The 86,713-nt window shown below is 36.8% G+C and carries 80 protein-coding genes, 3 tRNA genes and 1 riboswitch; of the genes, 52 read left to right on the forward strand and 31 right to left on the reverse strand.

The annotated features are described in order from the left end of the window. The 3 genes from Q0039_RS02405 to Q0039_RS02415 form a co-directional block, all read right to left on the reverse strand. Positions 1–325 (reverse strand): ATP-binding cassette domain-containing protein (locus Q0039_RS02405; protein ID WP_297508500.1); only part of this gene is annotated, 325 nt, incomplete at its 3' end. Between the two features lie 91 nt (positions 326–416). Then, positions 417–1,736 (reverse strand): lipopolysaccharide core heptose(II) kinase RfaY, encoded by a 1,320-nt coding sequence (locus Q0039_RS02410; RefSeq protein ID WP_297508503.1) that lies wholly within the window; start codon positions 1,734–1,736, stop codon positions 417–419. 4 nt (positions 1,737–1,740) lie between these two features. Next, entirely contained in the window at positions 1,741–2,415 is a 675-nt protein-coding gene (locus Q0039_RS02415) for a TetR family transcriptional regulator C-terminal domain-containing protein (protein ID WP_297508506.1), read from the reverse strand. 286 nt (positions 2,416–2,701) lie between these two features. On the opposite strand from Q0039_RS02415, the gene htpG reads away from it, so the two are divergent. Continuing rightward, complete coding sequence (gene htpG, locus Q0039_RS02420; RefSeq protein ID WP_297508509.1) at positions 2,702–4,585, forward strand: molecular chaperone HtpG; 1,884 nt, start codon at positions 2,702–2,704, stop codon at positions 4,583–4,585. Positions 4,586–4,708: 123 nt separating this feature from the next. Here htpG and Q0039_RS02425 read toward each other — a convergent pair whose 3' ends face one another. The 6 genes from Q0039_RS02425 to Q0039_RS02450 form a co-directional block, all read right to left on the reverse strand. Then, positions 4,709–5,668 carry a sodium-dependent bicarbonate transport family permease gene (locus Q0039_RS02425; protein ID WP_297508512.1) on the reverse strand — a complete coding sequence of 320 codons (960 nt, stop codon included), beginning with the start codon at positions 5,666–5,668 and terminating at the stop codon, positions 4,709–4,711. Between the two features lie 2 nt (positions 5,669–5,670). After that, a complete protein-coding gene (locus Q0039_RS02430) occupies positions 5,671–6,633 on the reverse strand; it encodes an L-threonylcarbamoyladenylate synthase (RefSeq protein WP_297508514.1) in 963 nt (320 codons plus the stop codon). 3 nt (positions 6,634–6,636) lie between these two features. Next, positions 6,637–7,479, reverse strand: a complete 843-nt coding sequence (locus Q0039_RS02435) for a DUF6671 family protein (protein WP_297508517.1) — start codon at positions 7,477–7,479, stop codon at positions 6,637–6,639. Positions 7,480–7,704: 225 nt separating this feature from the next. Next, the gene (locus Q0039_RS02440) at positions 7,705–7,950 is read right to left on the reverse strand and encodes a hypothetical protein (protein WP_297508520.1); all 246 of its coding nucleotides are present in this window, start codon (positions 7,948–7,950) and stop codon (positions 7,705–7,707) included. A gap of 10 nt (positions 7,951–7,960) precedes the next feature. Beyond that, entirely contained in the window at positions 7,961–9,397 is a 1,437-nt protein-coding gene (locus Q0039_RS02445) for an NADP-dependent isocitrate dehydrogenase (protein ID WP_297508523.1), read from the reverse strand. A gap of 89 nt (positions 9,398–9,486) precedes the next feature. Next, positions 9,487–10,101, reverse strand: coding sequence for a murein L,D-transpeptidase catalytic domain-containing protein (locus tag Q0039_RS02450; RefSeq protein ID WP_297508527.1), 615 nt, complete (start codon positions 10,099–10,101; stop codon positions 9,487–9,489). A 93-nt stretch (positions 10,102–10,194) separates the two neighbouring features. Here Q0039_RS02450 and Q0039_RS02455 point away from each other — a divergent pair, with 93 nt between their 5' ends. The 10 genes from Q0039_RS02455 (at position 10,195) to Q0039_RS02500 (ending at position 19,599) form a co-directional block, all read left to right on the forward strand. Next, a complete protein-coding gene (locus Q0039_RS02455) occupies positions 10,195–11,592 on the forward strand; it encodes a DUF1800 domain-containing protein (RefSeq protein WP_297508529.1) in 1,398 nt (465 codons plus the stop codon). A 1-nt stretch (position 11,593) separates the two neighbouring features. Further along, on the forward strand, positions 11,594–12,757 hold the full coding sequence (locus Q0039_RS02460; protein WP_297508532.1) for a DUF1501 domain-containing protein: 1,164 nt from the start codon (positions 11,594–11,596) through the stop codon (positions 12,755–12,757). A 71-nt stretch (positions 12,758–12,828) separates the two neighbouring features. After that, complete coding sequence (locus Q0039_RS02465; RefSeq protein WP_297508535.1) at positions 12,829–13,722, forward strand: DMT family transporter; 894 nt, start codon at positions 12,829–12,831, stop codon at positions 13,720–13,722. A gap of 34 nt (positions 13,723–13,756) precedes the next feature. Further along, positions 13,757–14,359: an alpha-ketoglutarate-dependent dioxygenase AlkB gene (locus Q0039_RS02470; RefSeq protein ID WP_297508537.1), complete on the forward strand. Its 603-nt coding sequence runs from the start codon at positions 13,757–13,759 to the stop codon at positions 14,357–14,359. 28 nt (positions 14,360–14,387) lie between these two features. Beyond that, the gene (locus Q0039_RS02475) at positions 14,388–15,215 is read left to right on the forward strand and encodes a sterol desaturase family protein (protein WP_297508541.1); all 828 of its coding nucleotides are present in this window, start codon (positions 14,388–14,390) and stop codon (positions 15,213–15,215) included. Positions 15,216–15,319: 104 nt separating this feature from the next. Then, complete coding sequence (locus Q0039_RS02480; protein ID WP_297508544.1) at positions 15,320–15,592, forward strand: DUF2805 domain-containing protein; 273 nt, start codon at positions 15,320–15,322, stop codon at positions 15,590–15,592. A 47-nt stretch (positions 15,593–15,639) separates the two neighbouring features. Continuing rightward, positions 15,640–15,921 carry a TIGR03643 family protein gene (locus Q0039_RS02485; RefSeq protein WP_297508547.1) on the forward strand — a complete coding sequence of 94 codons (282 nt, stop codon included), beginning with the start codon at positions 15,640–15,642 and terminating at the stop codon, positions 15,919–15,921. Positions 15,922–15,966: 45 nt separating this feature from the next. Continuing rightward, complete coding sequence (locus Q0039_RS02490; RefSeq protein ID WP_297508550.1) at positions 15,967–16,896, forward strand: alpha/beta hydrolase; 930 nt, start codon at positions 15,967–15,969, stop codon at positions 16,894–16,896. Positions 16,897–16,940: 44 nt separating this feature from the next. Continuing rightward, positions 16,941–18,791, forward strand: a complete 1,851-nt coding sequence (locus Q0039_RS02495; RefSeq protein ID WP_297508553.1) for a peptidase M61 — start codon at positions 16,941–16,943, stop codon at positions 18,789–18,791. Positions 18,792–18,876: 85 nt separating this feature from the next. Beyond that, positions 18,877–19,599 (forward strand): DUF4369 domain-containing protein, encoded by a 723-nt coding sequence (locus tag Q0039_RS02500; protein ID WP_297508555.1) that lies wholly within the window; start codon positions 18,877–18,879, stop codon positions 19,597–19,599. A 36-nt stretch (positions 19,600–19,635) separates the two neighbouring features. On the opposite strand, the gene Q0039_RS02505 is transcribed toward Q0039_RS02500, so the two are convergent. Then, complete coding sequence (locus Q0039_RS02505; protein WP_297508558.1) at positions 19,636–20,619, reverse strand: FKBP-type peptidylprolyl isomerase; 984 nt, start codon at positions 20,617–20,619, stop codon at positions 19,636–19,638. A gap of 77 nt (positions 20,620–20,696) precedes the next feature. Here Q0039_RS02505 and Q0039_RS02510 point away from each other — a divergent pair, with 77 nt between their 5' ends. Genes Q0039_RS02510 through Q0039_RS02520 form a run of 3 tightly spaced genes read left to right on the forward strand, consistent with a single transcriptional unit; the run spans position 20,697 to position 22,166 of the window. Then, entirely contained in the window at positions 20,697–21,086 is a 390-nt protein-coding gene (locus tag Q0039_RS02510) for a S4 domain-containing protein (RefSeq protein ID WP_297508561.1), read from the forward strand. Continuing rightward, complete coding sequence (locus Q0039_RS02515; protein WP_297508564.1) at positions 21,067–21,654, forward strand: SAM-dependent methyltransferase; 588 nt, start codon at positions 21,067–21,069, stop codon at positions 21,652–21,654. The genes Q0039_RS02510 and Q0039_RS02515 overlap by 20 nt, the downstream gene beginning before the upstream one ends. 14 nt (positions 21,655–21,668) lie before the next feature. After that, the gene (locus Q0039_RS02520; RefSeq protein ID WP_297508567.1) at positions 21,669–22,166 is read left to right on the forward strand and encodes a phosphoribosyltransferase family protein; all 498 of its coding nucleotides are present in this window, start codon (positions 21,669–21,671) and stop codon (positions 22,164–22,166) included. Here the strand turns inward: Q0039_RS02520 and Q0039_RS02525 are convergent. Beyond that, positions 22,158–22,670: a shikimate kinase gene (locus tag Q0039_RS02525; RefSeq protein ID WP_297508570.1), complete on the reverse strand. Its 513-nt coding sequence runs from the start codon at positions 22,668–22,670 to the stop codon at positions 22,158–22,160. The two genes, Q0039_RS02520 and Q0039_RS02525, sit on opposite strands and share 9 nt — an antisense overlap. A 126-nt stretch (positions 22,671–22,796) precedes the next feature. Here Q0039_RS02525 and Q0039_RS02530 point away from each other — a divergent pair. From Q0039_RS02530 to Q0039_RS02570, 9 genes are all read left to right on the forward strand, one after another. Continuing rightward, positions 22,797–22,869: transfer RNA gene (locus Q0039_RS02530), tRNA-Lys, on the forward strand. A 35-nt stretch (positions 22,870–22,904) separates the two neighbouring features. After that, a tRNA-Lys gene (locus tag Q0039_RS02535) sits at positions 22,905–22,977 on the forward strand. A 40-nt stretch (positions 22,978–23,017) separates the two neighbouring features. Further along, positions 23,018–23,099: transfer RNA gene (locus tag Q0039_RS02540), tRNA-Leu, on the forward strand. Positions 23,100–23,540: 441 nt separating this feature from the next. Beyond that, complete coding sequence (locus Q0039_RS02545) at positions 23,541–24,341, forward strand: cyclase family protein (protein WP_297508572.1); 801 nt, start codon at positions 23,541–23,543, stop codon at positions 24,339–24,341. A gap of 66 nt (positions 24,342–24,407) precedes the next feature. After that, a complete protein-coding gene (gene eutB, locus Q0039_RS02550; RefSeq protein ID WP_297508575.1) occupies positions 24,408–26,765 on the forward strand; it encodes an ethanolamine ammonia-lyase subunit EutB in 2,358 nt (785 codons plus the stop codon). Between the two features lie 156 nt (positions 26,766–26,921). After that, positions 26,922–27,818, forward strand: coding sequence for a MerR family transcriptional regulator (locus Q0039_RS02555; protein ID WP_297508578.1), 897 nt, complete (start codon positions 26,922–26,924; stop codon positions 27,816–27,818). Between the two features lie 54 nt (positions 27,819–27,872). Then, positions 27,873–29,333, forward strand: coding sequence for a phytoene desaturase family protein (gene crtI / locus Q0039_RS02560; RefSeq protein WP_297508581.1), 1,461 nt, complete (start codon positions 27,873–27,875; stop codon positions 29,331–29,333). Positions 29,334–29,344: 11 nt separating this feature from the next. After that, positions 29,345–30,184, forward strand: coding sequence for a phytoene/squalene synthase family protein (locus tag Q0039_RS02565; protein WP_297508584.1), 840 nt, complete (start codon positions 29,345–29,347; stop codon positions 30,182–30,184). Between the two features lie 2 nt (positions 30,185–30,186). Further along, positions 30,187–30,630, forward strand: coding sequence for a sterol desaturase family protein (locus Q0039_RS02570; protein WP_297508587.1), 444 nt, complete (start codon positions 30,187–30,189; stop codon positions 30,628–30,630). Between the two features lie 56 nt (positions 30,631–30,686). Here Q0039_RS02570 and Q0039_RS02575 read toward each other — a convergent pair whose 3' ends face one another. The 5 genes from Q0039_RS02575 to Q0039_RS02595 all read right to left on the reverse strand — a co-directional run bounded on the left by Q0039_RS02575 (position 30,687) and on the right by Q0039_RS02595 (position 34,859). Beyond that, the gene (locus tag Q0039_RS02575) at positions 30,687–31,238 is read right to left on the reverse strand and encodes a DUF4252 domain-containing protein (RefSeq protein ID WP_297508590.1); all 552 of its coding nucleotides are present in this window, start codon (positions 31,236–31,238) and stop codon (positions 30,687–30,689) included. 5 nt (positions 31,239–31,243) lie between these two features. Further along, positions 31,244–31,792, reverse strand: coding sequence for a DUF4252 domain-containing protein (locus Q0039_RS02580; RefSeq protein WP_297508592.1), 549 nt, complete (start codon positions 31,790–31,792; stop codon positions 31,244–31,246). 22 nt (positions 31,793–31,814) lie between these two features. After that, positions 31,815–32,279: a hypothetical protein gene (locus Q0039_RS02585; protein ID WP_297508595.1), complete on the reverse strand. Its 465-nt coding sequence runs from the start codon at positions 32,277–32,279 to the stop codon at positions 31,815–31,817. Next, the gene (locus tag Q0039_RS02590; RefSeq protein ID WP_297508598.1) at positions 32,266–32,775 is read right to left on the reverse strand and encodes a sigma-70 family RNA polymerase sigma factor; all 510 of its coding nucleotides are present in this window, start codon (positions 32,773–32,775) and stop codon (positions 32,266–32,268) included. Before Q0039_RS02590 ends, Q0039_RS02585 begins: the two co-directional genes overlap by 14 nt. A gap of 134 nt (positions 32,776–32,909) precedes the next feature. Beyond that, complete coding sequence (locus tag Q0039_RS02595; RefSeq protein WP_297508602.1) at positions 32,910–34,859, reverse strand: TonB-dependent receptor plug domain-containing protein; 1,950 nt, start codon at positions 34,857–34,859, stop codon at positions 32,910–32,912. 77 nt (positions 34,860–34,936) lie between these two features. Beyond that, a riboswitch (cobalamin riboswitch) is annotated at positions 34,937–35,181 on the reverse strand. 141 nt (positions 35,182–35,322) lie between these two features. On the opposite strand from Q0039_RS02595, the gene Q0039_RS02600 reads away from it, so the two are divergent. From Q0039_RS02600 to Q0039_RS02610, 3 genes are read left to right on the forward strand one after another with little or no spacing between them, the layout of a single operon-like run. Next, a complete protein-coding gene (locus tag Q0039_RS02600) occupies positions 35,323–36,459 on the forward strand; it encodes an ABC transporter substrate-binding protein (protein WP_297508605.1) in 1,137 nt (378 codons plus the stop codon). Positions 36,460–36,491: 32 nt separating this feature from the next. Beyond that, complete coding sequence (locus tag Q0039_RS02605; protein WP_297508736.1) at positions 36,492–37,487, forward strand: iron ABC transporter permease; 996 nt, start codon at positions 36,492–36,494, stop codon at positions 37,485–37,487. Continuing rightward, positions 37,487–38,266: an ABC transporter ATP-binding protein gene (locus tag Q0039_RS02610; RefSeq protein ID WP_297508608.1), complete on the forward strand. Its 780-nt coding sequence runs from the start codon at positions 37,487–37,489 to the stop codon at positions 38,264–38,266. The genes Q0039_RS02605 and Q0039_RS02610 overlap by 1 nt, the downstream gene beginning before the upstream one ends. 44 nt (positions 38,267–38,310) lie before the next feature. Here Q0039_RS02610 and Q0039_RS02615 read toward each other — a convergent pair whose 3' ends face one another. Then, positions 38,311–39,306 carry a DUF4476 domain-containing protein gene (locus Q0039_RS02615; RefSeq protein ID WP_297508611.1) on the reverse strand — a complete coding sequence of 332 codons (996 nt, stop codon included), beginning with the start codon at positions 39,304–39,306 and terminating at the stop codon, positions 38,311–38,313. 88 nt (positions 39,307–39,394) lie between these two features. After that, positions 39,395–39,958, reverse strand: coding sequence for a pseudouridine synthase (locus Q0039_RS02620; protein WP_297508614.1), 564 nt, complete (start codon positions 39,956–39,958; stop codon positions 39,395–39,397). Positions 39,959–40,054: 96 nt separating this feature from the next. On the opposite strand from Q0039_RS02620, the gene rmuC reads away from it, so the two are divergent. The 4 genes from rmuC (at position 40,055) to Q0039_RS02640 (ending at position 45,216) form a co-directional block, all read left to right on the forward strand. Beyond that, positions 40,055–41,389 carry a DNA recombination protein RmuC gene (gene rmuC, locus Q0039_RS02625; RefSeq protein ID WP_297508617.1) on the forward strand — a complete coding sequence of 445 codons (1,335 nt, stop codon included), beginning with the start codon at positions 40,055–40,057 and terminating at the stop codon, positions 41,387–41,389. Position 41,390: 1 nt separating this feature from the next. Further along, complete coding sequence (locus Q0039_RS02630; protein ID WP_297508620.1) at positions 41,391–41,939, forward strand: acyl-CoA thioesterase; 549 nt, start codon at positions 41,391–41,393, stop codon at positions 41,937–41,939. 105 nt (positions 41,940–42,044) lie between these two features. Continuing rightward, on the forward strand, positions 42,045–43,157 hold the full coding sequence (locus Q0039_RS02635; RefSeq protein WP_297508623.1) for a hypothetical protein: 1,113 nt from the start codon (positions 42,045–42,047) through the stop codon (positions 43,155–43,157). A 25-nt stretch (positions 43,158–43,182) separates the two neighbouring features. Continuing rightward, positions 43,183–45,216: an FG-GAP-like repeat-containing protein gene (locus Q0039_RS02640; protein ID WP_297508626.1), complete on the forward strand. Its 2,034-nt coding sequence runs from the start codon at positions 43,183–43,185 to the stop codon at positions 45,214–45,216. A 130-nt stretch (positions 45,217–45,346) separates the two neighbouring features. On the opposite strand, the gene carB is transcribed toward Q0039_RS02640, so the two are convergent. Together carB and rpmH are read right to left on the reverse strand one after the other, a co-directional pair. Then, positions 45,347–48,199, reverse strand: a complete 2,853-nt coding sequence (carB, locus tag Q0039_RS02645; protein ID WP_297508629.1) for a carbamoyl-phosphate synthase large subunit — start codon at positions 48,197–48,199, stop codon at positions 45,347–45,349. Positions 48,200–48,361: 162 nt separating this feature from the next. After that, positions 48,362–48,523, reverse strand: a complete 162-nt coding sequence (gene rpmH / locus Q0039_RS02650; protein WP_056072822.1) for a 50S ribosomal protein L34 — start codon at positions 48,521–48,523, stop codon at positions 48,362–48,364. A 151-nt stretch (positions 48,524–48,674) separates the two neighbouring features. Here rpmH and Q0039_RS02655 point away from each other — a divergent pair, with 151 nt between their 5' ends. From Q0039_RS02655 to Q0039_RS02665, 3 genes are all read left to right on the forward strand, one after another. Further along, a complete protein-coding gene (locus Q0039_RS02655; protein ID WP_297508637.1) occupies positions 48,675–49,190 on the forward strand; it encodes a DUF2892 domain-containing protein in 516 nt (171 codons plus the stop codon). 371 nt (positions 49,191–49,561) lie between these two features. Continuing rightward, on the forward strand, positions 49,562–50,464 hold the full coding sequence (locus Q0039_RS02660) for a hypothetical protein (RefSeq protein ID WP_297508641.1): 903 nt from the start codon (positions 49,562–49,564) through the stop codon (positions 50,462–50,464). After that, positions 50,464–53,580 carry a caspase family protein gene (locus Q0039_RS02665; protein WP_297508643.1) on the forward strand — a complete coding sequence of 1,039 codons (3,117 nt, stop codon included), beginning with the start codon at positions 50,464–50,466 and terminating at the stop codon, positions 53,578–53,580. Before Q0039_RS02660 ends, Q0039_RS02665 begins: the two co-directional genes overlap by 1 nt. A gap of 4 nt (positions 53,581–53,584) precedes the next feature. On the opposite strand, the gene Q0039_RS02670 is transcribed toward Q0039_RS02665, so the two are convergent. The 5 genes from Q0039_RS02670 to Q0039_RS02690 form a co-directional block, all read right to left on the reverse strand. Next, positions 53,585–56,593 (reverse strand): tetratricopeptide repeat protein, encoded by a 3,009-nt coding sequence (locus Q0039_RS02670; RefSeq protein WP_297508646.1) that lies wholly within the window; start codon positions 56,591–56,593, stop codon positions 53,585–53,587. Positions 56,594–56,658: 65 nt separating this feature from the next. Further along, positions 56,659–58,617, reverse strand: a complete 1,959-nt coding sequence (locus tag Q0039_RS02675) for a caspase family protein (protein WP_297508650.1) — start codon at positions 58,615–58,617, stop codon at positions 56,659–56,661. Between the two features lie 8 nt (positions 58,618–58,625). Further along, positions 58,626–60,053 (reverse strand): hypothetical protein, encoded by a 1,428-nt coding sequence (locus Q0039_RS02680; protein WP_297508653.1) that lies wholly within the window; start codon positions 60,051–60,053, stop codon positions 58,626–58,628. A gap of 92 nt (positions 60,054–60,145) precedes the next feature. Further along, positions 60,146–60,619: a hypothetical protein gene (locus Q0039_RS02685; protein WP_297508656.1), complete on the reverse strand. Its 474-nt coding sequence runs from the start codon at positions 60,617–60,619 to the stop codon at positions 60,146–60,148. A 53-nt stretch (positions 60,620–60,672) separates the two neighbouring features. Beyond that, positions 60,673–61,113: a hypothetical protein gene (locus Q0039_RS02690; protein WP_297508659.1), complete on the reverse strand. Its 441-nt coding sequence runs from the start codon at positions 61,111–61,113 to the stop codon at positions 60,673–60,675. Positions 61,114–61,445: 332 nt separating this feature from the next. Between Q0039_RS02690 and Q0039_RS02695 the strand changes: the two genes are divergently transcribed. Genes Q0039_RS02695 through Q0039_RS02735 form a run of 9 tightly spaced genes read left to right on the forward strand, consistent with a single transcriptional unit; the run spans position 61,446 to position 69,967 of the window. Beyond that, complete coding sequence (locus tag Q0039_RS02695; protein WP_297508662.1) at positions 61,446–62,492, forward strand: pesticidal protein Cry7Aa; 1,047 nt, start codon at positions 61,446–61,448, stop codon at positions 62,490–62,492. Continuing rightward, on the forward strand, positions 62,482–64,791 hold the full coding sequence (locus Q0039_RS02700) for a glycosyltransferase (RefSeq protein ID WP_297508665.1): 2,310 nt from the start codon (positions 62,482–62,484) through the stop codon (positions 64,789–64,791). Before Q0039_RS02695 ends, Q0039_RS02700 begins: the two co-directional genes overlap by 11 nt. A gap of 12 nt (positions 64,792–64,803) precedes the next feature. Then, a complete protein-coding gene (locus Q0039_RS02705; protein WP_297508669.1) occupies positions 64,804–65,499 on the forward strand; it encodes a BON domain-containing protein in 696 nt (231 codons plus the stop codon). Next, on the forward strand, positions 65,486–66,139 hold the full coding sequence (locus Q0039_RS02710; protein WP_297508672.1) for a BON domain-containing protein: 654 nt from the start codon (positions 65,486–65,488) through the stop codon (positions 66,137–66,139). Before Q0039_RS02705 ends, Q0039_RS02710 begins: the two co-directional genes overlap by 14 nt. A 28-nt stretch (positions 66,140–66,167) precedes the next feature. Beyond that, complete coding sequence (locus tag Q0039_RS02715) at positions 66,168–67,016, forward strand: universal stress protein (protein ID WP_297508674.1); 849 nt, start codon at positions 66,168–66,170, stop codon at positions 67,014–67,016. Next, positions 67,013–67,774 carry an ABC transporter permease gene (locus tag Q0039_RS02720; protein WP_297508677.1) on the forward strand — a complete coding sequence of 254 codons (762 nt, stop codon included), beginning with the start codon at positions 67,013–67,015 and terminating at the stop codon, positions 67,772–67,774. Before Q0039_RS02715 ends, Q0039_RS02720 begins: the two co-directional genes overlap by 4 nt. Continuing rightward, complete coding sequence (locus Q0039_RS02725; RefSeq protein WP_297508681.1) at positions 67,771–68,529, forward strand: ATP-binding cassette domain-containing protein; 759 nt, start codon at positions 67,771–67,773, stop codon at positions 68,527–68,529. Before Q0039_RS02720 ends, Q0039_RS02725 begins: the two co-directional genes overlap by 4 nt. Next, the gene (locus Q0039_RS02730) at positions 68,526–69,560 is read left to right on the forward strand and encodes an MlaD family protein (protein WP_297508684.1); all 1,035 of its coding nucleotides are present in this window, start codon (positions 68,526–68,528) and stop codon (positions 69,558–69,560) included. The genes Q0039_RS02725 and Q0039_RS02730 overlap by 4 nt, the downstream gene beginning before the upstream one ends. Positions 69,561–69,577: 17 nt before the next feature. Beyond that, the gene (locus Q0039_RS02735; protein ID WP_297508687.1) at positions 69,578–69,967 is read left to right on the forward strand and encodes a hypothetical protein; all 390 of its coding nucleotides are present in this window, start codon (positions 69,578–69,580) and stop codon (positions 69,965–69,967) included. Positions 69,968–70,045: 78 nt separating this feature from the next. Here Q0039_RS02735 and Q0039_RS02740 read toward each other — a convergent pair whose 3' ends face one another. Then, positions 70,046–70,711, reverse strand: coding sequence for a hypothetical protein (locus Q0039_RS02740; RefSeq protein WP_297508690.1), 666 nt, complete (start codon positions 70,709–70,711; stop codon positions 70,046–70,048). A gap of 238 nt (positions 70,712–70,949) precedes the next feature. Here Q0039_RS02740 and Q0039_RS02745 point away from each other — a divergent pair, with 238 nt between their 5' ends. The 4 genes from Q0039_RS02745 (at position 70,950) to Q0039_RS02760 (ending at position 75,515) form a co-directional block, all read left to right on the forward strand. Continuing rightward, positions 70,950–71,999, forward strand: coding sequence for a cyclic nucleotide-binding domain-containing protein (locus Q0039_RS02745; RefSeq protein ID WP_297508694.1), 1,050 nt, complete (start codon positions 70,950–70,952; stop codon positions 71,997–71,999). A 91-nt stretch (positions 72,000–72,090) separates the two neighbouring features. Beyond that, positions 72,091–72,540 carry an Hsp20/alpha crystallin family protein gene (locus tag Q0039_RS02750; RefSeq protein WP_297508697.1) on the forward strand — a complete coding sequence of 150 codons (450 nt, stop codon included), beginning with the start codon at positions 72,091–72,093 and terminating at the stop codon, positions 72,538–72,540. 63 nt (positions 72,541–72,603) lie between these two features. Further along, entirely contained in the window at positions 72,604–73,023 is a 420-nt protein-coding gene (locus Q0039_RS02755; RefSeq protein ID WP_297508700.1) for a hypothetical protein, read from the forward strand. A gap of 26 nt (positions 73,024–73,049) precedes the next feature. Continuing rightward, a complete protein-coding gene (locus tag Q0039_RS02760; protein ID WP_297508703.1) occupies positions 73,050–75,515 on the forward strand; it encodes a cation-translocating P-type ATPase in 2,466 nt (821 codons plus the stop codon). A gap of 68 nt (positions 75,516–75,583) precedes the next feature. Here Q0039_RS02760 and Q0039_RS02765 read toward each other — a convergent pair whose 3' ends face one another. Beyond that, positions 75,584–76,480, reverse strand: coding sequence for a lytic transglycosylase domain-containing protein (locus tag Q0039_RS02765; protein ID WP_297508705.1), 897 nt, complete (start codon positions 76,478–76,480; stop codon positions 75,584–75,586). A 97-nt stretch (positions 76,481–76,577) separates the two neighbouring features. Next, the gene (locus Q0039_RS02770; protein ID WP_297508708.1) at positions 76,578–77,234 is read right to left on the reverse strand and encodes an alpha/beta hydrolase; all 657 of its coding nucleotides are present in this window, start codon (positions 77,232–77,234) and stop codon (positions 76,578–76,580) included. 113 nt (positions 77,235–77,347) lie between these two features. Between Q0039_RS02770 and Q0039_RS02775 the strand changes: the two genes are divergently transcribed. Together Q0039_RS02775 and Q0039_RS02780 are read left to right on the forward strand one after the other, a co-directional pair. After that, positions 77,348–77,623, forward strand: a complete 276-nt coding sequence (locus Q0039_RS02775) for an N-acetyltransferase (RefSeq protein ID WP_297508739.1) — start codon at positions 77,348–77,350, stop codon at positions 77,621–77,623. Between the two features lie 57 nt (positions 77,624–77,680). Further along, positions 77,681–78,022 carry a hypothetical protein gene (locus tag Q0039_RS02780; RefSeq protein WP_297508711.1) on the forward strand — a complete coding sequence of 114 codons (342 nt, stop codon included), beginning with the start codon at positions 77,681–77,683 and terminating at the stop codon, positions 78,020–78,022. Between the two features lie 14 nt (positions 78,023–78,036). Here the strand turns inward: Q0039_RS02780 and mtaB are convergent, their stop codons facing one another. From mtaB to Q0039_RS02795, 3 genes are all read right to left on the reverse strand, one after another. Beyond that, the gene (gene mtaB / locus Q0039_RS02785; protein ID WP_297508714.1) at positions 78,037–79,359 is read right to left on the reverse strand and encodes a tRNA (N(6)-L-threonylcarbamoyladenosine(37)-C(2))-methylthiotransferase MtaB; all 1,323 of its coding nucleotides are present in this window, start codon (positions 79,357–79,359) and stop codon (positions 78,037–78,039) included. A 187-nt stretch (positions 79,360–79,546) separates the two neighbouring features. After that, a complete protein-coding gene (locus tag Q0039_RS02790) occupies positions 79,547–80,722 on the reverse strand; it encodes a GlmU family protein (protein ID WP_297508717.1) in 1,176 nt (391 codons plus the stop codon). A 103-nt stretch (positions 80,723–80,825) separates the two neighbouring features. After that, entirely contained in the window at positions 80,826–81,077 is a 252-nt protein-coding gene (locus Q0039_RS02795; RefSeq protein WP_297508720.1) for a type B 50S ribosomal protein L31, read from the reverse strand. 226 nt (positions 81,078–81,303) lie between these two features. On the opposite strand from Q0039_RS02795, the gene Q0039_RS02800 reads away from it, so the two are divergent. The 4 genes from Q0039_RS02800 to Q0039_RS02815 are packed head-to-tail and all read left to right on the forward strand — an operon-like array spanning position 81,304 to position 86,428. Further along, entirely contained in the window at positions 81,304–81,843 is a 540-nt protein-coding gene (locus Q0039_RS02800) for a DUF4199 domain-containing protein (protein ID WP_297508723.1), read from the forward strand. A 3-nt stretch (positions 81,844–81,846) separates the two neighbouring features. Next, on the forward strand, positions 81,847–82,797 hold the full coding sequence (locus Q0039_RS02805) for a glycosyltransferase family 2 protein (protein WP_297508726.1): 951 nt from the start codon (positions 81,847–81,849) through the stop codon (positions 82,795–82,797). Positions 82,798–82,847: 50 nt separating this feature from the next. Next, positions 82,848–84,575, forward strand: a complete 1,728-nt coding sequence (locus Q0039_RS02810) for a phospho-sugar mutase (RefSeq protein ID WP_297508730.1) — start codon at positions 82,848–82,850, stop codon at positions 84,573–84,575. Then, complete coding sequence (locus tag Q0039_RS02815) at positions 84,575–86,428, forward strand: ABC transporter ATP-binding protein (RefSeq protein ID WP_297508732.1); 1,854 nt, start codon at positions 84,575–84,577, stop codon at positions 86,426–86,428. Before Q0039_RS02810 ends, Q0039_RS02815 begins: the two co-directional genes overlap by 1 nt. The last annotated feature ends 285 nt before the right edge of the window (positions 86,429–86,713 follow it).

Below are 86,713 nucleotides of genomic sequence, written 5' to 3' on the forward strand. Positions count from 1 at the left end.
GCTCGGGATCAATGTTTGATAAATATTTACCTACATTTTCAGCAACAGTAATAAAGGGCATCAAATCAAAATCTTGCGCTAAATACTTCATGTATTCCATGCCTGGAATCAAATGGTATTTTGGTCCCAAAACTTCTTGATCGTTCCAAAATATTTGCCCCTCATCCAAATCATACAACCCGTAAATAAGTTGGAGCAACGTACTTTTCCCACAACCACTTTCTCCAATAACCGCTAAAGTTTTACCCTGTTCAAGCGAAAAAGATAGCGAATGAATTGTGGGTTGATCACGGTATGAAAATTGAATTTTACGAACATGTAACATAGTGCAAAAGTACGGACTAAATTCGATGAAAAACAACAAAGGTGATTGCTATGAATCACCTTTGTCAACCTAACCAATAAATAAACAAACATTACTTGCTTGTTTGCAAGTACTTTTCAAAATGACGTGTATGCACACGTGCTTTTAAATCGTGTAATAGATTATATAATCCAAAAAATGTGCGGTTGATATACAAAAAATGTTTGGAACCTCGATTTCCATTCATTTTTCGCAGTTGGGTATCTTTAGCGAACTCCTCCCCCATTGTGGCTATTTTTCCAAAAAAATCTTCATCTGAAAAATCAAAATAATCCGTGTGAAAAGGTTGGGTAAATAATCCCAACAACTCATGAAAGATTTTTGTAAAATAAACTACTTCTTCCGGACGATCATCGAAGCGTAAAATTTCTAATTCAAATAATTTTTCTTTAAAAACTAACGGATCGTTAATTTTATCTTTATCGGCCAGTTCAAAATAGGGCCTATAAAAATCGAGTGGTACTTGTTTAATACACCCAAAGTCAATTGCTACTAAATTCCCTTCTTTATCCACCAAAAAATTACCCGGATGGGGATCAGCATGAACCTGTTTTAACTGATGCATTTGAAACATATAAAAGTCCCAAAGCACCTGACCAATACGATCACCTAATTCCGCATCTTTATTTTGTAGTGAAAATTCGGATAAATGCAATCCATCAATCCACTCCATCGTTAAAATCTTGGAAGAAGAATATTCAGGAAAATAATTAGGGAAACGAAGGTTTTCAATAGCACTGCACAATTGTTTCATTTGCAAACTTTGCTGTAATTCCAAATCATAATCGGTTTCTTCCAGCAACTTGTCTTCGACTTCTTTAAAATACCTTTCTGAATCTTTGCCCTTTAGATTAAACATCCGAGTAGCAAAGGGTTTTACCAAGGCCAAATCCGAACTTATACTCTCCGCAACACCGGGGTATTGAATTTTCACAGCAAGATTTTTCCCATCCTTAGTTGCCTTGTGCACCTGACCAATACTAGCGGCGTTACTGGCATCGGGTGTAAACGTGTCGTATAAGTTTTCCGGATACTGACCTAAATATTTTTTAAACGTTTTTCGCACTAGAGGTGCCGATAGCGGTGGCACACTAAACTGCGATAACGAGAACTTATCTACATATTGTTGTGGCATAATACTTTTGTCCATACTCAACATTTGAGCAACTTTTAAAGCACTGCCTTTTAAATTTTTTAAACCGTCATAAATGTCCTCCGCATTATTTTCGTTGAGCTTGTCGCGACTTACGTTTGGATTGACAATCTTTTCACCATAATACGCTACATAATTGGTACCCACTTTGAGTCCAGTTTTCACCAACTGACTCGCCCGTTCAATTTTTCCGGTAGGTATTTTATCAAGCGTCTTCATTTAATTAATTTCTGTTTTCTTTCCACAAAAACTTACCTAAATCTAACAACCGCTCTAAAGGTTGCGAATGGGTTAAATCCATTGCGGTATTAATTGATTTTTCAATCAGAACATCGGTTTTCTCGAAACCTTTTGAGGTATCTTCAATCCAAAATTTCAATACCATTAAAAAATTAACCCAATATCCTTCAGCTAAAACAGGCTTTGAAACTTTTGTCCAACTATTTTCACAGGTTGTATCAGTAGTAGAATCCAACATTGTTTCGATAAATTCTTTAAAACGAGAACGCATTCCTTTGAGAGTACTTCCGTTTTTTAAAGCATTTTGGTGGCCTTCAAATTGAAACAAAATATAACTTCGATTCAATGTGAACAACTCAAATAAAGTAAAATATAAAGTCAATAATTTATCGCGATTACTATATGTAGCATAGGCCTGATCCATTTGCATAGTAGCTACTGCATGGTCAAAGAATTGAATCCAAATCGCTTCTTTTAAGGCTCGAATTGACCCAAAGTGAATGTAAAAATCAGACTCTTGAATCGCATTTTCTTTACAAAAAAGATATACATTTTTGGGTTCCATATTGTTTGATACCACCGAATCCATATATAAAGCAATCAATCGTTGGTCATCGACGGGATCTTTTTTTCTTCGTTTCTGAGTTGTGGACTCCATGATCTGCGTATTTGATGTAAAGATAATAATTGTTTAACCTTTTAATCAAAAAACTAAACAAAAATATTTGTTAATTTTTAATTTCAAAAAAAGTGACGCTACAAAAAGATCTATTTTCAACCTAACCGTTTCTATTTGAGATCATACATGGCTTAATCAATTTAAGGGTAGCCAATTTTAAAACGTATGTATACATTCGTGTAGCGACAATTTGTCAGTTTTATTTGAAATGGTACTTTCTTTGTTATGTCCCTATGAAAAATTGTATAACTTAATTATAAATACTATGGCAACCGGAAAAATTAATGTCTCAGTAGAGAACATCTTCCCGTTAATCAAAAAATTTCTTTATAGTGACCACGAGATTTTCCTTCGTGAATTGGTATCCAATGCCACTGATGCAACATTAAAACTCAAACACCTTACCGGTATAGGCGAGGCCAATGTAGAATATGGTTTTCCTATTATAGAGGTAAAAATTGACAAAGAAGCTAAAAAACTGCATATCATTGACCAAGGCTTAGGGATGACGGCAGATGAAGTAGAAAAATATATCAACCAGGTTGCTTTCTCGGGAGCTGAAGAATTTTTGGAGAAGTATAAGGATGGAGCAAAAGACGCAGGTATTATAGGGCATTTCGGTCTCGGATTCTATTCGGCATTCATGGTAGCTGAAAAAGTAGAAATCATTACGAAATCTTTCAAAGATGAACCGGCGGCTCATTGGACATGTGATGGTAGTCCGGAATTCACTTTGGTACCCCACGATAAAACCGAACGTGGAACTGAAATCATTTTACATATTGCTGAAGATGCTGTCGAGTTTTTGGAAGAACACCGCATTGGGGAATTGTTGCGTAAATACAACAAATTCATGCCTATTCCAATCAAATTTGGTACACGTAAAGAAGCATTACCCAAACCTGAAGATGCTGGCGACGACTACCAAACAGAATACATGGAGGTAGATCATATTATCAATAATCCAGAACCGGCTTGGACCAAGCAACCTACCGACTTAGAAGATGAGGATTACCAAAAATTCTACAGGGAATTGTACCCAATGCAATTTGAAGATCCATTATTTCATATTCATTTGAATGTTGATTATCCTTTCAATTTGACCGGAATTTTATATTTCCCAAAAATGTCTCAAGAGGTACAAATGCAAAAGGATAAAATCCAATTGTACCAAAACCAAGTTTTTGTTACCGATAATGTAGAGGGAATTGTTCCCGAATTTTTGGGCATGCTTCGCGGTGTTATTGACTCACCCGATATTCCACTAAACGTATCGCGCTCTTACCTTCAAGCCGATGGAAATGTAAAAAAAATATCCAATTACATTACGCGTAAAGTAGCCGATAAACTGAAAGCATTGTTCAATGAAAATCGGGAAGATTTTGAACAAAAATGGAACGATATTAAAATCGTTTTGGAATACGGTATGTTAACTGAACCCAAGTTTTATGAAAAAGCGGGCGATTTTGTATTGTATCCAACCGTTGACGGCACCTATTTTACGCTTGCAGAATTGAAAGAAGCCATTCAAGATGTGCAAACCGACAAAAACGGCAAACTGGTAGTCTTATATGCATCCAATAAAGAACAACAACACAGTTATATTGATATCGCTAAAGAAAAAGGATACCAAGTTGTTTTGTTGGATTCACCTATTGTTTCGCATTTGATTCAGAAATTAGAAGCCGACAATGAAAAACTTACATTTGTTCGAGTAGATGCTGATCACATCGATAAATTAATCGAAAAAGAAGACACTACACCTTCTAAACTTTCCGATGAAGAGCGCGAACAATTAAAAGGGATTGTTGAAAATCATGTGCCAAAAACCAATTATACAGTTCAGGTTGAAGCGATGGAAAGCACTACGGTTCCGTTTATGATTACCCAGCCGGAATTTATGCGTCGAATGAAAGAAATGAGCCAAACAGGCGGAGGTGGAATGATGGGCTTTGGCAACTTCCCAGAAATGTATAATTTGGTTATTAATTCCAATGCTGAATTGGCTTCAAAACTAATTCAAGCCGATGCCGAAACGCAAGAAGCATTGGTTAAACAAGCGCTTGATTTGGCCAAAATAGCACAAGGATTATTAAAAGGAGAAGAATTGACCGCTTTTGTAAAACGCAGTTTTGAATTAATTCAATAAATGTATTAAGCATTTAGAATAAAAAAATCATATCACTTTAAAATAAAGAAATCCCGAATAAATCGGGATTTCTCATTTGACAGCATAGCTGTCCATTCTAACCAAACATAGTATTGAAAAAAATCAATTACTCAAAACAATAGATAAAAACAACGGCATCCCTAAAGTGATGTTAAAAGGGAATGTAATGGCCAACGCCATGGGTAAAAACAAACCCGGATTAGCTTTAGGAACCGCAATTTTCATTGCCGCTGGAACGGCGATATAAGAGGCACTTGCCGCTAAAATTGCCAACATAAATCGGTTACCAATTTCTTCTACAAAAAGGCCTGAAAAAAAGGCTAAACAACAGCCATTAATAAGTGGAATAAAAAGCGAAAATAAAAGGGCGAATTTTCCATTTTTAAAAAAATCATTCAACTTTTCGCCACTACTAATTCCCATATCCAAAAGAAAAACAGCTAAAAACCCTTTAAACAAATCATTCGTAAAAGGTTTGATTCCTTGTGCTTGTTCTTCATTGGCTAAAAATCCGATACACAAGCTACCTAATATCAAAAGAACACTTCCATTTGTAAGGGAATGTCTGATGATATTAAGTACTTTTGGTCCTTCTTTATCGGGGGCAAAAAGGCGAATCATACTAACACCAACTATAATGGCTGGCACCTCCATAATGGCCATAACAGCAACCATATAACCATTAAAATGATACCCTAACATTTCTAAAAAACTTCCAGCAGTTACAAAAGTTACCGCACTTACTGAACCATACGAAGCCGCTATTGCTCCTGAATCGTATACCGAAAAATTTCGTTTTAGGATAAAAAAAGTATAAATTGGAATAAGAAAAGCGGAGAGTGACCCAAGTAAAACCGCTCCCATGATTTCATGATTAAACGTACTGTGGGATAGTTCTTGGCCACCTTTAAATCCGATAGAAAACAATAAATAAATTGAAATGAATTTTGAGGAATTCTGCGGAATTCTCAAGTCACTTTTAAGTTGAACCGCAATAATCCCAAGCAAGAAAAATAATAATGCTGGATTGGTTAGATTATCAAAAAGTAAATGCAAATCCATATTTATTGTATTGAAGCACGGTTAAGACGATCATTAATTGTTTTGCCTAAACCTTCTTCTGGAAATTTTTGTATAAGCATCACATCAAATTGCATACGGTCAATTGAAAATAAGGTTGCATAGAGCTGTTGCGCAACTGCTTCCCAATTTTCATTGATTTCCCATAAAAATAATTGACAATTTTCAGGAAGATTTTGTATGGGAAAATACGATAATACTGCTATTCTTTGAGTTGTATCTTCGCCATATAAAGTGAGTGTACTTTCAAGGTCTTCAGTTAAAACCACTGGGGTATTGGGTGCATAATGTTTAGGGAATCTACCCGGTGTAAAAAATACTTTATCGGGTTTTCCTTCATATAATACATCACCGACAACAGCTGTAATAGCCTCTAAGGATAAAGCGCCCAATCGGTAAACTTTAACCTGATTATTCTCAAATCCAACGATAGTCGATTCCAATCCCGAAGAACAAGGACCTCCATTTAAAACAAAAACAGCATCTTCTTTAAAATAATGATCAACCATTTGAGCGGTAGTTGGACTAATTTTTGAAAAGGGATTTGCACTGGGAGCGGCCAATGGAAAACCACATTCTCTAATTAAATCTAAGGTCAACGCATGATTCGGCATACGTATACCTACAAACGGACTTTCTCCAGTGACCCACTCCGGAACGCTATCATTTTTGGGTAGTAAAACCGTTAATGGCCCCGGCCAAAAATGAGCCATTAATGTGTAGATTGGATCAGGTATTGCATTCACTAACGCTTCACATTGAGCTATAGAATCAACATGAACAATCAAAGGACTACTCTTTGGGCGTTTTTTCAAATGATAAATTTTCTGTACCGCTTTCTCACTGTAAATATTAGCTGCCAATCCATAAACCGTTTCCGTTGGAATGGCTACAACATCTTCATTTACAAGATATAATTTAGCTATTTGTATTTCGGAGGTATGCATGAGTTAGGGGTTACAATAGTCACAAAATTGAGGATCTTCTACTTTTTTATCCAATGGATAGAAATCTTTTTGTTCAAAGGTACAAACACTACAGCTTCTGAGTGCATACAAAGGGGAACGTGTGGGTTGTTTACACCATAAACACGGCAAACCCGATTCCATTTTAACAATTGAAAAACCCGGTGCTGCACATTGAGGACAGAGCGACCGTATATTTTCAATCAAATTTTCAGTTGCATGGGCTATCGCTTGCATTCGTTTTGGATTGTATAAAGCACGCATATCCGTTTCTGCATACACTGAATCAAAGTGCTTTTTTAAATAATAAAAGTGTTCCCATAGAGAATCAACAGAAGTAATCCCTTTAAAAATAGGATGATAACTTTGTGCGTCTTTCCTTAAAATCAATCCGTGTGAAGGAAATCCGATTTGCTCCATAAATTGTTCCATAGCTTCTTCATCCTTTATTTCGGAAGCTGAAAAATTGGTATTCGGTGTCCAATATGAGCCCGAATATTCAGTATTGTTTTGCACATCCTTTAGCAGTACCATTTCATAATTTGCAGGCAAAAACGGACTGGAAGGATGCGCACCGAAAGACCCTTCGCTAGCAAGTACCAAATCAACAGGATTCTCTTTCATAGCGAGAATGCACTTGGCGCGAAGGGTAGAAAGCACATCGCCGGTTCGAGCAATTTCACCAGAAAATGTACCTAAACTATCGGTGTTTATTTTTGTAGGGACAAAGCATTCGACTTTTAAACCCTGTTCAAGAATAGGAGCAATAACACGTTCTTTCTGATGTGCCGTAGCAATGAGTAATTTTCTACCTAAAAAAGCATTCATAATTAACGTACATTTGAAAACCGATGTAAATCATATCCATTTATCAGAACAATTTACGAATTTTAAAAAAGCGGTATATTATGCAAAGTTACCTATTATGCTTTTATTCGTTTTAATTACTGCTGTACAAAATCAGTTTGCTCTTCATCTTTCCTATTCACTATCAATTCTTTTTTTAAAAACCTTTGTTTTAAAACCTTTAGTTAACTACAAGTTTAAAATCTATTATATAGAAACGTGTAGCGATGCTTTTACATGAGAAGGTGATTCCTTTTGCTGTAACTGCTGTGTAAACTGCTGCAGTTGTGCTTGTAAATCTTTGATGCACTTTTCACGAAATTTGATATCCTCTTCAGACAAAACAGTAGCAATTTTACGCTCATGAAATTTGATTTGAAGGGCTACCAGCTCGCGAACCATTGCTACGCATTCCTTAGCATCAAACCGACCTTGAAATAAATCGAGTTCCATAGGTTTACTTTTATTGTCCTTGACCTAATGAGAAAGCGGGTTCGCCATCAAAATGATACAAGTTTTCGGTTTTTATCACATCCAATTCCAATGCATTTGCCTTTTGTAGTAATTGAATGATTTTTACTTTACTCATTTCTGCACTCGTAGAAGATTTAAAACGACATCTCCAGTGATCGGTACAAAAAGTTTCAGAAAATCCCTCAGGCCATACTTTTATACCGCGATTGGTTATCATGGTCAAGTTCATATCGGGATCCGAAAGTAAGTTCACTTTTTTTGCGAGCTCATCGGGCTGATCTCCCGACCAATGCACGAATAAATCAACTCCATGCAACGTTTTTGACTTGGCAACTGGACGTTTGTATTTTGGTAATTGCATCGGTTTGGACTCACCATAAGTAACGGATTTTAACACTTGGGGCTGTTGACCTAATCGTTCGATTATAGCGGCAGCAAAAGCTTGTGTGCCCACTTTTTGCGAACTAATCCCTTCCTTGTGTATGTCATACGTATGAATACCATCTTCTATGGTTTTTAACCATGCATTTTGTATTTTTTCGGCAACATCATTTTGACCGATATGTTGCAACATCATGATTGCACCCTGCAACAAACCCGATGGATTGGCCATATCTTGCCCAGCACGTCGCGGAGCTGAACCATGAATCGCTTCAAACATCGCACATTGTTCTCCAATATTAGCAGAACCTGCCATACCTACCGATCCAGCAATTTGAGCCGCTACATCGGATAAGACATCACCATATAAATTTAGGGTAACAATTACATCAAATGCTTCGGGAGTATCGGCCAATTTGGCTGCTCCGATATCAATTATCCAATGCTCATTTTCGATTTCTGGATACTCCACCGCAATTTCATCAAATACTTTATGAAATAATCCATCGGATTGCTTCATTATGTTATCCTTCGTGAAGCATGTTACTTTTTTACGTCCAAAGGCACGAGCATATTCAAATGCATAACGGATTATTTTTTCACAACCTGGACGACTTATTAACTTTAAACATTGAACGACTTCATCGGTTTGCTGGTGTTCAATACCCGCATACAAATCTTCTTCATTTTCGCGTATAATCACTAAATCCATTTGCGGGTGCTTTGTGGTTACATACGGACTCAAAGCCAAACAGGGTCTAACATTGGAATACAAACCCAAAAACTTCCGAGTGGTTACATTCAAACTCTTATATCCGCCACCTTGAGGTGTTGTTATTGGGGCTTTTAAAAATATTTTATTTTGACGAATCGTATCCCATGATGTAGCGGCAATACCGGCTGTGTTTCCCGATAAATAGACTTTTTCACCAACTTCTATCTCGTCATATTCCAATGCTGCACCGGCAGCTTTTAAAATGGATAATGTAGCGTCCATGATTTCTGGACCAATTCCATCTCCTTTTGCAATAGTAATTCTTGTCATTGTTTTTGATTTAGCTTTACAAATTTGCACAAATTAATTCATATATTATTATTTATGTTTTAAATAATATCAATAAAATATTATTTATATCATTCAATTATCCATAACAAAACTGGTTTCTTTGTTGCTTGTAATTGTTGATCTAATTTACGCATGAATGCATCGGAAACAGCGGGACATCCCCAGCTCAATGGACTCACGCGAGGATAAATCTCATGATTAGAGACCGCACTCCAAGAATGTAATACTACCATTCGATCTACAGCCGATTGGTTCTGAACTTCCAATCCATGTAACCAATATTTAACATTAATACCCCAAGAACTGTAATCCCGTTTCCCAATCTTAAATTTACCTTTCATACTGCAATGACTGTCTTTGCGGGTATCAAATTTGGGTTTTTCCCATTGATCAGGATTGGCTTCAAAAACATCACAACTGCCATGGGTCACAATATTTTTGTGTGTAATAACCTTCTTTTTAAAATCATATATAAAAAAGCGAAACCTACCTGGATGGATACTTAAGTCTATTAAATAATAAAAATCGGTAGCGTATCCATTCATTTCACAAAAGGAACGAGCCTCTTGGTGATTTTTAGCATACGACTTTGCGGGTGATGGAAGTTGGATATTTTTCGTGGAATGACCAATATTACAACAAATTAAGAGTAAGACAATAGTAAAAAAAAGTGAATTTCTCATCATATCAAGTTTAGTACTATGTATTAACTTCATTTTTAAAAATTTATTTAAACCTTTCTTGTTAAAATTTGTCCAATTGAAAAACAAACCCCTATGGAACTCCAAAATCTATGGTCACTTCGTCTCGGATTTTCGAATCGACAAGCTAGTAAAATCAAAGCTTTGGGGATTGAAAAATATTTGACAAATGCCTTTGCTGCACCTTTTTCAAAAACAGAACCTAGTTGCCTTAAAGAGGATCCAAAATCACTACAAGAACTTCGGGAAAAAAGACAACAATTCAAAAACGGTCAAAGTGAAGAAGCAAAAAAATTAATCAAAAAGCAAATCCAAAAAGAGGGTGAACTCAAACAATGGTGGTTAAATGAAATTATACAGGCTGATTATCCACTACGCGAAAAAATGGTTCTTTTTTGGCACAATCATTTTGTTGCCTCAAGTCAAAAAGTTAAAGTGAATTGGTGGATTTATCAACATAATCAACTCCTTCGTGAAATGGCTTTTGGGAATTTTAAAACCCTCACAAAGGCCGTTATCCAAACCAATGCTATGGTTCGTTATTTAGATAATGTTGACAACAAACGGGGAGAAATAAATGAAAATTTGAGTCGGGAACTGCTCGAACTTTTCACTTTGGGTATTGGAAATTATACTGAAGACGACATTAAAAATGGCGCCAAAGCTCTCGCAGGCTTAACCATAGGGGAGCAACAAGCAATGTATCGACCGCGAATTGAAGATAATGACAGCATTACTTATTTGGGGAAAACAGGGCATTTTAAAGCCGATGATTTGGTGGACAACATTTTTGAACAACCTAAAATACCTTATTTAATCACGCGTAAAATCTTACAATGGTTTATTTATGATGAACCAACAACTGCTTTAGTCACATATTATGGGGATTATTTTCGAAAAGTGAACTTTGAAATTCAACCTTTATTGATAAAAATTTTCACCGAAGAATACGCCAAACCAAATGCCGGAAGTAAAATTAAAAATCCGTTAGAATTTATTATCCAACTTCATGATGAACTCGAAATAAAGGAACCGTCCTTACCTGTTTTAGTTTTCTTTCTAAAGCAGCAAGGTATGGATTTATTGAATCCACCCAATGTAAAAGGTTGGGTAGGCGGTACCAATTGGCTTACATCTCAAATTTATTTACAACGCCAAAATAGCTGTGACTTATTGTGTAGTGGGCTAATGATTAATCGAAGAATGTTTAAAGATGTAACTGAAAATAGTGAAGTCCCAAAAATGAATATGGAAAAACTACCGATTAAAATTGATTTCACACCTTCGGATTCTAATATAAAAATTATCCATAAACTAAGTAATAGACTGCTTTTTCATATTGGTCCTGATCTCCAAAAAGATATGGAAACGGTTTTAAAATATGATTTTGATGGCCAAAGTGCTAGTGCTCAAAATGCCGTACTTCGGTTATTCAACTATATGGTAAAAACCCCCGAATTTCAATTGATATAAGATGAATCGTAGAAACTTTTTAAGCTTAACGGGAACGTTTACAAGCGGACTTTTAATCGTTCCTGATATTTTACATAAATTAGGCACACATACTTCGGGAGTAGTGGCTGACTCATGTGTAGTTTTCATTCAATTAAATGGCGGAAATGATGGTCTCAATACATTTATACCGTATGATGATCCTTTGTATTATGAGTACCGTCGCAATGTGGGAATTCCAAAAAGTGAAATTATAGGTAAAAATGCGGGAATGGGCTGGCATCCTGCTTTGAAAAACTGGGCAGCCATCCAACAAAATGGTGATTTGTGCGTGGTGCAAAACGTGGGTTATCCCGACCCGAATCGTTCGCATTTTCGAAGTCAAGAAATTTGGCAAACGGCATCGGATTCGCAACAATATTTGAATGAAGGTTGGTTGGGACGTTACTTGGACATCCATTACAAAGAGCATCATCCAACGGGAGGGGTCAATTTGGATAGTATTGATAATTTAGCATTAAAAGGGAAAGAGCCAAATGCCATAACCATAAAAGACCCTGATCGCTTTCGGAGTAAAAATGAAACGGAAGCCACCAAACTATCCGATAATCCACAATTGGACTTTGTTCGTAAAATTGCGCATTCGATCACAGAAGGCGCTGAAGAAATCCGGAAAGCTTTGGATCAATCGACTACTGAAATCAGTTATCCCAAAAGTGCATTAGGTAAAAATTTAGAATGGATAGCACGTTTGATTAAAGGGAATTTACATTCCAATGTCTATTACACTAGTCATAATGGATTTGATACCCATGACAATCAATTGACAGTTCATAAAAACAAATTAGGAGAATTGAATGAAGCCGTTTTTGCATTTTATCAAGAAATCAAAAAAGCGGGATTATTATCACAAGTTACTATTGTTGTCTTTTCAGAGTTTGGTCGTCGGGTCAAGGATAATGGAAATGGAACCGATCATGGCACGGCGGCACCTCTTTTTATCATTGGTGGAAAGACTACTGGAAAAGTAATCGGGAAGAATCCGAATTTGGAGCAATTAATCCAAGGTGATTTACAACACGAAATTGATTTCCGAAGTGTTTATGCTCGATTATTAGAACAAAAACTCGCCTTTAATCCAAACCAAATTGGCATTACACAATCGCCATTAACAGGAATTTTTTAGCATTCAAGTTGGAATCTTGGTGATTTGAAAAGTTAAGGTGTATCTTTGCCGGCTTTTCAAAATTAAAAACAATGTCAAACACCAATCTTTTTAAAGGAATTGTTTATGTCGGACTAGGTGCTTCAAGTTATGGCATGTTAGCTACGTTTGTAAAAGTGGCCTATATGGAAAAGTATACCACAGCAGAAGTAACCGTATCTCAATTTATTTATGGAATAATTGGGATGCTCTTAATCAATATCTTCACAAAATACAAGGCAAATAATTCAGTAGAAAAAGCTACTCCAAAAAACATACTACAGCTACTTTTGGCAGGTACTTCTATGGGATTAACAAGTGTATTCTACTATGTATCGGTTCGATATATTTCGGTTTCCATCGCGATAATATTGTTAATGCAATCGGTTTGGATGGGTGTTTTGGCAGAATGGATACTAACAAAAAAGACTCCATCCATTCAAAAACTTATTTCCGTCCTTATTGTATTGACGGGAACTATTTTAGCAACCAATAGTCTTAATCAAAATACAACAATCGATTGGAACGGAATAGGCTGGGGCTTAATGGCGGCGGCTTCTTTTACAACTACCCTGTTTACAGCTAATCGAGTGGCAGTTGGAATTTCTTCTGTGCAACGCAGTTTGTACATGTTAATTGGTGGAGCGGTTATTGTTTTTGGCTTTGCGCTTTTAACTCAAAACACACCCTTTAATTTTTCTATTTTTTTAAAATGGGGTATTTTTTTGGCACTTTTTGGCACCATAATTCCTCCTATCTTGATGAATGCCGGATTTCCAATTACAGGAATTGGATTAGGAAGCATTATATCAGCTTTAGAACTTCCCGTTTCCGTAATGATGGCTTATATAATTTTAAATGAAAGAATTGCTGTTATTCAGTGGATTGGTATTGCGTTGATTCTTTTTGCCATTTTTTTAATGAATATTCATTCAAAAAAAGTTTAATTGGATACAAAAGATAGACTCCCTAATTTTGCGTATGTCGCTTTTCCAATCACATGAACCGATACGATTTGATGTTCCCGATGCAGAAATAATTTTGTATCCACACTTTATTGCATTTGAACAAGCACTTGTTTTTTTTGAAAAATTAAAACAAGACGTGCCTTGGCAACAGGATTCCATTACCGTTTATGGAAAAACCTATCCCCAACCGCGGCTAACGGCTTTGTTTGGAAATGAAGGAAAACCCTATGCCTATTCAACTATTGTGATGCAACCCCACCCGTGGAACCCCTTATTGACTTTTATAAAAGAGTCCGTTGAATCGGTTTGTCACGAACGATTTACAACCGTACTACTCAATTTATATCGAAATGGTCAAGACAGTAATGGTTGGCATGCAGACAATGAACGTGAATTGGGTCGAAACCCTGTGATTGCCTCTTTGAGTTTGGGGGCGGAACGAATGTTCCATTTGCAACATAATACCTATAAAGATTCCAAACTTAAAATCAATCTAACACCCGGAAGTTTACTTCTAATGCGCGGAACTACGCAGCATTTTTGGAAACACCAAGTTCCAAAAACTTCTCAATTAGTAGGACCTCGAATAAATCTAACCTTTCGACTATTGAAATAATTTGTACTTTTGAGTAAATCCCTTAGTTATGAATGAAATTATCGCTTATTTTGAGAACATACCTTCGCAACATCGAGCCGCAATACTAGCGGGAGGAATTGCATTTTTTTGGCTATTCGAAAGTGCATTCCCCTTTTTTAAGTTTCAATACAACAAATGGCAACATGCAGGCATTAATCTTTTTTTTACGTTCACAACGATTGTAATTAATTTTTTATTGGCTTTTATCCTTTTATATGCCGCTAATTGGGCAGACGAACATGATTTTGGCTTGTTAAATTGGCTTCCCGAAATGCCAATTGTAATGTATAGTTTAGTTGGGCTACTGGTCTTGGATTTAGTCGGAGCCTATGCCGTTCATTATGTAGAACACCGCTGGTATCCCCTTTGGCGCTTCCATTTAATCCACCACACCGATACATTTGTAGATACTACCTCAGCCAACCGCCATCATCCCGGCGAAAGCGTCATTCGTTTTATATTTACCACAATTGGAGTACTCCTTGTTGGTAGTCCGATGTGGTTGGTTTTTGCCTATCAAACCCTCTCTGTAATCTTCACCCAATTCAATCATGCCAATATCGTATTGCCGCGCAAATTGGATCTAGTGCTCAGCTATTTTATAGTTTCGCCAGATATGCATAAAATTCATCACCATTACCAACTCCCCTATACCGATAGCAACTATGGTAATATTTTTTCGATTTGGGATCGTCTTTTTGGAACCTATCGCTATAAAAATCGGAATGAACTTATTTACGGTATTGACACCCATAGCGATCCAAAGGAAAATAACGCCTTGGGAAATTTATTGAAAATTCCATTTCAACCTATTCGTAAACCCGATTCGGTATAATTTTTTTGTTTCCATTTTTTTGATTTTATTTTTTTTAGTAATATTGAAATACCATTTTTTATAAAATAAAGAAACGATAAACGTTAAATTGTACTTTTCGACTAATGAAAAAAAGTAAAAGAGTAGAACTTAGCCCTGAGCAAATCGAACGTGTAGTCACTATGGCTCAGGAGGAACGCAAACCTTTTGAAGTTTTAAAAGCAGAATTTGGCTTAGCTGAAGGTGACGTTACAGAACTCATGCGTAAACAACTATCTAAAGACAACTTTGAATTGTGGAAAAAGAAAGCTTCATCGAGTAAACCGAAGCCACGCCCCATGAATGATCCATTTGATGACGATTTAGATAGTAAATACTACATTCGAAACAAAATTTAACGCTTATTTAGCAAGCGTTTTTTTATTTCTGTGCGATTTTTGTAGTAATGAAAACAAACAATCTCTCCTTCGAACAAATTGACCGCATTATTGAAATGGCTTGGGAAGACCGAACGCCTTTTGAAGCCATTAAATTTCAATTTGGATTATCAGAGCAAGATACCATCAACTTAATGCGAAAGGAAATGAAAGCTTCTAGTTTTCGTATGTGGCGCAAACGTGTTCAAGGTAGAGCCACCAAACATGCCCAAAAACGCGTGACCGGAATCGATCGTTTTAAGTGTACCTTACAACGACAAATCACGGGAAATAAAATTTCCAAAAGGTAGTTTCCATTGGGAAATTTCATACTTTCGATGCGTAATTTTCTTCCTATGAAAGCATTTTTGCTAGTTATCTATTGTTGTTTTGCAATCCCAGTATTTAGTCAAACCAATTATTCAACCCAAGAAATCGAAGTCAATTCTTTAATAAAAGGAAACTTACTTACCCCTACTACAGGTTCTAAAACGTTGCTTATACTGATAGCCGGTTCGGGTCCGACTAACCGCAATGGCAACCAACCTGGAGTTGTAACCAATTGTTATAAATTTTTAGGTCAACAATTAGCCCAAAATGGTATCGCTTTTTTTAGCTATGACAAACGCATTATAGCGCAAATGATTAACAAAACTGTAGACGAAAGTAGCCTTCGCTTTGAGGATATGGTTACTGATGCTGTCGCTGTTTTAAATTATTTTAAAAAAGAAAACACGTATACACGAATTGTCATTGCGGGACATAGTGAGGGTTCGTTGATTGGTCTATTGGCTGCGCAACAAGGCGTGCAGGGATTTGTCTCGTTATCTGGACCCGGACGACCCGCAGATGAAGTTTTAGCCGAACAATTAGCGCGTGAAAAACCCGAAATGTATTCATCCATTAAACAATGTATCGACGCGATGAAACTATCGGGAAAATGGCAATGCGATACACCCCTGAAAAATGCGGCATTACTATTTAGACCTAGTGTAATTCCTTATTTAAACTCATGGTTTCAGTACAATCCCGCAGTCGAAATTCAAAAATTAAAAATACCTGTTCTAATAATTAATGGCGATAAAGATTTACAAGTTGCGGTAACTGATGCCGAACTTTTAAAAAAAGCCGCACCAACAGCACAAATTAGTATTATTCCCAACATGAATCATGTATTAAAAATCACACCAACCGAGGAAGAGAACAGAAAATCATATACCGATGGAAACCTACCCATTGCACCTACATTATCTTCAATTATCACACAATTTGTCAATCAATTGTAACGAAAAAGAAACTCCAACTACTTATGCATTATAATTTAATTGGTATGAAAAAAATAGTTCTCTCCATTGCCACAGCTGGTCTTCTAATTGCTTGTGGTTCGGCACCAAAAACCGTTGAATTACGTCAACAAGTTGCCGTGAATTTGGATTTAATCGATGTAAAAGAAGACAAAGTTAAAGTTACCATTACTGCACCTACCCTCTCTGAATCTGAAATTGTTTATCATATTCCGAAAATTATACCAGGCACCTATTCTTCTGATGACTATGGAAAAATGGTAGAAAACGTAAAAGCATTTGATGCAAAAGGCAACGAACTACAAGTAATCGTTGTTGACAAAAATTCGTGGCAAATCAAGGATGCAAACCGTTTAAAAACACTTACCTATTGGGTCAATGACACTTATGACAACGAAAAAAGTATGCGTTTTGGTGAGGGCATTTTCTCGCCAGCGGGAACCAATATTGCAGCAGAAAGAAATTTTATGATTAACCAACATGGCTTTATTGGTTATTTTGAAAAAAAGGAAGCGCTCAATTATATCCTTTCTATAAAACATCCTGAAACACTATACGGAGCAACGGCTCTTGTCGATACCGACGAAAGTAAAACTAACGATATTTTTATTGCTAGCCGGTATAATGAGTTGGTTGACAATCCAATAATGTATTCCAAACCTGATTATACAACATTTAACGTTGAAGGGATGGATATTTTATTTAGTGTTTATTCGCCTACAGGCAAGCATACGGCTTCGGCTTTATCGCCTGATATTGAGAAAATGATTCGTGCACAGAAGAAATTTTTAGGTCCGATAAACAACAATAAAAAATACGCCATATTGTTGTACTTGTCAGATATGGAAGCAGCAGATGCCAAAGGTTTTGGCGCCTTAGAGCACAATTCTTCTACAACCGTTGTTTTCCCTGAATTAATGGGTAAAGAAATGTTGGGAAAACAATTAATTGATGTGGTATCGCATGAGTTTTTCCATATTGTAACACCGCTTGGAGTACATTCGAAAGAGATCCATGATTTTGATTTCAATACGCCTAAAATGTCGCAACATTTATGGATGTATGAAGGAATAACGGAGTATTTTGCCAACCTATTTCAAGTTAACCAAGGATTGATTTCTGAAGAAGCGTTTTTAAACCGTATGCGTGAAAAAATTCGAAATGCAAAACGCTATAACGACACGATGCCGTTTACAGAAATGAGTCAAAATGTACTGACCCCTCCATACAAAGACCAATATACCAATGTTTATGAAAAAGGGGCTTTAATTGGAATGTGTCTTGATATTTTAATCCGAGAAAAAAGCAATGGTGAGCGGGGTGTTTTGGATTTAATGCAAAAGCTGACCCAAGAATTTGGTCCGTCACGTCCTTTTAACGATGTAGAACTGTTTGATCGTGTAACAGCGCTTACCTATCCCGAAATTGGTGAATTTTTACGAACGCATGTTTCTGGAAATACTCCAATTGATTATTCGATTTATTTTGCTAAAATGGGAATTGGCAAGGGAAAAATAAAAAAAGTAGCTAACCCGCTTTTTAATAACAATTCACCCTGTATTACATCAAATAGTGACAAACAACTTTTAGTACGAAAAGGTATTGAATTGTCCCCTTTCATGAAATCATTAGGGTTGAAAGAAGAAGATATTATTCTAAGTATAAACAACACCCCGTATTCAATTGAAACCATTAGTGCGGTTATGGATACCGTACAAAATTGGAAAGACAATGAATCGGTGACATTTACCGTAAAAAGAAATGGTAACGAATTGGTTTTGAATGGAAAAGCAATTCAATCCTATACCGAAATAGAGGGTTTTACAACTATCGACGCTACAAAGTCGCAATTAAAAGAATCTTGGTTGAAACGATAACTTGCGGGTAATATTTATATTGAAAGTCCTCAATTTGTCAATTAAATTGGGGATTTTTTTTTTTTTTTTCCAAAATTTAAAAATCATGCGTAAATTTATTTTTGGACTACTAACGGGCGGTTTACTAATCGGTTGTGGCAAAGAAGAAGCCAAACCAACTTCGGGATTAACTATTTCGGGAACTATAAAAGGATTCAAAAAAGGTACCTTATACATCCAACGGATTAAAAATGACTCCGTATTGGTTCCAATTGACACGCTAAAATTCAATGGCCAATCCGATTTTAAAACCCATATTGATTTAAAACATCCCGAAATGCTGTACTTGTTTATCGATCGTGGAGTATCCAATTCATTGGACAATAATTTACCATTTTTTGCAGAGCCCGGGGTGATGACTATCGAAAGTTCGTTAGAGTATTTTACAGCTGATGCCAAAATTACAGGTTCAAAAAACCAAGCCCTATATGATGAGTATAAACTAATGATGTCGCGCTTAATCGATAAAAATCTTGACCTGATTCAATTACGCATACTTGCTATGAATGAAAAAAATCAAGCGCGCGTTGACAGTATTCAAGCGGAGCAAGATGATAATTTAAAACGACGCTATTTAATGACCACTAATTTTGCAGTAAATCATGGCGACTATGAAATCGCTCCCTATGTAACTTTAGCTGAGATACCCGATGTGTCCTTAAAATATTTGGATACCATTCAAAAATCGATGAAACCAAAAATTGCGCAATCATTGTATGGTAAGAAATTAACCACTTACACTAAAGAACGTAAAAAACTAGGTCAATAACAAAAAAATCCCGAAATAACTTTCGGGATTTTTTGTTTATTCGTGACAATTTTTATTCAAATGGCGCGGTGTTCGCGTCGGTGTTGTATAATCACCATTGCAGTCGGGAATTCCTTTACTTTCATCCCAAGGTGTTGCAGGATCATCGGTAGCAGCACCAAATAATGGATAATAATAATTAACGTTTGCGCCGCTAACTGGACTGACAAATGTTCCCGCCAAACGTTCATTTTTGGTGTAGTAATAATCATTATCATCATCGATATCACGATAATTAGGTATTCCATCCGAATCCGTGTCATAATCGGTTGGATTATTACTCCAGTTAGTTATCGGAAAAGCCCGCTCATCTTTTGACAAAATACCGTCACGGTCATGATCACGGTATTGCATTTCGACCAATTTAAAACTAAAAATGAGGGGTTGATAGGACCCTATAGTTCCGGTAATTCCATTATAATACCCCAAACCCGAAGGCAAAAACAATATACCTGCACCATAATTTTGAAAATTCAAAGGTTGTCCAGGTGTACTAGTATAGGTACCCGATTTAAAGTTGGGTAACATATGAGACCAACCCGATATTACCGATTCTAAAAGAAACCAAACCGGACTTTCCGCTTGGTCAAACGTGCTTAAATCTAGGGTCAATCCTTTATATGCTACGTGAACCGAATCGACTTGAGTAGGGCGTTTTTGGGTTCCTTCTCTAAATTTTATAAAATCGACTTTATAGGTAATTCCATCTTCGTTAATTAGGGTATCTTTTAAAGGATATTCCGTTTGGTCTTTTATCGATACTTGTGTTCCTCCGTCGGGAATTTTATAAAAATCTACATCATAGGACGTAGGATCGACCACCATGTAATGGGTGTCTAAAAATTCATCGATTGCTAAACGATCAGCTGCATATTGTTCTGCATAATCACGTATTTGAACTGTATTTGAACTTTCTCTAGTACAAGATACGGTCAAAACAGCTAAAACAAGGGCAAATAATCCGGATAATTTCAATTGCATTTTTTCAAAACTTTTAGGGTGCAAGATACAATATTGATTTATTTTTGTAAACTATTTAACGTAGTTTTTACCATTTTATGAGAGTCGACAAATACCTTTGGTGTGTTCGCTATTACAAATCACGAAATATGGCTACAGAAGCTTGTAAAAAAAATCAAGTTTCCGTAAATAGCCAGGTTTGTAAAGCCTCTCGGGAGGTGTATCCAGGCGATTCGATTAGCTTTCGCAAGGATCAAATTACCTATCAAATTTCGGTTTTAGACCTACCACTTAATCGAGTTGGTGCAAAACTAGTTACGGTATATTGCAAAGACAACACTCCTCCTGAAGCGTTTGCCCATTTAGAAATGCTACGCTTATCAAAAGAACACTACCGTCGGGCAGGCACAGGTAGACCGACCAAAAAAGACCGACGCGATCTAGATGAATTAGAAGAAAACAACTGGGATGACGACACCATTGAATAGAAATTATTGGGAAAACCGATATCAAAACAACGAAACCGGTTGGGATGTTGGTACGATAACTACTCCATTAAAGGATTATATCGATCAATTGACCGACAAATCGGTACGTATTTTACTACCCGGTGGTGGAAATGGGTACGAATTTGAATACTTAATCCAGGAAGGTTTTACACATTCTTTTATACTGGATTACGCATCACAACCCCTTAAAAATATCCAACAACGACTCCCTTTAATTGGTGACAAACATCTAATTCATGGTGACTTTTTTGAGCATTCAGGTAAGTATGACCTCATTATTGAACAAACTTTTTTTTGTGCCCTAGATCCTCAGTTGCGAAATCGTTATGTTGATAAAATGTTGGATTTATTGCAACAGGGTGGAAAATTAATCGGTTTATTGTTTCAATTTCCCCTAGACCAATCAGGGCCTCCATTTGGTGGGTCACAAACAGAATACATTTCGCGGTTTTCATCGGCATTTGAAATAAAAACATTGGAGACTGCCTATAATTCGATTGGACCCCGTAAAGGCAACGAACTCTTTTTTATCTTTATCAAAAAATAACTTACTTCACCATTATGAGTCAGAACATCATTCTCAGTCACCAGGAAATCGAACATAAAATCAAGCGAATAGCGTACCAGATTTATGAAACTTTTGTGGAAGAAGAAACGGTTGTTATTGCAGGTATTGCTTCGAATGGATTTGTTTTCGCACAAAAAATAGCAGCAACACTAGCAACGATTGCGCCATTGAAAATTATTTTATGTGAAGTTACACTCGACAAACAAAACCCGTTAGCAGCCGTTGCAACCTCTTTGCAACCCTCAGAATATACAAACAAAGGCATTGTTTTAGTTGATGATGTGCTTAATTCGGGAAGCACGCTAATGTATGGAGTTAAACACTTCTTGGATGTCCCCTTAAAAAAATTCAAAACGGCCGTTTTAGTTGATCGTAATCATAAACAATTCCCGATTAAAGTCGATTTTAAAGGAATTTCATTATCAACTTCTTCAAAAGAACATGTAGCTGTGGTATTTGAAGCGGACACATCCTATGCTGTTTTAAGCTAACAGCTTTGTAATTTCGGCAACCAATTCGGCAATCGATTTACCATCAGTGGCAATACTATATTTGGATTGCATGTAATAAAAATTGCGATCAAACAAGTGTTTGGCAATAAATTCCTCGAGTTCAGAATCGGCCAAATTTGCTAACAGTGGTCGTTCATGGCGTTCAGGTAATAAACGTTCAACTAGTGTGGGGACAGTTGCTTTTAAAAAAAAGGATTCAACTTGGGATAACAACTTGTAGTTTTCATAATAGCATGGGGTACCACCGCCCAGACTTAGCACAAATTCATGTTCAGTTTGTAATAAATCGGTAAGGATTTGATGCTCAATTTTCCGAAAATATAATTCACCGCGCGTAGCCATAAGATTTGCAATAGAAAGTGCCGTCGTTTTTTCAATCGCTGCGTCCAAATCAATCCAAGGCACACCTAATTGAAGAGCTAAATGTGCGCCAATTACCGACTTTCCAGAGCCCATATAACCCGTTAAAACCACTTTCCGCATAGAGTAAATCCTTAATAATTAAGGCATTGAGGTTGATTTTTTAAAAAAGGTAAATTTATAATAAAATTGCCTTGAAAAATAAATTTTAACGTCTTATATTTGCACCCGCATTCAAGAAATGTTATTGACTCGATAGCTCAGTTGGTAGAGCACAACACTTTTAATGTTGGGGTCCTGGGTTCGAGCCCCAGTCGGGTCACAATGACCTTTAGTCAAAACAAAATCAAATGCACTGACTCGATAGCTCAGTTGGTAGAGCACAACACTTTTAATGTTGGGGTCCTGGGTTCGAGCCCCAGTCGGGTCACACTTAAAGTTGTTCGCTTGCGAATGACTTTTTTTATTTAGGCCACGTGGAGAAATTGGTAGACTCGCCATCTTGAGGGGGTGGTGCTGCAAAGCGTATGGGTTCGAATCCCATCGTGGTCACGAATAAATTCTAATAGAAAAAAAATACGCCAAGCTCGCTTGAGCGTATTTTTTTATTATTAGGATTTTCAAAGCGGAGCATTATGGGAACTGCAAAGCAGCATCCCTTTGGAAAGCATAGCTTTGTGGGAACTGCAAAGCAGAATCCCTTCAAAAAAGCGGAGCTTTGTGGGAACTGCGAAGCAGCATCCCTTCAAAAAAGCGGAGCTTTGTGGGAACTGCGAAGCAGAATCCCATCGTGAAAGAAACACTTTACCAAAGCTGCAAAGCAGCATCCCTTCGGTGAAACAAATTTAAAATAAGGTTGTTATTAGGGTATTGATTTTTTGTCTTGTGTGGCTCACAAATAAAATCAAGTATATTTGGTAAATTTAAATTGTAAACTTTAAAATTAGAGTAATCCATTTAAATTTGTAAATGCAAACCAAATAAATAAACCAAATGAAATACTTTCTATTACTTTCGAGCCTTTTTCTAATTTCCTGTCACAAAGAATCAGATAAAGAATTTAATTTAAATGAACTTGAGTGGATTGATTTAACCTACAGTTTTGATAGTACGACATTGTACTGGCCTAACAATCTCACAAAATTCATTCATCATACAGATGCCGATGGACTTACTCCGCTTGGCTATTACTATTCTTCCTACTCTATTTGCGCACCAGAACATGGTGGAACACATTTGGATGCCCCCATTCATTTTGCAAAAGATAAATACACCGTAGACCAATTGCCTTTAAAAAATTTGACAGGTAACGCTGTAGTTATAGATGTATCAAAAAATGCACTAGCCAACCGAGATTATCAAATAACTATTGATGACATTACTGCATGGGAAAAGATAAATGGGGAGATTGAAAAAAATACTATTATTTTATTTAGAACTGGATATGGTTCCTATTATCCCGATAGAAAAAATTATTTTGGAACTTCAAAAACGGGCATTGAAGCCATACCCGAATTGCATTTTCCAGGAATTGATCCAAAAACTACGACTTGGTTAATTAAAGAACGATCAATCAAAGCTTTTGGTTTGGATACTCCGAGTCTAGATTATGGGCAATCCAAAGACTTTAAAACCCATCAGATATTACTTGGAAGTAATAAACCTGGTTTTGAAAATCTTGCTAATCTCGATAAGCTACCCTCGAAAAACATTTACCTAGTAGCGCTACCCATGAAAATTGGTAAAGGAAGTGGAGCACCATTGCGAATAATAGCTGGGGTTACTAAAAAGTAGTTGCATTTTTAAAGCAACCATTTTAATCAGGATTTATAAAAACCGTAACCGTAGTTCTATACGATAATGAAAAAAAATAGTAATTACATAAAACCGTCGGTCCAAATCGATAAAACCCCGAGCAATACGATTCATCGTCGTGAATTTTTTACACAATTAGCTTTATTAAGTTCTTCATTACTCCTTTTAAAATCAAATGTTCGTGCTTCAAAAATTCAATCTACTCCTACAGTATTAAATCTAAAGGACTCATTAAAAAACGAAGACATATTTGAATATATTGATCGAATTAAAGGCAGCTTTGACTCAAATTTTTACAAGCAATTAATAGGTTCAGCTAACGAATTCAAAGAAGGTGATGCTATTCTTGGAATTGCCGCTTCAAATCAAACAGACAGAACCATAGCTCGAGAACTTATAGCTAATACAAAACTTGCGGCTTTTAACAAAAAACCGGTTTTTAATGACGAACTTTTCGAGTTAATTCAGAGCACCACCCAATTTGATGTGTCGGTTACGAATATGACGTTTGGGGAACTCAAAGCATTTTTATTAAAGTCGGATGAACAATCAATCAAAGCCATAATGCCTTCACTTACAAGTGATACCATTGCTATGGTTGTAAAACTGATGTCCAACCAGGAACTAACGCAAATAAGTAATAAGGTATTTAATCAATTACCAAATAGTAAAATTGGGGGTAAAGGGTATTTAAGTGCACGGATACAACCGAATTCACCAACCGATAACATCGAAGATATTATTTGGCAGATATTTAATGCATGGTCGTATGGTGTTGGCGATCTTGTACTTGGCACTAACCCGGTATCTGGTGATTTAGAAATGGTGGCAAAAATTGAAGCAGCACTTCATGATATCTTAGTTACCTTCGAATTGGAAAACACTCTCCCCAACTGTGTATTATCACATATCGATATTCAATCGCGGGTAGAACATAAACAACCCGGAACTACAGGTGTTTGGTTTCAAAGTTTAGCAGGTACCGTTGCCGCCAATCAAACTTTTGATGTTACTATTGAAAAAATGAAATCCCATGTTGATGCGCGAAGTGACCATCAATACGGTCTCTATGTCGAAACAGGTCAAGGAGCAGATGCTACGAATGGGCATAGTGAAGGTTTTGATATGGTGGTTCATGAGTCTAGAAAATATGGTTTTGTTAGGGCACTTAAGCAACGTATGTATTCCAAAAACACTTCTAAAATAGAGCCATGGGTGTTTGTTAATGATGTAGCAGGATTTATCGGACCTGAAGTGTTTCGTACAAAAGAACAACTGGTTCGGTGTTGCTTGGAGGATCTTGTAATGGGAAAACTTCACGGGCTAACAATTGGACTTGACATTTGCACCACACTACACATGGATGTAACACTTGACGATCTCGATTGGTGTATCGATCAAATAATGCCTGCAAATCCTGCATATTTAATGGCATTACCTACCAAAAACGATCCAATGCTAAGTTACCTCACCACTTCATTCTCCGATCATGTTCGCATCCGTGAACAATTTGGTTACAAAGTAAATGATGCTATGTGGGCGTTTTTCAAACGAATTGGAATTATTGGAGAAGACAATAAACCTACAACACTTTTTGGACAACCAAATGCCGTTTATTTAAAATACCGTCAAGCAAAAGGTGATAAGCGAAGTGATGCAGCTATACTGATGGAAGGTAAAGCAGCTATCGATCGTATTCGTAAACGCGGTGTCCCAATTGCAGAAGGCTTTGGAGAGCAGATTTGGTTGCCTGAACCGTCATTGAATGCAGAAATTCACGCACTTTATAAGGATGCAAAATACTGCTTATGGACCGAATGGGAAGCATCCTATCTACGCTCCATAAAAAATGCTGTTATAGTTGCTACAATGGCTGTAGACAGAATCGACTATGTGTATCACCCCACCCGTGGTGAACGACTAGCACCCGAAGGCTTATCGGTTATTCAAAACCTTAGTCAGAAAATTAAAAGTCAGAAACCCGATGTTCAAATTGTCATTTCTGAAGGTTTAAATTCGCGATCGATTATGGATGAAGGTCATTTAGAAACTTTTCTTCCAGCGCTTTATCAAAATATAAATGCTCTTAATTTAACAATTGCTGAAAATCCAATTGTAATTAAAAATGGGCGAGTACGGGTGGGTTATCAAATTGGGGAAGAACTTTTTGGGTATGAAGCTTCACAAAAACACTGTATTATTCATATTATTGGTGAACGTCCCGGGACAATGCATCGAAATTTTTCAGTATATATAACAACTGCTAATGCTTCTACTTGGAAAAATCATGGGAAAGTCGATCATGATATTACCCGAGTAATCTCGGGAATAAGTGATACATCCTATCAACCAAAAGAGGCGGCTTTAGAAGCGGCATCACTAATTAAAGAACAATTAAATTAAGTATTGATTTAATTGAAACTTTTGGAAATAAATCTATTTCAATTTAAGCAATGGCATAGTTAGGATTTATCAATTGAGTTAATTTATTAAAAAACATTGTTTTTTTTCTTTTTGTTTAATATTTTACATACATTTGTTAAACAAAACAATAATTCGATGAATAGCATCAAAAGCACTTTCAGTATCAAAGACCTCGAAAACTTATCCGGTATCAAGGCCCACACCATACGTATTTGGGAAAAACGATACAATGTTTTTGAACCCATGCGAACCGATACGAATATTCGGTATTATGATACGAATGCACTACAAAAACTGCTTAACATCACTTTATTGCATGATTATGGCTATAAAATCTCTAAAATTTCCACCTTAAGTGATGAAGAAATCAAAGAGAAAGTTCGCGGTATAATTTCTCAAAAAAGTGCAAAACATCATGCCATTAGTGCTTTCAAATTGGCGATGATGAATTTTGATCAAAAGTTGTTTTTTGAAACCTACGATGAATTATTGTCAGAAAAAAGCTTCAATGAAGTATTTTTCGAAGTTTTTATTCCACTCATGGAAGAATTAGGTGAGTTGTGGCAGTCAGATACCATTACCCCTGCACATGAACATTTTATTAGTTACCTCATCAAGTTAAAATTACTAATCAATACAGAAGAAGTAATTAAAAAACCTGCCTTACATGAGGACAGGATATTTGTTTTATTCTTACCTTTAAACGAAATACATGAATTGGGGTTAATGTACCTCAATTATGAATTAAATTACCGAGGATATCACACTGTTTATTTAGGTGAAAGCGTCCCCGTTGACAATCTTACCGATGTAAAGAACTATTTTTCTTGCATTACTTTTGTTGGTTACATTACTGTAGAGCCTAATATTGAAGAAGTCAACGATTACGTTAAAGAACTTGAAAAAGCTACCGGCAACGAGCAAAATGAATTATGGCTCATCGGTCGTATGACAGAAAATATTTCAAAACAAAACGTTAACTATACTACCAAGATCTTCCAATCAATAACTGATCTACTCGGACAATTGTAAAATTTTCTTAAAGATTTAATATTGTTTAACTTTTTAGTATATTTGTTAAACAATATGAGAAAAGAAATAGCAATATTAGGATCTGGGTTTTCGTCATTAGCCGCTGCGTGCTATTTGGCAAAAGCAGGCAATACCGTAACTATCTACGAAAAAAATAATACGATTGGTGGTCGTGCGCGTCAACTGAAACGGGATGGATTCACTTTTGATATCGGTCCAACATGGTATTGGATGCCCGATGTTTTTGAACGTTTTTTTGCTGATTTTGGCAAAAAACCCTCCGATTATTATGAGCTAATCAAACTTAATCCCGCGTATCAAGTTTATTTTGGGATTCGTGATTTTATAACTATAGGTGATCATCTCGATACAATTGCGGCTACTTTTGAATCGCATGAAAAAGGGGCTGGGCGTCGTTTAAAAGAATTCATGAAAATAGCTCAGGACAACTATGATATTGCAATTAAAGATTTGGTATACCGCCCCGGTGAATCCCCTCTAGAACTGATTACTTTGCAAACAGCAACTCGAGTTGGACAGTTTTTTAGCAATATTTCTCGCGATATTCGAAAAATATTTAAAAATCCAAAGCTGATCGCTATCCTTGAATTCCCCGTACTTTTTTTAGGTGCAAAACCCTCCGATACGCCCTCCTTTTATAGTTTTATGAATTTTGCCGACTTTGGATTAGGAACTTGGCATCCAAAAAACGGAATGTACTCGGTGATTTTAGGGATGGAACAATTAGCCCGTGAACTAGGTGTTACGATTCACACGAATGCACCCGTTACTAAAATTGAAGTAATTCAAAAAACAGCAACAGGAGTTTGGGTGAATGGAAGCTTAAAAGAAGTAGATATTGTGCTTTCGGGTGCCGATTACCACCATTCTGAACAATTGCTAGAACCTCAGTATCGAGCGTATTCAGAATCGTATTGGAATAAGCGTACTTTTGCGCCTTCTTCCTTACTTTTTTATGTCGGTTTAAATAAAAAATTGGACCGTGTCGAACACCACAGTCTTTTTTTCGATGTGAATTTTGATGCGCATGCCGCAGCTATTTATGATCATCCTGAATGGCCTAAAGAACCTTTATTTTATGCTAGTTTTCCATCCAAAACAGATGATAATGTGGCACCTGTCGGTCAAGAAGCTGCTATTTTTCTCATTCCTTTAGCGCCCGATTTAGAAGATACAGAAGCCTTACGGGAACTTTACTTTGATAAAATCATCACCCGATTGGAACAACTAACGGAACAGTCCGTTCGCGAACATATCCTATTTAAAGAATCATTTTGTGTAAATGATTTCATTAACGACTATAATTCCTATAAAGGGAATGCTTATGGAATGGCAAACACCCTTTTACAAACCGCATTTTTACGCCCCAAATTGAAAAGTAAAAAGGTGAAACATCTTTATTTTACGGGACAGTTAACGGTTCCCGGACCCGGTGTTCCTCCTTCGCTAATATCTGGAAAATTAGTATCCGAATTAATTGAAAAATACAACTAAACGTTCATCTCATGAAATCGCTATTTGATCTTGTTTCTTACGAATGCAGTCGCACTACGACAAAGGCTTACAGCACTTCTTTTTCTACGGCTGTCAAAATGCTGGCGCCTTCTATTCGTCAAGATATTTACAATATTTATGGTTTTGTTCGCTTTGCGGATGAAATTGTTGACACCTTTCATGATTATGATAAAGTTACTTTATTTGAGCGTTTTGAAAAGGATTTAGAACATGCTTTAAATGACCGTATCAGTCTTAACCCTATCTTGAATTCGTTTCAAAAAACTGTACACCAATACAATATACCCAACCATTTGATAGCGGCTTTCATGAAAAGTATGAAAATGGATTTATACAAGAGCAATTATAAAACCTATTCTGAATACCAAGAATATATCTATGGTTCTGCCGACGTAGTGGGTTTAATGTGCTTGATGGTCTTTGTTAATGGCGACGAAAAAAAATACGATGAATTGAAAGAAGCGGCAATGCGTTTGGGATCGGCATTTCAAAAGGTAAACTTTTTAAGGGATCTAAAGGCTGATTTTGAAGGTTTAAGTCGAACTTATTTCCCAAATACCGATTTAAATCAACTGGATGAGCAAGCAAAAGCAGAGATCATTCAAGATATTGAAGCCGATTTTGAAGCAGCTTATCTCGGAATTGTTAAATTGCCTTTAGAAGCTAAATTTGGGGTTTATACCGCGTATATTTACTACAAAAAATTATTGACCAAATTAAAACGCACACCTTCAATGGAAATTCGCACAACACGAATTCGTGTTCCCGATTATCAAAAAATTGGATTATTAGCGCGTTGTTATGTATCGTATAGATTAAATATTTTATAATTATGTGGGTTCATTTTTTAGTTTTCTTCCTCACCTTTTTCATGATGGAATTCATGGCTTGGTTTACGCATAAATATATCATGCATGGTTTCTTATGGTCGTTACATGCCGATCATCATAAAAAGGATCACGATTCTTGGTTTGAGCGAAATGATGCTTTTTTTATTTTTTATGCCGTAGTTAGTATTGTGTTTTTTCTTTTATGGCAAAATCAAATTCTAGCAGTTGGATTGGCTATTGGACTCGGAATTTTCACCTATGGTCTTACCTATTTTTTGGTCCATGATATTTTTATCCATCAACGCTTTAAGCTTTTTCGTAAAGCAAACAATCGGTATGCAAAAGCAGTGCGTCGAGCCCATAAAATGCACCATAAACATATTGGAAAAGAACATGGCGAATGTTTTGGAATGCTCGTTGTACCGTTGAAATATTTCAAATCATAAACTAAAAATCCCGATACCTTTCAGTACCGGGATTTTTTAAATAACTAACTACTCTCTTAGGGCTTCAAGATATCTTTCAACGGTTCGAGTTGTTGTAAATTAACTTCTGAATTTTGCAACACCGATAATAACGTCATTGCGTCTGCAGGATTCATATTATCGCCTAAAACTCGAATAACGGCCAATCCCCCCGCTTTTTTACTGCCGAATAAAATCAACTCATCCACATGATCTTCGGTACCAACAAAACTAATGGATCCCCCCTCTTTTCCAGATCCAAATTTAATCAACGGCTGGTATTGCAAAGTGTCTTTCAAAATTTGTCGCACCTGTTGTTGTTCATCATCCATTACCTTCGGGTTTTTAGGGTCGGCTTTATAAAACAAAACATTCAGTTTTTTAAAGGTTCCCAATACACGTTTCTGTTCCGCAGTTAATTGCGCTTTCTCCGTATTAATTACACTCGAAGGAATGTCAAACACGCTAAAGCCTGGCTTTTGCTGGTGTGCCACAAAATATTTTTGCATTGAAGGTTCTGAATGGCATCCATATAGCGCCAAACTCAACAAAGCGAGAACGCTGTAGGTTAATCGTAAAGTGGTGTTCATTGTAACTATTTTTTACTTGCTTTTCGTAATACGTCACCACCCGGAATATTCATTTTCTCTGTTAATGTGGTCAACTCATCCAATTCAAAACTTCCGGTTAAGGACATTAAAACCGATTCTTCTTTACCGGCGCCCTCAATAAACATTAACAGTTCTTTTACTTGTGATTCATTAGCCCCAGAGCGAACATAAATGCGAACCGATTTTCCTTTTTCTGCAATGCGCATCAATTCATCCAAACTTGCGGTTTTGATATACTTCATGGCCTCTGCTTTCATTTCGTTGGCCCGTTTATCGTTTGAGGTGACAAACACGCGTAAATTGTCCAACTTTTTAATCAAATTTAAAAACTGTTGACCGTCTTTATCTTTTACTTCCATTTTGCCCATTAAGGCAAACATCTTTTTGTTGACAATCACCGCACGGATATCATCTTGGTTGTCAAACTTCTCAAAAATGGACTGTGCAGACATACAATTTACGGCAAACAATACAATCCATAATGCAAATCGCTTCTGAATAAGCATTACACTAGCGTTTACGTTTGTTTTCATAATAGGATTCATTTTCTACTGATTATTTTTTAAATATTAAATTCTTCGATTGCTCATATTCGTTTAAGTATTCCATACTTTCGATTCCTGTGTTGAGATGCCCCGCCATCAAAGCTATAGCATTTTGAGTTGCTACATAGGCCTCTTCTGGTGTTGTATAGGTCCCCAAATCCGTTTGGGCCAGCTCCGCAGTTGATTGTTCAGTCATTGGAGTAAAAAGAGTTCCCACTCCAATCAAGATTGCAACACTTGCCGCAATTAACCAATAATACCGCTTGGATCGTATGCTTGTCCAATGAATATCCTGGTCAAATTGTACGTTTTGTTCTTGCTTGAAATACACAAATAAACTGCGATACGATTCCAAATGGGGTGCTACATTAGGAGATGTGAAGTAGGATCTCAATACGTTTTCCTCTTCAAGCGTAGTTGTTCCATCAAAATACTTTTCCAGTAATTGTTTTATCACGCTATCATTCCATTCCATAATTTTCAATTTGCATCATTTGTGTTCGTATAACTTTTCGGGCCCTTGATAATGCTACTCGAACCGCTGTTTCTTGCATTCCTAATACAGTAGCAATCTTCTCAAATTCATAGCCCTCTATTTCGCGCATTTGGATAATTAAACGTTGTTGCTCGGGTAATGCATTGATTATTTTTTCTACCCACAGCAATTGATCGCAATCTTCTACTTTTTGCTGTAATCCAGATTGCCCATCGCGGTAGTTTTCGTGAACAATACTCAAATTACCTGCCCGTTTTGATTTCAATTGGTCCAAACAATAATTGCGTGTCATGGTCATCGCCATTGCCTCAACACTATTTAAATCGGATAAGGATTTATTTCTTGTCCATAATTTTACCAGCACTTCTTGCGTTGCATCTTCTGCCTCTTCTGTACTCACCAACAACCGTTTCGCTAAACGAAAAACCTTACCTTTAAAAGGGTTGATTAGCTGAACAAAATCATTTTGTTGCATGGTAAAAACCGGTTTATTTAAGAAAGACGAATGGTAAACTTTATTGTTACAAAGGAACGTTATTTTTTTTCAAAAAAAATGCTCCACCCGGTTACCCGAATTGGAGCAATTGTTCTATAACTGAAAATAAAATTTTATAACGTAAGATTAATTCCGATACGAAAATTCCTTCCTCGGGTTGTATACCCTACACTTTCCGTAAAATCTTCATTTAAAAGATTCGTTGCCGAAGTAAAAAAGGTCAATTGATTTTTAATTACCTCATATTGGACTACACTGTTCAAAAGTTGGTACGATTCTAATTGAACAGGTACGGTTGCAAAAGTAATTCCATCAAAAAACAAATCACGACGGCCATCAGTATACTGGTAATTTAACGTACAAAGCCAACGTGAAGATGGGGTAATTTCAACTCCAATAGTGGCCTTGTGTTTCGGAATTAAACGATTTAATGCAAAATCTACTTGTGTAAACGTATAATTCGCTGTTAGGTTTACGTATTTGTTATATTGATAATCCAAATTGGTTTCTACCCCTTTAACTTTATTCAACCCATCAATATTAATGTAGTTGGATTGAAAGGTAATTGGATTAGTAAAAAACCCAAAACTATCCGTTTGCTCCCGATAAAAACCTACCGCTGTAAAAACCATTTTTTTCTTAAATAATTGGACTTCAAATCCAACTTCACCCGTTACATTTGATTCGGGTTGAAGCGTGTTATTTCCATATTGCGAATACAATTGGTATAAACTAGGTGTTACATAGGCAGTGCTAATCGATGAGATAATTTTTAAGGGCATTTTTTTGAATTGATAGGATGGATTTATATTGTATACCCATTGATTTCCATAAGCACTATGGTGATTCAATCGGGTACCTGCATTGATATTTAATCCAAAATTCGAATTCCAAACCGCTGTTAGATAGGGATCAATCATAGTAAACTTTGTTTCTGCTTCGCTAATTGAGCCAAAAGGCGTTTGTGCATTCATATCATGAAACTGATAATTCACACCCGCAATTACAAAAAAATTATTATTCACATTATACTTATTAAAAGCATCAATTACCGCAGAGCGCCCCTCATAATTGGACTGATCAACTTGACTCGTCCAACTGTTGAATTCATCATACATCCGACTTATTTTGGTGTATGCAGCATTAATTTTTAAAACGCCTTTCGTATAGGTAAACGTGGGAGCAAATCCAAAACGTTCTTGTTTTGAAGTAGTCGTATTAAGGGGTGTATCGCCAGTTCCTGTGTTGTCAAAAGTTTGATCATAAGCGTTCTGAATTTTATCCTGACTTCCAAAGAGGTCAAAACGCAATTTTGAATTCACTTTCCAACCCCATTTACCAGAAATATTTAAGCGCGAAAATCGATCTTCTTCATAGGTCTGACCAGTAGGTGGAGCGAGTTGGGATAGATTTCCACTTTCTGTACTGTTTATCGCAGCCGAGTAATTGAAGGCCCCTGAGGTTCCGCTTGCCGAAAAACCTTGATTGAATTCTTGTCCGTTGATCGTGCTTTGTTGTTGCGAATTGTTTGAACCGATATTAATGTATCCATTTCCTTGAAGCACACGCTTTCCAGCCGATTTAGTGGTAATATTAATCACGGCAGCCGCGGCTCCTGTACCGTATAGCGTACTTGCAGCACCTTTCATTATTTCAATGCTCTCAATTTGGTCTACCGCAATCAAACGTAGGTCAAACTCAAAACTAATCCCTGACGGATCAGTCACTGGGTTTCCATCAATTAAAATTAATACTTGTTGGTTGCGCCCCCCACGAATGTAATACCCTAAATTTTTACCATTGGCACTCTGACTTCCATTAATTTCAACACCGACAACGCTGTTTATAACTTGTGCTAAGTTTTGACCGCTGCGTTTTTTTAATTCTTCCTGTGAAATCTTCACAATGACACGTCCTGATTTTTCTTTGCTTTGTGCAAATTTTGTGTCTGATACGACTACCTCATCCAATTGATTGACTGAAGACGATTCGGTTTGTTGACCATAAGTCAACGTTGATATAAGTACCATAATAGCACCCATACCCCATTCTTTGGTGTTCATTTTTGTTCCCTAAAAATTACTACTACTGGGAAAAAAGTATAGTTTTACCCATACCCAAACTTTTATTCCCGAAAGTTTGATACTCCGTATATTGCGGCAGGTCTCCTGGCTTGCGTCTTGTCATTGGCCTTCTCGTTCTAACGAACAATGGCAACGTAGTAATGAAAAGCAGTATAGCATACAGTTGCGGGTACAGCTCAGGAATTATAAACTATACTAAATTTAAAATTTAGAATTCAAAATTTAAAATAATTAAGTACCTGATTCCCTTTTAATGGATAAACACAGACGTGCTTACCCAACCGAAATACAGCTGCAAAGTTAAATTATATTTTATACAAAACATAGAATTCTAAAATCAAAATTTAGGATCTAAAATAGAGTAACTTTTTTTTTAAACACATAGTGCTACTTTCAAATTCGATGAGACCCCAAAAAATAGCTACTTTTGCAAAAAAACTCGATGGTACAGAAACGCTTTTTAATTGTATGGGTATTTTTTATTTTGCTTTGTGTCCAATGTAAAACGGAAACAGCAAACGAATTGACTGTTCAACCAAAAAACACGGTGCACTATGCCAACGGATTTTCAATAGAAAACTTTGATAATTTCACGTGGGTAACCGTTCGAAATCCTTGGCCGAATGCTAAAAAAGCCTACCATTATGTGCTCCACAAAAAAGGAGTTACGCTCCCTGACACCTTAAAAAATTATAGTGCAATTACGATTCCCGTCAAAAAAATGGTAGTTACTTCTACCACACATATTCCTTCATTAGAAATGTTGAATGAAGTCAATTCCCTTGTTGGGTTTCCTAATTTGGATTACATTTCTTCTGATCGGGTGCGTCAACGCATCGAGCAAGGGAAAGTGAAAGAATTGGGATCAAATCAGACCCTAAACACCGAAGTTCTAATTGACCTGCAACCCGATGTAGTGGTAGGGTATGGCATTGATAATTCCAATCCAACTTTGGATAACATCCAGAAAAGTGGTTTAAAAGTAATCCTTAATGGCGATTGGAATGAACAAACCCCACTAGGCAGAGCCGAATGGATTAAATTTTTTGGAGCACTGTATAATCAACAAAAAAAGGCAGCTGCTATTTTTAGAAAAATTGAACAAGACTATCTCAAAACCAAAGCGCTTGCTGCAAAAGCCAAACAAAAAACTACCGTTTTGGCAGGAGATATTTTTGAAGGAAAATGGTACCTTCCCAAAGGCGATAGCTGGGGAAGTCAATTGATAAAAGAAGCCCATGGAAATTATTTATGGAATGCAACAAAAGGAACAGGGAGCTTATCCCTTTCGTTTGAATCGGTATTTGAAAAGGGGAAACAAGCCAATCTCTGGATTACCTCAGGACAATTCAATAGCCGTATCGATATGCAAGCCAGCAATCCACATTACGCGCAGTTCAAAGCCTTTCAAAACAATCAGTTGTATACTTTTAACCGAAAAAAAGGAAAAACAGGTGGGAGTTTGTATTATGAGTTAGCACCCAGTCGACCCGACTTGGTTTTAAAAGATTTAGTAAAAATACTCCATCCAGAATTATTACCTTCGTATCGACCTTACTTTTTTGTAAAACTCGAATAGTGACATCATTTCAACGGTATCGAAATTTATTTATAGGCCTGGGAATTGTTTTCGTATTGGCTTTGCTAACCAATTTAATGGTCGGTCAGGTTACTATTCCCATTAAAGAAGTGATCAAAAGTTTAACGGGTGGAACTACCCAAAAAGCTACTTGGGATTATATTATTATACACTTTCGCTTACCCAAAGCAATAACTGCAATTATTGTTGGTATGGGACTCTCAACTTGTGGCTTACTCATGCAAACATTGTTTCGAAATCCATTGGCAGGTCCCTATGTGCTTGGACTGAGTTCGGGTTCGAGTCTTGGGGTAGCTTTTGTGATTTTAGGCGCATCCGTGTTACCGGTTTCTTTACGCAGTTTTTTCAGTTCGTCATACAGCATCGTGACGGCCTCTTGTTTAGGAAGTTTTATTGTCTTACTCCTAGTACTGATGGTTTCTCGTAAATTAAGAGATACGGCTGGACTATTAATTGTCGGTTTGATGTTTGGAAGTTTCACTTCTGCAATAGTAAGCGTGTTAAGTTATTTTAGTTCAGCAGAAGAACTGCAGCGCTTCACGTTTTGGAGCATGGGAAATATTGGCAACTTAACTTATGGTAATATTAGTCTATTAGCGGTTTGTTTAGCGGGAGGATTATTTATGAGCTTGCTGGTTATCAAAGCTTTAGACGGATTATTATTGGGTGAAAATTATGCATCCAGCATGGGCATTAATGTTAAACGAACACGACTAATTATCATTTGGGCTACTTGCCTCCTTTCCGGAAGTATTACCGCATTTGCGGGTCCGATTGCGTTTATTGGCTTAGCAATACCCCATTTAGCCAAATTGTTGTTTCAAACTAGTAATCACCGAATTTTATTTGGAGCTATTTTACTGTTGGGCGCCATTATCATGTTGTTTTGCGACACAATTGCACAACTCCCTGGATTCAATTTTACCCTACCAATTAATGCAATAACCTCTTTATTGGGTGCACCTATAGTAATTTGGTTAATGGTACGCAAAAGAAGTATTTTGTAATGGATAAAGCGATAATCACTACTTCGAATTTAGCTATTGGCTATCCTTCTAAAACCGAAAAATTGGTTTTGGCTTCAGGTATCAATATCAAATTAAATGCAGGGAAATTAATTAGTTTAGTCGGACCCAATGGGGTTGGGAAATCAACACTACTTCGAACGCTTTGTGGGCTTCAACCTGCAATAGAAGGAGAAGTACGATTGAATAATCTACCCTTTGCTCAGCTATCTCCTCAAGTTCGTGCCCAAGAGTTAGCGCTCGTACTCACGGAAAAAATTCCTATGAGCAATTTAACGGTATATGAATTGATTGCATTAGGACGCCAACCCTACACCAATTGGTTGGGGCAACTTTCGGAAGACGATAAAAACCAAATTAACAATGCAATTCGGCTTACTGAAGTTGAATCCTTTCTTGACCGAAAACACTATGCCATTAGTGATGGTCAACTGCAACGTGTTTTAATTGCACGTGCTCTTGCACAAAATACACCTTGGATGGTTTTGGATGAACCAACCACCCATTTGGATTTAGTGCATAAAGTAAGTGTTTTTCGATTGTTAAAAAAACTGGCTATAGAAACCGGAAAATGTATTTTATTTAGTACCCACGATATTGATTTAGCCATTCAATTGTCGGATGAAATGTTGGTCATGACCGAAGGAAAAGTGGTATTGGACCAACCATGCAATCACATTAGCTCCGGTATTTTCAACACTCTTTTTCAAGATGCGTCGATCCAATTTGATGCATCTAAAGGACGATTTAGTTTTAAATAAAAAAAGCTGCTCCGAGGAACAGCTTTTTAATTTATATAAGAAAATTATTGTCGACTTTGAACATAATCTGACAATTCATCGGCATTTGAACTAAAACTAAAAATTCCATTTAATTTAAAATAGTTTCGGGGCTCGATACAATAATCATAAGCGAATTTAGCAAATTCTAATTTATTATCATCAAAGGAAAATAAATTGGCAATCTGCATTACTTGATCTACATTCAAACAATTTGCTGCAATAATTTGTTTAGCCGTTTTCATTCTTGAGTCTTCAAATGCTTGATTTCTAAGAGTACTTAAAGCCGCATTGAAATCGGCAGGACGCATACAACTTCTACTTGGACAACCTACGGGTGTTGCTTGTACGGGTCTTGGATTTGGAAAATCTTCATCATGATGACCGCTATGACTAACATGGGTAGAAGATGAAGTGGTGGTGGTGGTTTGTGAAACGCTGCCAACTCCCATATTGTCATTGATCGAAATTCCCATATTAATTCCTCCAATATTAACATTTGCATTTACAGTATCACCTCCCATAGTCGTAGTGGTTGTGGTAGTTTGTGTTACCGTACCGCCTCGAACTGGAGCAGGCTGTTGAACAACAACGGTTTGCGTGGGTGCAGGTCGTGGTTGTCCATAATGTACAACATAAACATTGGATGGCGGCACAAAATCGGGACGAACAGGAATAGCTGAAAAATAGTTCATTTTCATTTTCCCTTTTTTGTTTTTATCGCGTTTAATTTTATACGTTACATCCGACATGATTCCGTCAACATCAGCAATCATCATATTATTAGTGGTAATATCCATAAGGGTTTTATCTTCAAATTGAATACGCGCATTGTAGTAGGGCTGATTCAAATCTTCGATACGAATATTGGTTTGTGGAATATCATTCTGTTGTTCACCATTTAAAATAAGATAAAACTTATCTCCATCTTCAGAAAAAATGGTCAAATGACCTACTGGTCCTCCTTGTGCGAACGTAAATGTCGCAGCTAATACGAATAAAAGAGTGGTAATTTTTTTCATAACGATTCAAAAATTTTTGGTAAAAATAATTGATATTTTTTAAAAATCAAATCTTAACTTCAATCAAATAAATCAATTCTAAGTACAATTAAAAAAAACTGGAAACTTCTTCAACAACACCTGATGGGAAACGCAGCCTATTATTCCCTACCCTAACGCGAACTAAGCGAAGTGTTGGAAATCCGACAGCTGCGGTCATTTTTCGTACTTGACGAAACTTTCCTTCGGTAAGCGTTAGGGCTATCCAACTCGTAGGCCCATGACGCGCATCACGAATACGACGACCTTCCCCAATACAGGAGGGTAATGCTGAAATTATTTGGGCTTTGCAGGGTTTTGTGGTATACCGTAACCCCTTAAATCCAATTTCAACACCATTGGCCAACATGACTATGGCTTCGTCTGTAATCATCCCATCTACTTGAGCATAATATTCTTTTTCAACCGTATTACTTCGCATCAATTCACTCATCATTCCATCGGTGGTAAGTAATAGTAATCCTTCAGAATCTTCGTCCAATCGACCTATAGCCATTGTTCCTTCTGGAAAAGGGTATAATGCGCCCAGCAGCTTTTTATGTCGTTTTTTTTCATAAATAAACTGACTCAAATAGCCGTGGGGTTTGTGTAATAAAAAATGCCGATGCAACATAGTCGAAAATTCAGTCCAAAAATACCGTTCTGAAATTTATTTCTACTATTGAAAGTCACTTTTTGTTTTGTAATTTTATAAACTAAATTTTTTAAAATGACAGTACCGATCCTATTATCTCCGATTTTTCTGGGCTTGGGTTTTTTTATTGGCAAATTACTTTCTAAAAATCAATCCACCGCTTTAAACGCACAAAAGGAGGAACAAATTCGACAAATGGGTTTGCAAATTGAGCAATTACAAAAGCAAATTTCCAGTCTTTCTACCGATAAAGATACGCTCCGTAACGAGCGTGAAGCCATGACTATTCAGCTAACTAAAAAAGAAGCCGACTTTGATAATCTATTGGATCGAAACAAAGAATACCGAATAGAAGTTGAACAATTGCAAGAAAAATTTACCCAAGAATTTGAAATTTTAGCCAATAAAATTTTAGAAGAAAAAACCAACAAGTTTACCGAACAAAACAAAGAAAATTTAAAAAACATCTTAACGCCTTTACAAGATAAAATTCAATTATTTGAAAAGAAAGTTGAAGACACCCACAAAGAAAGTATTGGCAACAATGCCGCATTACGCCAACAAATTCTGGGGTTGCGCGAAATGAATGAACAAATGACCAAAGAAACCATAAACTTGACGAAAGCACTAAAAGGCGATAGCAAAATGCAAGGAAATTGGGGCGAATTGGTTTTGGAACGTGTTTTAGAAAAATCGGGCTTAGAAAAAGATCGGGAGTATTTTACACAACAAATCGCAACGACTTCAACAGGGCAACGATTTCAGCCGGATGTAGTGATCGCCTTACCCGATGGTAAAAAAATAATAGTAGATTCAAAAGTAACATTAACCGCTTATGAGCGCTATGTGAATGAAAATGAAGAGGAAATCAAAAAACAACATTTGCGCGATCATATTTTATCGATTACTCGTCATGTCGATCAATTAAGTGCCAAAAATTATTTTGACTTATATCAAATGGAAAGTCCAGACTTTGTTTTATTATTTATCCCTATAGAATCGGCATTTGCTCTCGCTTTAAATGAGGATGCAACCCTTTATAATAAGGCCTTTGAAAAAAACATCGTTATTGTTACACCCACCACTTTATTGGCAACGTTGAAAACAATCAACAGTATGTGGTCCAACCAGAAACAACAAGAAAATGCCTTAGAAATAGCACGACAAGCAGGAGCATTGTATGATAAGTTTGAAGGATTCGTGGGCGATTTATTGAAGATTGGTAAAAAAATGGAGGAGGCCAAAGTAGAATATGAAGGGGCAATGAATAAATTAAAAGAGGGAAAAGGCAATCTTATCAGCAGTGTAGAACGTTTGAAAAAAATGGGCGCTAAGGCAAAAAAAGCTTTGCCTGACTCCTTGATAAATAGCGCAGACAATGAAGAACATAATACAATAGAAAAGCAATAGTATGATGAAAACTTATAAATCGGTGAAGTCCTCCGGGATTTCAATTTCTCAATTAATGCTCCCATCCTATTCCAATTTTAGTGGAAAAATCCACGGGGGTTATATTTTATCGCTAATGGACCAAATTGCATTTGCCTGTGCTTCTAAATTTTCTGGAAATTATTGCGTTACGGCATCAGTGGACACAGTTGATTTTTTAAGTCCGATTGAAGTTGGCGAATTGGTTACCATGAAAGCTAGCGTAAATTATGTAGGACGAAGCTCAATGATTATTGGTATTCGTGTTGAATCTGAGAATATTCAAACCGGCCACTCGAAACATTGCAATTCGAGTTATTTTACGATGGTTGCAAAAGATGAAACCGGACAAAATACAGAAGTTCCTGGTTTGATATTAACCCATTTAAATGATATCCGCCGTTTTTATAATTGCATTCAACAAATCGAAGCGCGAAAAATCCGAAACCGACATGAAGTTGAATTTGATTATAAATCAGACGACGCTATGAAAAACTTGGAAAAGTATAAGGTTAAAGTCGAACTCAAATAAGAAAACTATTCCATAATTTGTATCGACCGTAAAAAAAATCGGATTCGACTACTATTGTTGGAATTACCGATTTTTTTTTCTATTTTTGAAATAGAATAAAAGATTATGAAAAAATACGCATTCTTGGGGTTGTTTACGACCGTTTTTTTATTGGTAATCTACTCCTGTTCATCCAATGATGACAACCAATATGTAGAAGTGAGTCCAGTAACCGTTGATCTAACTCAAGTCCCTTACGCTAAATTATCCGATTACCATTTTTTCAAAGCGCCTATGGTCGAAATGGTACCCGAACTTAATGTAATCCCTTACGAACCCGCTAGTGCTTTGTTTACGGATTATGCGCATAAAAAACGTTTTGTGTGGTTACCCGAAGGAACAAAAGCAACCTATAATGGTGATGGTAAAATTATAGAACTACCTGTTGGTGCTGCTATTATTAAAACGTTTTATTACGATACCGTTTTACCTAGCAATACCCGTAGAGTAATGGAAACACGCATCATGATCCGAAAAGCGGAAGGTTGGATTTTTGCAGAATATATTTGGAATGATGAGCAAACCGAAGCTTTTTTGGATTTAGCAGGAAGCAATATGTCGATTAGTTTTATAGAAGGTGGCGCTACTAAAACAGCTAATTATCGTTTTCCAAATCTCGCGCAATGCGTAACTTGTCATAAAACGAGAGACATATCTACCGGTACATACAGCAACTCCCCTATTGGAATAAAACCCCAAAATATTAATTTCAATTATGCCTACAGTACGGGAACTAAAAACCAATTAACCCATTGGAAAGATTTGGGATTGATTGAAAACAATTTTAGTTTGCCCACACCATCCAAAACTATAATCAATTACAGTGACACCTCGAAACCTTTAGAATTGCGCGTGCGCTCGTACTTTGACATCAATTGTGCACATTGCCATAGTGAATTGGGGCATTGTTACTACCGACCCATGCGTTTTGCCTTTGCTGAATCTGAAAATAATCCGACAAATATGGGTGTATGTGTGCCTACGGCAGATATGCAAGATTTTCCACCAGCACTCAGTAAAATAGTAACTCCCGGCAACATTAATCGTTCCATGCTGTATTACCGTGTTAATACAGAAAATGAAACTTTTATGATGCCACTTCATGGCCGATCGATTATACACGAGGAGGGTGTCCTACTTATTAAAGATTGGATTAATTCACTACAACCCTGTAATTAACTTTAAACAAACTGAACTATATACAATGAAAAAAATTACCGTATTATTTACCCTATTTACAGCTTTATTTACACAGGCACAAGATACTTGTGGAACAGCTGTTGCAATTACTGCTGGAACACATGTGGTTACAGCTGTTGATGGCACAGAATTGCCACCTTCTATATGTGCAGCTAATGGTGCCTTAGGTACCGATGGAGCGGCAGAATGGTATACGTATACCCCAGCGCAAAACTATACTATAATTTTAACAACCGATATAGCAGCTAACACTCCTCGAGTGGATACTCGTGTTCATGTATACACGGGAACTTGTGGTGCATTAACCTGTTTTGCAGGGGATGATGATAGTGGAGCCAATTATTCGACAGTAGCAACCTTCAATGTTACTGCTGGTACTACCTACTATCTTGCTTGGGATAATCGTTGGACCAATGCTGGATTTACATTCCAACTTTCTGAAAACCCCATAGTAGTTCCACCAACAACTCCTGTAAATTATACCGCTCAAACCGTTGCTAGCATCAACAGTGGCTATAACATCTGTGTTGTTGACATGAACAATGACGGTTTGGATGATATTGTAGGTGTAAGTACAGGTTCGTTAAAAGTTCATTATCAAACGAGTACTCCTGGGACATTTAATATCGTGAACTACCCTTTTTCTAATGTGAACTTTTACCCCAATTGGAGTTTAGCTGCAGGTGATTACAATAAAGACGGATATAATGATTTGATGTTAGGCAATGGACAAGGAATATCGGTATTGACTTCTTCAAATAATGGCACAGCCTATATCGGTTATACTCCAGGTCAGTATATTTTTTGTCAACGCACCAATTTTGTCGACTTAAATAAAGACGGAAATTTGGATCTTTTCTCTTGTCATGATATTAATGAGAATGTATATTATCTTAATGATGGTGCTGGTAATTTAACGTACTACCAATCTAATGTTACTCCAGGTGCTATGAATTTAAGTAGTGGTGGTGGGAATTATGCTACATTATTTACAGACTTTGATAATGATGGAGATTCAGATGTATTTATTTCAAAATGTTCGGGACCTCCATGCCAACTAATTCGTTATGATGGTGGAACAACCTACACTAATGTTTCGGCATTGACCGGATTAAATGTTACTCCAATTCAAACATGGTCTTCGGGAATTGCTGATTTTGACAATGATGGGGACATGGACGTAATTATTACAGCAAGTGCAGGATTGCATAAATTTTTTAGAAACAACTTTGAAACAACAGGTACCTTGAGTGCTTTTACCAATATCACAACGGGATCGGGTTGGGACACTAATACGTCGGTTAATATTGACAATATTGCCTACGATTTTGATAATGATGGTAAAGTTGACGTATTGGGTGGAGGAAACAAAATAATGTTTAACCAAGGTAACAATACATTTGCTCCTATTTCCTACTCTGGAATTGGAGTGGGTGCTGTTGGTGATTTAAACAATGACGGATTTTTAGATATCCAAACGGGAAGTACGATTCGTTATGCAGTTCCAAACGGCAATAACTGGATTAAAGTTCGTTTAAATGGTATTCAAAGCAACAGTAATGGTATCGGTGCACGTGTAGAAATTTACGGAGCGTTCGGAAAACAAATTCGCGATATCCGCAGTGGAGAAGGGTTCCGATATATGAGCTCTTTAAATGCACATTTTGGAATTGGCACGAACACTGCTATTACGCAAGTAATTATCCGTTGGCCGTCTGGAATTGTAGATACAATTAACAATCCAACAATCAACCAACGTTTAGATGTGGTTGAAGGTGCAACGTTAGCTAATACAACTTTTGATGCTAATGCGATGAGCGTATTCCCTATTCCAGCTAAAAATAGTTTAACAATCAAAACAAAAGAAGGGTATACTGCAGTATCTGCTGAAATTTATGATTTAAATGGCCGTTTGGTTTTGGCTTCTGAAATTGAAAACGAAACCTTGTCTATCCAATCCTTAAATGATGGTACTTACTTATTAAAAGTAAAGGATAATAATGGAAACATTGCCACTCAAAAAATTGTAAAGAATTAAGTTTTATAGTAATTTCCATAAAAAAACCCTGATTTTTAAATCAGGGTTTTTTATTGGTGTTTATTGTCCTGGAAAAAGTGGACTATAAATCAAATTATTATGTCCACAAAAACGCAATGGTTGCTTTTATTTATCTGGACAAGTACATTTTTCTACGAGCGTACAAGTCGTAAAACTGATCGTCTTTTAGATCTTCAATAAACAAAATACTTTCTCCAGTCGATTTCATTTCTGGTCCAAGTGCCTTATTCACATTTGGAAACTTATTAAAAGAGAATACCGGTTGCTTAATTGCAAATCCATTCAATTTTGGATTGAAAGTAAAATCGGTTACTTTCTTCGCTCCCAACATAACCTTGGTGGCAAAATTTACATAGGGTTCCCCATAAGCTTTAGCAATAAATGGAACGGTTCGAGATGCACGCGGATTAGCTTCAATTATATAAACGATATCGTCTTTAATTGCAAACTGAATATTGATTAATCCAACCGTTTGTAGCGCTAATGCAATATTTTTGGTATGGTCTTTAATTTGCTGCATTACAAATTCACCCAAATTAAAGGGAGGAAGTGTTGCATTACTATCGCCCGAGTGAATTCCACAGGGCTCGATATGCTCCATAATTCCAATTATATATACATTTTCCCCATCGCAAATCGCATCGGCCTCGGCTTCGATTGCCCCATCTAAATAGTAATCCAACAACAATTTATTATTGGGGATGTGTTTTAAAATCTCGATCACATGTTCTTCCAACTCTTGCTTATTGATCACAATCTTCATCCCTTGGCCGCCAAGCACATACGAAGGACGAACTAATAAAGGGAATTCCAAAACATCGGCCAATTGAAGTGCTTGTTCTGCGTTTTCGGCTACACCAAATTTTGGATACGGTATATTCAACTCTTTCAATAAGCCTGAAAAACGACCACGATCTTCTGCTAAATCAAGAGCATCATAACTTGTTCCAAAAATTTTAATTCCATAACGGTTTAATTTTTCAGCCAATTTCAGAGCTGTTTGCCCTCCCAATTGAACAATTACTCCATCGGGCTTTTCATGTTGGATAATGTCGTAAATATGTTCCCAAAATACTGGCTCAAAGTACAATTTATCAGCCGTATCAAAGTCGGTCGAAACCGTTTCAGGATTACAGTTAATCATAATCGTCTCATAACCGCATTCTTTGGCCGCCAAAACCCCATGAACACAGGAGTAGTCAAACTCGATTCCTTGGCCAATTCGATTGGGTCCAGACCCAAGAACAACTACTTTTTTACGATCGGAAACCTGACTTTCATTCGCGGTATATCGATTTCCTGCTGCTGTTTCAATTTCAGCTTCAAAAGTCGAATAATAATAAGGTGTTTGTGCTTTAAATTCGGCCGCACAAGTGTCTACTAATTTATACACGCGTCGAATATTCATTTCTTCACGTAAACGGTACACCTGACTCTCTAAACAGCCCAACATGTGCGCAATTTGACGGTCGCCATATCCTTTTTGTTTCGCTTCCAATAATAATTCTTTTGGCAACGTATCAACCCGGTAGTTGGCAATTTCTTTTTCTAATAAATACAATTCTTCGTATTGCTTCAAAAACCATAAATCAATCTTGGTAATTTCATGAATACGACTCAACGGAATACCCATTTGGATTGCATCATAGATAACAAACACGCGATCCCAACTCGCATGCGTTAATTTCTCAATAATTTGTTCGTAATTTTTATATCCTTTACCATCAGCACCCAATCCGTTACGCTTAATTTCTAGGGATTGCGTCGCTTTGTGCAATGCCTCTTGGAAGGATCGACCAATACCCATCACCTCGCCTACTGATTTCATTTGCAACCCTAAGGTACGATCAGCCCCTTCAAATTTATCGAAATTCCAACGGGGTATTTTTACAATTACATAATCCAATGTAGGTTCAAACAACGCAGAAGTGGACTTCGTAATTTGATTTTGCAATTCATCTAAGGTATATCCTAATGCTAATTTTGTAGCAATTTTTGCAATTGGATAACCCGTTGCCTTCGACGCAAGAGCAGACGATCGCGAAACACGCGGATTGATTTCTATTGCAACAATATCCTCTTTCTCATCCGGAGAAACCGCAAATTGCACATTGCAACCTCCCGCAAAATTTCCAATAGAACGCATCATATGAATAGCCATATCGCGCATTTTTTGGAAGGTAGTATCCGATAAAGTCATTGCTGGCGCAACCGTTATGGAATCACCCGTATGAATCCCCATTGGATCCATATTTTCGATGGAACAAATAATTACAACATTGTCATTTTTGTCGCGCAACAATTCGAGTTCATATTCTTTCCAACCCAAGAGCGCTTTATCAATCAATACCTCATGAATAGGCGACGCCTCCAAGCCACGGGTTAATAATTCATCAAAATCTTCTTTACGGTGCACAAAAGCCGCTCCTGTTCCTCCCAATGTAAAGGAAGGACGAATCACTAAAGGAAAACCAAACTCCTGGGCAATTTCTTTGCCTTTTAAGAATGAATTTGCCGTTTTAGCAGGCGCATAAGGAATTCCAATTTCACTCAATAATGTTTTAAATTGGTCGCGGTCTTCGGTTACATTAATCGCATTAATATCTACCCCAATTAACCGTACACCAAAATCTTTCCAAATACCCTTTTCTTCGGCTTCCAAACATAAGTTCAACGCGGTTTGACCACCCATAGTAGGCAATACGGCATCAATAGAAGGGTGTGCTTTTAAAATTTCAATAATGGATTTTGTCGTTAACGGCTTTAAATAGATATGATCCGCCATTGCTGGGTCGGTCATAATCGTTGCCGGATTTGAATTGATTAAAATAACTTCAATTCCTTCTTCTCGAAGCGAACGGGCGGATTGTGACCCAGAATAATCAAATTCACAGGCCTGACCAATGATAATCGGACCTGAACCAATAATCAAAACGGATTTGATAGCGGAATCTTTTGGCATGTTGTGGTGTAGTTTAGTTGGTTTTAGTTGTGTTTGTCAAAATTAGTCGGTTTTCAAAACTTTTAAAAAAATCGAAAGTGTCAACTTATCAATAGTTATAAACAGTATAAAAAAAAGGCGCTACTAAAAAAAGTAACGCCTTTATATATGATTAATTAATCATTATTTTTTGTGTCTTGGTTCAGAAGAAACAGTCAATTTATGTCTTCCTTTAGCACGACGACGAGCAAGGACTTTTCTACCATTTGCAGTAGCCATTCTTTCCATAAACCCGTGTTTATTTCTTCTTTTTCTTTTCGAGGGTTGAAATGTTCTTTTACTCATTGCTTGCTATCTTTAAATCCTGATAAATATTCTTCGATTACGGCTTTTCAAAACCGAGTGCAAATATACAAAGCTTTTTAATACTTGCAAGTGCTTTTTTAAAAATATTTTAAATTCCTTTTAGTACATTTGCAACATAAATTAAATAAATATGTTTCATAGAAATATCAAAATCCTATTAACCGTTTTAATTTTTGCTTTAGCGGTATGGCAATTTACTGAAAACAATATTGGAAATGGCATCTTTTTATGTCTAGTATCGCTACTTCCTTTAGCATTATATTTTCGTAATGAATATATATTATTGGCATTTTTGCAAATGCGTAAACAAAATTTTCCTGGCGCCCAAAAATGGTTAGCCAAAATTAAAAATCCGGAAACCGCTTTAATAAAAAAACAACAAGGCTATTACAATTACCTTCAAGGTTTGATGGTGGCGCAAACCAACTTGAATCAAGCCGAGAAATTCTTTAAAAAAGCGATTGAATTAGGTTTAAACATGGACATGGATCTAGCCGTAGCCAAACTTAACTTAGCGGGAATTGCACTTTCTCGTCGTCGCAAATTAGAAGCAACCAACCTCATTAACGAAGTGAAAAAGTTGGACAAACAAGGGATGCTTAAAGAGCAAATCACGATGATGAAAGACCAAATGAAACGTATCTAACACAAGACTCCGAAAGGGGTCTTTTTTTATGCTTATTGTTCAAGCACATTAACACACTAACGGTATCGTTTGAGTGTATTTTGGTTTTATTGTAAATTTTAGATTAGAAATTATAATTCTGCTAAAGAGAAGCTTGTGGAATATCCCATTTATTTGTTTCGAGAAAAGAAGATAGAAAAAACACTTGTCTTCAATTGTTTTGGAACTAATTGCTGAGGGCTGACCGCTAAAATTCAGTCTACAATCCACAATCTACAATCAAAAGATGGCAATAATAAAAATGGCTTCAAATTAATTTTAAATCAATATTCAATAAATGTAAAACATTACCTGTAAAACTTTACTATATTTGATGTAGTAAAATAAAAAAAATGAGAAAAGTATTGGTTATCATTGCATTACTACCTTTTGTAGCGTGCTCTACGCACAAGCGCTCACACATTAAAGCCGATGAACAATTTGTCGTTGAATTAAAAAAACCTGCTTCACGAGGGGGTGCATTAGAATTGGCGTTGCAGGGTTTATTCATTGGGGCAAATTATATTGCTGAAAAAACATCCAATTCCCTTACAAGTTCTTATGTAAAGTCCATTTCAATCAACGATTACTACTATACCGACGATTCGGGTAAACCTGAAAAAACCTATCAAAAAATTCACATCAAAAAATTCGCCAAACCCATTAAACCCGAAGATAAAGTTGCATTGGGTGAAGGATTAAAATCTGAATATGAGGCGCTACCAAAAACTAGAGGTTCTAATTCAAGTTTGGAACTATCGGATGTAATTCGAACAGAAAATGACGATTTGCTTAATTTTCATGCGGTAATTGAACTTATTAGTGATCCCGAAAATCCCGGCATTACGCGATTGAGCTTTAATGAGTTGCGAATTCTTTTTTCAAAAACTCGAATTTATACCGACGAAAATCTTAATGCTAAAATCTCAATTGCAATTGAAGGACAATGGCGTAGTACCGATGGATCACCAATGGTTAAGAAACTTATTGAACAATCCTATGAATTTCACAATCTAAAATATGGTTATGAAAATCAAATTTCAGAACCCATCCTATCGCCTTGGTATTACGACATTCCCATTACCTCTGAAATTGAAAATAATTCCAAATATGGTTTAGTCAATGTAACCATTCAAGTCGAAGAGTTTGAAGGAGGTAAAAGTAAATACATTAATAAACTCCCTGGAATTTTAAGTGATAATAAAACAAAAATTGTTAAAGACGGTGCTTCTGTAATTGAGAAAATTATTAAGTAATGCGTTTTTTATTTTTGTTCATTTCATGTAACTTACTTTTTTCACAAAAAGTAAGTGTTCATCCTTTAGACACTATTCCTCCTTCATCTAATTATTTTGTAGGTTCATTTATGCCCAATGACAATTGGATTGTTTATGGAACCCCTCACCAAACTTTAACCACTTCATTTAAGTACTATAGCAAAGGAACATTTCACAACCGATTTTCACAATTTGCTTTTAACGAATATTTACAACAAAAATTCAAAACCGCTGAACTAATTCGAGAAATACGATACCTTAATACAAATACGGGCAAAGCTTTGTTTTTTAACAACGATATCGATTATTTACAACAAAAGTATTACATCTATTCTTACGATTTCATCAATGACCAACTTGAGGTAGTATTGGACTTGAACGAAAAATATTTACCCGAAATTTTGGATTATCACGAATCGACCAATCAATTGCTTTTGAGCAATGAACCTTACCATCCAAATTATTCAAATCCCCAAAATGTTTATTTAATACAAAATAAAACTAGTATTCAACTTAACGGGAAATTTAAACATGTAAAATTTTCAACAAACGGAAAATTCATACTAACGATAAATGAAAGCGATCTATTAGAAATAATTGATACACAATTAAACCATAGTTTAACTTACAAACTTATTCCTGGAACCTATACGGTTAATAGCTGGGGTGAAGCCAATTTTTTAGTTTCTAATACTCATCATTCATCTCTACCCAATCGTTGTTTAAAAGAGACCATCGTTTTGAATTTAGATCAAAACAACCAATACCAAACAGAAACAAAAGATTGTAGCTATGTAACCCATTTGGTGAATAAAAAGGACGCCGTTGCTATTTATTTAGAAGATGTTGGACTAGTCATCAACCAAAAAAAAATGCCCCTCATTTTTACGAATCCACCGAAAGCAATTTCGTTTAACGACGATACTTCAAAAATTATGATTAGTTTTCACGAAGGTAAAATTGGGATCTATGACACGACAACTTTTGAAGAACTTGGCGGGATGTACCATCCTTCGCAGAAAGAACATCTATTCTATAGTTCAAATGGTTTCTATTTTAGCAATACCAATGCTGAACAATTTTTATATGCCACTTCAAATAATAAAAGAATACAACTTTCAACAGTTGATAGCCAAGTTTTTAATCCAATAGCAGTATTAAACATATTTGGCAAACCCGATGCGAATTATGTTGCAATACTCAAAAAAGCCATAGAATTACGAAAGGATAAAAAAGATTTAGACGTCAATTTTTCGCAGAATTCTTCCAATTCTATTGAACCAGTCAATACCAATAGACAAACGGGGACAAATTTATATGTATTAACTATAGGTGTAGCTGACTATATACAGAGCGAATACAATCTAACGTTTGCAGATAAAGATGCATTAGACATTGCTGATTTGTATGGAAAACTTGATACGGAAACTGAATTGTATTATCAAAAGAAATTTTTTGGAAATCGATTTACCTTACAATTTTTAAACCGCAAGTTCGAGTATCGCATGAAAAGACACTTGAGCACGGATCTTTCACTTGGCAATTGGTTTACAATTCAAAATGACAATACCAAATGGCTGGAAATTAGGGCTAATGAGGCATTGATTTGGGACTTTAAATCAGAAAAAATTGAGCCAATTCAATTACCCAATGGATTCCATCTAGATTTTTTTTCAAAAGAAAACAGTGTTTTTTTTCATCCAGATTCAAATAAATTCTATGTGCGTGATGGTGATTTTGTATTTTACCAATACGACAAACTCACCAGTTCTTTTCAAAGAACTGAGCTCCCATTTAAAGTGAAAGACTACTATTCTAATTTTTATCAACCCATCAACAATGAGCAATGGGTCTATATTGAAGATATGCAAGATGGAACCTATCAACTTTCCATGGGTAAATGCAATTCGACAAATTTGGAATTGTTCACGTTTGATTTGAAAATATTTTATGATTATAATCGTACTACACTTTTAAATAGTGACCCAAATTATAGTCCACAATTTAAATGTATTTCTTCCAAAGGTGATCAGATTATCTATACCTTAAATAATGAAATTTTTTTAATCGATAGTAAAAATAATGCGACCCCTATTCGATTGCCTATTGTAGTTGATTCGAGTGATGATATAGCAATATCGGCAACGAATACACTGAGTATTTTACACTCAACGAATGGAAATTATCAAAATCATATCACCGTATATTCATTTGACGGTACTGTATTGGAAACTTCTTCAATTGAGGAAGGAAATCAATTTAATACCCGTGGGATTTCTATACATGATGCTAATCCGTGTTGGATTAAAGAATCAAAGGGAATATTGGAATCAAACTACTTTACCACTTCGAATAATTTGGCTCGTTATAACCCATTCTCATTTCAACAGGTAAACGTAGCAAGTCTAATAAACAATCAAGCAACCGCTCAAGCGGTTAAAGAAAAATTTCCACTGTTTTTTAAAGGTGTAAAACCTGAAGATGAAGTAATTGTTTTTTTAGCCGGACATGGTGTTTTGGATGCTAATAACAAGTATTACTTTGCACCCCATGATATGGATTTTAATCAGATTTCAAAAAAAGGAATTGGTTTTGAATTTTTGATTGAGCAGTTAAAATCTTTGCCCACAAAGAATAAACTTCTTTTAATGGACACTTGCCACTCTGGAAATACTTTAGATTTAGAAACCTCAACAAACTCGAATGCAGCCGAAAAGGGAAATATGGGCGTGCGAGGAAGTATCTCAAAAGGGATCAATCAGAAAACAGCATTTAAATTATCTGATGTGGTTTACTCGGTTTTTGACAATTTTTTATCTACAAGTAGTGTAACTATACTTTCTGCTTCATCTGGTGGAGACGTAGCTTATGAAAATGAAAACTTGGGAAATGGTGCTTTTACTACTGCCTATTTAAAAGTGTTGAGAGAAAAAATGACATATTTAGTTTTACGTGAAGAAAACACAAAACGAGAACTCCTTTTGAATGACGATATTATTGCAAAAATAATGAGTGAGGTAGCTAACTTAACTCACGGAAAACAAATTCCCGATATCCGAGAAATCAATTCGACTGCGCAAATTAAACTTTGGTAACGCATTATGGACGCAAAATATAGTTTTGTATCGTATGCATACTATAATGCTCTTTTAACTCATTTGAACCTAAAAACCGTTGATTAACTTTTATAATTGAGGAATCATAACACGTGTCATTTCCAATATACCTGCAATAAACGGCTGTTAAAAGCACATCCAATTGGTCGTTTTCATTAAATACCAGTTTCTTACTGTAAAGTGCACACATTTTTTTATCGTCCAGGTCAATCGCAGACTTTACAATTAGTTTTATTAAATCGTTTTTGTCTTTATTTGAGCATTCATTTTGAAGTAACGATAAACTGACTGTAATTGCTTCTTGAGGGTTTTGATTCAAATACAAATAATTGGCATATAACCAACCATTTGTCGGAGTTGGATCAATTTCAAAGGCTAACTTATATAAATTTCTAGTTTGCAAAGGAGTACCAAAACGTTGTTTTTCTTTAGCCATCGCAATAATGTAGGCTGCGATATCACTTTTTTTGTTAACGTAAGGATTGTGCAAATTAGCCAACAAATAATTATTTTTCGCATCGGCAAACTGGTTGGTTTCCAACTCGGTTTTTCCAAGTTTTGAATAGACCTTTGCATAAGTAGGGTCGCTAATTAAAGCTTGGTTATAGGCTTCAACAGCATCTGTAAAGTTTCCCGAATGGAAATAACAATCACCTAATAAATTCCATAAATCGGGCACTTCTTTATGTTTTATAAGGGTCTGTGTTAAAAACCGAATCGCTTCATCAACTTGATTTTGCTGAATCGCTAGGCCTACTAACTTTGTATGCGAAGGTATATAGAGAGGGTTTAAAGCAATCGCTTTCAAATAATTTTGCTTTGCTCCTTGAACATCATTATACGCTTCATATAAAAAATCGGCATAATTAAAATAAGCTAATGGCTGGGATGTATTATTCTGTATGGCCTCTTCCATTATTTTTTTGGATTCTAATTTTTTTCGCATTTTGAAATTCAACCATGCTTTTCCTGAATAGGCTGCTACATGATAAGGATCTAGAGCAATCGCTTTGGTGTAAAGTGAATCGGCCAAAACCTTTCGTTGCGAATTAAAATAATGTAACGCAATAAAATCAGCGTATTGCGTATACAGTTCAGCTAGATCCGGATGCTGTTCAATTGCCTGTATAAAAATCGATTCTGTCTGTTTCAAATCGATTTTATGGTCACTACTGTATTTTGCAATCCCCGCGCGTAAAAGGGTGGCAAGTGTATCTGTTTGCACCGCTTTATCCAACCATTTTTGCGATTCGATAATAGCGCCTTTAGAAGCGTATAAGTTACTTAACTTTTGCGCAATAAACGAACTGTTGGGTTGTGTGGTAAGCGCTTTTTTGTAATTTTCTTCTGCCAATTGATACTTTCCCTCATTTTCATACACAATTCCAAGTTGGATATAAGTATTTGCATTCACACCCTTCACCCCTAGTGAACTATCAATAAGTTGTTTGGCTTCTTCAAATTTATTTTGTGAAATTAAATTATCACTTATGTTGTGCACAGGAGTAGACCAGGTTGAAATTAATTTTCGGGCTTCATTAAAATGATAATGTGCACTATCATTCTTTTGTTCCCATGAGTAAATCATTCCCATAGCATTATGAATATATGCTGCATTGGGGACTATTGATAATGCTTCTTTTAATTTTTTTTTGGCTTTTTTTATACCAGGATAATTTTTGCTTCGTATGACGGCATAGGATTCTAAAAGCAATTTACTTGCCGTGATTCGAGGGTACATATAGTCTTCTTTATCCATCAATTGCAAACAAATCTCTAAGTGTTTGGCTTGTTTTAAAAATTCATTAGCAAAAGGCAAATCCCTATTCCCATTGATATAATCATTGATTAAGTTTTGAGCCGAATTAGCTAATTTCTCAATTAATTTTGATTGCATTGCCGTTAACAAATCGGATGGTATTTTTGGATTTAGCTTAGCTGAATTATAAAGCTCTAATGCGCTTTTGGGTTTTCCATAAAAATCTTTACGCCGCAATGCATCGGAAAACTCTTGATAGACTTGTTCATAAACTTCATCTTTTACGTTTGTAGGAAGTACTCCCCGCACACGATCAGCCTTGGGACTATTTTGCTTGGGTAGATTTCCAAAAACAATTGACTTATCCTCCAAGGTTACCGTTTTATATACTTCCCTACTGTTTTGGGTTTTTATAGTTGGAATTTGACTTTGATGGTATTTTTGAGAAACACTTTGGTTTACCTTATCATACAAATAATTGTCGATCTCGTTGTATTGAATCTTGCTATCTAGATTTGAATCGGCTTCACCAGCTAATCCCTTTATTAAATAATACGTAAAATACCCATGTTTAAGTTCACTACTCTCATACGATAATTCATTGGGACCGCAACTTAAAAACTTAATGGATTGCTCAAACATGGATTGAATTGCTCCCATATTTTTTTGGGTACCTTCTTTATAAATAAATCCCGATCGACATGCATCTAATATCAAAAAAACTTTAATCCCTTTTTCGGTCAATTTAGGCAAGACTTTATCATTTAAATAAGCCAAGGGAACTAGGCCTCCTACTCCATTATATTCTTGATTTGCATTGGAATCAAATGCTAATAAATAGCCAATTTTTTCATCAAAATCGTCAACTACATCACCATGGCCAGCAAAATAAATATAAACGATATCTCCCGAAACGGATTGTGCATAAATACGCTTCAGTTCTTGGGCAATTCGCATTCCAGTTGCCTCTTCATTGGCTAAGAAACATATGTTTTCATCACTAACTTTTTCAACTTGCGCTAAAAAATTTTTAAACATAAAGGCATCATTATCCGCATAATTCAATTTTAATTCATTGGATTGATAATCAGAAATGCCAATTACTAAAGCGCGCTTTTCACCTACTGAATTAGAAGTTATTTTGGTCGATATCGCCCCTCTTGAATCATGTTGAGCTGATAATCTCCAACCAAACATGAATAATAAAAGTATGCAGGTGTTAAATCGCATCATAAGAATAAATGAAAAAGAGTCCCAGATGGATGTTTTTTAAAGTAACACACCAATCGTTAGAAAAATTATTGTTTTACAATTTTATAAATAAACTCTGTGCTAAACCCATCGACATCACTATTGGTAGCATTTCCGGAAGAACCTCTGGATTGACTATAACTTTGTTGAATAAAATGCTCCAATGGATTGACATTTCTACTTCCTTCACCTCGCGTGGAAACCGTTGGTTGAAAGTTAATTGGTGTCGTTGTTGAAAATGCTTTGAGCACTAATGTTTCAAAAGGGGGAGCAAATGAATAAATACAATCTTTAAAAACCATCGTTTGACCAGGATTTAACTTGCGTTCATCGTTGGTTAACGGACAATTATCATTAGGTAAAAAGGGAGCAATTTCGCCTAAACTATTGATTTCTATAAGACTTATGTAGAGTGTTTTTTTACTTTTATTAGTTACCTGCAACACGACATTATCTTTACCCGGCACAACTTCAAAAACACCGGCTTCATTGGTATTTTTGGAAGAATCAAGAATATCCCCAACTTTACCTGTTGCCTCATCGTATTGAACTGGAAGTAGTTTAACTTCAATTTCATACGTTTGATTTTTTAAACTTAGATTTTTTAAATATTGCCCTTGTGCAAATTGAAAAAGCGCTTGGTTTATCTCAGCAATAGTTTGCCCACCTCTTGTTTGTTCATCATCCCCAATGTTTTTTAAACCACTGGGTATTTTTAGAACCGTATTTTGATTTTGATTCTCTAAAATTACATCCGCTTGATCAATAGCAGCAACTACATTACCTAATTTATTTTCTGTTAAAAATTGAGTAACTCCAGCAATCAAAGCCTTATCCTTTATTTTTGCATCAAAAAAAACATTTATAGCTATGTCTCCATAGGATAATTGATCTAAAATCACCCAATAGTCTTTAGCATTCAAGGATTGCAATGGTTTATCTAGTTTGATGTAGGATAAATTAAAACTGGCTTTGGTTACCACACCAGTGGATACGCAATTTTTATCGGTTGCTTTAATGGTTCCTGAAGGGACGATTTTGACTGTTGTACCTTCAAAAATTCCCTGAATTTTTCCAGCATTTATATGAATTAAACTGGGATTGGGTAGTTTTGAAACTTCAAAATAGGGTTGTTGTTGTACATATTCTCCATTAAATAGTTTATAATCAATATCACCTTCAATTGTTGGCGTTTGTTTTGGTGAAATGACATTCATGTTGGAAGCAATTTTAGAAAATAATTGTCTATAGGTAAAATTACTTCCTAATTCCGCCATCGCTTTGGAAAAAGCAAAACTCAACGAACCATACCCTTCATATTCATAATTTAATTCGTCGGCAGAAGCACCTGTAAATAATACAAAGGGAGCTGCATTAGGCATAATTTTAGTACGTTCCAGCATTGCGCTCCCTTTTGTTTTATCTTGATCTAAAGGTTTCCAATCGTCTGGAGCAAACGTAGCTTCACCCCCACGAGATTTTTTTCCACGCGTAGTCGAACCCGAATGACAACTATCTAAAATAAAAACCAATTGCCCATTTTTAGATAATTTATTTCTGAAAAGCGCAATAATGTTACCGAGTTCATCATCGCGCAAATGATTTTCTCCTTTGTAATTGAATGTATATTTCACCCACGCATCATACGGAACCAAAGCCTCGTCTTTACCATCCACTTCATCTCCATTATCATCAAATATTTGTTGCCCATGACCCGAATAATGAAAAACTACGATATCACCCGGTTGGGTTTTGGCTAATAATTTTTCCAAAGCCGTTATAATCCCCAGTTTTGTCGCCTCTGCATCAATAAGTGTAGTGATATTTTTTTCTTCAAAACCTTGATTTAAAAGTGATTGCTTAATTAGTGGAACATCATTTACCGAACTAATCGTAGACCAACCCGTTTTCGGCTGGTAGTCTCCAATAGCTACAATTAAACCATATTTTGCTGAAAAACAATGAATTGAAAAAAAAAGAAACAGAAAAAAAACATTATTTTTCATTAAAAAAACTAATTTAAATTGAAAATACTGAAAGAAATACCAAAATAAAAACCAAATTCATAAACGTTTTTAGTGAAACTATTCACATCATTAAACACCGTTGGATCACCCACGTTGAGTCCGTTGGTTAATTTTTTAACTGGACCGTAAGCTAATCCTCCCGAAAGGGCTATACGACTTTTACTGCCAAGTATTAATGAAGGACCAAATAAATAATTAATCCCGTTTACAGCGTCAGAAATCGGAATAGAAACTCCAAAACTGCCTCCAAAATTAATATTCTCCCCAATTACCGGATAGAAATTAATCATAGTACTTAAATTGGGGGTAAAATAATTATTTGCTTCAGAACCTATTACCCCATTTTCATCAATAAAATAGTCGTAGGATTTGGATTTAAAATTATTTAACGTTAATGCAACACTTGTGTTAATCTTAAATCCGCCTTTCGCAAGTAATTTGATATGTCTTGTTTTAAGTGTTGCTAGAGCGGCAGCTCCATTGTCTGATCCATCAGTATCGTTTTTAGTAGTAAATTCACTTTGAACAAACTGCAATTCCAAATTCACCTTATCTGCAGTAATTTCATAATCATAGGTTTGCTCAAAAGATGAGGCTTCTAATGCGGAATACAATTCTTCAATCTTTGTTAAATTTTCAGCGGTCCAATTGGAAGACTCTTTTAGGTTGGCGATCAATTTTTCCATTGAAGTATACGAAACATTTTGCCCTAGTAATTCACCGCGAGTTACCGATTTATTTTCGGTCATCAATTGTTCCATTTCATTTTTAATGTCCGAAATTTTATAAGCCAATGCTTCGGCATCTTCATTTACAATTTTTTTCAAGCTCGAAATGTAGATATGGAAATTTTGATTGGGGTCAGCAATTCGAGCATCCTCTTGAATTGAGGCGGCTTTTCTCAAATTTTGTAAAATAGTTGCTTTATCTAAATTTGGATTCGATAAATCGGCAATCATGCTCTTTTTTAAGGCATCTACATTGATTGCAACAGTATTTAATTGGGTAAACGCATTGGAAATATTCTCTCCTCGAGAAGCACTAGCCTGTTGAAAGAGCTTATTGTTTGAAGGCAAATTTGCAACATTCAATTTCAAATCACCTCCAGCTGCCGAAGATATTCCCCCTAACAAATTAGAAAAATTAAATCCTTGGCTACCTGTTGCATGAATTTCTTCTTCTTTTACATCTGTTTTTATTTTTACAGCAAATGGGTTAACATTAATTAACTTAATTTCAATTAAGCTGTTTCTCTTAAACTTAGGATTTTCAAGGGTATCAATTATCTTATTGGACTTATCCAACTTGAAGTATGTAAATAAATCGGTTTTGTAATTGTACTGAATGCGATAACGCTCTTGCGCATGAGACATCGATGAAACAATAAAAAGCAATATAAATAACTTGGTCTTCATGTATAATAATTTAGTGATCATTCAAATATATAAATTAATGTGAAATATAAGTATAATTTATTGATTATTACCCAATAAAGCAGTAGGTAATACTATTTTTTACTTGAAAAATGCTGTTGAGTTAGCTGTTCAATAAGTGCTGCTTTTTCTTCAAATGATTGAATTGGATAAGCGTAGATTTTACCATTCACACTAAATTCGATGGAACTTTGATCTTCACCATCCTGCTGTTGCGTATCTGTGGGCAAATTGGGATTAGAATCAAAGTGACTTAAATTACTCCAGTCGAAAGGTTGAATCTTGATGCGCGTATGAACTACCGGATCGTCTCCTTTTTTATCAAAATAGATCATTTGATTTTTGACTACAATCCATTCTAATTGAAATTGTGACTCGGGTGCTAAAGTACCATTACTTCGAAATAATCGAATCGTATCGGCAATCAATACGTTAGATTTAATTTCAGATTTACTTGCGGGAGTATCCAATTTATCCTTGCGATTTTGGCAGCAAAACAATACTACCGATAATAAGACCAGTATCGTCTTTGAACGTTCGTTTTTCATATTCTAGTTTTTAAGCACTAAACTCAATCGTGATTCCTTTATTACGCGCCGTATTAGAAAACATAGATTCGATCGGCTACTTTGTTTTTACGGTCAATATTTTTGTTTTTAACGCGTAATCCCTCCGATGAATAATCCAACAGTAATAGATGTTCTTGGGTAATCATTTCCAATCCATAACGCAACTCAATAACCGGACCACAGTTTTCAAAATGACCATAGGGATATACCGTACGTTCACCAGGAACACAAGGTTTTACAACCAATGTTTGAATTTTATATTTTTTAAAAAATGCACGAATCACCGTGTCGTTTTTGGGGTAATTATTGTTCCTGTATTCTTTAAAATCGTTCATAACATTGATCTGCTGCAAATAGTTCTTAAAGGCAATTATCTCCGATGTATTGGCCTTATTCATTACTGAGGAAACAAATGAACTACTTCCGCAACTTGATAACAGAAGCAAACTAATAAAAGGTATTACTTTTTGCATTATGAAAAGATTTTAGCAATTACTATGCAAAGTAAGCGATTTTTAATGACACCCATTATTTTCAGCTTGTCCTCTACTTAAACGTTGTATATTCTCTAAATTAAGGTTTTCCAGCTTTCAAAAAATTCCGCTTTAAATGGCCATTCAATGAAGTGAAAAAGTAAAATGTTTTTCAATATAATACTGAAGAATAACATAATTTTTACTGCGTAGTGTCATGCTTTTCTCTGATTTGCATCATTATTTTAATCGCCTAATCCAAACAACTTTGTAATCAGGAACCTCCTTTAGTCCGATTCCCGAACTAACGTTTAGGCTACCTCCACTATATTATGCGCGCAACGGTTCAAAAAAAAGGATTACTCCTTGAAAAAACAACCCACGGATTTGAAAACTTAGGGGTATTAAATCCCGCTGTAATTCATCACAATGGATTAATCCATATGTTTTATCGCGCAATCAATAAAGAACACTTTTCCTCTATTGGTTATGCGTTACTCGATGAGCAATCACGGGTTATACATCGCAATGTACTTCCCATACTCTATCCGCAAATGGATTATGAAAGTCACGGTGTTGAAGATCCGCGCATTGTTTGTATTGATGAATTGTATTATCTAACCTACACAGCTTATGATGGAATCAATGCACGCGGCGCATTGGCAGTTTCGAAAGACATGATTCATTGGGAGAAAAAGGGGATTATTGTACCACAATTCAATTATACTGATTTTCACCATCGCGCCGAATCGATGGCCCCTCTTAATGAAAAGTACCACCGCTATAACGGACCAGTCAACCCTATTGAAGTGTCAAATGGCCATATCGTTTGGGATAAAAATGTGCTTTTTTTTCCCCGTCGCATCGGCGGTCAACTTTGCCTTCTCCACCGAATTAAACCAGATATACAAATTGCTTTTTTTAATGAGTTGACCGATCTAACGCCCGCTTTTTGGGATGAATACCTATTGCACTTTAGCGACTACATCCTACTCTCGCCTCGCTTTGAACATGAAGTAAGTTATCTTGGTGGCGGATGCCCTCCCATTGAAACGGCAGCAGGATGGCTTGTTCTCTACCACGGTGTACAAGACACTCTAGAAGGTTACGTCTATAATTGCTGTGTTGCGTTGCTAGATTTAGACAATCCCCGTATCGAATTAGCGCGACTACCCTACCCTCTTTTTGGCCCCGAACACGATTATGAACTTCACGGAATTATTAACAACATTTGCTTCCCTAGCGGTGCAGTGGTCATAGATGAATTGCTTTGTATTTACTATGGCGCTGCAGACAAACGTATTGCTTGGGCCACGGTACCTATTCTACCGCTATTGGAAGTACTTCATCAAAACCCTTCTCAACATTATGCTCTTTAAAACTCAACACCCAACAACTGAGCGGGTACTCAATCGTCAAAGTACCAGACTGCGCGAAACACCTACTATTGCAGCTCCTGTAGTATCTCAATCGCTGGTTATGATTACTACCTATCCTCCCAAAGAATGTGGACTTGCTACCTTTGCCTCCGATTTGGTTCAAGCAATTCAAAACCAGTACCGTAGTTCGCTCAACCTTCACATTTGTGCGTTAAATCCACCTAAATCAGCACCAAGAGAAAATTTTTTTCATGTTTTGGAAACGGATAAACCGTATGCCTTCCAAAACTTAGCCCAAAAAATAAAAAAAATGGAGGCAAATGAATGGGTAATTGTTCAGCACGAATTTGGTTTATACCGTAATCATGAAGTCGAATTTTTAGAATTTCTCAATACCCTTGAAAAAAAGGTAATGGTGGTCCTACACACCGTATTACCACAACCTTCGCCCGAAATCGAAGGTTTCATGAAAATTCTCGCCTTTTTGTCCCATACCTTAGTTGTAATGACCCACCATTCGAAGTCGATTTTAGTTGATCGTTATGGTATTGAATCCTCAAAAATTATTGTAATCCCACACGGCACCCATTTGGTCGAACACCAATCCAAAGCAGCTCTAAAAGCTCAATTTCAATGGGAAGACCGAACTATACTAACGACTTTCGGACTCTTAAGTTCGGGTAAAAATATAGAAACTACCCTTCGCGCTTTACCCCAGGTTATCGCCCGATTTCCAAACGTGTTGTTTCTTATTGTGGGTAAAACGCATCCCGGTGTTATTCATGCTGAAGGTGAACAGTACCGAGAATCGTTAGAAGCGCTTATTCAAACTTTAGGATTAGAAAACCATACTGTTCAACTCAATTCGTTTATCGAACTCCCAAAACTCTTAGACCTGCTTCAACTGACGGATGTTTATCTATTTACTTCCAAAAATCAAGACCAAGCGGTAAGCGGGACTTTTGCCTATGCAATGAGTTGTGGTTGCCCAATCGTTGCAACACCCATCCCTCACGCATTGGAAGTGGTTCAAAATGGAAGCGGAATATTATTTGATTTTGAACAACCTGATCATTTAGCACACCAACTGATTCACCTCTTGGAACGTCCACAGCTTCAAATGGAAATGCGTTTAAACGGTTTGCACCACATGGAACCAACCGCTTGGGAAAATACTGCTATTCGCTATATGCATCACCTTCAAACGCACAGTGATCAAGTTCTAAATCTCGAATACCGTTGGCCTAAAATCAATACCAACCATGTTAAAAAAATGACTACCGATTTTGGAATGTTACAGTTTTCTAAACTCAATTTACCCGACACCAGTTCTGGCTATACATTAGACGATAATGCCCGTGCATTGGTTGCTATTGGTCAACAATTTATGCTCACTTCTGAACCGAATTTATTGATTTATATAAAACGCTATATGGATTTTATCCAATACTGCCTTCAGCCCGATGGCCGATTTCTCAATTATGTGCATCATGACCAATCGTTTTCTTTACAAAATGAAGAGGCCAATTTGGAAGATAGTTTCGGACGCGCCATTTGGGCTGTAGGTTTTATTGCAGCTTCGGGAGATATTTTACCCCTAAATTTAATAGCTCAGGCCGAATCGGTTTTAAAAGCTACGCAAATTCAACGCGGTATGTTAGGCTCACCTAGAGCGATTGCATTTACGTTGAAAGGCTTATACTACGCGCATCAAAGTAAAAATATAGACTATCAAGACGAAATTGAAGCATTGGCCAATCAATTACTCGACCGTTACAATCAAACTGCCACCAAGGAATGGGAATGGTTTGAATCGTATCTAACGTATGGAAATAGTATTTTGCCTGAAGCAATGCTCTTGGCTTGGAAGGTCACCCAACGTACTGAATTTAAATCGGTTGCACTTTCATCCTTTCATTTTTTGTTGGATCACGTATTTTCTGACAAGCAAATAAAAGTGATTTCGAATAACGGTTGGTTGCATGCGGGACAAGATTTAGAAACTATGGCTAAAGGTGGTGAACAACCTATTGATGTGGCCTATACCGTTATGACATTATATACATTCTATAATGAAATAGGAAAATCTGAATATGCCCAAAAAATGACCCAAGCTTATCATTGGTTTTTGGGTGAAAATGGACTGCACGAAATCTTGTACAACCCCAAAACTGGAGGATGTTATGACGGACTTGAGCACGACCACATCAATTTAAATCAAGGAGCCGAATCGACGTTAAGTCACCTACTTGCGCGCCAAACAATGGAACGCTATTCCCAATCAAAAATGTTTAACTAAAAAGCTATTCATATGAGTTATTCCCTATCCAATCAATCTTTACAATATGTTGTGCAGGAAGCTTTGCGCTGGGAACCGCAACTTCAAGACACTCAATTTGGCGTAATTGCCAATGATGGGGTTATTACCCTTACAGGTGTAACCGATTCGTATTACAAAAAAATGGAAGCCGAAAAAATAGCTAAAAATATTGCGGGCGTTCGGGCACTAATCGAACGAATAGCAGTCGTTGTCCAAGATGATCATCAAATTACAGATGAAGAAATAGGAGCGAAAATTTTAAGTGTTTATCAATCTAGCTTCACTATACCCGATCATAAAATCAAAGTAACTATCGAAAACGGATGGGTTACCCTTGAAGGAAAAGTCCATTGGAACTACCAAAAACATGCCGCCGAAGATGCACTTTATACAATTCAAGGGATTCGTGGAATCAGTAACCTCATTGAAACGCAAACCAATCGGGATAGTGAAATTAAAAAAGAGTTTATAGAAAAAGCGTTGCACGACAGTGCATTACTTCATGATTCGTCAATCGAAGTAGAAGTTAATAACCGAAGAGTTACCCTAAGTGGGCATGTCAATACGCTTTATGAAAAAGAAGAAGCTGAACGATTGGCTTGGAATGCCAAAGGTGTTATTGCTGTTGAAAATGCACTTACGTTGAGTACACAAATCGTAAACACACACAACTATGAATGCAAATGATCAATTACAACAAAACATTCAATTTGCGCTTTTTTGGGAACCTTTTATAGAAAATATTTCGATTGGTGTAACCGCTCAAAACGGCATTGTAACGCTCTCAGGATTTGTTGATAGTTATGAGAAAAAGGTCGAGATTGAAAAAATCGTCAAAAAAGTTCGAGGGGTTAAAGCCTTGGTCGAACACTTGGAAGTCCAACACGGAATTGTGGCAGAATCAGATGAAGACTTGGCTATAAAAGCGTTAGCTGCAATTAAAATGAATACTTCTATTCCAGAAGAAGATATCAAAATTGTAGTAGCTAAAGGTTGGATTTACCTCATTGGGGCTGTAGATTGGAACTATCAAAAAATGGCTGCCGAACATGCCGTGGGCAGTATAATCGGAGTAAAAGGCGTGGTCAACTCACTCCTAATTCATTCTACCACAACCGACACCATCGAACAAAAAGCAATTCAAAATGCCCTGAAGAGAAGTGGCCTACTTCGCAATAAATCTATTGAAGTCGCAGTCGATGACAATGTGGTAACGCTTACAGGGCAAGTAGACTCTATTCTTCAAAAAGAAGAAGCCGAACGCATTACTTGGAATTCACCAGGTATTTGGCGAATTAAAAATCAAATTGATATTATCAATCACTAAATCTGGTGCTATAAACACTTCAAATACCATGACAAAATTTTTAGTAACAACCGATTTCTCGGCCCATTCTCGGAGAGGTATTCGCTTTGCCTTCCAGTTTGCGCTTCAAACACAAGCTGAAATTACGCTATTTCATGTGTTGGATTTATTTGATCCCGACTTGGCTTTTGATAGTGCGACTGCAACGCCGCAATTGCGCTGGACTAAAGCAATACAACTTAAAACCGATCAACTCAAGAAATTCCTGCATGCCGTTTTCCCGAAGGGAATTCCAGATGTACCGTATAACGTAGTTTGCAATAAATTGGAACGCACACTTGCTCAGACGATCATTAATTACACTAAAACTCATAATTTTAGTATGGTCTTTTGCAGTGAAAATGGCGCCTCACTTTTTAAAAAGGTTTTAGGTAGTCTCCCAGAAACTTTATTGAATAATTGTCCCGTCCCCTTGTGTATCGTGCCTAAACAGTATACTACAAGTCCATTGAATTCACTTTGCTATACCACAGATATGCAGCATATTGACGATGAAATGCATTGGATAGAAAACTGGCGGAATTTGTTAAACATCCCGCTTAAAGTGCTTTATTTTGATTATGAAATTAACCTACAAGAGCATCAAAAAACGCTGCACCAAGTTGCAACCACCTATGAGAACAAAGACGTACAATTTCATTATATCAAGTTAATTCCACAATCGACGTTTAAAACGCTTCTTCAAGAAACCTTAAAGGTGGTCGACCCTTCGCTCGTTATTGTTTTTAGAAAACAAAACCGTTCAATTGTAAATCGAATGCTGTTTCCAGGTAAAACAATTAGTTTAATTATGGAAAATAACTTACCGCTTTTGGTGGTGCGAAAAGAATCGGAATGAAGCGATGGACCTTTTATGAAGAAGAATGGATTCATTTGGGAAAGTTCACCGAATTTACCGGTCGCTTTTTCAAAGAAATTGGATGGCGCGATTTAGACGGGAAAGAACTACTCAAACAATGTTATGAACTTGGGTACCGTTCCCTACCCCTTGTTTCCTTAACGGGTTTCATTATGGGATGGGTACTTACACTTCAATCCCGACCGGCGATGGCAAAATTTGGTGCTGAATCGTGGATTCCGAATATGGTCGGGTTGTCGTTAGTGCGCGAAATCGCTCCGGTTATTACCGCACTTATTTGCGCAGGTCGCATTTCGTCTGGAATAGGCGCTGAATTGGGTTCGATGCGGGTAACCGAACAAATTGATGCAATGGAAGTAGGCGCCATTCAGCCCTATGGCTATTTGGTAGTAACGCGGACTTTAGCCACAACTATAATGCTCCCTATTTTGGTACTATATGCCGATGGAATCGGATTGCTAGGGGGTTTTCTGGGTATAAATCATCACAATGAAATCACATTGCACCATTATTTTAGACAGGTTTTTGATTCGTTAGCGTTTAGTGACGTTATCCCGGCGGTTATTAAAACATTCTTTTTCGGGTTTTTCATAGGAATGGTCGGATGCTTTAAAGGATTTCACGCCAGTAGTGGCACCGAAAGTGTTGGAAAAGCAGCAAATCAAGCGGTGGTTGCAGCTTCGTTAAGTATTTTTTTAATCGATTTAATTGCGGTTCAATTAACCGATCTACTATGACTAAACCACAGGAAAAAACGCCATTAATTGCATTGAAATCGGTGTATAAAGCATACGGAACGCATACGGTGCTATCGGGTTTCAATTTGGACGTTTATCCCGGTGAACAAGTGGTACTGTTAGGACGATCGGGTTCGGGAAAATCGGTTGCCTTGAAGTGCATTGCAGGTTTGACAAAAGTCGATGCAGGGACAGTTCATTTAATGGGGCACGACATCACTTTCTATGACGAAAAACACCTAAATCCATTGCGAAAACGAATGGGATTTTTGTTTCAAAACGCGGCGCTATACGACTCGATGTCGGTTGAAGAAAATTTAGCGTTTACGCTTCGGCACCATGACCCGAGTTGGAGCAATCAAAAATTGGCAAAACGTATTAAAACCACATTGGAGAATGTAGGATTGGCCTCGGCTTTGCATCTCATGCCTTCAGAATTATCGGGGGGTATGCGCAAACGTATCGGACTCGCACGAGCTTTAATTATTAATCCCGAAGTGATGTTGTATGACGAACCTACCGCAGGTTTAGACACACGGACGGCTCAGGAAATTATCGACTTAATGTTGCGAATCAAATCAGAATACCACCCAACGGCAATTATCATAACACATGATTTACAATGTGCCGAACAAACAGGGGACCGTATTGTTGTTTTGAGTGAAGGAAAAATTATTCTTTCGGGGACCTTTTCCGAACTCGTACAAAGTTCACTCCCCGAAGTACAAGTCTTTTTTAACCGAGCAACACGATGACAACAACAAATCTACACTATTGGAAGTTGGGACTTTTTAGTTTTCTGGGACTGCTGCTATTGGTGGTTACGATTTATATTCTTGGATTTAACCAAAATTTATTTCGTTCCAGTTTTGTTCTCTATGCACGTTTTTCCAATGTGAGTGGTTTAAAACAAGGAAGCACTGTGCGTTTATCGGGAATTAATGTTGGCACGGTAGCCCGAATCGAATTTGTATCAGATTCCTTGGTATTGGTTAAATTGTTTATTGATAAAGAAGCGCAACCGTTTTTGAAAACCGATGCTTTAGCATCCATTGGATCAGATGGATTGGTAGGTGATAAAGTACTTGAACTCTCTGCAGGTAATTCAAAAAATCGGGGAATCCGCAACAATGACACCATCTATTCTGTGGCTCCAATTCAGTGGGAAAGCTTATTAAAAAGCGTATTGAATAGTGCCAAAAATGCAGAAGTCATTACTAGTGAATGGAGTACTTTTAGTCGGCACTTAAATCGGGATAACGGACTCGTATACCAACTCATTCGAAGTGAATCGTTTGCTACATCTATTCGAACAAGTATTAACGAATTGCAGCAAAGCACCCATGAATTAGCCTTGTTTACACCTTCACTAAACAACCCCAACGGTACGTTACATCATTTGCTCACCGACACAGAATGGAGTTCCCAAATGAGTCAAACGCTAATCCATTTACAAACCACAAGTCAGCAGCTGGATACTTTTAGTAATGCCTTAAACCATGAAGACGGTCTCCTTTACCAACTCATAAGTAGTGACTCACTCCAAAAAAGCGTCAACCAAACACTTACGAAGTTAGAAAAAACAGCAACCGAATTGCATCTATTTTCACAACGGATGAACCAATCCAATAATGTGCTCTCTAAATTGACCAATGATCCCAAACTGGCCCAACAAGTAGATAGCACAATCAATCATATAGACCGCGGTGTACGTGAATTTCGCGAACTTGAAAAAGCAGCGAAAGCGTCGGTACTCTTGCGGGGCTATTTTAAAAAAACAAAATAACCTTAATCTAATTTATTATGAGAGCTTTAAAGAAAATGGCCATTTGGATGGATTATTCCAAAGCCTACATCATTGAATTCACCGACAAAGCGCGTGAAGTAGACATTATTGAAGTTCGTCGCGATCAAAACAACTACGATGAAAATCCACATCTGAACCATCAGAATCAGGTAAAAGAAGAAAACCGCAAAGCGTATTTTAAAAAGTTGTCCCAATATATGGATGGCTCAGATAAAGTATTGCTTTTTGGTCCAACGGAAGCCAAAAATGAACTCTCTAATTTATGGCAAGAAAAAGAACAGCATTCCTTAAAAGATATGGATATCATTACAACCGGTCGTTTAAGTGAAAACCAACGGTGTCGATTTGTAAACAATTATTTTTTACAAACGCAATTAACGACTTAAAACACTACTTAATCCAACAAAAAAGGTCCGCATTATCCTAGGAGTAATACGGACCTTTGTATGATTAAAAAATACAAATCATATATTCAATTGGATACCCTCATCTTCAATTTTAACTTCTAGTAAAACTACATATACCGCAACCGCTAAGGCAACGGCTAAAAGTGGGGTAAAAAATATAAAATCATTATGATTTTGATAGATTATATAAGTGTAGGCAACTGCTAAAACCCCTCCAAAAAGCCATACCCGTCGGGTATATGCGATAAATGCAGGCAATACGGTAGTGGTAATCCATAAGTAAACGCCAAACTTTTGAAAAAAACCACGAATGGGCTGAACAAAATAGAGATGGTCTTCTACAATATGAACTTCTACATTGTAAAAAATAATATCCCAGGTAGTCAAAAGCGCCACAACTATCCCTAGATAGATAAAGAAATTTAATACTTTTCGAATACTCCATGTAACTTCCATTCGTTGCAAAGCAAAAGGCACCCATATAGGCCATATAACTTGCGATAGAATCACTAACAATAAAGTAAAAAAATCATTAAGGAAAAATAGTGAAGGATACTGTACCGAAATTATAATTATCGCGGCACTAAATTGTTCCAAAGCCAATAAAATAGGCAACAAGGCAAATGCGCAATACCGGGGGCCAATTAATTTTTGATACCCTAAAAATGCAAGTACAGAAAGTACAACTCCGGTAATCAAATGTAAAATAGCTGAATTATCCATAATGAAGAAGTTAGGTAGTTTGGACTACCAAATTACAGATACACTAAAAGCAAATAAATGATTAAAATCAATAAAATTAGTGATACTCGACAATTTTAAATATGATTTTATTTTAGAATTTTAATATAACTTAATTTAATATGAGTCATAAAAAAATAAAGGTCAAAAAAAAGCAATGAGCCAAATATTATAACTATATTGCAGATTTTGTAAATTTTTAAATACAAATTATATGCCTATGAATCGAATTTTAATTATCATTGAAAACCGAGAAAATCGGCAATACCTCAACGATTTACTTTCAATGGCTAGCTACAATGTTATTGACGCTAAAAGCGGAATTGAAGGTATACAAATGGCAACTTCAGCACAACCGGATATCATCCTTTGTGATTTATTAATGAAAGAAACCGATGGGTATGAAGTACTTGTTGCACTATCGCAAAATGCAATAACCTCAACGATTCCCTTTGTATTTTTAAGCGATGAATTAAAAAAAACATACTTCCGAAAGGGGATGGAAATGGGCGCCGATGATTTTATTTGTCGACCCTTTGATGATGCACAACTCTTGAATGCAATAGCTACGCGTCTAAAAAAACACGAAATACAACTGGAGTATTTTAAATCCCAACAGCCAAACCATAGCGCTACTCCCAACTTCTTTCAAGGAAAAGTAGCGTTGGACTTAATGCGGGAACAGTCCCAAATACGCAAAATCAAAAAAAAACAAGTCCTTTTTTATGAGGGCGACAAAGTAATCGGGATTTACTATATCCATAAAGGTGCTATAAAAATCACAAAAATAGCGCAAGATGGTCGCGAACTCACTGTTCGTATCCATTCGGCTGGGGAGTACATCGGACTCCATAGCTTGTATGCGGAACAAAACCACTCAGACAATGCCGAAGCCATGTCGGATTGTGAAATTAGTATACTACCTCTACATGAATTTGAAAGTTTAATCGAACATCATCCCGAAATTGCTGCCAAGTTTATCAAAATACTATCCCAAGAATCCAATCAAATTGAAGAACATTTAATTCGTATAGCTTATGACTCCGTGCGCAAACGAATCGCTAATTCGTTGATCAGTTATTTTAAAACCTACTGCGCAGAAGGGCAAAGCATTCATTTGAGCAGAAACGAATTGGCCAATATTTCAGGAACAACGCCTGAAACCGTAAGTCGTACTTTGACCGATTTTGAAAACGAGGGTCTCATTCGAAAAGAACTCAGTCGTATTGTGATTGTTCAACCACAAAAACTTTCAAATCTGAAAAATTAAAAACATGAGGAATATCATTTTTTCTAATGATGTAAAACAAGGATAAAGAAGGAGGGCTACCCTAACTTTGACTATGCAAAATCCAGAAATCATGTTTACAAATCACGAATTAAAAATTCATTCCAATACCTCACATGAGGCAGTGTTGCTCCAAACTAATCCTTGGGATGAACTTTTAAGCGAACCATTTTCGAGACAGGATATCCGTTCCTTATCTCCGGCAACCAATATTTATGAATATGAAAATCAATTCATAATTATTATGGCTATTCCGGGGTTAGAGAAAAAAGATTTTGTAATTCATGTCAAAAAAAACCGAATTACCGTACAGGTACAAAAAGATGCACCACTTGTGCAAAAAAAGTCACGACCCTTGTTGCTGGAATTTAATTTCAACACTTTATATCGTACTTTCCTTTTGCCCGATGGTCTTCAAACGGATAATATTACGGCGAGTTATGCTGAGGGCATACTTCAACTAATAGTACCTAAGTTTGAAACAGGAACGCATTTCCCTGTTCAAGAAATACCAGTGCGGTAATTTGTTTTTGACGGATCTTAAATCCCGCAGTAGCGGGATTTTTGATTTTAAAACCTATAAATTATGCAAAAAATAGCCCCTTACCTCATCCCCTTTATGGTTGCATTTTTAAGTACGCAACAATGCCAAGAACCAACACCCTTCGAATCTGAACTCGATGGAGCAGTTGAAAAATGCCACGGTACTGCTGCCATTCTCCAAAACCAGTTGGCATCATGCCAAACAGGATTAGACTCTTTGGCCGTTCACCTCCATCAGTTGCCCTCTGGCGCAGTTAAAAAAAAGGGACGGATACTATACCAGCAAAGCATTCGTAAAATGTATTCCCTACAAAAATCGGCCGACTCATTAGCCGCTTTTCAAACTACGTGCTCCGATTGGAAAAGAAAGGCCGTGCGACAAAAAGCAACAGCACTCCTTCACGCACTGATCGAATTGAATGGGACCATCGAAGAATGTGAACAAACAATTATCGAAAATTAGTCATTAGCAATCGAAACCCTTGCAGTATGCTTAAAACCGGATTAACATCGAAAACAGTACGTGAAAAACACCTGCAATGGGGATACAACGAATGGCCCGATGCAAAAGAACCGCATTTTGCAACACAATTACTCAAAATGCTCAAGGAACCGGTCATACTTTTATTGATTGCGTGCAATGTCCTTTATCTAATTATTGGAAATGTAATTGAAGGAATGGCACTAACACTGTCGCTTTTACTGATGATAGCCATCAGTTATTACCAATTTCGAAAAACCAGAAAAACACTAGCCGCATTAAAAGAATTACAGACCCCTTTTGTTGAAGTTATCCGTGATGGTGAAATACAACGCATCCCTGGAAGAGAATTGGTACCCGGTGATCTTTTAAATATCCAAGAAGGTACGCGAATTGGAGCCGATGCCCAACTTTTAATGGCAACCCATTTACTTATTGACGAATCGTTGATTACCGGCGAATCGTTAGCAATTTCCAAAGCTGTCAATGACTTACTTATTGGCGGTACGGTGGTTATTCGCGGAAAAGGACAAGCATTGGTAACCGCTATTGGCACTTCGGGCACGTTGGGTAAAATGGGTGGCATCCTTAATGATACCCCTACTACCCCCTCATTAGGTCAAAAAGAGATGAACCAACTCATTCGTTTGTTTTTTAGTATTGGGATGGTATATACTTTTTTTATAGTGCTGTATCTAACCCAAACACGAGAAAATTTTACCACAGCGTTACTCACCGGACTGTCGACCGCTATTGCAATCATACCTGAGGAATTTCCGGTGGTATTTTTTTTATTTACCGCTTTTGGTGCTTGGCGATTGGCCCAAATAAAAATTATAGTACAAGCTCCAGAAACTTTAGAAACCTTGGGAACCATTACAGTTGTTGGTTTTGATAAAACGGGAACGTTAACTGAAAACCGAATGGCAATTGAAAAAATAGCCACGCCCGAAGGAGTCGTTAAAACGGCCAATACAAAAAAAGGATGGGATACCGCCAGTCGTAATGTATTAACTACTGCAGCCCTTGCAACCCAAGAAATGAAAACCGATGCTATTGACCGTGCACTTATACAATGGCAACTTGAACAAGATTCAAAAGACTTTTTACCGCAATCAATTCATGAATTTACAGTTGCATCCGACTTTCCAGCAACTGCACAAATTCATGCACTAAATTCAACGCTTGAAAAGTATCAAATCACACTTAAAGGGGCTCCAGAATGGGTTGTAGACCATTGTAAAGCAAGCAAAGATGAAAAAAATCGGTGGCTCAAAATTTTGGATGAATTGGTTCACGATGGGTACCGTGTTATTGGCGTAGCACAAATTACGGAATGGACCCAACCTATCCCTAAAACTATAACCAACCTGGCGTATACTTTTAAAGGATTTATTGCTTTTGCCGACCCTATTCGTCCCGAAGCAGAAGCGGTAGTTGAAACGTGTAGGAAAGCAGGTATTCGAACACTGATCATCACGGGCGATCATCCGATCACCGCACAGCATATTGCCCGACAATTGAATTGGGATAACTTAAATTGTATTGATGGGTTTCAAATTGAAGCAATGAATGATGAATCGCTTCAAAAAGTGATAAAAACGCATAGCTTATTTGCACGAATTCGATTTGCAGAAAAAATACGAATAATCGAAGCTTTAAAACAAACGGGAGAAATTGTAGCCATGACAGGTGATGGTGTTAACGATGCTGGTGCGTTACGCGCAGCTCAAGTAGGCATTGCTATGGGACAAAAAGGCACCGATGTAGCACGCGAAGCCGCCGCATTAATTTTATTAGAAGATAATTTGAATGCCTTACCCAAAGCAATTCTCTTGGGAAGAAGAGTCTTCGACAATATTAAAAAAGCATTTGGATTTATTATTGCCGTTCATATTCCAATTTTAACCGTTACGCTTATTCCCATAGTCAATACAGCGGTTCCATTGTTGCTTTTCCCAATGCATATTGTTTTTTTAGAATTAATTATTGATCCAGTTTGTGCCGTTGCATTTGAAAATGAAGTTGAAGAAAAAAACTGCATGACCGAACCTCCACGAGCTCGAAAAAAACGATTTATCGACAAGTCGCTTTGGATTTCGGGAATCATTAAAGGAGGATTGATGGCACTCGTAATGCTGACCCTTTTTACGCACTATTTGTATCATGGATATTCAGAAAATTCACTTCGGGCAATTATTTTTTTATGCCTCATTACCTCTGCGGTCGTATTAACCCTGAATATGATTTCGAAAACACGAGCCTTATGGAATCTATTTAAAGAACCTAATTTTCCACTTATTGGAATTGTAATGACAACGAGTTTAGTCACACTAATCGTCTATAAATTTGGTTTATTCCAACAAATTTTTCAAATCGAATCACTTCCCAATCAAACTTTAGGGGTGATCCTTGGGAGTTATATCGCAGCATTCATTCTACTCGAATGGAAAAAAATTGTAGCGCTCTTTTAATAAAAATTGATAGGCGATGTATATCATGAATACGAAGCCAAATTCAAAATTCAAAACAGCCAATAAACTTAAAAATACCCTTTTGTAGGGATCTCAATCTGGTATTTCTTCTTATTGGGATTTGCCAACTTTTTATCGCGCAACCACGGATTGTGGATTTTTAGAATTTTATAATTTACGCCTTGCATCTTAGCAAACTTGGCCAAATCTGTAATCGAACTGTCTACTTCAATAATCTTTGTAGGTAAATTTTCATACAATTCGTGTTGACTCACATCAAAACCGTAAAGATCTGGATGTTGCATGATTTCTTTTAATGCTAAAATACGGAAGACATACCGATGGGTCTCATCGGTTAACAATAAATCATAATAATTGGTAACGTCTTGTTCTTCCAATTTTTTTGACACTCCATTCATCCCTCCATTATAACTCGCAGCGGCTATTGTCCAAGAACCAAATTTATTTTTGGCGGCCAATAAATACTTACAAGCCGCTTCAGTCGACTTTTGTAAATGATAGCGCTCGTCTACGGTTTCACTAACCTCCATTCCCTTTTCTTTTGCAGTATCGGTCATAAACTGCCAAACACCTCGCGCCCCCGATGCTGAAACGGCATTGGTTAACGCACTTTCAATAACTGCCAAGTATTTAAAATCATCTGGAACTCCATATTGCTTTAAAATGGGTTCAATAACTGGGAAAGCACGATTGGCGCGCTTCATAATTAAAAGTGTTGACGAATGCAAATTGGCGTTAACTAACAGTTCACGATCAAAACGCTCTTTTACATCGGCGATATGTAATGGGGTGGGCTCACCCGCAAAATCTACTTTGGGTGGGAAATATTGTGCCGTACCTTCTTTCAATAATTTCTGACGTTCTTCGCCCGAAATCGAAAATACAAACAATCCTGTGACTATTACGGCCAACGCTCCGGTGGCCATCCATTGAAACAGTTTCATAAGTGTCTTTTTTATTAGTCAACGTATTTACCGTGCGTTTCGTGTATGCTACGTTGGAATGTATTCACAAAACTACAAATTTCAAACCAAAACCTGATTACGCCATTAGTATTTCGGGCAAATGCGCATTCAGCCAACGGTACTTACTTAAAATCATTGCATGTGTCCCTTCTTTTACGGGCATACAGTTTTGGATGTACTTTAATGGAAATACTTCATCATGCGTACCATGAATATGAATAATTTCAGAATCAACCGTTGTTCGCTCCCAACAAATTACTTGTTCAATGGCCCAATCCAAATACCGCTTGTCGCGCATTTGTAAATAGTTTTCATAAAGGTGTAATTTGCGCTTCATTTGATCGCCCAATGCAAATTTTACTAACAGTTCGACATCTTGCAATACACCCGTTGGAAGCAGTTTATAGGCTTTTGTGGTGCGGGCGACTTTAAATCTTCGGGGAAATTCGCGATTGGATTTAACACTCGAAATAATCAGTACTTTACGAGGCTGGAGAAAAGCTTTCATCTCCTGAACCAAAATACCGCCAAATGATACACCTACCAAAATTGCCCTCGGATCGTGAACTTGTGAAGCCATTCGTTGTGCATAAGCCGATAATGATTCATCGGGATTGGGTAGAACCCATTCGAGAAAATACATTTCAAAAAGATCTTCTGGTAATTGAATACGTTCAAAAATAGTTGGACTAGCGGCTAGTCCGGGTATAAAATAAACGGGAATTCGACTCATTTCTAAAGTTTAACGCACTTGAGCATGAAAAGTTTCTAAATAATTACGAAATTTGCATAAAATTAATGAATACCCAATAAAAGAGAATGAACCCAGCGTTAATTTTGGATCCAATGGAAATTAAAGATAACACCTTTGCACGTCAATTTGAAACGACGTTTAACGGTGAATTGGTTACTGTTGAATATTCCTTCCAAGAAAAAAAGATTTTCTTAACCCGTATTAATGGAACTGAAGACGATGTCTTTATTACCGATTTATTAAAAAATATTATGGAAATTGCCTACGAACGAAAATTAAAAGTAGTGCCCATTTTTCCGAAAGTAGCTGCTTTTATGCGCAAGCATTCCATTTATCGCGATTTACTCCCTCCCGGAATACGGATTTAATGAACACTAAACCGGTTCGCCAGGAAGCGGGTTTTACTATTTTGACATCTTTAACCTATGAATCCTGAATCACTTCGTGACACTATACTCGATTTTTTCGAGCATATTGAAAACTATTACGGTTGTACCACCGAAATTACGGAGGGGATTATGACGAGTATTGAAAACATCGAAGCAGAAAATACTACCTGGAACTTATCCGAATTTCAATTATTGCGTTCGGCTTATCGCAAAGCAGGCGATCGATTTATGTTGGAAGGTAAAGGGATCTATTATGAAATTGCCGCCGAGAAAATCATTGACTTCAAACACCCGGGTCGCCACAACTATGAATTTATTGAACAATACGGATTTAGTGTCTACCGAATTACCCGACTTCATTTTCGTTCAAAATACTAACAATAGAATTCAACCTAAATAGGTAGAAATTCAATTCTAACCCCGCCCTCTTCATCAATTCGCGTAAGGTTAACTTGGTGCACGGTATTTACTAATTCGGGATTCCAAGGTGTTTTTACTTTTACATAGTTTTCGGTAAAACCATAGATATAACCCTCTTTATTTTCACCCTCAAACAATACCGTACGTGTGGTTCCCAACTGACTCTCGTAGAATGCCCGTCTTTTTTTGACCGATAAACCACGAAGCATCTTACTTCGTTTTGCCCGAACCGCATTTGGAACTACACCCTCCATAGCAGCAGCTTCGGTATTGTCGCGTTCAGAATAGGTAAATACATGCAAATAGGAAATATCCAATTCATTCAAAAAATGATACGTTTCCAAAAAATGTTCGTCGGTTTCTCCTGGAAAACCAACAATCACATCTACACCAATACAGGCATGGGGCATCACTTCCCTTATTTTTGCAACACGCTCTGTATATAATTCCCGCATATACCGGCGTTTCATTTTTTTAAGTATCGTGTTGCTTCCCGACTGTAAGGGAATGTGGAAATGCGGAACAAATGTGCGACTCTGGGATACAAATTCAATCGTTTCGTTTTTCAATAAATTGGGTTCGATCGAGGAAATACGCAGGCGTTCAATTCCTTCTACTTGATCTAAAGCTTCCACCAATTCTAAAAAAGTATGTTCGTGTTTTTTATTTCCAAATTCGCCTTTCCCATAGTCACCAATGTTTACTCCCGTTAAAACGATTTCTTTAATGCCTTGCTTTGAAATTTCTCTTGCATTTGAGAGTACGTTCTCCATAGTATCGCTTCGCGAAATCCCGCGCGCCAATGGAATCGTACAGTAGGTACATTTATAATCACATCCGTCCTGAACTTTTAAAAAAGCCCGTGTTCGGTCTCCTATGGAATAACTCCCTACATAGAAATCGGCTTCCTCTATTTCACAAGAATGTACCTCGCCCCTATCGTTTTTTGACAGATCATGAATATAGTCGGTGAGTTTAAATTTTTCGGTAGCCCCCAAAACCAAGTCAACCCCATCTATTGCTGCCAATTCTTCGGGTTTTAATTGGGCATAACACCCAACGGCAGCTACAAATGCTTTTTCGTTAAGTTTTAGGGCTTTTTTAACCACTTGCTTAAATTGTTTGTCGGCATTATCGGTAACCGAACAGGTATTGATAACATAGATATCCGCAAACGTTTCAAAATCGACGCGTTCAAATCCTTCATCTTGAAAATTTCTCGCAATTGTAGAAGTTTCAGAGAAATTGAGTTTACATCCTAAAGTATAAAAGGCTACTTTTTTCTTGTTTTCCATAGTTTTCACAACCCCAGAATCCTGTTTGCCGACAGGCAGGTCGTTATCATGTAATTATAGCCGCAAAAATACAGCTTTTTTTTATGTGTCCATAAGGAATATAATCATTGCGATTTATAGTAAATGAACAAAGAAGATTGACTCCCATCTCATAAACAAATACCGCTTTGTAACATTGTACCGTAGACTATTCCTTTCGGTATTTTTTGGTTAATTCAAATACGTGCTCCAAAATACGCATTTCAATCGCATCAAATTCCACCTTACGCCTCGCCATTACTATCTTGGCGGTTTGAAAAGCTTTGGAAGTTAAATAGGTTGTAAAACCAGCTGCACCCCCCCAGCTAAAACTAGGAACAAAATTGCGAGGAAAACCGGCACCAAAAATATTAGAAGAGACTCCGATTACGGTTCCCGTATTAAACATGGTGTTGATACCGCACTTACTATGGTCGCCCATCATCAATCCGCAAAATTGGAGTCCAGTGCGGGCAAACCCTTCGGTTTCATAGCTCCACAAGCGGACTTCTTCATAGTTGTTTTTTAAATTGGAATTATTACTATCGGCACCAATATTACACCATTCACCCAAAACCGAGTCGCCTAAAAATCCGTCATGACCTTTATTAGAATACGCGAATAAAACCGAATTGCTAACTTCACCGCCCACACGGCAATGAGGTCCTACGGTTGTAGCACCATAGATTTTTGTGGCCAATTTTACTTGTGCTTCTTCTCCCAATGCAAATGGACCACGAATCACCGAACCTTCCATGATCTCGCTATTTTTCCCAATGTAAATCGGACCCGTTGAGGCATTTAGTGTTACAAACGCCAAGCGCGCGCCCTCCTCTATAAAAATAGATTCTGGAGCAATCACATTGACTGATTTTGGGATGGGTTGCGAATGACGATCAGCTGTGAGTAAGGCAAAGTCTTCACGAATTGCCGCATCATTTTTTGCGAAAATATCCCACGTATGTTCAATTTTTAAACCGTTTTCTTTGCATTCCAAAATTTCATACGTATCAAAATCGACTTCATCTTGGGTATCGTGGGTATAAAAAGCAATTACATCCGCTCCCTGCATGATAACTTGATTGTGCTCGAGATTGCGCACCATTTCAACCAAGACTTCATTCGGAAAATAAGCTCCATTAATCATGACATTGGCTTCCATCTCTACCATGGGAAACTTTTCCGAAAGGTACTCTTCTGTTAAGGTCGTGGTAGTAAAACCTAAATACTTCTCCCATTTTTCGCGGATTGTCAATATTCCTACTCGGATATCGCAAACAGGACGGGTAAAGGTAAAAGGCAATAAAGCGTTACGGACAGGACCGTCAAAAAGTATATAATTCATGATGCTTATTCAACTAAAGTTTCAAAAATACAAAGAATTGGGCAATAAAAAAACCACCCTTGAAGGATGGTCTCTTAGTATTTGAACACACAATAAATTGAAATTACTTACCGTGTTTAGCGTATTTCGTTTTAAATTTATCAATACGTCCGGCTGTATCGATTAATTTTGATTTACCTGTGTAGAATGGATGCGATGTTCTCGAAATCTCCATTTTAAAAACCGGATATTCTACTCCGTCTACTGTAATCGTTTCTTTAGTTTCTACTGTAGATTTGGTGATAAATACATCATCATTTGACATATCTTTGAAAGCTACCAATCTGTAATTTTCTGGGTGAATACCTTGTTTCATCGTGTAAATCTTTTTATTTGTTATGCAGCAGTTTGCCTTGATGCTTTTTAATTCAAAGGTATTAGCCAACTGCAACTTTTGTTAATCCTTTTTTATTTGAGTGTGCAAAAATACAACTAATTTTCAATTATCAAACTCAAAACGTGTTTTTTTTAATCTAAAAATCCGAAAATCGTTGCTACAGAATCATTATATTTGCAGGTTGAAACTAACCATTTAAATATACATGGAACAAAAAACTACAATTGGAAAAACGATCCTTCAATGCGGTGCTTTATTTGGCATAGTAATGGTACTCGAATTTGTAATCGGTTATGTGCTCAATATAGATCCACAAACCAATCAAACTTATGGATTACTTATTAATTTACTCAATTTTTTAATTTTACCCTTCGTATTTTGCTGGATGGGTGCCAACCAATTTAAAACGAGTAATAATGGTTTTATTTCTTTAGGAGAAACGTTAAAAATAGCAGTCGGTATGGGTGCTATTGCCAGTTTGATATACGGTGTTTTCTTTTGGGTATTTACCTTTATATTTCCAGATTTTATTCCAGAATTAATGGAAAAAGTACGAAGTGTTACTTTACAACAAAACCCAAACCTAAGTTCGGCACAAATCGAAATGAGTTTACAATTCATGGAAAAATTCATGGAACCTTATATTTTGATTCCTTCAACTATACTAATTAATTGCTTTGTGGAATTAATTCATGGTTTAGTCGTGGGACTAATCGTAAAAAAAGAGCAACCCCACAGCTTTTAATACATGAACATTTCCATAATCATTCCGTTACTCAACGAACAAGAATCCTTACCCGAACTCCACAATTGGATTAAAAAGGTAATGGATGACCATCAATATTCCTATGAAGTGCTATTTATCGATGATGGTAGTTCAGATCAATCGTGGCATGTCATTGAAGGTTTATGTAATGAAAATCCCAATGTAAAAGGGATCCGTTTTTTTCGAAATTATGGGAAATCGCAAGCTTTGCATGCTGGCTTTGCCCGAGCGCAAGGGGATGTGGTGATTACCATGGATGCTGATCTTCAAGACAGTCCAGATGAGATTCCGGGATTATTCAAAATGGTTATGGAAGAAAATTTTGACCTCGTTTCTGGCTGGAAGAAAAAACGCTACGATAATGTAGTTACTAAAAATTTGCCCTCAAAACTTTTCAATTGGGCTGCTCGAAAAACTTCGGGTGTCCATCTCAATGATTTTAATTGCGGTTTAAAAGCCTATCGAAATACCGTGGTGAAAAATGTTGAAGTTTCGGGGGAAATGCACCGATACATTCCGGTACTTGCCAAAAATGCGGGTTTTAATCGAATTGGCGAAAAAGTAGTGATCCATCAAGCCCGTAAATATGGTGAATCGAAGTTTGGAATAAGTCGGTTCATTAACGGTTTCTTGGATTTAATTACGATTTGGTTTTTGTCGCGCTATGGTAAACGCCCAATGCACTTATTTGGTGCTTTTGGTGCCTTAATGTTTGTTCTCGGATTTATAGCTACTGGAATTATTATTGTAGTGAAATTAATAAAACTCTACACGGGTTTCCACACCGTTTTAGTAACCAGCAATCCGCTTTTCTATATTGCGCTGACCGCTATGATTATTGGAACCCAATTGTTTTTGGCTGGTTTTTTGGGCGAAATCATTTTACGCACAAAAAGCAATGAAGAACGCTATAAAATTGCAGAAGAACGCTAACCGTTTTTTAAACCAAAACACAATCCCAACGGATTAAAAAAACGTACAAAATGCAAATTGAACCTAACGTACTAGAAAAAGTAAACGAGTGGTTGACCCCAACCTTCGACACACATACCCAAGCAACTATACGCGAATTGATGAATTCCAATCCCAAAGAATTGGAAGAGTCTTTCTATAAAAACCTAGAATTTGGAACCGGCGGTATGCGTGGAATTATGGGTGTAGGAACCAACCGCATCAATAAATACACCCTCGGAAAAAACACCCAAGGCTTATCCGATTATTTAAAAACTGCTTTTCCTGGTGAAAATTTAAGTGTGGTGATTGCTTTTGACTGTCGGCACAATAGTGCTACTTTAGCCAAAGTCGTTGCCGATGTGTTTTCAGCAAATGGGATTAAAGTATATCTTTTTTCAGATATGCGACCCACACCGGAATTATCGTTTTCACTTAAACATTTACATTGCCATGCCGGAATTGTATTAACGGCCTCTCACAACCCACCCGAATACAATGGTTATAAAGTATACTGGCAAGATGGTGGCCAACTAGTCCCACCCCAAGATCGCGAAATTATTCAGATTATTGAAGAACTTCGCTATGCCGATATTCGTTTTGAAGCCAATGAAGGGTTAATTGAATATATCGACTCCGCTTTAGACGATGCCTTTGTGGCTTCAACTATTGCTAATGCTAGTTTTAATACCCCAAAAGCAGCGCGCGAAGGATTAAAAATTGTCTATACTGCTTTGCACGGCACGTCTATCAAGTCCATTCCTGCGGTTTTAAACACTGCGGGGTATACCGACTTGAATATTGTTACCGCGCAAGCTGAACCCAATGGCGACTTTCCTACGGTTAAATCTCCCAATCCAGAAGAACCCGAAGCACTCCAAATGGCTTTAGAATTGGCAGATAAAATTGGTGCAGATATTGTAATCGGTACCGATCCGGATTCAGATCGACTAGGCGTTGCTGTGCGTAATACTTCAAATGAACTCATTCTTTTAAACGGTAATCAAACGATGGTCATCATGACCGCTTATTTGCTCGAACAATGGAAAAGGGCTGGCAAAATAGACGGCAAACAATTTATTGGAACTACAATTGTATCTACTCCGATGCTTTTGGAACTCGCTTCGGCTTATGGTGTTGAATGCAAAGTTGGCTTAACTGGTTTTAAATGGATCGCTAAGTTTATCAAAGATTTTCCCGAACTTCAATTTATTGGAGGCGGAGAAGAAAGTTTTGGGTATATGGTTGGCGACGCAGTGCGCGACAAAGATGCCGTAGGCGCTACTTTGTTGGTTTGCGAAATTGCCGCTCAGGCGAAAGCAGCCGGTAGTTCGCTATACCAAGAATTATTGAACTTATATTTGGACTTTGGTTATTATAAAGAACATTTAATTTCCCTAACCAAGAAGGGAATTTCGGGCCTTCAAGAAATCATCCAAATGATGATTGATTTGCGCGAAAACCCCGTAACTGAAATCAATGGTCAACGCGTAGTATGTATTGAGGATTATCAAACTTCAAAAGGTCGCGATATCATTAATAAAACTGAGTTTTCCATCACGCTACCTCAATCCAATGTATTGATTTACTATTTAGAAGATGGCAGTAAAATATGTGCCCGTCCGAGTGGTACCGAACCAAAAATTAAGTTTTATTTCAGCGTGAATGCACCCTTACTTTCGTTGGAAGACTTGGAATTGGTTGAAGCGGAGTTGGATCAAAAAATTAATGCAATTATTGCTGCAATGCACTTGAACTAATGGATGAAAATTTAAAAAAAATAATCCCGTATATACGAAACTATAAGTCCAATGTGGTTTGGAATGTGGTTTTCAACATTTTGTACGCTCTTTTTAGTACATTGTCTTTTGTATCCTTAATTCCCATGCTGCAGGTACTCTTTAACCAGGCCGAACGCGTAACTAAAATTCCAGAATACCAAGGAATTTGGGATTGTGCCAACTATGGTAAAGAATACTTGTATTATTACATGACCAACATTTCTGAAACTAAAGGCGCGCAATATGCACTGCTGTTGGCGGTTAGCTTAATCATCTCGACATTTTTACTAAAAAATCTTTTTAATTACCTAGCGAGCAATCACTTGATGAAATTAAAAAATGGGGTGCTACGGGATTTACGGAATACCATGTATACTAAAATCATTTCATTACCCATATCGTATTACACCGAATCGCGTAAAGGAGATATCATGGCGCGAACTTTAGGAGATATCAATGAAGTTCAAAATTCTTTTTTCTCGATACTTGAACTCATCGTAAAAGAACCCATGACTATTCTATTCTCTATTTTTGCATTGGTTTCTATTAGTTTTAAACTCACCCTTTTTGTCTTTGTTTTTATTCCAATTTCGGGTCTAATCATCTCAAGAATTGGAAAAACGCTAAAATCAAAATCGCAAAAAATTCAGATCGAAAGCGGAAATTTAATCGCTATTGTTGAAGAGACCCTTTCCGGAATGAAAGTCGTAAAAGGATATAATGCGGAATCTACTTTCAAATCAAAATTTCACAGTACGGTTGATCGAATGCTAAACTTGTCGAATAGCATTGGACGAAAAAACAACTTGGCTTCACCCATGAGTGAGTTTTTAGGTATTATGGTTATTGCTGCCTTATTGTGGTTTGGAGGTAATATGGTGCTTGTTGAAAAAGGACTTGACGGGAAACCCCTTCTTGAAGCTGCAAAATTCCTAACCTACATGGGGTTATCTTACAACATTTTAACACCCGCTAAATCAATTTCAAAAGCATCGTATTCAGTAAAAAGCGGTTTAGCAGCGGCTCAACGTGTTTTTGAAGTTATAGAAGTTGAAAACCAAGTCGTAGACAAATCAGATGCTCATGTTTTTGAAACATTTGAAGATTGTATCGAACTGAAGAATGTTGAATTTGGGTATACTGATGAGCCTGTTTTAAAAAACTTTTCACTTCGCATTCCTAAAGGAAAAACTATTGCTTTAGTAGGGCAATCAGGATCTGGAAAGAGTACAATTGCGAACTTACTTACGCGTTTTTACGATATCCAAAAAGGGAAAATTACAATCGACGGACACGAACTTAATGCAATTACGATGCATTCACTCCGGCAGCATATCGGTCTTGTTACTCAAGAATCGATCTTATTTAACGATACGATAAAAAACAATTTATTGATTGGTAAGCCCGATGCAACTGATGAAGCGATTATCAATGCATTAAAAGTTGCCAATGCCTATGAATTTGTAAACGAATTACCCGAAGGTATCCATACTCCAATTGGTGATGCGGGAGGCAAACTTTCAGGAGGACAAAAACAACGCCTTTCTATTGCACGTGCTGTCTTGAAAAATCCGCCCATCATGATATTGGATGAAGCGACTTCTGCCTTAGATACCGAAAGTGAAAAACTGGTTCAAGATGCGCTAGAAAACATGATGCAAAACCGTACCTCAATTGTGATTGCCCATCGCTTATCCACGATTCAAAATGCCGATATGATTGTGGTGATGCATAAAGGTGAAATCATTGAACAAGGAACCCATACCGAACTCATGGCAAAAGATGGGACTTATGCCAAATTGGTATCACTCCAAAGCTTTGAACAGGCCTAATCAGTGATTCTCTTTCCTTTTGTCAAGTATTAAGTGAGTAATAGAGCTTACTTAAAATGAATTACACGTTTATTTTCGTCACGTAATTGTACAGTTGCCGATAAATAGGCAAAACAATAAAAAATCCGCTATTGTAGCGGATTGTATTCGGTAGGTTTTAATTCCTTAGATCCAAGATTAACATAGTAATAATGCACTTTATCGGCTTTATCAAAGGCCCCATTTTTATTTAAATCTTCAACCGTTCGAAAATAAAGGCGCTCTTTTGTATCAACGGTATTCCAA

Origin of the sequence: Flavobacterium sp. (assembly GCF_027484945.1) — a bacterium.
GTDB lineage: Bacteria > Bacteroidota > Bacteroidia > Flavobacteriales > Flavobacteriaceae > Flavobacterium.

Excerpts from the sequence above, each read along its gene's own strand:
- Q0039_RS02410 (WP_297508503.1), bottom strand. The coding sequence starts at position 1,736 with ATGAAGACGCTTGATAAAATACCTACCGGAAAAATTGAACGGGCGAGT.
- Q0039_RS02415 (WP_297508506.1), bottom strand. The coding sequence starts at position 2,415 with ATGGAGTCCACAACTCAGAAACGAAGAAAAAAAGATCCCGTCGATGAC.
- htpG (WP_297508509.1), top strand. The coding sequence starts at position 2,702 with ATGGCAACCGGAAAAATTAATGTCTCAGTAGAGAACATCTTCCCGTTA.
- Q0039_RS02425 (WP_297508512.1), bottom strand. The coding sequence starts at position 5,668 with ATGGATTTGCATTTACTTTTTGATAATCTAACCAATCCAGCATTATTA.
- Q0039_RS02430 (WP_297508514.1), bottom strand. The coding sequence starts at position 6,633 with ATGCATACCTCCGAAATACAAATAGCTAAATTATATCTTGTAAATGAA.
- Q0039_RS02435 (WP_297508517.1), bottom strand. The coding sequence starts at position 7,479 with ATGAATGCTTTTTTAGGTAGAAAATTACTCATTGCTACGGCACATCAG.
- Q0039_RS02440 (WP_297508520.1), bottom strand. The coding sequence starts at position 7,950 with ATGGAACTCGATTTATTTCAAGGTCGGTTTGATGCTAAGGAATGCGTA.
- Q0039_RS02445 (WP_297508523.1), bottom strand. The coding sequence starts at position 9,397 with ATGACAAGAATTACTATTGCAAAAGGAGATGGAATTGGTCCAGAAATC.
- Q0039_RS02450 (WP_297508527.1), bottom strand. The coding sequence starts at position 10,101 with ATGAGAAATTCACTTTTTTTTACTATTGTCTTACTCTTAATTTGTTGT.
- Q0039_RS02455 (WP_297508529.1), top strand. The coding sequence starts at position 10,195 with ATGGAACTCCAAAATCTATGGTCACTTCGTCTCGGATTTTCGAATCGA.
- Q0039_RS02460 (WP_297508532.1), top strand. The coding sequence starts at position 11,594 with ATGAATCGTAGAAACTTTTTAAGCTTAACGGGAACGTTTACAAGCGGA.
- Q0039_RS02465 (WP_297508535.1), top strand. The coding sequence starts at position 12,829 with ATGTCAAACACCAATCTTTTTAAAGGAATTGTTTATGTCGGACTAGGT.
- Q0039_RS02470 (WP_297508537.1), top strand. The coding sequence starts at position 13,757 with ATGTCGCTTTTCCAATCACATGAACCGATACGATTTGATGTTCCCGAT.
- Q0039_RS02475 (WP_297508541.1), top strand. The coding sequence starts at position 14,388 with ATGAATGAAATTATCGCTTATTTTGAGAACATACCTTCGCAACATCGA.
- Q0039_RS02480 (WP_297508544.1), top strand. The coding sequence starts at position 15,320 with ATGAAAAAAAGTAAAAGAGTAGAACTTAGCCCTGAGCAAATCGAACGT.
- Q0039_RS02485 (WP_297508547.1), top strand. The coding sequence starts at position 15,640 with ATGAAAACAAACAATCTCTCCTTCGAACAAATTGACCGCATTATTGAA.
- Q0039_RS02490 (WP_297508550.1), top strand. The coding sequence starts at position 15,967 with ATGAAAGCATTTTTGCTAGTTATCTATTGTTGTTTTGCAATCCCAGTA.
- Q0039_RS02495 (WP_297508553.1), top strand. The coding sequence starts at position 16,941 with ATGAAAAAAATAGTTCTCTCCATTGCCACAGCTGGTCTTCTAATTGCT.
- Q0039_RS02500 (WP_297508555.1), top strand. The coding sequence starts at position 18,877 with ATGCGTAAATTTATTTTTGGACTACTAACGGGCGGTTTACTAATCGGT.
- Q0039_RS02505 (WP_297508558.1), bottom strand. The coding sequence starts at position 20,619 with ATGCAATTGAAATTATCCGGATTATTTGCCCTTGTTTTAGCTGTTTTG.
- Q0039_RS02510 (WP_297508561.1), top strand. The coding sequence starts at position 20,697 with ATGAGAGTCGACAAATACCTTTGGTGTGTTCGCTATTACAAATCACGA.
- Q0039_RS02515 (WP_297508564.1), top strand. The coding sequence starts at position 21,067 with ATGACGACACCATTGAATAGAAATTATTGGGAAAACCGATATCAAAAC.
- Q0039_RS02520 (WP_297508567.1), top strand. The coding sequence starts at position 21,669 with ATGAGTCAGAACATCATTCTCAGTCACCAGGAAATCGAACATAAAATC.
- Q0039_RS02525 (WP_297508570.1), bottom strand. The coding sequence starts at position 22,670 with ATGCGGAAAGTGGTTTTAACGGGTTATATGGGCTCTGGAAAGTCGGTA.
- Q0039_RS02545 (WP_297508572.1), top strand. The coding sequence starts at position 23,541 with ATGAAATACTTTCTATTACTTTCGAGCCTTTTTCTAATTTCCTGTCAC.
- eutB (WP_297508575.1), top strand. The coding sequence starts at position 24,408 with ATGAAAAAAAATAGTAATTACATAAAACCGTCGGTCCAAATCGATAAA.
- Q0039_RS02555 (WP_297508578.1), top strand. The coding sequence starts at position 26,922 with ATGAATAGCATCAAAAGCACTTTCAGTATCAAAGACCTCGAAAACTTA.
- crtI (WP_297508581.1), top strand. The coding sequence starts at position 27,873 with ATGAGAAAAGAAATAGCAATATTAGGATCTGGGTTTTCGTCATTAGCC.
- Q0039_RS02565 (WP_297508584.1), top strand. The coding sequence starts at position 29,345 with ATGAAATCGCTATTTGATCTTGTTTCTTACGAATGCAGTCGCACTACG.
- Q0039_RS02570 (WP_297508587.1), top strand. The coding sequence starts at position 30,187 with ATGTGGGTTCATTTTTTAGTTTTCTTCCTCACCTTTTTCATGATGGAA.
- Q0039_RS02575 (WP_297508590.1), bottom strand. The coding sequence starts at position 31,238 with ATGAACACCACTTTACGATTAACCTACAGCGTTCTCGCTTTGTTGAGT.
- Q0039_RS02580 (WP_297508592.1), bottom strand. The coding sequence starts at position 31,792 with ATGAAAACAAACGTAAACGCTAGTGTAATGCTTATTCAGAAGCGATTT.
- Q0039_RS02585 (WP_297508595.1), bottom strand. The coding sequence starts at position 32,279 with ATGGAATGGAATGATAGCGTGATAAAACAATTACTGGAAAAGTATTTT.
- Q0039_RS02590 (WP_297508598.1), bottom strand. The coding sequence starts at position 32,775 with ATGCAACAAAATGATTTTGTTCAGCTAATCAACCCTTTTAAAGGTAAG.
- Q0039_RS02595 (WP_297508602.1), bottom strand. The coding sequence starts at position 34,859 with ATGAACACCAAAGAATGGGGTATGGGTGCTATTATGGTACTTATATCA.
- Q0039_RS02600 (WP_297508605.1), top strand. The coding sequence starts at position 35,323 with ATGGTACAGAAACGCTTTTTAATTGTATGGGTATTTTTTATTTTGCTT.
- Q0039_RS02610 (WP_297508608.1), top strand. The coding sequence starts at position 37,487 with ATGGATAAAGCGATAATCACTACTTCGAATTTAGCTATTGGCTATCCT.
- Q0039_RS02615 (WP_297508611.1), bottom strand. The coding sequence starts at position 39,306 with ATGAAAAAAATTACCACTCTTTTATTCGTATTAGCTGCGACATTTACG.
- Q0039_RS02620 (WP_297508614.1), bottom strand. The coding sequence starts at position 39,958 with ATGTTGCATCGGCATTTTTTATTACACAAACCCCACGGCTATTTGAGT.
- rmuC (WP_297508617.1), top strand. The coding sequence starts at position 40,055 with ATGACAGTACCGATCCTATTATCTCCGATTTTTCTGGGCTTGGGTTTT.
- Q0039_RS02630 (WP_297508620.1), top strand. The coding sequence starts at position 41,391 with ATGATGAAAACTTATAAATCGGTGAAGTCCTCCGGGATTTCAATTTCT.
- Q0039_RS02635 (WP_297508623.1), top strand. The coding sequence starts at position 42,045 with ATGAAAAAATACGCATTCTTGGGGTTGTTTACGACCGTTTTTTTATTG.
- Q0039_RS02640 (WP_297508626.1), top strand. The coding sequence starts at position 43,183 with ATGAAAAAAATTACCGTATTATTTACCCTATTTACAGCTTTATTTACA.
- carB (WP_297508629.1), bottom strand. The coding sequence starts at position 48,199 with ATGCCAAAAGATTCCGCTATCAAATCCGTTTTGATTATTGGTTCAGGT.
- rpmH (WP_056072822.1), bottom strand. The coding sequence starts at position 48,523 with ATGAGTAAAAGAACATTTCAACCCTCGAAAAGAAAAAGAAGAAATAAA.
- Q0039_RS02655 (WP_297508637.1), top strand. The coding sequence starts at position 48,675 with ATGTTTCATAGAAATATCAAAATCCTATTAACCGTTTTAATTTTTGCT.
- Q0039_RS02660 (WP_297508641.1), top strand. The coding sequence starts at position 49,562 with ATGAGAAAAGTATTGGTTATCATTGCATTACTACCTTTTGTAGCGTGC.
- Q0039_RS02665 (WP_297508643.1), top strand. The coding sequence starts at position 50,464 with ATGCGTTTTTTATTTTTGTTCATTTCATGTAACTTACTTTTTTCACAA.
- Q0039_RS02670 (WP_297508646.1), bottom strand. The coding sequence starts at position 56,593 with ATGATGCGATTTAACACCTGCATACTTTTATTATTCATGTTTGGTTGG.
- Q0039_RS02675 (WP_297508650.1), bottom strand. The coding sequence starts at position 58,617 with ATGAAAAATAATGTTTTTTTTCTGTTTCTTTTTTTTTCAATTCATTGT.
- Q0039_RS02680 (WP_297508653.1), bottom strand. The coding sequence starts at position 60,053 with ATGAAGACCAAGTTATTTATATTGCTTTTTATTGTTTCATCGATGTCT.
- Q0039_RS02685 (WP_297508656.1), bottom strand. The coding sequence starts at position 60,619 with ATGAAAAACGAACGTTCAAAGACGATACTGGTCTTATTATCGGTAGTA.
- Q0039_RS02690 (WP_297508659.1), bottom strand. The coding sequence starts at position 61,113 with ATGCAAAAAGTAATACCTTTTATTAGTTTGCTTCTGTTATCAAGTTGC.
- Q0039_RS02695 (WP_297508662.1), top strand. The coding sequence starts at position 61,446 with ATGCGCGCAACGGTTCAAAAAAAAGGATTACTCCTTGAAAAAACAACC.
- Q0039_RS02700 (WP_297508665.1), top strand. The coding sequence starts at position 62,482 with ATGCTCTTTAAAACTCAACACCCAACAACTGAGCGGGTACTCAATCGT.
- Q0039_RS02705 (WP_297508669.1), top strand. The coding sequence starts at position 64,804 with ATGAGTTATTCCCTATCCAATCAATCTTTACAATATGTTGTGCAGGAA.
- Q0039_RS02710 (WP_297508672.1), top strand. The coding sequence starts at position 65,486 with ATGAATGCAAATGATCAATTACAACAAAACATTCAATTTGCGCTTTTT.
- Q0039_RS02715 (WP_297508674.1), top strand. The coding sequence starts at position 66,168 with ATGACAAAATTTTTAGTAACAACCGATTTCTCGGCCCATTCTCGGAGA.
- Q0039_RS02720 (WP_297508677.1), top strand. The coding sequence starts at position 67,013 with ATGAAGCGATGGACCTTTTATGAAGAAGAATGGATTCATTTGGGAAAG.
- Q0039_RS02725 (WP_297508681.1), top strand. The coding sequence starts at position 67,771 with ATGACTAAACCACAGGAAAAAACGCCATTAATTGCATTGAAATCGGTG.
- Q0039_RS02730 (WP_297508684.1), top strand. The coding sequence starts at position 68,526 with ATGACAACAACAAATCTACACTATTGGAAGTTGGGACTTTTTAGTTTT.
- Q0039_RS02735 (WP_297508687.1), top strand. The coding sequence starts at position 69,578 with ATGAGAGCTTTAAAGAAAATGGCCATTTGGATGGATTATTCCAAAGCC.
- Q0039_RS02740 (WP_297508690.1), bottom strand. The coding sequence starts at position 70,711 with ATGGATAATTCAGCTATTTTACATTTGATTACCGGAGTTGTACTTTCT.
- Q0039_RS02745 (WP_297508694.1), top strand. The coding sequence starts at position 70,950 with ATGAATCGAATTTTAATTATCATTGAAAACCGAGAAAATCGGCAATAC.
- Q0039_RS02750 (WP_297508697.1), top strand. The coding sequence starts at position 72,091 with ATGTTTACAAATCACGAATTAAAAATTCATTCCAATACCTCACATGAG.
- Q0039_RS02755 (WP_297508700.1), top strand. The coding sequence starts at position 72,604 with ATGCAAAAAATAGCCCCTTACCTCATCCCCTTTATGGTTGCATTTTTA.
- Q0039_RS02760 (WP_297508703.1), top strand. The coding sequence starts at position 73,050 with ATGCTTAAAACCGGATTAACATCGAAAACAGTACGTGAAAAACACCTG.
- Q0039_RS02765 (WP_297508705.1), bottom strand. The coding sequence starts at position 76,480 with ATGAAACTGTTTCAATGGATGGCCACCGGAGCGTTGGCCGTAATAGTC.
- Q0039_RS02770 (WP_297508708.1), bottom strand. The coding sequence starts at position 77,234 with ATGAGTCGAATTCCCGTTTATTTTATACCCGGACTAGCCGCTAGTCCA.
- Q0039_RS02775 (WP_297508739.1), top strand. The coding sequence starts at position 77,348 with ATGGAAATTAAAGATAACACCTTTGCACGTCAATTTGAAACGACGTTT.
- Q0039_RS02780 (WP_297508711.1), top strand. The coding sequence starts at position 77,681 with ATGAATCCTGAATCACTTCGTGACACTATACTCGATTTTTTCGAGCAT.
- mtaB (WP_297508714.1), bottom strand. The coding sequence starts at position 79,359 with ATGGAAAACAAGAAAAAAGTAGCCTTTTATACTTTAGGATGTAAACTC.
- Q0039_RS02790 (WP_297508717.1), bottom strand. The coding sequence starts at position 80,722 with ATGAATTATATACTTTTTGACGGTCCTGTCCGTAACGCTTTATTGCCT.
- Q0039_RS02795 (WP_297508720.1), bottom strand. The coding sequence starts at position 81,077 with ATGAAACAAGGTATTCACCCAGAAAATTACAGATTGGTAGCTTTCAAA.
- Q0039_RS02800 (WP_297508723.1), top strand. The coding sequence starts at position 81,304 with ATGGAACAAAAAACTACAATTGGAAAAACGATCCTTCAATGCGGTGCT.
- Q0039_RS02805 (WP_297508726.1), top strand. The coding sequence starts at position 81,847 with ATGAACATTTCCATAATCATTCCGTTACTCAACGAACAAGAATCCTTA.
- Q0039_RS02810 (WP_297508730.1), top strand. The coding sequence starts at position 82,848 with ATGCAAATTGAACCTAACGTACTAGAAAAAGTAAACGAGTGGTTGACC.
- Q0039_RS02815 (WP_297508732.1), top strand. The coding sequence starts at position 84,575 with ATGGATGAAAATTTAAAAAAAATAATCCCGTATATACGAAACTATAAG.